The organism is Pseudomonas cichorii (assembly GCF_015471405.1).
GTDB classification, from domain to species: Bacteria; Pseudomonadota; Gammaproteobacteria; order Pseudomonadales; family Pseudomonadaceae; genus Aquipseudomonas; species Aquipseudomonas serbiensis.
Window position 1 is genome coordinate 168,794 of sequence record NZ_BLVZ01000007.1, and the last position, 115,343, is coordinate 284,136.

A 115,343-nucleotide genomic window follows, 5' to 3' on the forward strand; every position below is an offset into this window, starting at 1 on the left:
GAAATTGAGCCGGTTTATGGGGCGACGATAATAATTTTAGCCAAGAGTTTTAGCCTTGAGCTTATAGCTTAGGCTTCGGATGCGGCAAACAATCCAGCAGAGCCGGACGAGAATAACTTAGACAAGATCAAAGGAAACAAAGCCGAAGATGCTGCGGCTCAGGACGCCGGATATAACGATGCTCACGATGCAAATAAGGGGCGAGGTGATGGTTGAGTGAATATCTATAACGATAAGACAACGGGGCAAAATTGGATATGGGATGGTAAGAATGACTCAGGGGAATAACCGCTATGAGTTCATTGTCCGTTAGAGCGAAATCAGTTTCGTTGACATTCAGAGGCTTTGATCTCACTGCTGAGGAAGTAGTTGCTCTTGTAAGTGTGGTTGCATCAAGACTCGGAAATCGTGGTGAGCCAGTAAAGCCTGGTGTCAAAACGCTGTTAACTCGATCTTACGCAATTTTCTCGTTGGGCTTCTTAAATGACTACGAGTTATGCGAGATGTTCCCTGCGTTACTCACGCATCTTGGGGGCATCAATCATATTTTCCAGATACAAAGTCAGATCCAACCAGAGTTTTCCGAGATTCATTTTGACTTACCGGTTGCTGCGTCCGATGAGTCACAAGAAGGATATTTGTCGACGACTGTTATTGCAGATGTCTCTCAACTTAAGGCCAGCATCTCATTCGGCTTTTTCTAAAGCCGTAAAGCCTTGTAGCGCGGGTCATTTGACCCGCGCTGGACGAAACGTTACGGCTCCCCAGGTCGTAGCGTTCCGTCCACAGCCCTTCGCTTAAATGCAGCAGCGATATCCCCAATCCCCTGTTCACCGCAGATAGCGAAAGTGTCCCAGATCTGTCCTATGTAACCGCCTCACGGACCCCACCTTCAAAACCCTGCACTGAACCCCGATGCTGGTCTCCCGAACTCTTTCAGGAGCCAGCCCTCATGACGTCGTCCCTACGTTTGTAATTCCCTTGCTTTTTTAGTGCTGGTGGCTTTCACCAACAAAAGTCAGGGAGGTAAACAGGCTGCGTTCCGAGATGTCTTTTTCGTCAACTGCCGGCACCCTGGCTTGGGCGGCAATAATGTTCAGCCCGTTGTTCCGAATGACGATATTGGCACGCCCCTGCGCATCGGTCTTCGTGCTACTGGCATCCGACATTCCACGATAGTCATCGAGAAGGGCAATGTTGGCGGCTGGCTTGCCATCAATAGTCACTTCAACAGGTAGTGGGTTGCCAACACCTACCTCCGTCGGGTCTTTCAATGGGCGAATGACCATCGCTAGCTTCAAGTTATCGGGTATGCGGGCGTGCGGCTCCAGAATGGCCAAGCTGTATTTGTAGCTGTGGCTGGCACTTACCGCGCCCGGTACTTCCGCCATAGGAGCATTGACGGACTTCCCATCCTTGCCCTTGCTCCATATGCCGTTGTCGAGTGCGACGGTCACGACTGCCGGGCTTGCTATAGGCACCAAGCGAGCGTGATCGCCCAGTCGCTCAACGGTGACGGGCACCCCCTTACCGTTCTGATCGTAGGCCCATACGCCTTTGACCTTCTCCGGTGCGTAGGCTTCATCCTCTGCGCCATGCCCATAAACGACCTCAAGATGGCCATAGCGTGTTTCCGTCCAGATGCCATGGGCAAAGGCTGATCCAGTGCTTAGAGCGCCCATTGCTACAGCCAGTGAAAGTGCAAATCTCATAGGTCTTCCTGATGTCATGAGTGAAGCTTTTCAAACGCTAGGGAAGCCAAAACACGTCTGCTCAGACCTGTGCCCGCGCCTTGGTTTGAACACGTGTCCAAATCGCTATTTGTTATAGTATAACGCTCTAGTGATAGGATGTTACTACATAACATCTTTAAGGAAGATAGCTTCATGTACAGATCTGCACATCGCGCCAGGGTTGGGGTTTTTACAAGTGCAGCGCTGACTGGCATGTTCTCGTGTGTCTCGGTTGCGGTAGCGGAATCAGGGGCGGAGAGTGTCACTGAGCTGGATGCGATTGAAGTCGTAGGGGAAGGGAGCAGTTCCGGGCCGATCAAGCCGCTTACACGCAGTAAGGTGAGCAACGCACCGGAAAGCCTGCCGACGGCAGTGTCCACGATTACCCAGGAAGACATTCGCACGCTCAATGTCGACCGTGATATCTCCAACATCTATCGCCGTGTACCGGGCGTGGTGGCCAACAATATTGACCAGGGTGACACTGGCAATGGTTTTCGTATGCGCGGCTTCACCACCAATGGCACTCACGGTGCTGACGTGGCGGTCACTGTCGACGGCGTACCGCAGAACATTCCATCGAGCCAGGGTGGGGCCGGTCACGGTCCGGTTTTCCTGGAATGGCTGACGCCGCAGATGATCAAGCGTGTCGACGTTATCAAGGGGCCTGTATCAGCGCTGTCTGGCGATCAGAACCGCGCAGGCTCGGTGAACATCGAGACGCTTGATGGCGGTGATGTGGCTTCAAGCATCGGCATGGACATCGCCAGCTTTGATGGCCGCCGTGCGAACCTGGTGCTGGGTGGAGAGCATGACGGCCTTGAATCGCTGTTCATCGCAGACGCCTACAAGACCAACGGCTATCGAAAGGCCGCCGAGACCAACCGCGACAACTACTTCTGGAAGCTCTCCAAGGTCATCGGTGATGCCAAGTACTCTGCCCGTTTCAGCCACTATGAGTCGGACTTCAAGAACGACGGCTATCTGAACCTCCCTGCTCTCAAGGCGGGCACGATCAGCCGCCGCGACACTGATAATTTGTATGGCTTCGGCAGCGCCAACCGAAACACCTACGTTTTTAATCGGACACCCGCAGAAGGGGAAGAAGGCCTGTCTTACACTGCGTACTTTGAAGATTTCAAGCGCGTGCGCGGCATCTCCAATGGCACCAACACCCACAACTATGGCAAGGATGACCGCGATATCTACGGCGGCCGCGTCGCCTACAACTTCGTTTACAAAGACTCGGCGGCGCTGATGGTCGGTGCCGATGTGCGCCGCGACAAGGGAGACGCTTTCCGCCAGCAGTACCGTAACTTTGAACCGACGCAGAACTACTACTTTGACTTCGATCAGGATCTGATCACTTACGGCGTGTTCGCCCAAGGGCAGTACAAGCCGGTCGATTCGTTGAAATTGCTGGCTGGCATTCGCTACGACCGCTTTGATTACGACATCAAGAATCTGAAGTTCCGCGATGCTGATACCGGTTACAACAGTTCAGTCACTACGCCGAAGCTTGGCCTGGTGTGGACGCCGACCGAGCAGTTCGAGCTGTTCACCAACGCGGCTCAAGGCTTCCGATCACCAGCAGCGGAGTACATCAGTTCAGGAAGCAGCAGCGCACTGCCGCTGAGCGAGACTGGAGGCAGGATCAACAGCAGCGTTCGACCAAGCAAAGTCACGTCCTATGACATCGGCTTCACTGTGCGTCCTACCGAGCGCCTCTCCAGTACCACCGAGTTCTATTACATCCAGAACGACAGCGAAACGCTGCAAACCTCGCCCGGTGTCTTTGAACAGGTCAGCGACACCACGCGCAAGGGCGTGGAGACCAGTTTCAACTACCAGGTCACCTCTACAATCAGCACTTACGCCAGCTATGGCCGAATCATCGATGCATCGATCAACAATCCTTCACCTGGCACCGGCGAGCAGTTGGCAGTGCCTGAGCACACCTACAAGGCGGGCGTTCAGCACCGCGACACCTTCATGGCTGGACAACTGACGCTCAACGCTGATGCATATCACCTCGCCGGCATCCCTTATTACGTTGGCACCGAGAAAAAGGAAATGCCGCTCTATACCCGGTATGACCTCCGTGCATCCTACGACTATGATCAGTACCAATTCAGTGTTTACGGCACCTTTCAGCCCCATCGTTACGGCACTGAAGTCGCCTATGGCACAAGCACCGGACTAGTGATTGTTCCTCAACCCTCCACGACCTTGGGCGCGTCGGTCAGGTATTTCTTCTGATCATTCGATAGCAGCCAGGTGTCGGCTTTCGGGGCGGCTTCCAGGCTTTGTACGAGATGTATCTGCGCTCGGTGATGCTGCATTAAACAGGCACCTTCGCTCGAAAATATTTCGTACAGAGCCTGGCGCGACCTGTCCCTGCCTGCGCTCGTCGACAGCCTCTACAAGCGCGGGGAGTCGCTGGCGTTATTTTTGTATTACACGTTGCGTTAGGAAAAATCCTACAGTAAGTTGCCTGCCGAACAGCAGTCCCGGATGGGTTGCATAAATGGATTTTAGTTCGCTGTCTGGCGGACGCTTACAAGGAAGTCATAGCATGCCTACTGCTAGTAGTCCGACTATCTATACGCTTGGCCCCGAAGGTACCAACTGTGCAACAGCCGCTCAGTGGTGGCTTGATTCTCGCGGCGATAGCAAGGCATCAGGCGTTACAGCGCCGCGTATCGTTCTGCATGAAACCCTTGAGCAAGCCTTTGACGAGCTGGCGGAAAAGCAGGACGGTTACCTGCTGAGCTGCGCGGCTTATCCCGATTTGCATACCCTTATCTTTACCCGCCTGGGTGATATGGAGTTGTGCGACAGCTTTATCATGCCGACCCATTCCATGGTTCTGGCCAGCCGTACATCGCCCGATCAGATCAAGAGTGTAGCGACCCATCCTGCCCCGCAATCCCTGGTGGCCAGCCAGTACGACAAGGTTTTTGCCAACAGCAATGCCGATGCCGCAGTGCTCTGTAGCACGGGCAAGGCCGATGCCTGTGTCACGACGGTGGTGGCTGCTGATCGTCATGAGTTGAACGTCGTTCAGGATTTCGGCCAGGTGCCGATGGCATTTCTGGTTCATTCGCTGAAGCGAGCCGACCATGCACAAGGCTGATCCGTTCGCTGCAATCGTCAGCCTTGTCGATGAGATCCGTGCCCGCCAGGAACTGGACGGGAGTATCAAGGACCCAGGCCCGGCGGACTATGCCCGGATCAATGAGCTGACCGCCGAGCTGGATCGTCAGGCAAGTGTTATCGACGGGCTGTCTCCTGCGCTGCTGGCGGCGACTCTTGAGGATCTGGGGCGCTGGGTGCAGAGCGGGTTGCATCAGCGGCCCTTGTTCGACAAGACACTGGCCAGTTTCAAGACGCCTTTGCCCGGTGAAGCCTTGTTCTTTCTGGCGCCGATGCGGGCGACCAACGGGCCGGACCCTGAAGGCTTCCGGCTGGAGCTGGTCACCGGTTATCGAAGCGAAACCCCTTACCTTGCCGATGCCGCGCAGTACACGGAGCAATACATCGCGCCGTTTCAATGCATCAAGCTGGGGGCGGCGTCGAAGGGCTTTCTGCAAGGCAACTGCATTGTGTTGTTCCCCGAGTCGGTAGCGGCGCAAAGCAAGGTCGATAAACAGGCGTTTGCCTTGTTCTTCTTCAGCAAGTTTTTCCATATCTACAACGATCAGACGGTCGTTGAAGCGGACCGCTTGTTTGGGCGCGACAGCCAGTTTCTGTTCGGTCAATTGAGCAGCCGCCAGATGTCCGAGGCGGACACGTATGACGCCCGTTGTCTGTGGGGTTATTACCACGACTACGCGCACCATACCGGGCCGCGTCCATTGGACAGGAATCTGTATATCAAGCTGAACTGGTTTACCGGCCTTCTGGAAGAAACCAAGTGCGACCTGATTACGGTGCGCCTGGTGCAGCAGCATCGCCCTGACTTCTGGCAGGAGATCGCCGAGTTCATTCTGCTGGAGCGTATGTTCCGTTACCCGAAAGGCTCGGAGCAGCACATGACGTTCGATGCCGGGACAGGGATTCTACTGTTCGAGATCCTGATGAATGCCAAGGCGTTGGTCGAGGATGAGTCCGGTCGTCTCAAGTTCGATGCCGAGCGTCTTGGCGAGCAGATATCGACGGTGATTGCCGATATCGAAGCCTTGGAGCGTCTGGACGACGAAGCCTATCTGGCTGGCGCCAGAGATTATGTCCACAAGCACTTGGGCGCTCCGCAGAGTCCACAGGCACGCTTCAATTTCCCGACTTCGCACTATGCGCGCCGGGTGCTTGAGGAGTTGCCTCGTTGAGTGCCTTGAAAGGGCGGCTGCTGCTATTCACCTTTGCCATTCTGGCGCTGTTTTCGGTCAGTTGGCTGTTGTCCAAGAACCTGATTGGCAGCATTCCGGTAATGCATGCCGTCGGGCTCCGGCTGTGGGCGACGACGGCTGCCCTGTGGCTGATCGTGGCATTTCGTGAGCGGGCGGCACTGGCCTCTATCCCGTTGCGATCAAGGATGCCAGGGTTTTTCATACTGTCGGTCCTGGGTTTCTCCCTGTATTTCGCCTGTAGCTTCGGCGCCTTGAAAACACTGAAGGCCAGCGATCTGACCATGGTCCTTGCGACCATTCCGGGCATTACCTATCTGCTGGGTTTCCTGTCTCGCAGTCTGGGTTTTTCATGGTTGAAGCTCAGTGGCGTGTTGATCGTCAGTGCGGCTGCACTGGCGTTCAATGCAAGCGGCAATGAAGGCGGCGCGGTCAGTGCGGCAGGTATCGCCCTGGCGTTGGTGGCGGCGTTTTCCTATGCCGTCTATGGCCTGCTGTCCAAGCGTTATCTCAAGGATTTACCTCTGCTCACCTCGCTGGCCTGGGTCACCTTGATCTCTGCCGCAACCTTCGCGCCGCTGTTCATTCTTGATCCGGCGCCCTTGTTGCGGCTGAGCCTTGAGGATGTTCTCAAGGTGCTGATTCTGGGGGCTGCGTGTTCGGCTCCGGTGTATGTGCTGTACCAGAAGGTTCTGGCCGAAGGCGGCGTGCTGTACGCCAACGCCATAGGCCTGCTTGCTCCTTTCGCAGTGGTCGCGGGTGAGTGGTTGATCGGCTCCGGCGCGTCGTTGGGTGCAGTGAAAGTCATTGCGATGATTGCGGCTGTCGTCGGGATCACCCTGTTATTTGTCGATGCATCGGGTGTCTCGGGATGGCAATTGAAGCGCCGCTCCCACGATTCCCGGTTAGTGAGGAAATGAAATGAAAAAGCTGGCGTTGGTTTGCCATCGCAGTGCCAAGTTGTCGTTTGTATTTGAAGCTGCACAAGCGGCGGGTATTGAGCTGGTACTGATTTACGACACGACCGAGAGCGCACCAGCCCGGTTGCCAGCGGTCACGTCGACCTGGCAACTGCCGGTTTTCGATGAGCCGCAGGTGGCTCTGGAGGCCTTTGCGGCCGGAGTCGAGGAGCGCGGGATCGGCGGGGTCATGACCCTTCGCGAAGAGGCGATCATCTGGACGGCTCTGGCGGCGAAAAAAATCGGCACTCCTGGCATCGAGCCTGAAGTCGCGGCGCTGGCACGCAACAAGTACCTGATGCGTCAGGCGTTCGCCGATGCTGGCTTGAGATCACCGGGGTTCCGTTACATCGACAATCCTGAAGACCTTTCGCAAGTCCATGCTCTGGGCCTGCCTCTGGTGATCAAGCCGCTTTCCGGCTGGTCGAGCACCGGTGTGATGCTGGCCAGGACCGCAGAAGAACTCCCCGGTCTTATCAAGGCCGTATGGAATGTTCAGAGCAATGACCTGGCGCGTTTCTACGATCAGGACAAGGCTGTGGGCCTGGTGGTCGAGCAGTATCTGCCCGGTAAAGAGTTCGTGGTGGAGTGCTTTGTCGATATCGAAGGCGTGCATGTCCTGGCAGTCGGCGACAAGGGACAGCCCGAAGGTCCCTGGTTTGAAGAAACAATCTATCGTCAGCGCCGGGATATCGATGATCCGTTGATCGTGGCCTTGTGTGAGGCGGCGCGTGAAGGCGTGAAGGCCTTGGGCATTACCATGGGCGCAGCGCACGTGGAGCTTCGCCTGGATGCCGGGCTGCAACCGTATGTGATTGAAATCGGTGCCCGTATCGGTGGCTCGGGTGTGTCGCATTTTGTGGTGGAGCAGAGCACTGGCGTCTCGTTCGCAAAGTTGTGCATGACTGCTGCCCTTGGCTTGCCGACTCCAGCGTTGCCCGATGTACTTCCTGCTGCCCGAGTGGCTGCGAACTACATCATTCCTTTGCGCGGCGATGGCCGTTTCAGTGGCTTCTCGGGGCTGGACAAGGTCGAGCAGCATCCTGAAACCGCACGAGTCGTGACCTTCTTCGAGGCGGGGCATGTGTCGCCACCGCCTCCGGCATTTGGCGGGTATCCGGGCTTCATCTTCTCGGTGCATGCCTCGGACGAAGCGGCCAATGCCTATCACCAATGGCTCGATGACGCACTGAGCATCATCTGGAACCAATAAATACCGCGCGTAACAGTCATCAGGAATCGTGACATGGAACATCCGCAACTGGATTGGAATAACCTGGGTTTCAGCTACAGAAAAACCGACTTTCGCTACATTTCGCACTGGCGTGATGGTGAGTGGCAGGAAGGTTATCTGACCGAAGACAACCACCTGCATATCAGCGAAGGCTCGACTGCGCTGCATTATGGCCAGCAGTGTTTCGAGGGGATGAAGGCCTACCGTTGCAAGGACGGCTCCATCAACCTGTTTCGCCCCGATCAGAATGCTGCGCGCATGCAACGCAGTTGCTCGCGTCTGCTGATGCCGACGGTATCGACTGAGCAGTTCATCGATGCGTGCAAGCAGGTGATCAAAGCCAACGAAAAGTTTCTGCCTCCTTACGGGACAGGCAGTTCGTTGTATCTGCGGCCTTTCGTGATCGGCGTCGGTGACAATATCGGTGTGCGTAGCGCGCCGGAATTCATCTTCTGCGTGTTCTGTATTCCGGTCGGTGCGCTGTTCAAGGGCGTATTGCAGCCCAGCAACTTCGTCATCTCGGACTATGACCGAGCAGCCCCCAATGGCACCGGCGCCGCCAAGGTGGGAGGCAACTATGCCGCCAGCCTGTTGCCCGGCACAGAAGCGCGGGCAGCCAGTTTTGCCGACTGCATCTATCTCGATCCGCTGACCCATAAAAAGATCGAGGAAGTCGGTTCGGCCAACTTCTTTGCCATCACTTACGACAATACCTTTGTGACGCCTCGTTCTCCTTCGGTACTGCCTGGCATCACCCGCGCCTCGTTGATCGAGCTGGCTCAGAGCCGCTTGGGGCTGAATGCGGTGGAAGAGGATGTCTACATCGATAACCTGGGCGACTACAAGGAAGCAGGCGCTTGTGGAACAGCAGCGGTTATCACACCGATTGGCGGTATCCACTACAAGGATCGGTTGCATGTGTTCCATAGCGAACATGAAGCCGGCCCTCTTACCCAGCGTTTGTACAACGAACTGACGGGTATCCAGAACGGCGATATCGAAGCGCCCGCAGGCTGGATCGAAAAGGTCTAGAGCACAGGTTGTGTGAGGCGGCTTGCCGCCTCGCATTCCAGTTGGGTCAGGCCTCTAAATACTCAACAACTCAGTCACCGGCAGTCGATTGGTGGTCTTCATCTCGCGCAGTGAAAGGTTCGAGCGAATGCTCGATACGCCTGGAAGTTTTCTCAGGACTTTTTCAACAAACCGGCTGTAGCTGTCCAGGTCTTTTGCAACGACTTGAAGTAGAAAGTCCGCTTCGCCGGTTGTGTTGTGGCAACTGAGCACTTGCGGTGCCGATTCAATGATCTTTTCAAACCTGGCTGTAGCTTCCTCGCTATGGTCCGTGCAGGAAATCTGCACGAATGCCATCACCCCAAGCCCCAGTTTCTTGCGGTTCAGGATTGCTTGATAGCCCTCGATCACTCCGTCTTCTTCAAGGCGTTTCTGCTTTCGCCAGCAAGAGGCTTCGCTGAGGGAAAGTTGCTCCGCCAGTTTGACATTCGACAGCCTGCCGTTGCGCTGCAGTCGATCCGAGATTGCAATATCTACCTTGTCCAGCTGTTCAATCATGGCGGAATCTTTCATTTTGAATATTTAAATGAAAGTTAATTTCAATTTTTGGTCGGCGTCAATTGCAGCTTGAAAGGTAATTTCACCGGGTTCATTCATACTGGAGGCGCGATTCAGTCGGTGTTTTTTCGTTGTCGTGCCTGTCCCAGCAGAGGTGTTTTTCATGAAAGCTGTAGTCTACGAAGCCTTTTCCCAGCCGCCGCGTCTCATGACCGTCGAAGACCCGACTCCAGAGCGTCATGGCGTTGTCATTCAGGTAATGGGGACTGGCGTCTGCCGCAGCGATTGGCACGGCTGGAAGGGGCATGATCCGGACATTCAACTGCCGCATGTTCCGGGGCATGAACTGGCCGGGGTCGTGGCGGAGGTGGGCAAGGACGTCACTAAATGGAAGGTCGGTGATCGTGTGACCGTGCCGTTCGTGGGCGGTTGTGGTGCCTGCCCGGAGTGCAACAGCGGTAACCAGCAAGTCTGTCACACCCAGTTTCAGCCAGGTTTCACTCACTGGGGTTCCTTCGCTGAATACGTCGGCATCCACAAGGCGGACCTGAATCTGGTCGCACTGCCTGAAAGCATGGACTTCGCGACTGCCGCCAGCCTGGGCTGCCGTTTTGTCACCTCGTTCCGTGCGGTCGTTGATCAGGGCAAGGTCGCGGCGGGGCATTGGGTTGCGGTACACGGCTGTGGGGGTGTTGGCCTGTCAGCCGTCATGATTGCTCAAGCCATCGGGGCCAACGTTATCGCCATCGATATCTCGGACGACAAACTTGAACTGGCCCGCTCGCTCGGTGCTGTTGCGACAGTGAATGCCAACCGCGTTGCGGATGTCAGCGAAGCGGTTCTGGAAATCACCAAGGGCGGCGCCCATGTTTCGCTGGATGCATTGGGCCATCCGACCACCTGTTTCAACTCCATCAATAACCTGCGCCGTCGGGGCAGGCACGTCCAGGTTGGCCTGATGCTCGCTGACCATGCGAAGCCGGCGATTCCGATGAGCAAGGTCATCGCGTATGAACTGGAAATCTACGGCAGCCACGGAATGCAGGCACACCGTTATGACGCCATGATCGAAATGATCTCCTCTGGCAAATTGGCACCTGAGAAGCTCGTCGGCAAAACCATCAGCCTGGAACAGTCCATCGACGCACTTGTGAACATGGATCGGTTCGAGACGACAGGTGTAACTGTCATAACCGAGTTTTAATCCATGGAGCGCTGACAACGGAGCCGCTTGCGTTTGTTACCGGTCGCCTTGCTCGACATCTCGCTCAACCTGGCGCTCGGGCACAATCTCGAAAGCCGTAGGCTTCTCCTCCTGAACCGGCAACAGAAAGCGCCCGATGAGCGGCAAGTGGTTTGAAATGAGCAGCGTGTCATCCCGGCGAACCCGGGCATCGATGCGCTTCAGGCTCGGGCTGTAGAACAGGTAATCAAGGGTTCTGTCCGGCCCGCTCACCCGTGTGTCGTTGGGGAAGTGGGTCAGCCACTTGCTGCGCTCAATACCGCTGGCTTCAGTATTGGCGGGAATCATCGGGTACTTTTCCCAAAGCTCATGCAGTTCGCTGTCTGCGTTATAGCTGGCTTGCTGTTCTGCTGGCAGGCGTTGGTACTGGCCCAGCGGCAACAGGTTGAAGTCGCCGCCGATCAGCCAGGGCGTGCCGCTGCTCTCAAGTGAGTCCAATAGCTTGCCGGTGACCTGCACCTGACGTTGTAGTGCCTCGTCGCCTCTGTTCGGCGCACTCAAGTGGGTGTTGATGACCGCGAGCTGTCCGCCATCGCGCAAGGGCAGGTAGCTCACCAGCAAGGCGGGTCGCGGTTTGAACTGACGGCGGATGATATTGGCTTCAGGCAGCGGCAATTGCAGCCGCTCGGCGTGATCGATGCGATAGCGGCTCAGGGTCGCCAGTTTCATGCCGACACTGCCCCGGATGTGCAGGTCCGGCACGAAGTCTGCCTTCCAGTAGAACGCCTCTGTGCTGCATGGGTACAGATCGGTCACCCGCTCCTGAAGCAGGGCCAGCTGGTTCTGGTAGTCGGCATTCTTGGCGCCGTCGCTGACTTCCTGCAGCAGGACGATATCCGGTTGTTCGTCACGGATGACCCGCGCCACTTCATCGAGGTTGTAGGCGATATCTTCGTGGGTCGGGCGTTCGTCTTCGCCGCTTCCATCTGCCATGTCATACCAGAACACATAGCGTTTTCCCGCCAGGTACTGAATGTTCCAGGTCATGACTTTCAGCGCTTGCCCCGGCACCAGCGGTGGTGCCTGGGAGGTACAGATGGCCGTGACGGGTTCCCGGTCTTCCGGGCGCCAGGTCAGGCTATGGATCATTGCCAGCACAAGGCCGGTCAGGGCCAGGGCAATGAGTGTCAGACGCAAGAGGAAACGGGGCATCGGCTCGACTTGGAGCGCATGGCGCTCAGTGACGGGTTAGCGAACGAGCATAGCCGAGCCGCCAGTCCTTGGCAGCCGTTTCGTGGCTCAGGCCTTGTCCGCAGGCTCGCTGACCAGCATGAACAGACGAAACATCACGATGGTGGTGAACAGTTGCAGGAAGCTGCCAAGGCTGTCGAGCACCAGTGACACCGCAGGGCTCTGGGGTTCCGGGAACAGGTAAAGCCCCAGGCCTTCCAGCAGCGACAGGGGGATATAGACACACAACACACAGAGCAGGATGCGCATGAAGTGGCCGGTGGTCATCAGCATGCTTTCGCGCATGGCCATGAATGGCGTCAGTTTGCGTAACACCAGCAGGTATTCGCAGAACGCCAGTTTGACCATCACCCAGATGCCGGGGATTGCGAACAGCGACAGCCCGAACAGAATCAGCAGGGTGCTGAGTGCCGACAGCACCGCGAAGGTCGGCCACAGGCGCAGGGCCATGGCCAGCAGGTCACGTACCAGAGGCGTCTCGCCCCGTGTGCGGGCATCGAGAAACAGGATCAGCGCGCCAGTGTAGAGCGGATAGAACAGCAGGCCGATCAGCAGTTCATAGGCGAAAGTGGTGTTGGCGCCCAGTGCGTTGCCCAGTGCTTGTTTGGCAAGCGCTTCAAGTACCACCAGTGGCAGGCACAGCATCAGGATGCTTCCCAGGTTTCGCCTGAAAAAGTAGAGCGAGTCCTGGATAACGTTCAGCGGGTTCATGTGGGTAGGTCACAGGCAAAAAGCAGGTCGACACTTTAGCCCATGCCTTTTGTCGAACCAAGGGCGGCAATGACCGGGGCAGGGCTTTCTTAACTTTTTGTTCATCCGGTTGAACAGCGCTTGCCCAGCCCCATTACTTGAGTGAAGTCCATTCATTCGGCTGGACGAAGATTTTTAACGGCAATCCAGCGAGGTCGCCATGAACACCCAAGAGCAAACCCTGATCGACGAACTTTTCTCTAAGCTGAAAAGTGCTGAAACAGTCTCGGTAGCCCGGGACGCGGGGGCTGAAGCGCGGATCAAGGAGCATCTCACCCGCCAGCCTGCCGCTGCGTATTACATGGCGCAGGCGATTCTGGTTCAGGAAGCAGCCGTCAACCAGTTGAATCTTCAGCTCAAGCAGCGTGACGAGCAGATCCAGCAGCTTCAGGCCGAACTCCAGCAGGCCAGGGGCCAGGCAGCATCAGCGCCGGCCAGTGGCGGTTTTCTGTCGAGTATCTTTGGTGGTAGCGCATCGCGTGCTCCACAGCCCCAGCCTGCACAGGCTTCTGGCGGTGGTTGGCGTGATGGCGCGGGCTTCAATCCGCCACCTGCTCAGCCCGGCAACTATGCTGCACCACCTGCTGCGCCCAAAGGCAGCGGCTTTCTGGGTGGCGCTCTGCAAACCGCAGCCGGTGTGGCGGGCGGTGTGATGCTGGCGCAAGGCATCAGCAGCCTGTTCGGCCATCACAGCCAACCTGAGGAAATTGTCGAGGTCATCCACGACCAGCCCGTGCAAAGCAATGACTCGGACAATTGGGGTCAGCAGGATTCGCAATATATGGCTGATGACAGCTACGGCGACGGTGGCGATATGTTTTCGGACGATGATTCGTTCGTCTGAGCCGGATAGCGCGGATTCATTCGCTCCTGCGCGGCAGGAGCGAATCCCGCAGGCTCTCTCATGGCATACTGCTGCACCGGCTGACGAATCTTGTCTGCGTCATGAGGAATTGCGGTGAAGAAGATCGCGGTGTTCGCTGATGTACAGAACCTCTATTACACCGTGCGTCAGGCGCATGGTTGTCATTTCAATTACGCCGCGTTGTGGGCGGATATCAGCAAGCGCGGGCAAATAGTCCAGGCGTTTGCGTACGCCATCGATCGTGGTGACAGCAAGCAGCAGCAATTCCAGCAGATCCTTCGCAACCTGGGGTTCACCGTCAAACTCAAACCGTACATCCAGCGCAGCGATGGCTCGGCCAAGGGCGACTGGGACGTTGGGATCACCATCGATATCATGGACGTCGCGCCGCAGGTGGATGAAGTGGTGCTGGCGTCGGGTGACGGAGATTTCGATCTGTTGCTTGAACGCATCATCGACAAGCATGGCGTCGAAGCCGTGGCCTACGGAGTTCCGGGGTTGACGGCCAATTCGCTGATTCGTGCCGCCAGTCGCTATGTGCCGATCGAAGGCGCGTTGCTGCTCAAGTGATGATTATTTTTTAAGGATTGCACCCCGTGTTGGAACGTATCGCTGTCATTGACTTTGAAACCACCGGTATTTCTCCTGGCCATAGCTGTCGGGCCACCGAGATTGCCGTGGTCATCATGGAGCAGGGGCGTATTGTCGATCGCTATCAGAGCCTGATGAACGCCGGGGTGCGTATTCCAGCCTTTATCGAAGGCCTGACCGGTATCAGCAACAGCATGATCCGCACGGCACCCTCGGCCGAGCGGGTCATGAACGATGTCTGTGATTTTGTCGGTGCAACGCCTCTGGTGGCGCACAATGCTTCGTTCGACCAGAAGTTCTGGGATTACGAACTGTCACGTATCCAGCGTACCCGCGAGCAAAGCTTTGCCTGTTCGATGTTGCTGGCGCGCCGCCTGATGCCGGGAGCTCCGAATCACAAGCTCGGCACTCTCACGAGCTATGCCCGCCTGCCCAACACCGGCAAGGCTCACAGGGCCATGGCCGATGCCGAGATGGCCGCCAACCTGACGGCTTACCTGACCAACGAACTGCGTCAGACCCACGGTATCGCCGGGGTTTCCCACCAGTTGCTGTGCTCGCTGCAAAAAGTCCCAGCCGCAAAAATCAGTGAAGCGCTCAAGCGTCAGCGTGGGTTTTAGATTTCCGTTGCTGCTTCTTGTCTGTCGATCGTTATCGGTACGCGCAAGCTAACCTGAGAGGGCCGGACAGGGTAAACTGCGCGCCTTGCAGTGAATTCCCCAACGGTACCCCCATGACATTCGCCTCTCTCGGCCTGATCGAACCCTTGCTGCGTGCCCTCGATGCACTTGGCTACCAGACCCCGACGCCTGTTCAGGCACAGGCGATTCCTCCGGTGCTGGCCGGCCGTGACCTGATGGCCGCCGCCCAGACCGGCACCGGCAAGACCGCCGGCTTTGCCTTGCCGCTGTTGCAGCGCCTGACCATGGAAGGCCCGAAAGTCGCCCCCAATTCGGTGCGCGCTCTGGTATTGGCCCCGACCCGTGAGCTGGCCGAGCAGGTGCATGAAAGCATCCGCCAATACGCGGAACACCTGCCGTTGAGCACCTATGCCGTGTATGGGGGCGTGAGCATCAACCCGCAAATGATGACGCTGCGCAAGGGCGTGGATGTACTGGTCGCCACGCCAGGCCGTCTGCTGGACCTGCACCGCCAGAACGCGGTCAAGTTCTCGCAACTGCAAACCCTGATTCTCGATGAAGCCGATCGCATGCTGGATCTGGGCTTTGCCGAAGAACTGCGCGGGATTTATGCAGCGCTGCCCAAACGCCGCCAGACCCTGCTGTTCTCCGCCACCTTCTCCGACGAGATCCGTCTGCTGGCCTCGCAGATGCTCAACGATCCTCTGAGCATTGAAGTCAGCCCGCGCAATGTGGCGGCGTCTTCGGTCAAGCAGTGGGTTGTGCCGGTCGACAAGAAGCGCAAGACCGAGCTGTTCATCCACCTGCTGAAAAAGCAGCGCTGGAGCCAGGTGTTGGTGTTCGCCAAGACCCGTGTCGGCGTCGATCAACTGGTCGAGCGTCTGCAAGGGCTGGGTATCAATGCCGACGGTATTCATGGCGACAAGCCCCAGGCGACTCGCCAGCGTGCTCTGGACCGTTTCAAGGCCAGTGAAGTACAGATTCTGGTGGCTACCGATGTCGCGGCCCGTGGTCTGGATATCGATGATCTGCCGACCGTGGTCAATCTGGACTTGCCTATCGTGGCCGAGGATTACGTCCACCGCATCGGGCGTACCGGGCGTGCGGGTCTTACCGGGGAAGCGATCTCGCTGGTCTGCGCCGATGAAGTCGAGTTGCTGTCGGCGATTGAAGTGCTGACCCGCCAGACACTGGTGCGCAAGGAAGAGCAGGATTTCGAGCCAGAGCATCGTGTACCGACCACCGACGCCAGCGGGCAGATCCTCAAGAAACCCAAGAAGCCGAAAAAGCCCAAGGTCTCAGGCGGCAAGCGTAACCTGGGCAAATGGGTCGATAGCGGCGATACCGAGCCTACGCCAGTGGTCAAAGCGGTGCGCAAGGTGCCTGTGTTCAATACCGGCCCGCGCAAGAAAAAGCCCTGATCTTTCAACGCTCACTGTGGGAGATTGGTCGCGAAGGCGGCATTGAAGGCAAAGCATTTCTTCAGTCTTCACTGGCCCTGTCGCGAGCAAGCTCCCTCCCACGAAGGTTGTGAACACCCAAAGAAAATCTATCGCCTTCAATGACGTCTCGCGAAGGAATTCTCTCCTGCCTGTTGGCTGCACCAGTCAATGATTCCGAGCCCGGCAGCCCGGCCGCTTGCGAAGCAGGCGGTCAGCAGGTAACCGCCGGTCGGCGCTTCCCAGTCCAGCATCTCACCGGCGCAGAACACGCCCGGCAGTTGCTTGAGCATCAAACCCTCGTCCAGCCCCTCGAACGTCACGCCGCCTGCGGTGCTGATCGCTTCATCGAGCGGGCGGGGTTTGATCAGGTTCAGAGGCAGTGCCTTGATGGCCTGGCTCAGCAAGGCGGGATCGGCAAAGGCTTCCTTTGTCGCCAGTTCACGCAGGAGCGCGGCCTTGACGCCGTCCAGCCCCAACTGGCTTTGCAGGTGCTTGGACATCGAGCGCGAGCCGCGAGGTTTGCTCAGGGCTTTTTGCACATTATTGAGCGTCTTGCCGGGTAACAGATCGATCTGCACCGTCGCTGAGCCTGCACGGTTGATCTGCTCCCGGATCCTGGCCGAGAGTGCATAAATCAGGCTGCCTTCCACACCGGTTTCCGTCAGCACACACTCGCCAAGGCGAGGCGTGTCGTCTGGCAGGCCTATGGCGATATTCTTCAGGGGCGAGCCCGCGAACTTGCTGCGCAGTAGCTCACTCCAGGCCGAAACCTCAAAGCCACAGTTGGCGGCCTGGAGAGACGCGGTCTCAACACCGCGCGCTTGCAGCCAAGGCAGCCAGGCACCGTCGGAGCCCAGGCGAGCCCAACTGGCACCGCCCAGTGCCAGCAATGTTGCATCGGGCTTGAGGGCCAGTTCACCCTCCACCGAGGCAATGCGCAGGCTGCCATCGGTATTCCAGCCCAACCAGCGATGGCGGTTATGAATCACCACGCCCGCTTCGCGCAAGCGCTTGAGCCAGGCCCGCAGCAGCGGGGCGGCTTTCATGTCGGTCGGGAACACACGGCCCGAACTGCCCACGAACGTTTGAATACCCAGCCCATGAATCCACTTGCACAGCGCATCGGCATCAAAACGGCGCAACAAGGGCGCGATCATCGGCGCACGCTCGGCATAGCGCGACAGAAACGCCGGGTACGGCTCCGAATGAGTGATATTCATCCCGCCCACACCCGCCAGCAGAAACTTGCGCCCCACCGACGGCATGGCGTCATACAGATCGACCTTGATCCCGGCCTGACTCAACACCTCAGCCGCCATCAACCCCGCGGGGCCGCCTCCAATGATGGCGACGGATGAAGGCGTTGGGGATTTTGAATCGGTCATGGTGGGCGGGGTGTCAGTGATGAGTGGCTGGGCATTCTACCCGAGATTCAAATATTGGCCTGATTTCGCGTCGGTGTATGGGTGTAGTACGGTGTATGACAATGTATAGTTATGTACTGAGTGTTCTTTCTGGAGGTCATCATGTCCACTATGTCTATACGTTTACCTGATGAAATGGCGGCCACCCTTGCCAGCCTTGCAAAAGCCACCGGGCGTACCAAGTCGTTCCTGGCTATCGATGCCTTGCGCGAGTATCTCGATCGTGAAGCCTGGCAGATTGCCGAGATCCAGCGTTCCATTCAGGAGGCTGATGCAGGAGACTTTGCCAGCGATGAAGATGTCAGCGCCGTGATGGACAAGTGGACCGGCAATGCGCGTTGAGTGGCTAAGAACAGCGCTGAAGAATCTCGATGACGAAGCCGCTTACATTGCAGTGGATAGTCCGCAAGCTGCTGCCGATTTCGTCCGGGCGATAAAGGCTGGCGTCGAGCAGTTGGCTCTTTTTCCGGCGATGGGGCGTGAAGGGCGACTCAGTGGCACTCGGGAATGGGTATTGCCTGACCGTCCATACATCATTCCCTACCGTGTGCGCGGTGGGTGCTTGCAGATATTGCGCATTTTTCACACCCGTCGTTTACCACCAACCAACTGGTAAACCCTAACCCAACCCCATCTCCACCCATACCCGCTGCGCGCTGTGATGCAATATGCCGTGCCGCCGCGCCAGGGCTTTGCGGTCTTTGCTGTAGCCGCCGCCAATAACACCCATCACGGGAATATCACGGCCCAGGCAATGACGCATGACGGTTTCGTCCCGTGCGGCCAGGCCTTCATCGGTCAGTCGCAGGTAGCCGAGGGCGTCGTCCTTGTGAACATCCACTCCCGCGTCATAGAGCACCAGGTCCGGCTGGTAGATGGGTAGCAGGTAGTTGAGCAGGTCGTCGACGACTTTCAGGTAGTCCGCATCGCCCATGCCCATGGGCAGCGGGATGTCCCAGTCGCTCTGGGCCTTGCGGGCCGGGAAGTTCTTTTCGCAGTGCAGCGACACGGTAATGGCGTCGTCGGTGTCGGCGAGGATGCGTGCCGTGCCGTCGCCCTGATGCACGTCGCAGTCGAAGATCAGTACTTTACCCACGCGGCCGCTGGCCAGCAGGTAATGGCTGATGACGGCCAGATCGTTGAAGATGCAGAACCCGGCCGGGTAGTCGTAGTGCGCATGATGGGTGCCGCCTGCAAGATGGCAGGCCAGGCCATGCTTGAGCGCCTGTTCTGCGGTCAGCAGAGAACCGCCCACTGCACGAATGGTGCGTCGGGCCAGATCTTCGCTCCAGGGCAGGCCCAGCCGGCGTTGGTCCTCGCGTGACAGCTCTCCGCTGAGGTAGCGCTGGATATAAGAAGGGTCATGAGCCAGTGCCAGAATGTCGGCCGGGCACAGTTCCGGGCGCAGAAGCTGGGTGTCCAGGACCAGGCCGCTGTCGACCAGGTGATCGCGCAGCAGGCGGAACTTGTCCATGGGGAAGCGATGGTCAGCCGGGAAGTTCGGGCTGTAGTCATCATGATAGATAAGCGGCAGGGACATTTTACGTCCGGTCTGGGGTCGAAGCCGGATAGTGCCAGTAATGCAGGCCGTCGCACAGCAACCTTGAGCGTCGACAGGCTACACTGGCGCAATCATTTGCGTGGTTACAGGGAGGAATCGATGGAGCCGATACTCAAACTCGATAGCGCACGGCTGCTGATGCGGCAATGGCGTGATGATGACCTGCCCACATTTGCCGCCATGTGCGCGGACCCGCAGGTCATGCGCTACTTCCCCGAGCCCATGAGCCGTCTTGAAAGTGCTGCCATGATCGGGCGCGTGCGCGGTCATTTCGCTGAACTGGGCTTTGGCCTCTGGGCTCTTGAGCGCAAGGACAACGGGGCTTTTATCGGTTTTACCGGGCTTGGAGTGGTGGGCTTCGATGCGCATTTCACGCCTGCGGTGGAAATCGGCTGGCGTCTGGCGCGTGAGCATTGGGGGCTGGGCTTTGCCAGCGAGGCGGCCTGGACCGTTCTGGGCTGTGGTTTCGAGCGCCTGGGGCTTGAGGAAATCGTGTCGTTCACGGCGGTGAGCAACGAACCATCGCAGAAAGTGATGCAAGCCATCGGCATGCAGAACAATCCGCCCGATAACTTCGAGCATCCCGGTTTACCTGACGGGCACCCGCTCAAACCTCATGTGCTGTACCGAATAAACCGTGAACAGTGGCTCAACACGCTCAAACCTTGATTCAGCCAGTCGCGTTAAATTCTGTATCATTTCAACCCTGCCGCGCAGGCCTTGCGTGTGCGGGTATGTTTTGTGCGAGGAGTCGTGAATGAGCCAAGTGTTGGATGATCTGGTCGAGCTGCTGACGCTGGAACCTATCGAGGAGAACCTTTTTCGCGGTCGCAGCCAGGACCTTGGCTTTCGCCAACTGTTCGGTGGGCAGGTGCTGGGCCAGTCGCTGTCGGCCGCCAGCCAGACGGTGGAAGAAGACCGCCATGTTCATTCCCTCCACGGCTACTTCCTGCGTCCTGGCGATGCCGCCTTGCCTGTGGTCTATCAGGTTGACCGTGTCCGTGACGGCGGCAGCTTCAGCACCCGCCGCGTGACGGCGATCCAGAAGGGCAAGCCGATCTTCACGTGCAGCGCATCGTTCCAGTATGACGAAGAGGGATTCGAGCATCAGACCACGATGCCGCAGATCGCCGGTCCGGAAAACCTGCCATCGGAGCTGGAGCTGCTGACTCAGCGTGCGCACTTGATCCCCGAGGCGATGCGCGACAAGTTTCTGTGCCCCAAGCCTATTCAGTTTCGCCCGGTAACCGCCGAAGACCCTTATAATCCCAAGCCCGGCGAACCGGTCAAATACGTCTGGTTCCGTGCCGATGGCACCTTGAAGGATGTGCCGGCGCTGCATAAATACATGCTGGCCTATGCCTCGGACTTCAACTTGCTGACCACTTCCTTGCTGCCTCATGGCAAGACGGTCTGGCAGCGTGACATGCAGGTCGCCAGCCTGGATCACTCGTTGTGGTTCCATAGCGACCTGCGCGCCGATGAGTGGTTGCTGTATGCAATGGACAGCCCATGGGCAGGCAACTCCCGAGGTTTCTCTCGCGGCAGTATCTTCAACCGCGCCGGGCAACTGGTCGCGTCGGTCAGCCAGGAAGGGCTGATTCGCCATCGCAAGGACTGGTCATGAGCCTCAAGCATATTCAGAACTGGGTGTTCGACATGGACGGCACCCTGACGATTTCCGTACATGACTTCCCGGCTATCAGGCGAGCACTGGAGATCCCGCTGGAAGACGACATTCTCGGACATCTGGCGGCATTGCCTGCCGATGTCTGCGCGGCCAAACATGCATGGCTGTTGGAGCATGAGCGCGAGCTGGCGCTGGCCTCACGGCCGGCGACAGGGGCTGTCGAGCTGGTACGGGAGCTGGCCGGGCGCGGCTATCGTCTTGGCATTCTGACCCGCAACGCCCGTGAACTGGCCTACATCACGCTGGAAGCCATCGGGCTGGCGGACTGCTTTGCGCAAGAGGATGTACTGGGGCGAGACGAAGCGACGCCAAAACCGAACCCCGCCGGTCTGCTCAAGCTGGCTGGTGCATGGGACGTTGACCCTGCGCAGATGGTCATGATCGGCGATTACCGTCATGACCTGGACTGTGGCCGGGCGGCAGGCGCAAAGACGGTGCTGGTCAACCTGCCTGAAAATCCGTGGCCGGAGCTGGCTGACTGGCATGTCGCCGATTGTGTGGCATTGCGGGGGATGCTGGATCAGTGATCTTCGCGGATGAGCGGCGCACCGCTCATCCGCGAACGCTGCGCAATCAGAACGGTTTGAACAAAACCGCCTGTCCTTCAGGCGAAGTAAAGATCCCGTCACCGCTGTGTCCGACTTTCGGCACGATGACCAGATGCTGGTTCAGCCCTTCCGGGTGACGTTTTTGCAGGTACTTGAAGTAGTTCTGCCCGCGAGTCAGCCTGTTCGGGCCCTGTGCCTCGGCGGCGCAGGTCTTGTCCAGCGCCGGATGATTGAGGTCAGTGTCCAGTTCGCCCAGCAGATAGGTGATATCGCGTTTCACATAGGCCTTTTCGATGTCCACAGGCTTTTCCTTGCCTGAATAGAACGGCATTTTCTTCAGCCCGTACTTCCAGTCGTCAAAATTGGGGCAGCTTTGCGCCGAAACCGTTTCAGGACGCTCGGCATCGAAATAGGCATAGGAAGACGGGTTGGCGATCACGTAGCGCAGTTTCACGCCTTCACGGTTGAGCAACGCATCTTCCTTGCCGCCAATCATCGCGTAACGCTGCACCACCTGGGCACCCCCGGAATGCCCGGCGATGACGATTTCCTTGAGGTTGGGGAACAGCTTGCTGTCGCTCAGGCGCTTGAGGATATGGTCAATGACGATAAACGAACTGATCGGTTTGGGATCGACGGCCGTGGCACCTTCCATCCAGCTGTTCTGGCGCCAGCGCAGGATCGAGTCGGACAAGTGGTGGGCAACGATATCCTTCTCGTCCAGAAACTGCGGAGCGATCAGCAGGGTCTTGCTGCGCTCCTTGGACTGGTTGGCTGCCCGCTCGATGCTGCGCAGGTAGGTCTGCGCATTGCGCAGGCGACCATGCAGCACGATCACGACGCGCTCGATCCGGGGTTTGGGATGAACCCATTCCTGACTCAGGCCCAGTGTGGCCTGGCTGCCATTGATGGTCAGGCGATCCGGGCTGATCGATTTTACCGCTTGATCCTCGGCATGAGCGCCGAGGCTCGCAAAGGCAGTGCTTAACAACAGGACCAGAAGCGGTTTAATCATGTGCTCAGAGACTCTTGGCGGCGAATGTATCGCATTGGTTGATGTGGCCTTGTGCAAAACCGGTCTTGAACCAGCGTACTCGCTGGGCGGACGTTCCATGGGTGAAGGAATCCGGTACGACCCGGCCACGGCCTTGCTGCTGCAAGCGATCATCGCCAATGGCGTTTGCCGCATTCAGTGCCTCTTCAATATCACCCGGCTCAAGCCAGTTCAAACGCTTTTGTGCGTTGTAGGCCCAAACCCCCGCAAGACAGTCGGCCTGCAACTCCTGGCGGACCAGCAGGCCGTTGTTGCCTTCCATGCGCTGACCTTGTTGGCGAGCCGCCTGGACCTTGGCTGAAATGCCCAGCAGGGTCTGCACATGATGGCCTACTTCATGGGCGATGACGTAAGCCTGGGCGAAATCTCCGGCGGCTGAAAAGCGCTGGGACATCTCGCGGAAAAACTCCAGGTCCAGATAAACCTGCTGATCGGCCGGGCAGTAGAAAGGGCCTGTGGCAGAGGTCGCAAAACCGCACGCCGAGTTTACCTGACCGCGGAACAGCACCAGAACCGGGTCCTTGTACTGGCGACCGTTCTGAGCGAACACGGCGCGCCAGGTATCTTCGGTGTCGCCAAGAATGCTGCGCACAAACTCGGTCTGCTGATCGTTGGCGGGCGGTGCCTGTCGGGTCTGCGGGCTGACTTGAGGGGATTGTTGCGTCATTTCCCCGGTGAGTTGCCCGAGGATCTGCATCGGGTCCTGGCCAGTCAGCAAACCGAAGGCGACGATAATCACCACGCCGCCCAGGCTGAGGCCCTTGCCACCGATGCGCATGCCGCCACCGCCGCTACTGCCATCGCGGGCATCGACTACGTTGTCGCTGCGTCGGCCTTTTTTCCACAGCATTCTGGAAGTCCTCCGCTGAACTCTAGAGAGTGTTGCTGGTGATACGTCACTCCGCCAGTCCGGCCGTCCAACTGTATGGACTCATCGGGTGTCACACCGGTTTTGCCCGTTGCTCGTTCTCTACAGGCGGCGACGCATCGGCAAAGTGATTCACTCGCCGCAAGCTTTTGAAGCCGACCATCCAGGCACCGACGACACCCAGCGTACACAGACCACCCATGATCGCAGCGGGGATCGGGCCGATCAGGGACGCGCTGGTGCCTGCGCGGAACTCACCCAGCTCGTTGGATGAGCCGATAAACAGCATGTTGACCGCATTGACCCGACCGCGCATGGCATCCGGTGTCGAGAACTGCACCAGAGCCGAACGAATATAGACGCTGACCATGTCCGCGGCCCCGGCAATCAGCAGGGCAAGGCAGGACAGCCAGAAGAGGGTAGAGAGGGCAAATACCAGATTCGCCACGCCGAACACACCTACCGCCAGGAACATGGTCATGCCGACATTGCGATCCAGAGGCCGCATGCTCAGGTAAACCCCGGTGGCCAGTTCGCCCAGGCTCATGGCGGCGCGCAGCGCACCCAGCCCTTGCGGCCCCAGATGCAGGACTTCATGGGCGTAGATCGGCAGCAGTGCTACCACGCCACCCAGCAAGACCGCGAACAGGTCCAGAGAAATGGTGCCCAGAATGATCGGGCGCGAGCGAATGAAGGCAATGCCTGCGGTAAAGCGCTGCCAGGCTCCGTCGCCCAGATCCACAGGTTTGCCCGCGAAGGGAGTTGCGACGCGGCTCAGGCACAGAATGCCGACCAGAAACGAAACCACGCAGGTCGAATACGTCAGTTCTGCGCCGCCCAGCGCATACAGCCCCCCACCGATCAATGGCCCGGCCACGGTGGAGCAGCGCATGATGACGCTGTTGGTGGCGATGGCCGAGGCGAGTTTTTCACGTGGCACGATCTGTGGCAGCAGGCTTTGTAGTGCAGGCCCGGTGAATGCACGGGCGCAGCCATAGAGCACGAGGGCGCCGTAGATCAGGCGCAGGTCTTGCAGCTTGAGCGCTGAAAACAGTAAGAGGATCAGCCCGCACAGCGCCTGCACCGCCCAGCTTATGCTCAGGATCAGCTTGCGGTTGTAGCGATCGATCAGATCCCCGGCCGGCATGAGCAGCAGCAACATGGGGATGAACTGGGCAAGACCCACATAGGCCAGCGCCATCGGCTCGCGGGTCATGTCATAGACCTGCCAGGCCACGACTATGGCCTGGATCTGCATGGCGAAGACCGCCAACAGCCGTGCAAGGATGAAATTGATGAAGCCTGGCTCGCGGGACAGTTTGACTGATGAGGCGGGGGATTCAGAACTCAAGACAGATATCCATCGAAGCGGTGAATACGCGGGTGGCGTTATACCTTAGCCGATGGAGCGCTACACATGAAGTAACTAAATAGTTTTGTGTGGTGTTGTTCGCGAATGAATTCGTTCCTGCAAGGTGTGAGCGAATTCATTCGCGAAAGGGCAGTCAACGCCTGACCAGCAAAACCCCTGATTCCATATGGTGCGTATAAGGAAACTGGTCGAACAGCGCGCAACGCTCGATCCGGTGCGTGTCGTGCAATTGGGCGATGTTGGCGGCCAGGGTTTCCGGGTTGCAGGAAATGTACAGGATGCGCTCGAAACGGCGGGTCAACTCGCAGGTGTCCGGGTCCATGCCTGCGCGTGGCGGGTCGACGAACACGTTGGCGAACTCATAGCTCTTCAGGTCCACGCCCTGCAGACGGCGAAAAGGCCGTACGTCATTCAACGCCTGGGTCAGCTCTTCGGCGGAGAGGCGCACCAGCGTGACGTTATCCACCGAGTTATCATCCAGGTTGCTCAGCGCGGCATTCACCGAGGTCTTGCTGATTTCGGTCGCCAGTACCTTGCGCACGCGGGTGGCCAGCGGCAGGGTGAAGTTGCCGTTGCCGCAATACAGCTCCAGCAAATCGTCATCACGCTCGCCCAGCGCGTCATAAGCCCAGTTGAGCATTTTCTGGTTCACCGTGCCGTTTGGCTGGGTGAACGCGCCTTCAGGTTGGCGATAGCTGAACGTGCGACCGGCGACTTCCAGTTTTTCGGTCACATAATCGTGGCCGATCACCAGACGCTGGCCTTTGGAGCGGCCGATCAGGCTGACATTCAGCTCTGCCGCCAATGCCTGTGCTTCGACTTGCCATTCATCGTCCAGAGGGCGGTGGTAGCACATGGTAATCATGGCGTCCCCGGCCAGGGTGGTCAGGAAGTCCACCTGAAACAACTTGTGGTTCAGCGTCGGGCTGGCCTCCCAGCGCTCGCGCAGAACAGGCATCAACGCATTGATACGTTCGCTGGCGATGGGCAGGCCTTCGAGCAGGATCGGCGTCTTGTTGTCGCCGGGGGCGAACATCGCGTAATAGCGCTTCTGGTCTTCGCGCCACAGGCGAAACTCGGCACGCAGGCGGTAATGCTCGCGCGGCGAGTCGAATATCTGCGGCTCGGGTGCGTCGAAGGGAGCCAGCAGCTCACGCAACCGGACGGCTTTTTCTTCGAGCTGACGGTCGTAGCTCGCGGGATCGAAAGGAACACTCATGCGTTGAACCAGCCCAGCTTGATCACGAACAGAATCGACAGGATCACCAGCGCCGAGTTCAGCTCGCGCCCGCGTCCCGAAAGCAGCTTGATTGCTGTCCAGGAAATGAAGCCAAAGGCGATGCCGTTGGCGATGGAGTAAGTGAAAGGCATGGCCAGGGCGGTAATCACCACGGGGGCCGCGACAGTGAGGTCGTCCCAGTCGATTTCAGCCATGCCGGACGCCATCAGCACTGCGACGAACAGCAATGCCGGTGCCGTGGCGAAAGCAGGCACGCTGCTGGCCAGTGGCGCGAAGAACAATGCCAGCAGGAACAGTACCGAGACGACGATGGCGGTCAGGCCTGTACGGCCACCGGCGCTGACACCTGCTGCGGATTCGATGTAGCTGGTCGTGGTCGATGTGCCCAGCAGCGAGCCGGCCATGGCCGCGGTACTGTCTGCGATCAGCGCACGGCCCATCTTTGGCATGTGCCCGTCCTTGCCCATCAGCCCGGCGCGTTTGGCGACGCCGATCAGCGTGCCGGAGTTATCGAAGATATCCACGAACAGGAAGGCGAAGATGATGCTGACCAGGCCCACGTCCAGCGCGCCCATGATGTCCAGTTGCAGGAAGGTCGGAGCCAGGGAAGGTGGCATCGACACGACGCCGCCGAACGGTGTGAAGCCCAGCGCAATGGACGCGAGGGTAGTGACCAGAATGCCGATCAGGACTGCGCCGCGCACCTTGAGCTGATCCAGCGCAACGATCAGGAAGAAGCCCAGGGTCGCCAGAACCGGAGCCGGTTGTTTCAGGTCGCCCATGCCGATCATGGTGGCCGGGTTGCTGACCACGATGCCGGCGTTATGCAGGGCGATCAGTGCCAGGAACAGGCCAATCCCTGCTGCAATCGCCGAGCGCAGGGGCAGGGGAATGCTGTTGATGATCCATTCGCGAATCCGGAACAGCGACAGCAGGAAGAACATCACCGCCGAAATGAAGACCGCACCCAGCGCGACCTGCCAGGTATGGCCCATGTGCAGGACCACGGTGTAGGTGAAGAAGGCGTTCAGGCCCATGCCCGGTGCCAAGGCAATCGGGTAGTTGGCGATCAGGCCCATCACGGCCGAACCAATGGCCGCGGCCAGACAGGTCGCGACGAACAGCGCGCCCTTGTCCATGCCGGTTTCGCCAAGAATGCTCGGGTTGACGAACAGGATGTAAGCCATGGCCAGGAAGGTCGTGACGCCCGCGAGAATCTCGGTCCTCACGTTGGTGTTGTGTGCCTTGAGTTGAAACAGCCTTTCCAGCATGTCTGGCTCTCCGTAACGCGGCCCGCGTCGTGAATGATTCGACTCCAGAAGCAAAGCACAGGCTGACGCAGCAGCCCGCCATTTTTGCGAGTCGGAAAAAGCCGCGCATCATACCAGCAGGTTGCGGCTGTTGCTGCTCTGTGAATGGCTCCATCCCGCCCCGCACGCCATGTGTGGGCGAATTCATCCGTGAAAACACCGCGCACTCGGGGTGAGGCAACTCGCCACGCGGCAAAAGACCACACAACCTGCGGGTCTGAATGGGACTACTCTTTTAACGTCGGTTGACCTGCATCATTGCCCTTGCGCATGAAATGTGAACCGAAAGCATGAAACCAGCATCGAGATACTCATCAGAAGACTTCCGATGCGCCGGACTCCATGACCGTGGGGCAATCGCCGATGGCTTGCTGCCAAAGGCCGGTATCACCTGAATAGAGGAAGAATCATGTTCGGTTTGGAGGCACTAGACCTTGCCCGCATCCAGTTCGCATTCACGATTTCGTTCCACATCCTGTTTCCTGCCATCACCATTGGTCTGGCAAGTTACCTGGCTGTGCTCGAAGGGTTGTGGCTGAAGACCAACAACGACATTTACCGCGATCTCTACCATTTCTGGTCGAAGATATTTGCCGTCAACTTCGGCATGGGCGTTGTTTCCGGGCTGGTCATGGCTTATCAGTTCGGCACCAACTGGAGCCGCTTCTCCGACTTTGCCGGTGCGGTTACCGGACCGCTGCTGACCTATGAGGTCTTGACGGCGTTCTTCCTCGAAGCGGGGTTCCTCGGCGTGATGCTGTTCGGCTGGAACCGTGTCGGCCGTAACCTGCACTTCTTTTCGACGGTCATGGTCGCCATCGGCACCCTGATCTCGACCTTCTGGATTCTGTCGTCCAACAGCTGGATGCAGACGCCACAAGGTTTTGAAATCATCGACGGTCGCGTGATCCCTACCGACTGGTTTGCGGTGGTCTTCAACCCGTCCTTCCCGTATCGCCTGGCGCACATGTCGATTGCCGCGTTCGTGGCGACCGCGTTCTTCGTCGGCTCTTCGGCGGCCTGGCACCTGCTGCGTGGTCGCGATACGCCTCAGGTCCGCAAGATGCTGTCGATGGCCATGTGGATGGCTTTGCTGGTCGCGCCGTTGCAGGCTGTGGTCGGTGACTTCCATGGTTTGAACACGCTCAAGCATCAACCGGCGAAAATCGCCGCCATCGAAGGTCACTGGGAGAACGTCGGTGACGAGCCAACGCCTCTGATCCTGTTCGGCTGGCCCGACATGAAGGAAGAGCGGACCAAATATGCCGTTGAAATTCCGTATCTGGGCAGCCTGATCCTGACCCACAGCCTGGACAAGCAAGTCCCGGCGCTCAAGGAGTTCAAGCCTGAGGACCGGCCGAATTCGACCATTGTGTTCTGGTCGTTCCGAATCATGGTCGGCCTGGGTTTCCTGATGATCTTTACCGGTTTGTGGAGCCTCTGGCTGCGTAAGCGCGATGCGCTGTATAGCAACCGTCCTTTCCTGTACCTGACCTTGTGGATGGGGCCATCGGGGCTGATCGCGATCCTGGCTGGCTGGTTCACCACTGAAATCGGTCGTCAGCCCTGGGTCGTCTACGGCCTGATGCGCACGGCGGATGCATCGTCCGGGCACAGCGTCACGCAAATGAGCATCACCCTGGTCTTGTTTGTGGTTGTCTACTTCCTGCTGTTTGGCGCCGGCCTCGGTTACATGATGCGTCTGGTGCGCAAAGGGCCGAAGAAACACGTCGAACATACGCCGACCGGCGGTCCCGGCCAGAAACGCACGCCAGCCCGTCCGCTCTCCGCTGCCGAAGAAGGCTCCGAAGATGGCGACAACCTCGACAGCCTGAGCAAGGGGAACTGAGTCATGGGTATCGATCTTCCACTGATCTGGGCGGTCATCATCATCTTCGGCATCATGATGTACGTGGTGATGGACGGTTTTGACCTGGGTATCGGGATTCTCTTCCCGTTCATGAAAGACAGCTCCGACCGCGACGTGATGATGAACACCGTCGCCCCGGTCTGGGACGGTAATGAAACCTGGCTGGTACTGGGCGGCGCGGCATTGTTCGGCGCTTTTCCCCTGGCCTATGCGGTGGTGCTGTCGGCACTCTATCTGCCGCTGATCTTCATGCTGATGGGGCTGATTTTCCGCGGCGTGGCCTTCGAGTTCCGTTTCAAGGCCACGGAAGAAAAGCGTCACCTGTGGGACAAGGCTTTCATTGGCGGCTCATTGGTTGCGACCTTCTTTCAGGGTGTAGCGCTTGGGGCTTTCATCGAAGGCATTCCGGTGGTCAATCGCGAGTTTGCCGGTGGCTCACTGGACTGGCTGGCACCGTTTCCGATGTTTTGCGGTCTGGCATTGATCGTGGCTTATGCGCTGCTGGGTTGCACCTGGCTGATCATGAAGACCGAAGGATCATTGCAAAAGGCGATGCATGACCTGGCGCGTCCTCTGGCTCTGGTAATGCTGGCGGTCATTGGCATTGTCAGCCTCTGGACTCCGCTGGCACACCCGGACATTGCGCAGCGCTGGTTCACCCTGCCTAACCTGTTCTGGTTCATGCCGGTGCCGATTCTGGTGCTGGTCACCATGTACGGCCTGTTCAAGGCGGTGGCCCGCAATGCCCATTACACGCCGTTCCTGCTGACACTGCTGCTGATCTTTCTGGGCTACAGCGGGCTGGGTATCAGCCTGTGGCCCAATATCATTCCGCCGTCAGTCTCCATCTGGGACGCTGCGGCTCCGCCTCAGAGCCAGGGTTTCATGCTGGTGGGCACGCTGTTCATCATCCCGTTCATTCTGGGGTACACCTTCTGGAGTTATTACGTGTTTCGCGGGAAGGTGACTGCTGAAGACGGTTATCACTAGGCACTGTATGAAATGTATCTGCGCTCGGTGATGCGGCGTTAAAAACAGGCTCGGAATGCTCATTTACACCCAGTAAACTCCGCTTCCTCGCCTGTTTTTGCCTTGCCTCACCTTCGCTCGAAAACATTTCGTACAGCGCCTCATTTTTAAATCAGAGGAGATTGGCGATGTCTGGCAAAGATTCCATGCACGACAAGGATCCAGCGATGAACAAGCCGCTCTGGCAGCGGCTGGCCTGGCTGGCCGGTATCTGGGCAGGCAGTGTCTTTGCGCTGTTCATCGTGGCCAGCCTGATGCGCATGTTCATGAACGCAGCGGGATTGACCACCCACTGATTGCCATGCGCTGAATTCCCATCCCGTGTTTCGTGGACACGGCTTCATGACCCTCCTCGCGGAGGGTTTTTTTTGAGGTCTATTTACGGGCTTTGAGAATCACGAACTTGGGTGTTGCGGCGACTTGCTCAACACCGCGGAACAAGCGCGCCAGTTTGCTGTGATAGCCCAGATGGCGGTTGCCGACGATATACAGCGCGCCACCGACCACCAGCGATGCCCGCGCCTGCAGGAACATGCGCCAGGCCAGGAAATCACCGACCACCTGTTGCTGATGGAAGGGCGGGTTGCAGAGCACCACATCCAGAGAGTCCAGATCCTGACTGGCCAGGCCATCGCCGGCACGAATCACCACCTCGCGATCTCCCAGCGCCGCTTGCCAGTTCTCGGCGGCCGACTGCACGGCCATGAACGACTCGTCTACCAGCGTGTAATGAGCATCCGGGTTATCCAGAGCACTGGCGATTGCCAGTACACCGTTGCCGCAACCCAGATCGGCGACTCTGGCCGAGCCGAGGTTTTTGGGCAGATAAGGCAGGAAGGCCCGAGTGCCGATATCCAGGCTGTCGCGACAGAACACGTTGGCATGATTGACCAGCTCGATGGCGGGTTGATCGAGCGTGTAGCGAGTCGGGTAAGGCGAGCTCAGGACCTCTCCAGGCTCTGGCGTGCAGAACAGCAGGCGTGCCTTTTTCACGGCCAGCGATGCCTGTACCGGTCCAATATATTCTTCCAGCAGGTCACCGGCTGAGCGCGGCAAGTGCTTGACCATTGCCGCTGCGATCACTCGCGCATCCGGAGCCAGTTGGCCTTGCAGACGAACGAGCTGTTCTTCCAGCAGAGCCATTGTCTTGGGAACCCGGATCAGCACCCAGTCGAAAGGGCCGGTCAGCGGCTCGCTGGCCGGGATCACGGGTACGGCGTCGTAGGCCATGCCGTTGCGGGTCAGGTTCTTTTCCAGACCCTGTGCCGCCAGATACGAGTCGGTGCTGCTGACCACCGTTGCATGCTGCGCCAGGCTTGCGGCCAGTGCGCCGAAGCTATCGTTGAGTACCAGCACCTTGCTCTGAAGGGTGAGGCCGATTTCTGCCACGTAATTGAGCAAGTATTCGTCAGCCGCGTCGAATGCCTGCAAGGGCTCATCTTGTTGTTCGGGTTGGCGAATGAGATCAAGTTGAGCGAAAGGACTGGTCAGCACGGGCATGGGCACAAAAACTCTGGGGCAATCGACGTATGTCATGCGAGCCCTGCATCGGATGGGCTCGCTGAGATCGGCAAGTTTACGTGCTTTTTACTGTTTGGCACCCTCCATGTTGGTGGCCGATGGCCGACTTCCTCAGAACATCCCGCTCAAGGCGGCCTGCACGGCCGCAGCCGTTTTGTTGCAAACCCCCATTTTCTGTATCGCGCTGGCGATATGAAAATGAATGGTGCGCTCTTTCAGGCTCAGGATGATTGCGATGTCGCCCGCTGTCTTGCCTTCTGCGGACCATTTGAGGATTTCGATTTCTCGATGGGTAAGGTTTTTTGCGTGAGATGGGGATGGTGAGTTGAGTTCCATGGATCCCATGATCGCCTCCATGCCTTTGATGGCGAGATGTTTCGTATTGTTTAAGCAGTCTAGAAAAAATCCATCGAGTACAAATTGCGGTTGTGGCTATCTAGACGAGTGGTGTGATGGCTTTTATGTATCCAAAGGGATGTCTTTATGGCTGGAACGCTGATGGGAGCTTGGTTGCGGCTTTTCAGGCAGTACAGGCTTTCAACTAATGAATACCGGCCCAAGAACCAAATACTCTAAATCGCCTGTGTGGGAGTCGCTCAAAGCACTACAAACAGCCGGTGTTTATCGAGCGCGCTTTGGGGGACACTAGAGGCCTTTTCCAGCTCCGGAGTCAGAAGCGTCCCATGACCGCCAGCGAAGACAAGTTCACCCGGCAAACACTGCTGCGTGTGACGCCGTTGACCGACAACCTGTTCACCCTGCGTACTACCCGCGATCCCGGGTTCCGTTTTCGTGCCGGGCAGTTCGCTCGCCTTGGCGTGACGAAGGCCGACGGCAGCACGGTATGGCGCGCGTATTCCATGGTTTCTGCGCCTCATGACGAGTTTCTGGAGTTCTTCTCCATCGTGGTGCCAAACGGGGAGTTCACCAGTGAGTTGAGTCGTCTGCGCGAAGGCGACACCTTGCTGGTGGAGAAACTGGCGACCGGATATCTGACGCCTGACCGCTTTGTCGATGGACGAGACTTGTGGCTTTTATCCACAGGCACGGGCGTTGCCCCTTTTCTCTCGATCCTTCAGGACTTCGAGATATGGGATAAATTCGAGCGGATCATCCTTGTCTACAGCGCCCGTGAGGCCAGGGAGCTGGCTTATCAACAACTGATTGCCGAGTTGATGCAGCGGGATTATCTGGCCGAGTACGCCGACAAGTTCCTGTTCCTGCCCACCGTAACCCGCGAACAGCACCCCGGCGCCTTGCATGGTCGCATCACTAGCCTGATCGAAAATGGCGCGCTGGAACGTGCTGCAGGTGTCGAGCTGACGCCCGAGCATTCGCGGGTGATGATCTGCGGCAATCCGCAGATGATCGACGACACAAGGGCCGTGCTCAAACAGCGGAACATGCAACTGAACCTGACCCGTCGGCCAGGGCAGGTTGTGGTGGAGAATTACTGGTAAGTCATTCGCGAATCTGTGGGAGGCAGCTTGCTGGCGATTTCTGAAGCTGCCTCCCACAGTCTTGCTTCAAACTGGACGACCAGGGTCCACAGTAACCGGCGCCGCTGGCTTGTTCTGCTCCTTGAGCAAATCACGAATTTCGCCCAGCAGGATTTCTTCCTTGGACGGCGTCGGCGGCAGAGTCGGGGCCTTGGCTTCTTCGCGTTTCAGGCGGTTGATGGCCTTGACGCCCATGAAGATTGCGAAGGCAACGATGACGAAGTCGAGAACGGTCTGGATGAACTTGCCGTAAGCCAGCAACACGGCGGGCGTCGTACCTTCGGCTGCTCTCAGGGTAATGGCCAGATCACTGAAGTCCACGCCGCCGATCAACAGGCCCAGCGGTGGCATGATCACGTCACCGACGAATGACGAAACGATCTTGCCGAACGCTGCACCAATGATGATACCCACGGCCATATCGACCACGTTACCTTTGACGGCGAAGGCCTTGAATTCGCTTAGTACGCTCATGGGTGATTCCTTGTTACAGAGGGAGATGACCGGATTCAGTGTAATGGAGCAATGTGTATCCTGCTGTGTACATGTGCAATCGACCGGGGTTGGTGCGGTAAGTTTTATCCGGATCGGCAAAAACCGAGTTCCGGCGGCGCGGCATTTGCTGCGTTATCATGCTGCTTTTTACGACTGGGGTTGTCATGGCCAAGGCCAAACGCTTGTACGGCTGCACTGAGTGCGGTGCGACTTTTCCCAAATGGGCTGGCCAGTGCAGTGATTGCGGCGCCTGGAACACGCTGGTTGAAACCATGCTGGAAAGCGGCGCGGCAGCTGCGCCCAGCGGACGTACCGGTTGGGCAGGCTCGCAGGCCCAGATCAAGACCCTTGCCGAAGTCAGTGTCGAAGAGATTCCACGCTTCTCGACCAACTCCAACGAGCTGGACCGGGTCCTCGGCGGCGGCCTTGTGGACGGCTCTGTCGTATTGATCGGTGGCGATCCGGGTATCGGTAAATCCACGATTCTGCTGCAAACCCTGTGCAATATCGCCGAGCGCATGCCAGCCCTGTATGTAACGGGCGAAGAGTCCCAGCAACAGGTGGCCATGCGCGCTCGGCGTCTTGGGTTGCCTCAGGACAAACTGCGAGTGATGACCGAAACCTGTATCGAGTCGATCATCGCCACGGCGCGTGTCGAGCATCCCAAGGTCATGGTGATCGACTCCATCCAGACGATTTTCACCGAGCAACTGCAATCCGCTCCCGGTGGCGTGGCGCAGGTGCGTGAAAGCGCTGCCCTGCTGGTGCGTTACGCCAAGCAGAGCGGCACGGCGATTTTCCTGGTCGGCCATGTGACCAAGGAAGGTGCGCTGGCCGGGCCCCGTGTCCTGGAGCATATGGTGGATACCGTTCTCTATTTCGAGGGCGAATCGGATGGACGACTGCGTTTGCTGCGGGCGGTGAAAAACCGTTTCGGCGCCGTCAACGAACTGGGCGTGTTCGGCATGACGGACAAAGGGCTCAAGGAAGTTTCCAACCCGTCAGCGATTTTTCTGACCCGTGCTCAGGAAGAAGTGCCCGGCAGCGTGGTCATGGCGACCTGGGAAGGCACGCGCCCGATGCTGGTGGAAGTGCAGGCGCTGGTGGATGACAGTCACATGTCCAACCCGCGTCGGGTGACGCTGGGGCTGGATCAGAATCGTCTGGCCATGCTGCTGGCGGTCTTGCATCGCCATGGCGGAATCCCGACCCACGACCAGGATGTGTTCCTCAATGTGGTGGGCGGGGTGAAAGTGCTGGAGACCGCGTCTGACCTGGCGTTGATGGCGGCTGTCATGTCCAGCCTGCGCAACCGGCCATTGCCTCATGATCTGCTGGTGTTCGGGGAAGTGGGGCTTTCCGGCGAAGTCAGGCCGGTGCCCAGCGGTCAGGAGCGCCTGAAAGAGGCCGCCAAGCATGGCTTCAAGCGGGCTATCGTGCCCAAGGGCAACGCACCGAAGGAAGCGCCAGCCGGTTTGCAGATCATTGCGGTCACCCGATTGGAACAGGCGCTGGATGCGTTGTTCGAGTAGGGCTGATCAGTCAAGGCCAAAACAAACTTGTAGGAGGCAGCTTGCTGGCGAAAAAGGCCTTGAAATCGACAGATATTATGCGTCTGTACGCTGAAGTCGCCAGCAAGCTGCCTCCCACAAAGTGATTTTGATCGGAACTCAGTCTCGGACTCAAATCTCGATCAACGCCGCCAGCTCACGATCCAGCTCTGCCGGATCCCCGAGATTAAGCTCCACCAGCCGCTTCAAATGGCTGATCGATTCCAGTCCGATATGCAGGCAGACGAACCCCAGGTGATGGTTGTCGTCATGGGTCAGCTTCACGTCCATCTTCACGTAGGCATCGTCGCTGAGATGGATGTCGACCAGGAAATGCTCGTTCGGGTCACCCGTCCAGGGTTCCGGCCTTTCGATGAGGAGTCCTTTCAGAGAGAGGTCGAGCAACTGCACTTTCCAGTTGTTGCTGCCCTGGTTGAGGTCGGTCCTGGCATCGAACGCGATGCGCTTGAAGCGACGGCGATCTGAGGGGGAGTCGGTCATCAAGTGAGCTCTCGTGGTATCGACTGACATGTGAGCCAGCGGACATGCCATTGATAATGGCACCCTTGTCTACGCACGATAGACCTGAACGGGGTTGCCGAACAGCCTGTGGGCGATTTTTATTGTCTGGTGTACGCGACGGCAGGAATCTGGCCCCGTGCGAGTCAGATATTTGAGTTTTGACCTGTCAAAAGTGTTCTAGACCATCGTTGGGGGTGGCCTTTCGCTCTGACAGGGCTAAACTCGGAGTGCTTGCCTTCTAGTCAACTCTGCTGGAATAAGAAAATGAAAAATAACAATAGCCTAATGCGCCACGTGCCTTGGCTGCTTCTCGCAATTATTGGGGCTTGTGCCCTGGGGGTGGTGGCACTACGTCGTGGCGAGGCAATCAATGCCTTGTGGATCGTGGTCGCTGCTGTAGCTATTTATCTGGTCGCTTATCGTTACTACAGTCTTTTCATCGCTAACCATGTCATGCAACTCGACCCGCTGCGGGCAACCCCGGCCGTGGTCAACAATGATGGTCTGGACTATGTGCCGACCAACAAGCACATTCTGTTCGGACACCACTTCGCAGCCATCGCAGGCGCAGGCCCATTGGTCGGCCCGGTACTGGCCGCGCAGATGGGTTACCTGCCCGGCACACTCTGGCTGATTGCCGGTGTGGTTCTGGCGGGCGCGGTACAGGACTTCATGATCCTGTTCCTGTCCACACGCCGTAACGGTCGCTCCTTGGGCGACATCGTTCGTGAGGAAATGGGCCGCATTCCCGGCACCATTGCCTTGTTTGGCTGCTTCCTGATCATGATCATCATCCTTGCGGTGCTGGCGCTGATCGTGGTCAAGGCCCTGGCTGAAAGCCCGTGGGGCATGTTCACGGTCATGGCGACGATCCCGATCGCGATGTTCATGGGCGTTTACATGCGCTACATCCGCCCGGGTCGCATTGGTGAAATCTCCATCATCGGCGTGGTTCTGCTGCTGCTTTCCATCTGGATAGGCGGCTCGGTGGCTGCGGATCCGGTCTGGGGCCCCATGTTTACCTTCACCGGTGTGCAAATCACCTGGATGCTGGTGGGCTACGGTTTCGTGGCGGCAATGCTGCCGGTATGGCTGCTGCTCGCACCGCGTGACTATCTCTCTACCTTCCTCAAGATCGGTACCATCGTCGCGCTGGCCATCGGCATCCTGATTCTGGCACCCGAGCTGAAAATGCCGGCTCTGACCCAGTTCACCGACGGTACAGGTCCGGTCTGGAAAGGCGCGCTGTTCCCGTTCCTGTTCATCACCATTGCGTGTGGTGCGGTGTCGGGCTTCCATGCACTGATCTCCTCGGGCACCACGCCCAAGCTGCTGGATAACGAAAAGAACGCCCGCTACATCGGTTACGGCGGCATGTTGATGGAGTCCTTCGTCGCCATCATGGCCATGGTTGCCGCTTCGGTGATCGAGCCGGGTGTGTACTTCGCCATGAACAGCCCGGCTGCAATTGTGGGCAGTGATGTGGTGTCTGTGGCACAAACCATCAGCAACTGGGGCTTTACCATTACGCCCGAGCAACTGACCGCTGTGGCCAAGGATATCGGCGAGAACACCATCCTGGCCCGTGCCGGTGGTGCTCCGACCCTCGCGGTCGGTATCGCGCAGATCCTGCACCAGGTCCTGCCGGGTGAAAACACCATGGCGTTCTGGTACCACTTCGCGATTCTGTTTGAAGCCCTGTTCATCCTGACTGCTGTGGACGCCGGTACCCGTGCCGGTCGCTTCATGCTTCAAGACCTGCTGGGCAGCTTCGTACCTGCTCTCAAGCGCACCGAGTCCTGGGTGGCCAACGCCATTGGTACAGGTGGCTGCGTCGCACTGTGGGGTTACCTGCTTTATCAAGGTGTGATCGACCCGCTGGGTGGCATCAATACCTTGTGGCCGCTGTTCGGTATCTCCAACCAGATGCTGGCCGGTATTGCCCTGATGCTTGCCAGTGTCGTGCTGATCAAGATGAAGCGTCAGCGTTACGTTTGGGTGACCTTGCTGCCTGCATCCTGGCTGCTGATCTGCACCGTGACCGCGAGCCTGATCAAGCTGTTCGACTCCAACCCTGCCATTGGCTTCCTGGCACTGGCCAAGAAGTACAGCACCGCAGCGGATGCCGGTCAGATCCTGGCTCCGGCCAAGACCATGGACCAGATGCAGCACGTGATCTTCAACGCTTACACCAACGCCGGTCTGACTATCCTGTTCCTGTTCGTCGTGTCCAGCATCCTGTTCTACGCGCTGAAAGTCGGCCGTGCGGCGTGGATCAAGAAAGAGCGCAGCGACAAGGAAATGCCATACCAGGCCATGCCTCCGGGATCACAGGTGTGATAACGGTCATGAAGAGAGGATCAGCCCATGTTCAATGACCTGAGTCGCCTCGGGAAATACCTCGGTCAGGCCGCGCGTCTGATGGTGGGTATGCCTGACTACGACACCTATGTCGAACACATGCAGGCCAAACACCCGGACAAGCCGTTGATGAGCTACGAGGAGTTCTTTCGGGAACGACAAGAGGCTCGTTACGGCGGCAAGGGTGGTCCCAAGTGTTGCTGACCCTCTGATCTGCGTTATTGTCTGAATCGACGCGCCACAGGCCAATACCTGTGGCGTTGTCGTTTTTACAGGTCTCTGCAGGACTGATCGGTATTACTCTGTAGGACCGGATTCATCCGGGAAGGCGATATACCGGACATATTGAATTGCTGGAGTACACATGACTGTTGCGCAACCCATCCCCGTAACCGTATTGACCGGCTTTCTGGGAGCAGGCAAGACCACTCTGCTGCGCCATTTGCTCAAGGCCGAACATGGCCTGAAAATCGCGGTAATCGAAAACGAATTCAGTGATGCCGGCATTGATAGCCAGTTGCTCGGCACAGACCCCGTGCAAGTCATGACGTTGTCCAATGGCTGCGTCTGCTGCACCATCCACACCGACCTGACCAAAGCCCTGTACCTGCTGCTGGAACGACTGGACAGCGGTGAAATCGCCTTCGACCGACTGGTGATCGAATGCACCGGGCTTGCCGATCCGGCTCCCGTTGCGCAAACCTTCTTCATCGATGAAGAACTGCGCGAGCGCTACATCCTCGACGGCATCATCACGCTGGTGGATGCTGCCCATGCCGACACCCACCTGGCCCAGACCATCGCCCAGGCACAGATAGGCTTCGCCGACCGCCTGCTGGTGAGCAAGCGCGATCTGGTGGATGAAGAAGCCTTCCAGGCTCTCTCGTCCCGCCTGACCCGTATCAACCGCCGCGCACCGATTCGTATCGTTGAACACGGCAAGATCGATCTGGCCGAATTGCTGGATGTCAGAGGCTTCAACCTCAACGCCGACCTCGGTGGTGGCGTCACCCTGCGCCCGCTTGCCCCGGCTGGAACATCCGCCGACCGCATCTCCAGCCTGGTGCTGCGCAGCGACAAACCGCTGGATATCGACAAGCTCAGCGAGTTCATGAACGAACTGCTCGAAGATCACGGCAAACAACTGCTGCGTTACAAAGGCGTGCTCAATATCGCAGGCGAGCCCCGGAGAATGGTGTTCCAGGGCGTGCTGAAACTCTATGGCTTCGACTGGGATACCGAATGGGCAGAAGACGAAAAACGCGAAAGCGTGATCGTGTTCATTGCCGATGAGTTGCCTGAGGAGAAGATTCGGGCAGCGTTTTCCGCGATGGTGGGGGCGTAACGGGTTTTATGAAAAGCGGCGTTGCTGGCTATGGGTTCGCCATCGTCCGTTGCCGGTCGATTCTGTTGAAAGTCGACTTTTTCAACAGAGTCGGCCAATAGTTGGCACCCGGGTCAGGCTTAATGGGGTCTATCCCCTCAGAACAAGAGACATGTCCGAGTATTTGTCACACATGAAGTCGACGAATGCGCGAACCTTTGGAGCCGCAAGCCGCCTGGATGTGTGCAAGACCCAAAGTGCGGGCTCCACACCTGACACCGTTCCCCACTGAACCAACTCACCGCTGGCAAGCTGGTTCCAGGGGTACCGCTGGTCGACTGCCGTTATCTGCCCAAACCTGCCGCTCAGTGAAGATGGAACAGTCTCAAAATTAACCCCGAGGCTTTCTCACCATCAGCCTCGTAGAGGTTATGCAATGAAACTTGATCGGTAAGTTTGTGTAGGTTGAAGTGGTTATAGAACGCTTGGCCCAATCGCTGATGCTCAAAGCTCCCTTGGTTCCACAACCGGATGAACTCCTCATAAGCGGCGCGCTCGATCTGCAACGAAAAATTGCTTCCCATCTTCAGGGCCCCATCAAGGCAGTGTTTCAGCTCAGAAATCCCCTACATACATTAATAAATAGCACTGCAAAAATAGCCATTCAACTGCCGGAAGTTTGATTTCCGCTTTTTCGTGCCTCTTCCAATGAGCTGAATAACAGCACATACAACTCACCGTGGCCTAGCTACCTCACCATGAAAACCAACAGCCATATTGTTATCTCTTGTCTGGCCGTGCTGACGGCGCAGTCAGGCATAACCCTCTATCTCCCGTCCTTGCCCTCAATTGTCGAAAGTTATCATGCCAGCCCCGGTTTTTCGGCGCTGACACTTTCGGTATTTCTGGCGGGGATGGGGTTGCCGATGTTGCTGTGGGGCAGAGTGGCGGCCTTGCTGGGGGGCAGGGCAACTATGATCTGGGCGCTTTTGCTGTTTTCTATCAGCAGCCTGGGTGTTGCGCTATCGGCCGACACTGGCATGTTCATTATCTGTCGCACTGTTCAAGGAGCGGCTGCCGGAGGTATTTCGGTCATGGCTCGTGTGTTGTTACGCGATAATTTCAGTGCGCAGCATTTGGCAAAGGCTCTGAGCTGGCTGTCGATCTGCTTTGTGATATCGCTGGGTCTGGCGCAGTTTGCTGGTGCGTTGATACATACAGCCTGGGGCTGGAGGGCAGTTTTTTTCACAAGTGCAGCTTTGGGCTTTTTATTGATCTTTCCTGTTATGCGATACACCCCGGGTGGAGCGCCTGATCGTCGGGCCTCAAGCCCAGGTCGAAAAATATACGGCACCCTCATTCAAGACGTTCAATTCATGCGACCAGTATTGGCGGGGGGCTTGGGTTATGGCGTGATTATTCTTTTCGGAGCCAGTGCCCCAGCGCTCTTTCAGCTTCGCTTCAACTGGACTTCCGTGGAGTATGGCTGGATGGGGTGGCCAGTCAGCGGTGCCTATATGCTTGGTGCCTTGTCGGTCGGTTGGCTGCTTTTAAAACGCAGTCAGGATCAGAGCCTGATGCTTGGGTTGAAGCTTCTGGCATTGGGTGCCTTGCTGATGGGGGCAGGGCAGTTCCTGTTTCCGGCAACAGGCTCTGCTCTGTGGCTACCTTACTGTTTATTGCTTGTCGGTCAGGGCATCGTTTACCCACTTTGCCAATCCCTTGCCAATCAGAGTGCGTCTGCCAGCGGTCCCTACGCCATGGCGTTGACCGGATTCATACATCAGGCGATGGCTGCATGCTGTGGGTTGATAGCCGGTGTTTTGCCGCCGGGTCAGCCAGGGCCATTCACGCTTGTCTGTATCGTGCTTGCAACTCTGGCGCTATGTATCTATTCCGCAGGCCGCGTGAAAGCCCCCCATAAATGAAAAAGCCCGGACTCAAGAGCCCGGGCTTTTTCATGTAACCAGCAACTACGCTATCAAGCGCCGTAAACCGGCAGCTTGGCGCAGATGGCCTTGACCTTCTCGCGAACGGCGTCGATCACCGCTTCGTTGTTCAGGTCAGCCAGGATGTCGCAGATCCAGCCAGCCAGTTCCTTGCACTCTGCTTCCTTGAAGCCGCGAGTGGTCACTGCCGGGGTGCCGAAGCGCAGGCCGGAGGTGACGAACGGGGAGCGTGGGTCGTTCGGGACGGAGTTCTTGTTCACGGTAATGAAGGCGCGGCCCAGGGCGGCGTCTGCGTCTTTACCGGAGATGTCCTGTTTGATCAGGGACAGCAGGAACAGGTGGTTTTCAGTACCGCCGGAAACCACGTCGAAACCGCGCTCGATGAACACGCCAGCCATTGCCTTGGCGTTCTTGACCACTTGTTGCTGGTAGGCCTTGAACTCCGGTTGCAGTGCTTCCTTGAAGCAGACAGCCTTGGCGGCGATGACGTGCTCCAGTGGGCCGCCCTGTGCGCCAGGGAATACAGCCGAGTTCAGCTTCTTCTCGATGTCGGCGTTGGCGCGAGCCAGGATCAGGCCGCCACGTGGGCCGCGCAGGGTTTTGTGGGTGGTGGTGGTGACCACGTCTGCGAATGGAACCGGGTTCGGGTAGACACCAGCGGCAACCAGACCGGCTACGTGAGCCATGTCGACGAACAGGTAAGCACCGACCTTGTCAGCGATTTCGCGGAAACGGGCGAAGTCCAGAACCTGCGAGTAGGCAGAGAAACCAGCAACGATCATTTTTGGCTTGTGCTCGACGGCCAGACGCTCGACTTCGTCGTAGTCGATCATGCCATTGGCGTCGATGCCGTACTGAACGGCGTTGTACAGTTTGCCCGAGGAGCTGACGCTGGCGCCGTGGGTCAGGTGACCGCCGTGAGCCAGGCTCATGCCCAGAATGGTGTCGCCGCCTTGCAGCAGAGCCAGGTAAACAGCGGAGTTTGCCTGGGAGCCAGCGTGTGGCTGGACGTTGGCGTAATCGGCGCCGAACAGTTCCTTGGCGCGGTCGATGGCCAGTTGTTCAACGACGTCGACGTACTCGCAGCCACCGTAGTAGCGCTTGCCCGGATAGCCTTCGGCGTACTTGTTGGTCAGGACCGAGCCCTGAGCCTCCATGACAGCCGGGCTGGTGTAGTTTTCCGAGGCAATCAGCTCGATATGCTCTTCCTGGCGCAGGGCTTCTTGCTCCATTGCGGCAAAAAGATCGGAGTCGTACTTCGCGAGAGTCAAATCACGGCTGAACATGGCAGTCCTCGAGGGTTGGAGCGGAAAAGGGGGGCATTCTACCCCATCGCGTTTTATCTGGCATATGAAAGGGGTTCATTTGTCGGATGAGCAGACGGCAAGTAGGAGGGGAAGCTGCAAGTTACAAGCGGCAAGCAAGAGCGGACATATGCGAGAACACACGGTCCGCTTTTGCTTTTACTTGAAGCTCCCAACTTGCAGCTTGCCGCTGTGTTCCTGTTCGACCTAGTCGAACATGAACAACGCATCATTACTGAACTGCGCTTCAAACTGCGAGGCCGACATCGGGCGACCGAAAAGGTAGCCTTGTACTTCGTCGCAACCATGCTCGCGAAGGAATTCCAGCTGTTCGTGGGTTTCGACGCCTTCTGCGATCACCGCCAGATTCAGGCTGTGGGCCATGGCGATGATAGCGCGGGCGATCTGAGCATCCTGTTCACCCGATGGCAGGCCGTCTACGAAGGTGCGGTCGATCTTCAGGACGTCGATGGGGAACTGTTTGAGGTAGTTCAGCGACGAGTAACCGGTGCCGAAGTCATCGACCGCGATGCTCAGCCCCAGATTCTTCAGGCCATCGAGCATCTGCATGGCTTCATTGACTTCGCGCATCAGGATACTTTCGGTCAGTTCCAGCTCCAGACAGGCCGGTGGCAGGCCGGTTTCGCCCAGCATCCGGGCGATGCGGTTGCCCAGTTGGCCGTCCGAAAACTGTCTTGCGGAAATATTCACCGACACTTTCGGGACCCGCACTTTTGCCTGATGCCAGCTCTTGAGCTGACGACAGGCTTCGGCCAGTACCCAGTCCCCGACTTCCACCACCAGACCGAGTTCTTCCAGAACCGGAATGAATTCGCTGGGCGGCACCAGGCCGCGACGAGGATGGCGCCAGCGCAGCAGCGCTTCGGCACCGGTCAGGCGTTTGCCGTCGCCGCTGAACTGAGGCTGGTAGTAAATCGTGAACTCTTGCTGCTCCAGGGCGTGGCGCAGGTCGCTTTCCAGTTCCAGACGTTCCAGAGCCGTGGCGTTCATGTCGGTCTGATAGAACTGGAAGTTGTTCTTGCCGCGCTCCTTGGCGTGATACATCGCGGTATCGGCGTTTTTCATCAACTGGCTCAACTCGTTCCCGTCCTGCGGGCTCAGAGCGATACCGATACTGGCGGTCACGAAGAACTCACGTCCTTCCAGCACGAAAGGCGTGATCAGGCTGTTGAGGATTTGCTCGGCAACATGGATGGCGCGGTTCAGGGCTATCTCGCGGGTGGCGCCCGGTTGCAGCAACAGGGTGAACTCATCGCCCCCCATGCGTGCGACGGTGTCATCGTCGGCGACGCACGCGAGCAGGCGTGTGGCCATTTCCTTGAGCATACGGTCGCCGGCGGCATGGCCCAGCGAGTCGTTGATCGGTTTGAAACGATCCAGGTCCAGGAACATGAGGACCACCCAGGCTTGCTGTCTTTCGGCATGTTGCAGAGCCGAATGCAGACGGTCCTGGAACAGCGTGCGGTTGGGCAGGTGAGTCAGGGCGTCGTAATAGGCCAGGCGATGAATGCGCTGTTCGCTGGCCTTGCGCTCGCTGATATCGCTGAAGAAGCACACGTAGCTGGCCAGGTCGCCTTCATCATCCACCACGGCCGTGATGCCGACCCAGGCCGGGTAATGCTCGCCATTGCGACGCTTGAGCCAGACTTCGCCTTCCCAGGTGCCGCGCTGGTTCAGTTGTTTGAGGATATAGCGCAGGTGGGCTTCCTGCTCTCGATCCACGGTAAGCATGTTCGGTAATTGATCGAGCACTTGTGACACGTCATAGCCGCTGACCCGAGTGAAGGCGTCGTTGGCCTGGACGATATAGCCCGCCGGGTCGGTAATGAGGATCGCGGACGTCGAGTGCTCGAAAACCGTAGCGGCCATTCGCAGGTCTTTTTCGGCGCGACGCTGGATGCTGATATCGCGACCGACGCCCAGGATGCCCTCGAATATGCCGCTCTCATCCCATACCAGGACCAGCCGCAGCTCTACAGGAATCTTGCGGCCGTCGGCGCGCAGGCAATCGAACAAATAGATCTGGGTCGGGACATCGCTGCGCAACCGGGCCAGCTCCTGCGGCTTGTCGAGTACTTTCCTGATGCGCGCTATCAGGTTGTAGAAGCCCGAGAGTTGTTGCGGGTTGGCAACGGTGGAGCTCCAGCCATTCTTGATGATCCAGTCGGCGCTGTAACCCAGTACGCTCTGGACCGACGGGCTGACATAGTTGACTTCAAGCAGGCTGTCGGTGGAGAAGATGACATCGCTGATGCTCTCGGCGAGCATCCGGTAACGCTGCTCGCTGTCGCGCAGGGACTGGCTGGCTTCCACCTGCCGCGTGACGTCCTTGGCGACGCCGATGATGCGTGTGACCAGATCGTCCTTGTCCCGGGCCAGTGCCTGTTCGCGGATATCGAAGCAGCGCCAGGTGTTGTCCTTGTCGCGAAAGCGCAGGGCACATTGCAGCAGTTCGTTGTGCCCATGATGGCGTTGGCGCAGGCGCATGTCCTGATAGATCTGGGCGTCGTCCGGGTGCAGCAGTATCTCCCAGAAGAACTCACCCATGGCATGCAGCTCGCTTTTGCTGTAGCCCAGCGTCTGCCCCAGATGGTGGTTGCTGTAGATCATGCGCTGGCTGAGTACGTCCTGCACATACAGATGGTCCGGCACGGTGCGTACCACGTCTGACCAGAAACGCTCCCGCTCCTGCAATGACAGCTCTATCTGTTTGCGGCTGGTGATGTCGCCGATGCTGAGGATCACCGCATCATGATCGGACTGAGTTTCAGGCAGCCTTAATACCAGCCATAGATGCTGGTCCTGGCCGGACTCCTGAGTGAGACGAATTTCCAGTTCAAGGCGTTGCTGCCTGTTCAGGACGGCATGAATCACCTGGATACCAATGCCGGGACGAGCGCGTGATTCGCCCTCGATCAGTTGCTGCCAGGCCTCATCGCCGCACTTGATATTCAACAGGCTCAGGGCAACCTGGTTGACTTCGGTGATGCGTAACTGTTGCAGCAGTCGCTTCAGGAGCCCCGGCTGGATCTCGATAAAACGGTCGAAGTCTTCCGAGGTGCGGATCTGGAAGGTTTCGAGCTGTTCGGGCAGGTCGGACATGTCCAGTACGCAGATGGCAACGCCCGCGCCTTCGAATATGTCCTGATAGCGGCGGCGGCTTTCCAGCAGTTGGCGCTGACGACGGCGCAGGCTGAGGATTGCGGCCAGCGGCAGCAGCGAAAACAGCAGGCCGACTACACATTTCACGATCAGGGGCGCAAGCAGCTCCTGGCGTGCCTTATAGGCATCGAACAGGCCGTGCAGTTGCCAGTCGCTGTTGCTCAGTGGTTGCAGCAGGACGCTTTCGGTGTTCCCGGAGTCGGTTTGCAGCGAGGCATCGCGCAGGATGACTCGTTGGGTCACGCGGTTCTCAAGCCGCCATAGATGCTGAAAGTCCTGGCTGGGCTGCTGGATCAGCGCCTTGAGTGCATCGGGAGCCATGCGTACAGCCCAGTAGGCACCGCCAAGGCCTTCGGCCTGGTGTACGAACATGTATATCTGCGAACCGTCTTCGGAGTTGGTGTAGAAATAAGGTCGACCCAATGCCTGCTGGAGCGCACTCTTTAGAAACGCACCGTCAAGGGTAACTTCCGCACTGTCTTTGATTACGTCGCCTTCAGGGCCGAGCCATGCAACGCTGCGCAAGGACGGTACGGTTTCACGCAGTCTTTGCAGTGGCGGCTTCTGTTGCGAGGCATTACTGCCCGAGGGTGATCCCTCATCGAGCAGGTTCATGGTGATCTGGGCGCTCAGAGCCATGTTGAGGCTAAGGCGGTCGGCGAGTTGAGTGCTGTAGTCGAGACTGCGCTGCCGCTGCCGCTCTTGCGTCTGATGAAACTGCTCAAGCAGTTGCCACAGCAACAATGCAAGCATCAGTAGAACCAGCGCTGCCAGTAGCCCTTTCAAGGAACTACGCAAAGGCACAATCGTTGTGCTTTTGGCTGTTTCTAATGGCGTGGAGGGCGTTGGTGTTGGCAAATCGTTGTTCCTGACTACTGGACTGAAGCAGCGAGTGCATTATGCAATATAAGCCCGACGCCCAAAGGGCGGCTAGCATGCCCTGACTTGTAGCTAAGTGCCAGTCCTGCGGGGCCGGATCGTTTGCCCTACAGGCCGCATTCGGGTAGCTTTGCCCGATGCGCGTTGTAAACCGACTCCTGCAAGAGTGAATCCACTGTTTGCAAACATCGATCCAGCTTTATATTTGCCCGGATGCAGAAGTCCCTTCTCTGTCTGTTTCATTCAAGGCTTGGAATGGCACGGCGGCAAGTAGCATAGACAAATAAAAGCTCGCGCTTTATCAGTCACCCTCACAGACGCTAGGTTTTCATTCCATGGCTCAATACGTCTTTACCATGCATCGGCTGAGCAAAGTTGTGCCGCCGAAGCGTGAAATCCTCAAGAACATCTCCCTTTCCTTCTTCCCGGGCGCCAAGATCGGTGTTCTGGGTCTCAACGGCTCTGGCAAGTCCACGCTGTTGAAAATCATGGCCGGTGTCGATACCGAGTTCGACGGCGAAGCGCGTCCGATGCCTGAGCTGAATGTGGGTTATCTGCCGCAAGAGCCACAACTTGACCCGAACAAGACCGTTCGTGAAGTGGTTGAGGAAGCGGTCAGCGTCATCAAGGACGCCCAGGCCCGCCTGGATCAGGTCTACGCCGAATACGCCGACCCTGATGCCGACTTCGACAAGCTGGCTGCCGAACAGGCCAAGCTGGAGGCGATCCTGCAGGCTGGCGATGGCCACAACCTGGAGCGCCAACTGGAAGTCGCCGCCGATGCGCTGCGTCTGCCAGCCTGGGATGCCAAGGTTTCCGTGCTGTCCGGTGGTGAAAAACGCCGTGTTGCCCTGTGCCGCCTGCTGCTGTCCGCGCCGGACATGCTGCTGCTCGACGAACCAACCAACCACCTGGATGCCGATTCGGTCGCCTGGCTTGAGCACTTCCTGCACGATTTCCCGGGTACCGTGGTTGCGATCACGCACGACCGTTACTTCCTGGATAACGTGGCTGGCTGGATTCTGGAACTCGACCGCGGCGCAGGCATTCCGTACGAGGGCAACTATTCGGGTTGGCTGGAAGCCAAGTCCGAGCGTCTGGCCCAGGAATCCAAGCAGCAGTCTGCCCATGAAAAGGCCATGAAAGACGAGCTGGAGTGGGTTCGCAAAGGTGCCAAGGCGCGTCAGTCCAAATCCAAGGCCCGTCTGCAACGCTTTGAAGAAATGCAGTCGCAGGAATTCCAGAAGCGCAGCGAAACCAACGAGATCTACATCCCGGCCGGCCCGCGCCTGGGCGACAAGGTCATCGAGTTCAAGAACGTCAGCAAAGGCTATGGCGATCGCGTGTTGATCGACAATCTGTCGTTTGCCATGCCTAAAGGCGCCATCGTTGGCGTGATCGGTGGTAACGGTGCCGGTAAATCGACCCTGTTCCGCATGCTGATGGGCAAGGAAACGCCGGATTCTGGCAGCATCGAAATCGGTGAAACCGTGCAACTGGCCTGTGTCGATCAAAGCCGTGACGACCTGGACGGCAGCAAGACCGTTTTCCAGCAGATTTCCGATGGTTCGGACCAGATCCGCATCGGCAACTACGAAATCCCGTCGCGCACCTACGTGGGGCGTTTCAACTTCAAGGGCGGCGACCAACAGAAGTTCGTCAAGGACCTCTCCGGTGGTGAGCGCGGTCGCTTGCACCTGGCGCTGACCTTGAAAGAGGGCGGCAACGTGCTGCTGCTCGACGAACCGTCCAACGACCTGGACGTGGAAACCCTGCGTTCGCTGGAAGAAGCCCTGCTGGACTTCCCTGGCGCCGCCATTGTGATCTCTCACGATCGGTGGTTCCTGGACCGTGTGGCAACCCACATCCTGGCGTACGAAGACGATTCGCAAGCGGTCTTCTTCGAAGGCAACTACACCGAATACGAAGCCGATCGTAAAAAGCGTCTGGGTGATGCAGCGGCACAGCCGCATCGTGTTCGCCACAAGAAGCTGGCCTGATAAGGCCTCTCGTCGCAATGCCGCCTTGTGCGGCATTGCGATGAATGGCTACGCCCCGGCTGCTCCGTCATCGGGCTCGATCAATACGATCTCGATGACGTGATCCCCGGCCGGGCGCTTCCATAACACCTCGTCCCCCAATTGCGTCCCCAGCAATGCACGCCCCAGTGGCGAACTCCAGTTGATCAACCCCTTGGCTGCATCGGCCTGATCCTCTCCGACCAGATGCACGCGCTGGCGATTGTCCTGTTCATCCGCGAATGTCACCCAACTGCCGATCTGTACCTGTTCTGTTGAGATGGCTGGCGTAACCACCTGCGCGCTTTGCAGGCGCTGGGTGAAATAGCGCAGGTCCCGTTCAAGATCGGCCAGGCGTTGTTTATCGGCGCTGTCACCCAGGGCCGCTTGTGAGCTGTGCTGTGCATGCAATTCATTGACTTGCTGTTGCAAAAGCAAGAGCCCGTGGGCTGTTACATAGTTCGGTTGCGTGCTGACAAGGCGCTCGACCGGTTGGCTGGCCCCTGCGGCGGCATTGTCTTCGTTGACGAAAGCGCGACTCATGGTGTGTTCTCCTCTTTGGAGCTTGGGCCATGGTTGCATCTGATTGGTTTCGTCGAATGTTGCGAAGCGTCTTTAATCTGGACGATAGGCCTTGGCGGCACTTCGGGTTTTTTCACGTTCCCAGTCGCGGTCGCGATCATTCCAGACTTGTCCGGGGTCGAGCCGGTCACGCCTGTCGGCCATGGCCTGACACTGACGGAATCCGTCGTTCCAGCCTTCGGCGTAAAGCGGGTCTTTGAGATAGCGGGGGACATTCTTCTTGAACTGACCGGTAAATGCTCCGGCTGCTTCCTTGCCGCTGCCGCAGCCATCCTGAAAACCGTCAGCGAATGCCGGTGGGTAACCTTGGGCCACTAAATGATCATGGGCGGACTGACAGCCTGTCAGCACGACAACCAGCCACAACAACACCCAGCGCAGGTTCATTTCTGTTTTCCTCTACAGGTGGCTTAAGTGTAGTGGGCGGCTTGTGAGTTATTTGTAAAAGATGTGTCGATAAATTCTATGGAGTGCCCTGCCTGTGCAGGAGTGAATTTATTCGCGAGACGCCATTGAAGGCGATGGATTCTTTTGGATATACGGGTGTCTCGCGAATGAGTTCGCTCCTACCGCCCTGTGTGTTTTTTGATGAGTGCGTGCTCAATAGTGATACCACTTCACTTCAAGCATCACTTCATTCTGCGGGGTGGCCATCTGGCTGAACTCGCGCTGGGCGCTCAGGCGCAGGCCCAGGTTGCGGGACAGTTCCCATTGCTGGTTGAGGCTGATGCTGCGCCGTACTTCGCCGTTGGTGAAATAATCGCCCTTGGCTTCCAGGCTCAGGTTGCCCAGCGGGTTGCGCCAGAGCACGCCTGTATTGAACCCGGCTGCCGGCGAGACGAACGCCGAGAAGTCATTGTTGTGTTCGATCCTCACGGTGCCCAAGGCAAAGCCCAGCACTTCCTCGCCCAGTTGCCATGTTCCACCGGCACCGCCATTCACATGGCTGACGAGGTTTTCGTCGCCATGTTTGCCCAACACACGTTCCAGCCCGCCCGTTACTTGCCATGACCAGGGCTTGAGCAAGGCATTACGTGGCGTCAGAGAGCGGATGGTCGCCAGATCCAGTTGCTGCACCTGCCAGTCATTGCCTTCGTATTGGCGCAGTTTGAGCTGAAGAATCTCGATCTGTGCTCCCAGCGGGAAGCCGTAGGCGTTGTCGTTCAGGTCGTGATAGGCCATGCGCAGACCGTATTCGGCGAAGGCCCGGTCGTTGCGGCTGCCCGCGCCCAGTTGCCAGGTTCGCGACTCATGTCCTTCTTCCGGCAGGCCAGGGCGCTGGATATCCAGTTGCGGAGGCGGGTTCTGGTTGATGGCCTGCAAAAGCTCAAAGCTGCGTTGCGAGCGGGTGGCATCCCGTTCCAGGCCGTTTGCACGATAGCGTTCAAGCCGATAGGCCGCGTCCTGGATCAGGGCTCGACGTTCCTTGGGCAGAGCCAGGTACTGGTTGTCTTTGAGCTGTGTCTGGTCGGCGCTGACTTGCAATACCCACTGTTGCTCATCCGGGCTCAGTGGTTCGGCGCGGCTCAGTAATTCACGCTCGCGGGAAGGGCGGTATTCGATTTTCTCTACCAGGCCCGCAGCCTTGATAGCCTTGACGGTATCGGTGGGAATGGCCGTCAGCCCGAATTGAGGGGTCAGCTTCAGGCCTGGCCGGGCCACCTCCAACAGCTCCAGCAGGCGGTAAGAGCAGTTTTCATCGAAGAAGAAGTAGCTGAAGCGGATCTGTTTCAGCTCCCAGACATGCTCGACCATGCGTTCGGTTTCGGCTGTGGTCAGGTTCAGGCGGTACTCCCACAGGTCGCGGTTTTCCAGGCTGCGGTATTCAGAAAGCTTTTCCTGATAGGGCACCAGCGCAAACAGGCCGGGATAACCGCCCATCAGGCCTTTCCAGGCGTACAGAATGCTGTTGTCCATGCCTTCGATATAGGCGCCGAAGTTGATGGCGTAGCTGAGCAGCGTTGTACCGCTGGTCTTGGCGCTGGCCGGGTCGATGCGCAGCAGTGTGTGGCCAAACATCGAGGACGGGCTGTTGAGGTAGGCCGCGGGGAAGATCAAGACCGTGCTGTCAGGGGCAACATCCTTGAACCAGGCCTTGAACTCCTTGCAATCCACGCTGGGCAGGTCGGTCAGTTGCAACTGGTTGCGCAGCCAGCGAGTACGCGATGGATAGACGCACTGTGCATGTGTCTGCTCGTTGCCGGCAGGTGCGTAAAGGGCTTCAAGGGTGGCGCTCAGCTCTGCCTTGGGGTCATGGGCACCCTCGGCAGAGAGAAAGAATCTGGGGTCGTCGACGTGGCTGCGCCAGCCGCCCAGCTTGCCTGCTTCGTAATGGCCCAGAGAAAGCCAGAAAGGCTCATTGGCCAATTGCTGCAAACGGTCTGCGCTCAGGTGTGGAGCGGCAGACAACGGGGCACAGACACACAGCGCCAGGTACGCAAGACGTTTGAGCATAGAGAGCAACTTGTCAGGAGATGGGGACCCGCCCTTCGGAGCCGAAAGGCGGGCAAACGACTTTAGGCCTGGGTAGCGTATTTGGCCAGGGTCGGATCGTTTTTCAGAACGTTGAGTGTGTTGCTATGAACGTCTTCAGCGGTGGTGTCGGCTTTGCTGAAAATTTGCGAGAAGTGCTCGTGGGTGACTGCGGCGAAATGCGCACGATCTTCTGGTGCAACGCCCAGTACGACCGCATAGGTAGTCAGTGCCTCGCCTTGGCCCATGGCCATGTCTTTGGAGAGCTCATCCATCATGCCGTTCATGGCCAGCCAGGATTTGCCGCCGTAGGTCAGTGCGCCGTTGGTGGAGCAGCCGTTGGTGCCGGAGGTCATGCCGAAGGTGGCGTTGCCGGAAGTGCCGTTGGTGGTGGATGCCAGGAAGTGAGCTGGTGTGCCACGCTGGCCTTCGAACAGCATGTTGCCCCAGCCGCAATCAGGACCGCCGGGTGCTTGTGCCATAGCGTTGATAGAGACTGCGGTGAAGAGCGTTCCAAGAAGAATCCGTTTCATAGCTTTTTTCTCTTTTATGTCAACCGAGGTCGGGGTTCTTGAACCGGTTTGGCGTGACAAGCCTTGTGTTTGCTGACTTCTCGCACCACCGATACATCAAGGCAAATGGCTATTTGTAACCACATGCGCAGTTTGGAGTTTAGGTCGGTTCCAAGGGTTCCGTGGCCGATTGCAGATTTATTCGCGTCATGAGGGTTTTTTGTGTTCCCGCAGCCATGTTCGCGGCGGGAACGGACATTCCGGGCTTTCCCGTCTTGCAAGTCTTGTCCGGCGAGCGCCAGAATGCCGACATCTGCCCCGCCTGATGTAAGGAACACTGATGCCCGATTCTGTCGCAGCCAGCCTTCGTCTAGCGCCACAAGCGCTGACACGCCCGTTTTCCGCTGAACAGTTCAGCTTTTCGACGACCAATGATCTGGAGCCCTTTCGGGGTGTCCTCGGCCAGGAGCGAGCCGTAGAGGCCTTGCAGTTCGGGGTCGCCATGCCGCGTCCCGGTTATAACGTGTTTGTCATGGGGGAGCCCGGCACGGGCCGGTTTTCGTTTGTAAAACGCTACCTCAAGGCCGAGGGCAAGCGCATGCAGACCCCGTCGGACTGGGTCTACGTCAATAATTTCGATGAGCCGCGCGAGCCCAAGGCACTGGAGCTTGCACCGGGCAGCGCTCAGGATTTCATTGCCGACATCGGCGTCTTGATCGATAACCTGCTGGCGACCTTTCCGGCGGTATTCGAGCACCCGTCGTATCAGCAGAAGAAGAGCGCCATCGACCGCGCCTTCAACCAGCGCTATGACCGTGCTCTGGACGTGATCGAGCGCCTGGCGCTGGAGAAGGACATTGCGCTGTACCGCGACAGCTCCAATATTGCCTTTACGCCAATGGCTGATGGCAAGGCGCTGGACGAGGCCGAGTTCTCCCAGTTGCCGGAAGCCGAGCGGGAGCGTTTCCACGAAGATATCTCCGGTCTTGAAGAGCGCTTGAACGAAGAACTGGCCAGCCTGCCGCAATGGAAGCGTGAGTCCAGTAATCAACTGCGCCAGTTGAACGAAGAAACCATTACCCTGACTTTGCAGCCTATTCTGGCGCCACTGTCAGAAAAGTATGCGGAGAACGCAGCTGTCTGCGCGTATTTGCAGGCGGTGCAGGTCTATCTGCTCAAGACGGTTGTCGAGCAACTGGTCGATGACAGCAAGACCGATGCCCAGGCGCGCAAGCTTCTGGAAGAGCAATACAGCCCGAGCCTTGTGGTGGGTCATACCCATAGCGGTGGCGCGCCTGTGGTGTTCGAGCCGCATCCGACTTATGACAACCTGTTTGGCCGTATCGAGTACAGCACAGACCAGGGTGCGCTCTACACCACCTATCGCCAGTTGCGTCCCGGTGCATTGCATCGTGCCAATGGCGGTTTCCTGATTCTTGAAGCGGAAAAGATGCTCAGCGAGCCGTTTGTCTGGGATGCGCTCAAGCGCACGCTGCAATCGCGCAAGTTGAAAATGGAGTCGCCTCTGGGCGAGATGGGGCGTCTGGCGACAGTCACGCTGACGCCGCAAGTGATCCCGTGGAACGTCAAGATCATCATCATTGGTGCGCGTTCGCTGTATTACACCTTGCAGGACCTGGACCCTGACTTTCAGGAGATGTTTCGGGTACTGGTGGATTTCGATGAAGAAATCCCGATGGTCGACGAAACCCTGGAGCAGTTCGCCCAGTTGCTGAAAACCCGTACTTCGGAAGAAGGCATGGCGCCGCTGACGGCTGATGCCGTTGCCCGTCTGGCAACCTACAGTGCGCGTCTGGCCGAGCACCAAGGGCGCCTGTCGGCGCGTATCGGCGATTTGTTCCAGTTGGTCAGCGAGGCTGATTTCATCCGCCAACTGGCTAACGAAGAGCAGACCGATGCCGGGCACATCGAGCGTGCGCTCAAGGCCAAGGCCACGCGCACCGGGCGTGTCTCGGCCAGGATTCTCGACGACATGCTGGCCGGTATCATCCTGATCGATACCGACGGTGCTGCGGTCGGCAAGTGCAACGGGCTGACGGTGCTGGAGGTCGGTGATTCGGCGTTCGGTGTCCCTGCGCGCATTTCGGCAACGGTCTACCCCGGTGGCAGTGGCATTGTCGACATCGAGCGTGAGGTCAACCTCGGGCAGCCGATTCACTCCAAGGGCGTGATGATTCTTACGGGGTATCTGGGTAGCCGCTATGCGCAGGAATTCCCGCTGGCGATTTCGGCCAGTATCGCGCTGGAGCAGTCCTACGGTTATGTCGATGGCGACAGCGCCTCGCTGGGTGAGGCCTGCACACTGATTTCGGCGCTTTCGCGTACGCCGCTCAAGCAGTGCTTTGCGATTACCGGCTCGATCAACCAGTTCGGTGAAGTGCAGGCGGTGGGCGGGGTCAACGAGAAGATCGAAGGCTTCTTCCGTCTCTGCGAAGCCCGTGGTTTGACGGGAGAGCAGGGCGCGATCATTCCGCAGGCCAACGTCGCAACCCTGATGCTTGATGAGCGCGTGCTGCAAGCCGTGCGCGCCGGGCAGTTCCATGTGTATGCGGTGCGTCAGGCGGACGAGGCATTGAGCCTGCTGGTCGGCGAGCCTGCCGGTACGCCGGACGAGAATGGCGAATTCCCCGAAGGCAGCGTCAACGCCCGCGTGGTGGAGCGCTTGCGCGATATCGCGGAAATGCTCAGCGATGAAGACCTCAAGGAAGAACTGGAGAAGGAGCCCGAGCTAAAAGCCTAAGACTAGTATTCTTTGGGTATACGGGCCTCTTCGCGACTGAAGTCGCTCCTACGGAGCCACAGCGTCTGTGGGAGATTCATTCGCGAGGCGGCATTGAAGTCGATACATACAGAAAGCAGGTCGGATGCCGTTCATCCGGCCTGCTTTTGTTCTGAGGCTTTTCTTCTATTCTGTGTGATTACCGCAGTGGCCAAATGGACTGGCGCGTCACTCGCTTGAACAGGGGATGACGAATACTGTCGCTAACGAGGAACTCGCCATGCCGCGTAGCCTCTGTCTTACCCGTCAATGCCTGGGGCTGATGACCCGCATTGAATGTGTCATCCGGCCTCTTCCCGACGATGGAGGCATGTGGATGTTGCTCTTCGCCGCCGGGATGTCCGGCGAACAGCCTTCAGCCATCAAGTCTCAAGGGCCGTTCCGTGGTCTGCTGGCCGCTGAGTCGGTATTGCTCGCCATCTCCGAAAGCCTTGTCCTGCATGGTTATCAAGGTGCCGGCGATGTGCCGATCTGGAGGCTGCATATGCAAGGTGAACTGCGCCGTATCAACAGTGACATTGCCCGCTATCAGCGTTCGTTTCCCTTCTAGGTGTGGGGCACAGGCCGTATTCGCCATGACTGGTGAAGGTTTTTCTGTGTCATTTTGTCGCAACTCTAGAGCTGCGGGTTCTCGCTGATATACTCGCCCGTCATTCCAAATCACTGGCGAGTCTCAATGGAACGTTTTTTCGAGAATGCGATGTACGCATCGCGTTGGCTGCTGGCACCCATCTATTTCGGGTTGTCCCTCGGGTTGCTGGCTCTTGGCCTGAAATTCTTTCAGGAAGTATTCCACGTTCTCCCCAATATCTTTTCCCTGGCCGAGGCTGACCTGATCCTGGTCCTGCTGTCGCTGATCGACATGGCGCTGGTGGGCGGTCTGCTGGTCATGGTGATGATTTCCGGCTACGAGAACTTCGTCTCGCAACTGGATATCGACGAGAACAAGGAAAAGCTCAACTGGCTGGGCACGATGGATTCCTCATCGCTGAAGATGAAGGTCGCGGCCTCTATCGTGGCGATTTCTTCCATCCACCTGCTGCGCGTTTTCATGGATGCCAAGAACATCGAGCCGCAATACCTGATGTGGTACGTGATCATTCACATGACCTTTGTGGTGTCTGCGTTTGCGATGGGGTATCTGGACAAGCTGACGAAACACTAAGAGCTGCTCAGCATCTTGCCGCCCGCCCTCTGTGTTCAGTGATGAACAAAGAGGGCGGGCGGTTTCGTTTCTGGCGTCTTGTGCCTTGATGAGGTAGAAAACCGGTACTGATTCTTCCAGAGCAACTGCGAGGTTCGATCATGAATGTTCAGGAATTTACCGATCATGCCCATGCGGGGCGTGTCGATGAGCTGAATCTGATTTCCATCGAAGGCGGTATCTACCTGCTTGAAGTATGCATGGAGGGCGGTTCCCGGATGTTGAAGAGCCCTGAGGGCAAGACGATGCATCTGCGCTCGGTCGAGCATGCCCGGGATCTGCTCAAGACCTTGCCGGTGGTGCCGTTCTATCTGGTCCATGCGGTCGTTCATGACGAACTGTGTGGCATGCCGGTCAATGACCGGTCTGTGATGCGCCTGCCGATCTCCTTTCATTCATCCTGGTCCTGACTGCGATAGGGCGTCACAGCCAATTGTGCTAGGCTGCTCGCCCTTTTGGTTCGGGGCGCATCAGGGTGAATGGCGATTTTTCCCGCTGTCTGCTGTCTGGGTGTCCCTCTACGGAGCAGCGTCATGTCCGAAGTCAATCTGTCCACCGACGAAACCCGCGTCAGCTACGGCATTGGCCGCCAGCTGGGCGACCAACTGCGTGACAACCCGCCACCGGGCGTCAACCTGGAAGCCATCCTGGCAGGTCTGAGCGATGCGTTCGCTGGTCAGCCAAGCCGCGTTGGTCAGGAAGAAATGTCCGCCAGCTTCAAGGTTATCCGTGAAATCATGCAGGCCGAAGCGGCTGCCAAGGCTGAAAAGGCTGCTGGCGCCGGTCTGGCTTACCTGGCTGAGAACGGCAAGCGTGAAGGTGTGACCACTCTGGCTTCCGGTCTGCAATTCGAAGTATTGACCGCTGGCGATGGCCCTAAGCCTACCCGTGAAGATCAGGTTCGCACTCACTACCACGGTACCCTGATCGACGGTACTGTCTTCGACAGCTCCTACGATCGTGGCGAGCCTGCTGAATTCCCTGTGAGCGGTGTTATCGCTGGCTGGACCGAAGCACTGCAACTGATGAACACTGGCAGCAAATGGCGCCTGCACGTGCCGAGCGAGCTGGCTTACGGCGCTCAAGGCGTTGGTAGCATCGCACCGCACAGCGTCCTGGTATTCGACGTAGAGCTGCTGGCTGTTCTGTAATCCGGTTATTGCCTGATGCAGATGGCTGCTGAACGAATCGCGTTGATTCGTTCAGCAGCAGTGCGTGAATGAGCCATGTTCAGTGCAACTCACCTATCGGGCGCAATGCCCGCGCATAACAGAACAGAAACAGATTACGCACCAGTTCCTTGAGCACCATCGGCTCGCTGGAGTTGAGGCTGTTTACATCAAGGTCGCCCTGATCGCGTAACTCCTCCAACGCTTCCTCCTCAAGTACGGCACAGACTTCCCCGGTCTCGCGGTGAAGAATTCTCAGATAGGGTTGCGGGCGGTCCAGCCATGCATCGATCAAATAAGTCATGTTCCATCTCCTGCTTTCGATTTGATGAGAATAATTCCTATTACGATAATAGCAAGCTTCTATTTGAGATTAATTCGCATTTTCTGCCCGATGGTTGATCTGCGTCCATGAAAAAGCCCGTCACTGAGGACGGGCTTCTTGTCTTGCCGACGAGTGTCAGTGAGTGCGGGCGACCGCAAATTCACTCAGCTCTACCAGAGCGTCGCGGTATTCGCTTGGCGGCAGGGTATCCAGGCAAGCGATGGCGCGTGCGGCATAGTCGCGGGCCAGTTGCGCGGTGTAATCCAGGGCGCCGGCTTTTTCGACGGCGTCACGGATGCTTTCCAGATCTTCCAGGCCGCCTTTTTGAATGGCCTGACGAACCAGTGCAGCCTGTTCCGGCGAACCTTCGCGCATGGTGTAGATCAGCGGCAGGGTCGGTTTACCTTCGGCCAGATCGTCACCGACGTTCTTGCCCAGGGTTTCGGCATCGCCACGGTAGTCCAGCAGATCGTCGACCAGCTGGAAGGCTACACCCAGATGGTCGCCGAAGGTGCGCAGGGCTTCGCTCTGTTCGGTATTGGCGTTGCACAGGGCGGCAGCGCTGTGGGTCGAGGCTTCGAACAGCATGGCTGTCTTGCCGCGAATCACTTCCATGTAGGTTTCTTCCGTGGTGCTGGCATCGCGGATCTTCGACAACTGCAGGACTTCGCCTTCGGCGATGATCCGCGTGGCCTTGGACAGGATCTGCATGACCGGCATCGAGCCCAGTTCGACCATCATCTCGAACGAGCGCGAATAAAGGAAGTCACCGACCAGTACGCTTGGGGCATTGCCCCACAGGGCATTGGCGGTGGAGCGACCGCGACGCATGCCGGACATGTCGACGACATCGTCATGCAGCAGGGTGGCGGTGTGCAGGAACTCGATGGTGGCGGCCAGCAGGCGCAGGTCGTCGCCTTCGCGGCCCAGGGCTTTGCCGCACAGGAGTACCAGCAGCGGGCGCAGGCGTTTTCCGCCGGCTGACGTGATGTAATCGCCGATTTTCGAGACCAGCGGTACGCGCGACGTCAGTTGCTTCTTGATGATAAGGTCAACGGCACTAAAGTCGTCCGCCACCGCGCGGTAGAAGGCTTGGGGTTGCATCAGCGACAAGTGCTCCAGATAGGTTGCGCCGCATGCTAGGTTGCAGGGTAGGGCATGTCAAGGTATGCCGTCCGGGGCCTTGCAACCCATCCTTGCCTTGCGTACAATCGCGCACCCTAACTTTCCTGGGCAGCACCTGCCTTACGCAATTGCAAGCAGGCCGTTCCAGCCTGATGCAGCCATGCCAGCCGATACTCTTCTTATAAAGAGCTGGGTGAGCAGGATTTTCGGAGAAATACCATGTACGCAGTAATTGTTACCGGTGGCAAGCAGTACAAAGTCGCCCCAGGTGAATACCTGAAAATTGAAAAACTGGAAGTCGCTACTGGCGAATCCGTCACTTTTGACCGCGTCCTGCTGGTTGGCAATGGCGACGACGTCAATATCGGTGCTCCAGTTGTTGCTGGCGCTACCGTCGTGGCTGAAGTAGTTTCGCAAGGTCGTCACGACAAGGTTCGCATCATCAAGTTCCGTCGTCGTAAGCACCACATGAAGCGTATGGGCCACCGCCAGTGGTACACCGAGATCAAAATCACAGGTATTCAGGCTTAATTCAGCCTAATCCTCATTTGGAGAATTGACTCATGGCACACAAAAAAGCTGGTGGTAGTACCCGTAACGGTCGCGACTCAGAAGCCAAACGCCTTGGCGTGAAGATGTATGGCGGCCAGGCTATCGTTCCAGGCAACATCATCGTGCGTCAGCGCGGCACCCAATTCCACGCTGGCTATGGCGTTGGTATGGGTAAAGATCACACCCTGTTCGCGAAAGTGGAAGGCGTGATCAAGTTTCAGGTTAAAGGCGCCTTCGGTCGTCGCTACGTGAGCATCGTTCCGAAGACTGAAGTCTCCGCAGCGTAATTGCGCAGTAGCTTGAAAAGCCCTGTCTTGCGACGGGGCTTTTTTGTTTGTAGTAGAGGTTGGTGAGTCTCTTGCAAAACTGTTTGTGCGGGCTGTTGTGATGTGGACCTTACGGGTCGCTGGTTTCTGATCGGTATCGCAACGCTCATTTTTGCAAGAGTCTTATGTATTTATGTGGTTCTGCTCGTCCCTGTGGCGGGAGGCGTGCGTTATGAAGTTTGTAGATGAAGTTTCCATTCGAGTAAAAGCCGGTGACGGCGGCAACGGTTGCATGAGCTTCCGTCGCGAAAAGTTTATCGAAAACGGTGGCCCTAACGGCGGCGACGGTGGTGATGGCGGTTCGGTCTATATGATCGCTGACGAAAACCTCAACACGCTGGTCGACTATCGCTATACCCGTCATTTCGACGCCGAGCGCGGCTCGAATGGCGGCAGCGCCGATTGCACGGGTCGCAAAGGTGAAGAGCTGGTGTTGCGCGTGCCGGTCGGAACGACCGTGATCGATGCGACAACCCAGGAAATCATCGGCGACCTGACCAAGGACGGCCAGCGTCTGCTCGTTGCTCAGGGCGGCTGGCATGGCCTGGGTAACACCCGTTTCAAATCCAGTACCAACCGTGCCCCGCGTCAGACGACACCGGGCAAGCCGGGTGATCAGCGTGATCTCAAGCTGGAGTTGAAAGTGCTGGCTGACGTCGGCCTGCTGGGCTTGCCGAATGCGGGCAAGAGCACCTTCATTCGTTCGGTGTCTGCGGCCAAGCCTAAAGTGGCTGATTACCCGTTCACGACCCTGGTGCCTAACCTGGGTGTGGTCAGTGTCGATCGTTGGAAGAGCTTCGTCATTGCCGATATTCCCGGCTTGATCGAGGGTGCATCCGATGGTGCTGGCCTGGGTATTCGCTTCCTCAAGCATCTGGCGCGTACGCGCCTGTTGCTGCACCTCGTCGATATGGCGCCGCTGGATGAAACCAGTGCCCCGGACGCGGCAGAGGTCATCGTCAATGAGCTGATCAAGTTCAGTCCTTCCCTGGCTGAGCGTGATCGCTGGCTGGTGCTGAACAAGTGCGATCAGATTCTTGAAGAAGAGCAGGAAGCTCGCAAGCAGGAGATTGTCGATCGTCTCGGCTGGACGGGGCCGGTCTACGTGATCTCTGCCATCGCGAAGGAAGGTACCGAGCAGTTGTCTCGCGACATCATGCGCTACCTTGAAGAGCGTAGCCTGCGTCTGATCGAAGAGCCTGGCTATGCTGAAGAGCTTGCCGAGCTGGATCAGCGCATCGAAGACGAGGCGCGTGCCCAGTTGCAGGCGCTGGACGATCAGCGTGCCCTGCGTCGTAGCGGCGTGAAGAGCGTGCATGACATTGGTGAAGACTATTGGGATGAAGATGATGTGGACGATGAAGATGGTCCGGAAATCATTTACGTCCGAGACTGATCGCTTGCAGTAAACTTGAACGCCGCTACTGACTGATAGCGGCGTTTTTGTATCTCGAATCCGTATTAAGAAACTCTCTGGCTAAGGTTGGAAGATGATGCGCAGCAAAGTGACGGGTGCCCAGCGCTGGGTCGTGAAGATCGGCAGTGCCCTGCTGACGGCGGATGGCAAGGGGCTGGATCGCTCGGCCATGGGTGTGTGGGTAGAGCAGATGGTGGCGCTGCATGAGGCGGGCGTCGAGCTGGTTCTGGTTTCTTCCGGGGCGGTCGCTGCCGGTATGAGTCGCCTGGGCTGGTCTGTGCGACCCAGTGCGATGCATGAGCTTCAGGCTGCTGCTGCCATCGGTCAGATGGGGTTGGTGCAGGCTTGGGAGTCGAGCTTTGCCGAGCATGATCGGCATACCGCGCAGATTCTTCTGACTCATGACGATCTGTCCGATCGCAAGCGTTATCTGAACGCTCGCAGCACTTTGCGTACGTTGGTTGAGCTGGGTGTTGTGCCGGTTATCAATGAAAACGACACGGTCGTGACCGACGAAATCCGTTTCGGTGACAACGATACGCTGGCGGCGCTGGTGGCCAACCTGGTCGAGGCTGACCTGCTGGTTATCCTGACGGATCGCGACGGCATGTTTGATGCCGATCCGCGCAACAATCCTGAGGCTCAGCTCATCTATGAGGCGCGTGCCGACGATCCGGCGCTGGATGCGGTGGCTGGTGGCACGGGCGGTGCTCTGGGTCGTGGCGGCATGCAGACCAAATTGCGTGCGGCGCGTCTGGCGGCTCGTTCCGGTGCTCATACGGTGATTGTGGGTGGTCGCATCGATCGGGTGCTGGCGCGCCTCAAGGCGGGTGAGCAGTTGGGTACATTGCTGTCGCCTGAGCGTGAAATGCTCGCGGCCCGCAAGCAGTGGCTGGCTGGTCATTTGCAGACTCGCGGCACGCTGGTGCTCGACGGTGGTGCGGTGGCGGCCCTGGTCAATGATCACAAGAGCTTGCTGCCTGTGGGTGTAAAGGTGGTTCAGGGCAGCTTCCGTCGTGGCGAAATGGTTGTATGTGTTGCGCCTGGTGGTCGGGAAATTGCCCGTGGGCTGAGTAACTACAGTGCTGTCGAGGCGCAGAAGATCATTGGCCAGTCATCCGATGCCATTGTGCGTGAGCTTGGCTACATGGCTGAGCCCGAGCTGATTCATCGGGATAATCTGATTCTCGTTTGAGTCAGGCCCTCAAAAAAGGAAGGTTCGATGCGAGTCATGAAGGCTTTTTTGGCGGCGCTGCTGGTCATGCCTGCTTTGGCTGCGGCTGAAGAGATTGGCCAGGTCTCCACGGTGTTCAAGTTTGTCGGTCCCAATGACCGGATCGTGGTCGAGGCTTTTGATGATCCCAAGGTCGAGGGCGTGACTTGTTACCTGTCACGCGCCAAGACGGGTGGTGTGAAGGGTGGTCTGGGGTTGGCCGAGGATCGTGCTGAAGCCTCCATTGCCTGTCGTCAGGTCGGGCCGATTCGCTTCCAGCCGCCGCTCAAGGATGGTGAGGAGGTGTTCAAGGAGCGTACATCGCTGGTCTTCAAGACGATGCAGGTGGTGCGTTTCCTGGATGAAAAGCGCAATACGCTGGTTTATCTGGTCTACAGCGACCGGATTATCGAGGGTAGCCCGCAAAATGCGGTGACCGCGATTCCGATCCTGCCGTGGCCGCATGCGGCTACGCCGTGATTTGATGGTTTCGTAGGGGGGGGGATTCATTGGCGAATTCTTCCCCTTGTTCGCGATATTGCAGGCAATAAAAAACCGACCCTTGGGTCGGTTTTTTAACAAGCAGATCGCTTAGGCGGCAGCAGCAAGGCTCAGAGCCTTGATGTGACCGTTCAGGCGGCCTTTATGGCGAGCAGCTTTGTTCTTGTGGATGATGCCTTTATCGGCCATGCGGTCGATAACAGGAACAGCCAGAACGTAAGCGGCTTGCGCTTTTTCTGCGTCTTTTGCGTCGATGGCTTTGACTACATTCTTGATGTAGGTACGAACCATGGAACGCAGGCTGGCGTTGTGGCTGCGACGCTTCTCAGCCTGTTTTGCACGTTTTTTGGCGGAAGGTGTGTTGGCCACCGTCGAGCTCCTCGAAAGACTTTTATGAAATAGCTAACAAAATAGGCCGCGAATCATGCCGATGAGTTTGTCACTTGTCAAGGGCAGTTGAGGTGTTCCGCTGAGTGGTCGCTATCTGAACCCGGATATTTATTTCCGGCGTACGACCTGTAAACTCGCGGACTTTCGCTCCGGGCTTTTTGCGGCGCGCAGTATCGCATAAATGAAGGCCCGAACGCCTATCCTTTAGCCAGGACTCGACACTCTTTCAATGAATCTACTCAAGTCGTTAGCAGCCGTCAGCTCTATCACCATGCTTTCCCGGGTACTGGGCTTCATTCGCGATACCATCATTGCCCGCACGTTCGGGGCCGGGATGGCAACGGATGCTTTCTTCATTGCCTTCAAACTGCCTAATCTGCTGCGCCGGATCTTTGCCGAAGGTGCCTTTTCCCAGGCCTTTGTGCCTATCCTTGCCGAATATAAAAGCCAGCAGGGCGAAGAGGCGACCCGCACCTTTGTGGCCTATGTCACTGGCCTGCTCACGCTGGCGCTGGCGCTTGTCACATTGCTGGGCGTCATCTTTGCGCCCTGGGTGATCTGGGCCACTGCGCCGGGCTTTGTCGATTCTCCGGAAAAATTCACCCTGACCGCAGATCTGCTGCGGGTGACTTTTCCTTATATATTGCTGATCTCCCTGTCATCCATGGCCGGTGCGATTCTCAATACCTGGAACCGTTTTTCTGTGCCGGCGTTCGTGCCGACGCTGCTTAACGTCAGCATGATTTTCTTTGCACTGTTCCTGACGCCTTATTTCGATCCGCCGGTCATGGCGCTGGGCTGGGCGGTACTGGCAGGTGGTTTGTTGCAGTTGCTGTATCAACTGCCGCACCTGAAAAAGATCGGCATGTTGGTCCTGCCGCGTCTCAATTTGCGGGACTCGGGTGTCTGGCGTGTGATGAAGCAGATGCTGCCTGCGATCCTTGGTGTTTCCGTCAGTCAGATATCTCTGATTATCAACACGATATTTGCCTCGTTCCTCGTCGCAGGTTCTGTGTCGTGGATGTACTATGCCGACCGCCTGATGGAGTTGCCGTCCGGTGTGCTGGGGGTTGCGCTGGGGACGATCCTGTTGCCGATCCTGTCGAAAACCTATGCCAACAAGGATCGTCAGGAATATTCACGGATTCTCGACTGGGGTTTGCGTCTTTGCTTTGTGCTGGTCTTGCCCTGCACACTGGCGCTGGGCCTGCTGGCTGAGCCGTTGACCGTTTCTCTGTTTCAGTACGGCAAGTTCGACGCGCTGGATGCGGCCATGACCCAGCGTGCGCTGGTGGCTTATTCGGTAGGATTGCTGGGGATCATCCTGATCAAGGTGCTGGCTCCCGGTTTTTATGCCCAGCAGAATATTCGCACGCCAGTGAAAATCGCCGTTTTCACCCTCATTGTTACCCAGTTGCTCAATCTGGCGTTTATCGTGCCGTTGCAGCATGCGGGTCTGGCTCTGGCCATCAGTGTTGGGGCGTGCATCAACGCCGGGTTGCTGTTCTGGCAGTTGCGCAAGCAGGAGCTGTTTCAGCCACAGCCTGGCTGGGCGAAGTTCCTGTTCAAGCTGATCCTGGCCGTTGCGGCCATGTCGGCAGTCCTGCTAGGGCTGATGCATGTAATGCCGGCCTGGAGCGAAGGGCATATGCTTGAGCGTTTCGTGCGCCTGGGCGCGCTGGTCGTGGCGGGTGTGGTGGTTTATTTCGGCATGTTGCTGTTGCTGGGTTTTCGTCTCAAGGATTTTGCCCGAAAGGCTGTCATGTAGACGTTGTTTTAAGTGGTGGCTGTCGGAATTTCGCATTGCGACCCGACAGCTGTTGTCTGGTCTTGGCATGCTGCCTGTCGTCCGGGACCGTGTGTGGTTATAATCGGCCACTTTATGAGCAAGAAGTGCGTTATGCAGCTGGTTAGAGGTCTCCACAACCTGCACCCCTTGCATCGGGGCTGCGTCGCCACGATTGGCAACTTCGACGGTGTTCACCGCGGTCATCAGGCTATTCTGGTGCGTCTGCGTGAACGTGCTGTCGAGTTGGGCGTGCCCAGCTGCGTGGTCATTTTCGAGCCGCAGCCGCGGGAGTTTTTCGCCCCTGACACCGCTCCTGCGCGTCTGGCAAGGTTGCGTGACAAGCTTGAGCTGCTGAGCGCCGAAGGTGTTGACCGGGTCTTGTGCCTGTCATTCAACCAGCGACTGAGCAAACTGAGCGCTGCCAGCTTCGTCGAGACCATTCTGGTCGACGGGCTGGGCGTGCAGCATCTTGAGGTAGGCGACGATTTCCGGTTCGGTTGCGACCGCATCGGCGACTTCGACTTCCTGCAACAAGCCGGTAATGCCCATGGTTTTACCGTAGAAGCGGCACAGACCGTTGAAATAGATGGTGTCCGGGTCAGCAGCACAAAGGTGCGTAATGCGCTGGCTGTCGCGGACTTTGCCCTGGCCGAGCGTTTGCTCGGTCGCCCGTACCAGATTACCGGACGGGTTCTGCATGGCCAGAAGCTGGCACGCCAGTTGGGTACGCCCACGGCCAATGTGCAACTCAAGCGTCGTCGTGTGCCGTTGAGCGGGGTTTACCTGGTCAGTACGAACATCGATGGCAAAGCCTGGCCGGGAGTCGCCAATATCGGTGTGCGCCCGACCGTGGCAGGTGATGGCAGTGCCCACCTTGAGGTACATCTTCTGGATTTTGCCGGTGATATCTATGGCCGGCGTTTGACGGTGGCTTTCCACCACAAGCTGCGTGATGAGCAGCGTTTTGCCTCTCTGGAGGCGCTCAAGACGGCGATCAATGCGGACGTCGCCGCCGCCCGTGCCCATTGGCATGGTCAACCGCTAACCAAGAGCCTGAAATGACCGACTATAAAGCCACGCTAAACCTTCCGGACACCGCCTTCCCGATGAAGGCCGGCCTGCCCCAGCGCGAGCCGCAAACTCTGCAGCGCTGGGACAGCATTGGCCTGTACCAGAAGCTGCGCGAAATTGGCAAGGATCGTCCAAAGTTCGTTCTGCACGACGGCCCTCCTTACGCCAACGGCAATATTCACATCGGTCACGCCGTCAACAAGATTCTCAAGGACATGATTGTGCGCTCCAAGACCCTGTCGGGCTTCGATGCGCCTTATGTTCCGGGCTGGGATTGCCACGGTTTGCCGATCGAGCACAAGGTCGAGGTCACTCACGGCAAGAATCTGTCCGCCGACAAGACCCGTGAACTGTGCCGCGCTTATGCCGCCGAGCAGGTCGAAGGTCAGAAGGCCGAGTTCATCCGCCTGGGTGTGCTGGGTGACTGGGACAATCCGTACCTCACAATGAACTTCGCCAACGAAGCCGGCGAAATCCGTGCGCTGGCCGAAATGGTCAAGGGTGGTTTCGTGTTCAAGGGCCTCAAGCCCGTGAACTGGTGCTTCGATTGCGGCTCGGCCCTGGCTGAAGCGGAAGTCGAGTATCAGGACAAGAAGTCCTCGACCATCGACGTCGCATTCCCGGTTGCGGATGAAGCGAAACTGGCCGAGGCCTTCGGCCTGGCTTCGCTGGCTAAACCAGCCGCTATCGTGATCTGGACTACCACGCCGTGGACCATCCCGGCCAACCAGGCGCTGAACGTCCATCCAGAGTTCACCTACGCGCTGGTCGATGTGGGTGACAGGCTGCTGGTTCTGGCTGAAGAACTGGTCGAGTCCTGTCTGGCACGTTACAAGCTGGAAGGTTCGGTCATCGCGACCACTGTCGGCCAGAAGCTTGAGCTGATCAACTTCCGTCATCCGTTCTATGACCGTCTGTCGCCGCTCTACGTGGCTGGCTACGTCGAGCTGAGCGCGGGTACTGGCGTGGTTCACAGTGCTCCAGCCTATGGCATGGACGACTTCAATATCTGCAAGCAGTACGGGATGAGCAACGATGACATCCTGAGCCCGGTGCAGAGCAACGGCGTGTATGTCGAGTCTCTGGAGTTCTTTGGTGGCCAGTTCATCTTCAAGGCCAACCAGAACATCATCGACAAGCTGGCCGAAGTCGGCAATCTGCTGCACACCGAAACCATCACTCACAGCTACATGCACTGCTGGCGCCACAAATCGCCGCTGGTCTACCGCGCCACTGCGCAGTGGTTCGTCGGCATGGACAAGCAGCCTGTCGCGGGCGGCACCCTGCGTGAGCGCGCAGTCAAGGCTATCGAAGACACCACGTTCGTACCGGCTTGGGGGCAGGCGCGTCTTCACTCCATGATCGCCAACCGCCCTGACTGGTGTATCTCTCGTCAGCGCAACTGGGGTGTGCCGATCCCGTTCTTCCTGCACAAGGAAAGCGGTGAGCTGCATCCACGTACCGTCGAGTTGATGGAAGAAGTCGCTCAGCGTGTCGAGAAAGAGGGCATCGAAGCCTGGTTCAAGCTGGATGCTGCCGAGCTGCTGGGCGATGAAGCTCCGAAGTACGACAAGATCTCCGACACACTGGACGTCTGGTTCGATTCCGGCACCACCCACTGGCACGTCCTGCGTGGCTCGCACTCCATGGGCCACGAAACCGGCCCGCGTGCGGACCTGTATCTGGAAGGTTCCGACCAGCATCGTGGCTGGTTCCATTCCTCGCTGTTGACTGGCTGTGCCATCGACGATCACGCTCCGTACCGTGAGCTGTTGACCCACGGTTTCACCGTTGACGAAAACGGCCGCAAGATGTCCAAGTCGCTGGGCAATGTCATCGCGCCACAGAAGGTCAACGACACTCTGGGTGCCGACATCATGCGCCTGTGGGTTTCGGCCACTGACTATTCCGGTGAGATGGCGGTTTCCGATCAGATCCTGCAGCGCAGCGCAGACGCCTATCGGCGGATTCGCAACACTGCTCGCTTCCTGCTCTCGAACCTGTCCGGTTTCAATCCGGCCACTGACCTGCTGCCGGCCGAAGACATGCTGGCGCTGGATCGCTGGGCTGTGGATCGCACCTTGCTGCTGCAACGCGAGCTGCAAGAGCACTACAGCGAGTATCGCTTCTGGAACGTCTACTCGAAGATCCACAACTTCTGCGTGCAGGAGCTGGGTGGCTTCTATCTGGACATCATCAAGGACCGTCAGTACACCACGGCTCCTGACAGCAAGGCACGTCGTTCCTGCCAGACTGCGCTGTTCCACATCTCCGAGGCGCTGGTGCGCTGGATCGCTCCGATCCTGGCGTTCACGGCCGACGAGCTGTGGCAGTTCCTGCCGGGCGAGCGCAACGAGTCCGTGATGCTCAACACCTGGTACGAAGGCCTGAGCGAAATGCCTGAGGGCTTCGAGCTGGACCGCGCCTACTGGGAGCGGATCATGGCGGTGAAGACTTCGGTCAACAAGGAAATGGAAAACCTGCGCGCTGCCAAAGCCATCGGCGGCAACCTGCAGGCTGAAGTGACCCTGTATGCGGAGGATTCGCTGGTTGCCGATCTGTCGAAGCTCGGCAACGAGCTGCGTTTCGTGCTGATTACCTCCACAGCCAGTGTTGCGCCTCTGCTGTCGGCACCTGCCGATGCCGTGGTGACCGAGGTTTCAGGCCTGAAGCTCAAAGTAGTCAAGTCCGGTCATGCGAAGTGCGCCCGTTGCTGGCATCACCGTGAAGACGTTGGCGTGAACCCTGAGCATCCGGAAATCTGCGGTCGTTGCGTGGATAACATCAGCGGCGCTGGCGAGGTCCGTCACTATGCCTAACCCAGGCGCTACAGGCCGTTTCGGTCGTTTGAGCTGGTTGTGGTTGAGCCTGCTGGTCCTGGTCATAGACCAGGCCACCAAGTATTACTTCGAGAACCGGCTGGAGATGTACGACCAGATCGTTATCATCCCCGATTACTTCAGTTGGACCCTGGCCTATAACACCGGGGCTGCCTTCAGTTTTCTTGCTGATGGCGCCGGTTGGCAGCGCTGGTTGTTTGCCCTGATTGCGATTGTTGTCAGTGCCGTACTGGTCGTGTGGCTCAAGCGTCTTGGCCGTGATGACACCTGGCTGGCAATTGCCCTGGCATTGGTCCTGGGGGGCGCTATCGGCAATCTCTATGACCGTGTCGTGCTTGGCCATGTCATCGACTTCATTCTGGTGCACTGGCAAAACCGTTGGTACTTCCCGGCTTTCAACGTAGCCGACAGCGCAATCAGCGTCGGCGCCGTCATGCTTGCTGTGGATATGTTCAAGAGCAAGAAAGAAGGAGAGCCCGCTAATGGCTGAACAGTCATCGGCTCAAGGCGAGCTGCGCATCGGTCAAAATACGCAAGTCACTTTGCACTTTGCCTTGCATCTGGAAAACGGCGACACCGTCGACAGCACCTTCGACAAGGCTCCGGCCACGTTCAAGGTGGGTGATGGCAATCTACTTCCCGGTTTTGAAGCCGCCATCTTCGGCTTCAAGGCTGGCGATAGAAAGACCGTCCAGGTGCCGCCAGAGAATGCCTTTGGTCAGCCCAACCCGCAAAATGTGCAGATCATCCCGCGTTCGCAGTTCCAGGACATGGAGCTGTCCGAAGGATTGCTGGTGATCTTCAACGATGCGGCCAATACTGAACTGCCGGGCGTGGTGAAGAAGTTCGATGATGAGCAGGTCACCATCGATTTCAACCATCCTCTGGCTGGCAAGACACTAAACTTTGAAGTGCAGATCTTCGAGGTCAAGGCGATTCTGGCTTCCTGAGCCAGATACCAAGCCCGGTTTCGGCCGGGCTGCTCCGCACGTAAATACGAGGCACAGCATGCAAATCAAACTCGCCAACCCCCGCGGCTTCTGCGCTGGTGTGGACCGCGCGATCGAAATCGTCAATCGCGCCCTGGAAGTGTTTGGTCCGCCGATTTATGTGCGTCATGAAGTCGTTCATAACAAATTCGTCGTCGAAGACCTGCGCGCTCGTGGTGCGATCTTTGTCGAAGAGCTGGAACAGGTGCCCGATGACGTCATCGTCATCTTCAGTGCCCACGGTGTTTCCCAGGCCGTGCGCGCCGAGGCGGCAGGTCGCGGCTTGAAGGTATTCGATGCAACCTGTCCGCTGGTGACCAAGGTGCATATCGAAGTGGCCCGTTACAGTCGTGATGGCCGTGAGTGCATTCTGATCGGTCATGAAGGCCATCCTGAAGTCGAAGGCACCATGGGGCAGTACGACGCCAGCAATGGCGGTGCGATTTACCTGGTGGAAGACGAAGAGGATGTCGCCAACTTGCAGGTGCGCAACCCGGATGCATTGGCCTTTGTGACACAGACAACCTTGTCCATGGACGATACCAGTCGGGTGATTGACGCCCTACGCTCGCGTTTCCCTGCCATTGGCGGGCCGCGCAAGGACGATATCTGCTACGCCACGCAAAACCGTCAGGATGCGGTCAAGCAACTGGCCGATGAATGCGATGTGGTTCTGGTGGTGGGTAGCCCGAACAGCTCCAACTCCAACCGCTTGCGCGAACTGGCCGAACGCATGTCGACACCGGCCTATCTGATTGACGGTGCCGAAGATATGCAGCGCAGCTGGTTCGACGGTATCGAACGCATCGGTATCACTGCGGGTGCTTCTGCGCCGGAAGTGCTGGTGCGCGGCGTGATCCAGCAATTGCAGGCCTGGGGCGCGACCGGTGCCGATGAACTGGCGGGCCGCGAAGAGAACATCACGTTCTCCGTTCCCAAGGAACTGCGGGTCAAGTCTCTGCCTTGAGGTCAGGCACACAGATCTGTCGGTATCTTTTCATCCTCGACCCTGACTCTGCCGGTAATGGCCACTATCACGCGATAGTGGCTGACGGGCTGATCACGGACGCAGACGTGAAAGGTGCCGTTGGCAGCCTTCTTGAGACCTCCTAGCCCTGTGAAGCTGATGTACTGCGCAATCTTGCTGTTGCCGATAATGCGCGTTTTTCCATCGATTGCCCGTTCGACCAGCACGGTATCTTCATCATCCGGTCCGTTGCCTTTGGTGTCGGTGATGATTCGCCAACCGTTGCTCCAGTTGCCTTCAATGGCATGCAGGGTCACCACCTGATTGCGGGTGATGGCCGCAACCCGTGCGGAGCGTATGCCGCTGGCGAGTTCCAGTGCTGCAACCTGTCTTCGATTGGCATCGATCAGGTCTGTAAAGGTCGGGCTGGCGACATTGGCAAGAATGGCCACGAGGGCAACCACGATCAGTAGTTCGATTAATGTGAATCCTGCATGCTTCATTGTTTTTCCTCCCTGGAAAACCTTGTTCCAAACGCCATCCGGGCATTCGTCATCGCAAAACAACCGTATATCCTGCTAGAGATTTTCAGGCATCGCTGCTGCCTTATAGTCGTAACGTCTAGGAGACACCCAATGCGTTATATGTCCAAGGGCTTCAGCCTCATTGAATTGTTAGTCACTGTGTCTGTGGTGGCGATCGTGGCTGCTATCGCTGTTCCGAGCTTTACCAGCTCCATCCAGAACAACAAGGTCGATACCGAGGTCAACGATTTGCAGCGGGCGCTCAACTATGCGCGTCTTGAGGCGATAAACCGGGGTGTGACGATACGTATTGCGCCAACCAGCGGGGCTGACTGGAAGACCGAGTTGCAGGTCTATCTGGCTTCCGATACTTCCGCGACACCGACTGCATTGCGCAAGGTTGCGGCCATGAGCAGTGGAGCAACCCTGACGGCTGTAAACGTCACGACTGGCGCTAGTGTTACGGCGCTCGAGTTCAATAACCTGGGTGCGCTGTATGCTCCAACCTCGGCGGTGACGATGACCTACACGCGGGGCTCGCTTACCAGGAACATTAATATTTGTTTGACGGGCCGGATCATTCTGGGCGGAACTTGCTGATGCGTTATGAAACCCGACATCGCCAGACAGGCATGACATTGATCGAAGTACTGGTGTCGGTCCTGATACTCGCCATTGGCCTGCTGGGTGCCGCTGCGATTCAGCTCAATGCTCTCAAGTACACCGACAGCTCGACCATGACCAGCCAGGCGAGCTTCATTGCCTACGACATGATGGACCGCATTCGGGCGAATGTGGATGGCAATGCGGTCTCCAACGGCACCACCAACGTGCTGTCGACCTATGCTCTGGCGAATCTGGCTGCGGCCCCGACGGCCAATGCGAACAGGGCCAGGGATCAGGACCTTTACGATTTCAAGACCAATATCACCAATTTTGCGGGCTCCACGGCCACCGCCAGCATCGATGTCAGCGGCGCGCCGGCCGTCACTATCACCATCACCTGGGACGATACGCGGGCTGCAAGTTCCAGCACCGTTGCATCCGGCGGAACTGCCTCGGGTAACACCATGCAGACCTTTACCCTGACCTCACGTATCGGGGTGAACCCATGAAGAAGTCATCCCGAGGCTTTGGCCTGATCGAGATCATGGTGGCGCTGGTGCTGGGGCTGGTGGTCAGCATGGGCATCATTCAGATATTCACCGCTTCCAGAGGCACGTTCCTGACCCAGAATGCTTCGGCCCGCATGCAGGAAGATGCGCGCTTCGTGCTGAGCAAGCTGGTGCAGGAAATCCGTATGACCGGGATGTATGGCTGCCTGGGGTTCAGCAACTATGTGCCTGTGTCTCCGGCCATTGCATGGCCTGCTGCACTCGATAACCCCATTCTGTGGGATAACGCCAACAACACCTTGACTCTGGTGACTTCCGATATCGGTACAACCGGCAGTTCACCGACCTGGACAATCATTTCCGACTGCCAGACCTTTTCCCAGCTTTACGCTGGTGCAAGAACGCCTTTGGCAGGGCAAACGGCGTTCCCGATGCGCCAGCTGGTCTACACACTCACCGGCCAGAACCTGACCATCAAATACGGCACAGCCGGGGCTGCCCAGCCGCTGTTGCAAAACGTCAGTGCCTTCTCGGTTTCATTTGGCATGGCGGGTAACCCCATGACCTACACCTCGACGATTTCGGCTGCCAGTGCGCCCGACATACGCAGCGTTCGTATCAGCCTGACCCTGCAAGACCCGGACGGGCGTGTCAAAAACCAGCAGTACAATGTGGTTGCCTACCTGCGCAATCGCTTTTAAAGGGCCGTATGCAATGAAGACAAAGCGGTTTTGCATCATGCCGACATTCCCGGCCCGACAATCCGGGATGGTGTTGCTGGTCAGTCTGGTATTCCTGTTGCTGCTGACATTACTGGGGATTTCCTCCATGCAGAACGCCACCTTGCAGGAGAAGATGTCGGGCAGCGTCGCGGTGCGCAATCAGTCTTTTCAGAAAGCCGAAGCGGTATTGCGACTGGGTGAGTCGTCGATCCAGATGGTGGGTTTCACTTCGACCAGATGCAACAGTACTGCGACATGCGCTCCGCCTGCTGAATCCACCACACTCACGGCGGCGGGCACGAATGGTTCGTCAGGGGTGAACTGGCTCGCCGCGGCTGGCGGTTTTTATGGAGTCCAGAACCTGGGAACCACGACCAACCCCATAAAACGTCCGCCGACCTGTACAGGCACCGTTACGCTTTACCGTGTCACGGCAGTCGCCATTCAAGGCACATCGAGAACGGTGCTGGAGAGTATTTATGCCAATTGCTAAGACACTTCGACGTGGATTGAAGTATGTATATGGTGCTTTGGCTGCGCTTTATCTGTCGGCTCCGGTTTATGCGTTTACTCCGGCGCAGGTGCCATTGCTGAGTTCGCCTGCGGTTGCGCCGAACGTGATGTTGATGGTGGATAATTCCGGAAGTATGTACAACATTATCTGGGCGTCTGGTTTTGATTCTACTGTGACGAACAGACCTGCAATAACCTATTTACAGTTATATGGTTGCTTTTTTTCAGTGTGCAGCAGAGCTGTGGATATTCAGGGAGATGATACGCTCATTTTGAGTTCAGCAGGTGCGGGGGGGTGTGGGGGTAATTATACATACCTCGTACGTAATAATGTCGCTTACTGCCTTTTGTTGCCTGATCCTGCGGGGGATGCAAACGAAAGCTCTACTCGGTATACAGCGGATTATCTTTCTTATCTGATTGATCTGACGCGAGCAAATAATACGACTGTCAGGAACTTTACAATCAATAATGTCATTCCTAATGACTATCGTATGAATGTTGCGCGGAATGTCTCCTTGAATCTGGTTGCCAATAACAAATCCCTCAGGATTGGCCTGGCTACCTTTAACCCTCCAGCTGGAACGGATCCGGGGCCTGGCGGCCGGATTTCCAGGGTAGTCACGGATCTTTCTCCGGTTCCTGTGACGACGTATAACACTACGGGAGTTTCACAGGATCAGGCAAACCGGAACGTAGATGCTCTTAATACGGCAATCAGAGCGTTGAGGGGGGACTCTAATACTCCACTGGCGGAAACATACTATGAAATAACACGCTATTTCCGTGGTATGACTCCTTATTTTAGTTACAGTGGTGCTCCGTCAACCTATACGAGCCCTATTCAATATCGCTGCCAAAAAAACTTTGGGGTGGTTGTCACCGATGGTTTGCCTACCTATGATAGAAATTTGCCCACTGATGATCCTGATGATGTAGCCAATACGACTCGATCATTGCCGAACTGGGATTTGAATGCGGCCAATGACGGAACGAATCCTAGAAGTGGTGATGGTGAGGGCGATGCTCTTTATCTGGATGATGTCGCACAGTTTGCGTATGACATCGATATGCGAAAGGCGACCAGCACTCCGTCGACAGATCTGACCGGAAGAAGCTGGGATAATGATGGTTTCACGCTGCAGAATATGAGCACTTACACCATTGGATTTACAGCGGCGAACCAGATGCTTATTGATGCCGCTGATAGTGCCCATGGGCGTGGCAAGTATTTTCAGACCAACGACAGTGCAGGCTTGAATACTGCACTGAACCTTGCCTTGAGTGATATCTATGCCAAGGCCGGTTCCGGAGGTGGTGGTACTTCAAGCTCTTCTACACTTCAGGCGGGTACGCAGTTTTATCAAACACTTTATGATCCGACTGACTGGCATGGAACCATAAGGGCCTACGATCTCAATGCCACGACCGGTGCTTTGGGCACGCCTGTCTGGACGACAGATACCACGATTGTCAGCGGCTCTACTGCACCTGTTTTCGAGTCATGGAGTACGGGAGCCATCCCCTCGAGAATCACGTTGGAATACGCCAACTTCAGCCCGGCACAGCAGCTTGCATTCAACTCGACCTTGCCAACAGGAGTCACGGGACCGGAGGTCATTGCCTGGGCCAAAGGAACCGCGAACTCCAAGCTGCGCACCCGTACCCGGCTCTTGGGCGATACCATCAACTCGTCATTGGGGGCGGGTTTACCCACCGAAAAGACAGCTGCCGATCTGGTAGGGGACACCACTTACACTACCTACCTAGCCAACAAGGCCACCAATATGAGCTACAGCCTTCTGGCCAATGCCAACGATGGCTTCTTCAATGTCATCAATGCCAGTAACGGAGTGCGGCGATACGCCTATATGCCTTCCACGTCGCTGTCGTCCCTTGCAACCATTTCGGCAACCAACTACGGCTCCGGGGTTCACAGGTTCACGGTTGATGGCCAGATTGCAGTTTTCGATACTCAATTATCGGCGGGCTCGGCATGGCGTACAGTCGCTTTCTCCGGTCTTGGGGCGGGCGGCAAGGCATTCTTCGCAATCAAACTCTTTGAAGGCACAAACAATACCCCCGAGGCGCTTTGGGAGGTCAAGGCTCCTGATACCTCCGATACCAATAACAGATTCAATAACCTTGGCTACTCCTACTCCAAGCCAGACGTAGCGCGGATGGCTGATGGAACCGGGATCGTAGTCGTGGGCAATGGCTACGGCAGTTTTACCGGAAGGGCTTCGCTGTATGTACTGAATGCCAATACCGGCGCATTCATTACGGAAATCCAGACGCCGCTTGTCGTCAGTGGTGAGACAGACAACGGCCTGTCCTCGGTCAAGCTGCGGGTCAACTCGCAGAACGTCGTTCAGGCCGCTTATGCCGGGGATCTCAAGGGCCGCATGTGGAAGTTCGACATGAGTGGTGCGGCGGCTTCCAGCTGGCGGGTCGCCTTCAATGGTTCACCACTGTTCACTGCGCCAAGGGGGGCCAACCAGCCGATTACCGTTCAGCCGCTGCTGCTGGATCATCCACTCAACGGCAAACTGGTGTATTTCGGTACTGGTAAATTCAGTGAGGCCACTGACAAGCAGACCAGTGCCTTGCAGGACTTCTATGCCATCTGGGATGCCGAGTCGGGCAATATCGTTGAAGGCAACCTGCAAGCCCAGGCGATCACGGGCTCGGTGACCGGCAATGGCTACACTTACTTCACGTCCACCAGCAACGATGTGGACTGGGTTGTCAAAAAAGGCTGGTATCTGCCACTGGCAACCGCTGCGCCTTATCTGGGCGAGCGGATCATCTATCCTGCACAGACTTCCCGTGGCCGTATCATTTTCACCACAGCGTCGGTGAACTCCACCGATCCTTGTGAAAGTACGGGGACCGGGCGTCTTTTCGAGCTGGATCCCGCTACGGGCGGCATGCTCAATTACCAGGTGCTCGATACCAACGGCGACAACGATATAACCAGTGGCGACACGATTGTGGCCGGGCTTGGCATCGGTACGGGGATTCCGGTGGTTGCTTCCATCGTTGCTGGCACCAATGGCAACAACGATAACAAATACCTGATCGACTCCAGCGGCGGAACACCGATCAAGCTGCTTGAGAAAGGCGGGAGTGCCAACGTCTTCCAACGCATCATGTGGCGACAAATTCAGTAGGGAAGGTGATTCATGCGAGCAGTATCCAAAGGCTTTACCTTGATCGAACTCATGATCGTCGTTGCGATTGTCGGTATTCTGGCGGCTGTTGCTTACCCCAGTTATGTCGAATACACGAAGCGCAGCCAGCGCTCGGCCATTGCCAGCCTGCTTTCGGAGCAGACTCAGGCGCTTGAGCGTTTCTTTTCAAGAAATGGCACCTACGTCGGAGCAACAGGATTGAGTACCGGCAATAGTTATTACGGTATTGGCTCGTTCCTCAATGCCGCAGACTTCACCTTGACCGCCAGCCCTGTCGCTGGCTCGCTCATGAACGGCGACAAGTGCGGCAGCTTTGTCATCAAGAACACCGGGGCAATCAGCAATACAGGCGCCACCAGCGGCGTGACAACCAAGGACTGCTGGGGGCGTTAACTCCTTTTTCTTTGCCTAGAGACCAAAATGCACAAGCAACATGTAGTGATCGTCGGTGGTGGTGTTATCGGGTTGTTGACTGCCTTCAACCTTGCCGCCGAGGTGGCCAGTGTCGTGTTGCTTGATCGCTCCGGCGTCGGTCAGGAGTCTTCATGGGCGGGCGGCGGGATCGTGTCGCCACTCTATCCATGGCGCTACAGCCCGGCAGTTACGGCCCTCTCGCATTGGTCCCAGAACTTTTACCCGCATCTGGCCGAGCGCCTTTTTGCCCAGACAGGCGTTGACCCTGAAGTTCACAAGACCGGTTTGTACTGGCTGGATCTGGACGATGAACAGCAAGCGCTGGAGTGGGCGGCCCGCGAGCAGCGACCATTGAGCAGTGTCGATGTATCGGCCGTTCACGATGCTGTGCCGGCGCTGGGGCAAGGCTACTCACGTGCGATTTATATGGCTGATGTGGCCAATGTGCGTAATCCGCGATTGGTGAAGTCCCTCAAGGCGGCGTTACTGGCGCTGCCCAATGTCGAGATTCGTGAGCAATGCGAGGTCAAGGGATTCGTTCGCGAGGGCAACGTCATTCGGGGTGTCTGCACGGAAACGGGCGATATTCCGGCTGATCGGGTCGTGTTGGCAGCCGGTGCCTGGAGCGGCGAATTGCTCAAGACCCTGGGCCTGGAATTGCCTGTTGAGCCGGTCAAGGGCCAGATGATTCTCTACAAGTGTGCGTCCGACTTTCTGTCCAGCATGGTGCTGGCCAAGGGGCGTTACGCGATCCCGCGTCGTGACGGTCATATCTTGATCGGCAGTACGCTGGAGCATGAAGGCTTCGACAAGACGCCGACCACTTCGGCGCTGGAAAGCCTCAAGGCTTCGGCCATCGAATTGATTCCCGAACTGGCAAACGCCGAACCTGTCGCCCAATGGGCAGGGTTGCGCCCCGGCTCGCCCGAAGGCATTCCCTTTATCGGCCCGCTGGACGGCTTCGATGGGCTTTGGCTGAATTGCGGGCATTACCGTAATGGTCTGGTGCTGGCACCTGCGTCCTGCCAGTTGCTGACTGATCTGCTGGTGGGGCGTGAGCCGATCATCGATCCGGCTCCGTATGCGTCGGCGGGGCGTTTTCGTGAATGAACGGAGCGCCGCCCGATTCGCTCCCGCACTTCACTTAATCCAACCCCAGCTTCTTCAACCGGTAACGCATAGATCTGAATGACAGGCTCAGGCGCTGTGCTGCCGCGGTCCGGTTCCAGCGGGTTTCTTCCAGGGCCTGCAGGATCAGTTTGCGTTCGATGCTTTCCAGGTAATCTTCCAGATTGTCGATGTCGGCCAGATTGGGGCCGTCGTGCTCCTGGGGTGTGCCGGATTCAGCAAGACGAAGGTCGCTGGCGTGGATCTCATCGTTTTCGCAGAGCGTATAGGCGCGTTCCAGCATGTTCTCAAGCTCGCGAACGTTGCCGGGGAAGCGATAGCTTTTCAGGGTTTCCAGTGCCTGCGGGTGGAGGCGCGCTGCCGCCTGACCGCAGTTGGTGGCCAAGCGTTGCAGAACGCTGCCGACCAGTTGATCGATATCTTCGCGCCGTTCACGCAAGGGCGGTACTCGCAATTCGATGACGTTCAGGCGGTAATACAAATCCTGCCGGAAGCGCCCGGCAGCAACCTCGGCACTCAAGTCTTTGTGGGTGGCACATAGAATGCGCACATCCACCACTTGCTCCTGCTGACCGCCGACGCTGCGTATGGACTTTTCCTGTATGGCACGCAGCAGTTTGACCTGCATGGCCAGCGGCAAGTCAGCCACCTCATCAAGAAACAGCGTGCCGTTATTGGCTGTCTGAAACAGGCCCGGCTTGTCTTCATGAGCGCCGGTAAAACTGCCTTTGCGATGGCCGAAGAACTCGCTTTCCATCAATTCTGACGGGATTGCGCCGCAGTTGACCGGCACGAAGGGTTTGTCGATGCGTGGCCCTTGCTCATGGATCAAGCGGGCGACCAGTTCCTTGCCGCTCCCCGATTCGCCACTGATATAGATCGGAGCCTGGCTGCGCGCCAGTTTGTCGATTTGCTTGCGAAGGGCGCGCATCGGTGGTGAGTTGCCCAGTAAACGGCTGTCGATGCTGCGTTCCGTTTGAGTGCCGGGGTGCAGTCGCAAGGCGCTGCTGACCAGTTCGCGAAGCCGGGTCAGATCTACCGGCTTGGTCAGAAAGTCGAAGGCACCTGCCTTGAGTGCGTGGATGGCCATATCCAGGCTGCCATGGGCGGTGATCATCGCCACAGGCGTTTGTGGGTAAACCTGCTGAATATGCTGCACCAGTTCCAGGCCATTACCGTCAGGCAAGCGCATGTCGGTCAGGCACATGTCGAAGGGTTCGCGAGCCAGCCAGTTTCTGGCCTCGGTTACATTGCGGGCGCTACGGGTGTCGAGTTTCATCCGGCCGAGCGTGATCTCCAGGAGTTCACGAATGTCCGGCTCATCATCGACTATCAGGATCTTTTGCCGTTGGGTCATGCTCAGCTCAACTTGAACGGGTGAGCGAAAGTGATGCGCAGACAACTACCGCCCTCATGGCGAAGGGTGTAATCCAGATGTGCCTGGTTGCTTTCGCACAGCTCGCGGGAAAGGTAGAGGCCAAGGCCCGTACCTTTGCTTTCTGTGGTGAAAAAGGGCTCGAAGAGTTTGGCCAGATGCTGTTCGGACACGCCAGGCCCGTCATCAAGGACTTCCAGGGTAGGCAAGTCGTTTTCCGGGTTGTGAAACAGCTTCAGCCAGACCTGCGCTGTCTCATGATTCATGCCGCTGTAGCGTAAGCCATTCTGCAGCAAGTTGGTCAGCACCTGATTCAGTTGCTCCGGGTCCATGCGCGTGGTGAGCATGCCCTGGCCTATTTCGGTGTGGACCAACTGGTTGGCAGGCGCAGAGCTGCGAAAGTCTGCTACGAAATTCTCCAGCCAGGCTCTCAGGTCCAGCAGCTCGGGTTCGGTTTCGCGGCGTCTGGACAGTTGCAGGACGTTCTCGATCACTACATTGATGCGTCGCGATTGGTCGTGAATGATCTGCCCGAGCCGCCTATCCGGTCCTGACAGCTCTTCCGACTCATTGAGCAATTGCGCGGCATGGCTGACGGCGCCCAGCGGATTGCGGATCTCATGAGCGATGCCGGCCGTCAGGCGGCCCAGTGCGGCAAGCTTCAACTGCTGGGCCTGATGGGCAACCTGTGAGAGATCTTCCAGAAAAATCAGCGTCTGGCGCTGGTCACCCCGATTGAGTGCGGCGAAGCTCGGTTGCAGGATCGGACCGATGGCGGAGGTCGAGATGCTGCGTGGCGCCATGATCGGATTGATCAGCCATTGCCTGAGGCGATCTACCAGTTGTGGCGAATACTGGTCGATGACCTGACCGACCAGTTGCTCGTGGCCCAGCAGGCTCAATGCACCCTGATTGGCCAGCAGGACCTGTCGTCGCGAGTCGAGCACCAGAATGCCGGTGCGCATGCGTTGCAGGATCAGGGCATTGAGTTCTTCGAGGTTGTCGACATCGGCGGCGCGCTGTTCTGCCAGTACTTCGCTCACCTGCATACGGGCGGTCAGTGCCTGTACCAGCATGGCGGCGGCAAAACACAAGGCGCCCAGTGTGCTGGCCTGCAGATAGTCGTTCGAGGCCAGCGGGCTGATGAAGCTGATGTAGAAGGTCAGGTAAATGATGCCGATGGCAGAGACAGCGGCGATCAGCAGACCGAGGCGACCGCGCAACAGGACATTACTGATGGCGACCGAGGCAATCAGCAGGTTGCCAATGCCGCTGGAAGTACCACCCGCGGCATAGAACAGCCCTGACAGCATCACCGCATCGGTCACTGCCAGGCTGAAGAGCTGGACTTTATGGCTGGGGCGTTCAAGCAGCACCACAACCAGAATGTTGAACACCAGATACAGCCAGCAGCCAGCCCGAAACAGATTCAGGTTGGCCAGTTGCAACAGTTCGGTGTCCAGGTCGCTGGAAATCAACAGCACCAGCACGATGCCGATGGTCAGTCGATACAGGTGATACAGCCGCAGAATCCGTTGCGCTTGGGGGCTGCCGAGTGAAAGCGTCTCAGCGGTCACGAGTCGCTGGGCCTTCTAGCCTGTGCGACTCGCTGCAATACCATTGTTGTTCCTGGCTCAATGCACGATCACGAGGAAGATGAACGCCACAATGGGCGCAACGTACCATGGGCGATGCCGCAGTTTCTGGCGGTTCTTCACGTTTTTTGGGGGCAGGAGGGTTGAGCAGGCGCTTGACGAACCACACCACTGCCGCGATCAACGCGACCCACATAATTATGCGAATCATGACTACCAGCTTAATGATTGAATAGCCCGCAGTGTAGCCAAGGCGCAGGCGGGAATGAAGTAGGAGTGAATTTATTCGCGAAGAGGCCGTCATCGCGGATAAGCGGAGCGCCGCCCGATTCGCTCCCGCAAATGTGTGGCACAAAAAAAGAGGCCCGCAGGCCTCTTTCTTGTGATCACCGGTCTCAGTCGAACAGACCCAGTGTCATGTAGCTGAACCAGGAGCGGCTTTTGTTGCCTTTGGCTTCTTCAGCTTCCTTGGCCTGCTCATCCAGCTCTGCCTGGTTTTCCGGCAGCAATTCTTTCGGGATGGCGTCCTTGGCATCCTGATACTGCTTCTGGATGTCCTGGTTGGCGCGGGTTTCGCCCGGTGGCAAAGGCGCGCTGCCATTGATCAGGCCCAGAGTCGCTTTCGACAGCCACGTGCGGTTGTCGGCTTCGGCCTGGCGAGGCGTGAACTGGCCGTCAGCCAGTTGCGGGTGGTTCGGGTAGTTGGCTTTCAGGACTTCGAGGCTGGTAGCTGCCAGATCGTCGAGGTGCAGGCGCTGATAGGACTCGACCATCACTGCAAGGCCATCACCGACCGAAGGTGTTTCCTGGAAGTTTTCCACAACGTAGCGGCCACGGTTGGCGGCGGCGACATAGGCCTGACGTGTCAGGTAGTAGTCGGCTACGTGAATTTCGTATGCCGCCAGCAGGTTGCGCAGGTAAATCATGCGCTGCTTGGCGTCAGGCGAGTAACGGCTGTTCGGGTAGCGGCTGGTCAGTTGAGCGAACTCGTTGAACGAGTCGCGTGCAGCACCCGGGTCACGTTTGGTCTGGTCCAGTGGCAGGAAGCGCGCCAGCAGGCCGACGTCCTGGTCGAAGGAGGTCAGGCCTTTCATGTAGTACGCATAGTCGACGTTAGGGTGTTGCGGGTGCAGGCGAATGAAGCGTTCGGCAGCGGACTTGGCGGCCTCGGGTTCACTGTTCTTGTAGTTCGAGTAAATCAGTTCAAGCTGTGCCTGATCGGCATAGCGACCGAACGGATAGCGTGATTCCAGAGCCTTGAGCTTCTCGGTGGCGCTGTTGTAGCTGTTGTTGTCCAGGTCGGCCTGCGCCTGCTGGTACAGCTCGACCTCACTGAGGTTCTCGTCGATGACTTCCTTCGACGAACAGGCCGCAGTCAGTGCGAGGATGGCGATCAGCAGCAGGTGTTTCACTTGCATGGCGGCTTGCGTCCCTATAACGGCCTGCTGTCTTGGGCGGGGCCGTCCTGTTATGATGAGCGCCCCGCAAGACCCGCGGGGCAAAAGACGCCGTATTTAACCACAAGCGCGCTGCCGAAACCAAAGGCTAGCCGCGCCTTCTAGTCTGGCCATGTCCGAAAATATAGAACTTCGCGCAGAGGTGCCGTCCGAATTGGGCGGTCAACGCCTCGATCAAGTCGCCGCACAATTATTCGCAGAGCACTCGCGCTCGCGCCTTTCCGCCTGGATCAAGGACGGCCGTCTGACTGTGGACGGCGGTGTCCTGCGCCCGCGTGACATCGTTCACGGTGGCTCTGTCCTGCAACTGATTGCCGAGCAGGAAGCTCAGGGCGAGTGGGTTGCTCAGGATATCGAGCTGGATATCGTCTACGAAGACGACCAGATCCTGGTGATCAACAAACCCGCCGGCCTGGTGGTGCATCCTGCCGCAGGTCATGCCGACGGCACCTTGCTCAATGCCTTGCTGCATCACGTCCCGGACATCATCAACGTGCCGCGCGCCGGTATCGTGCATCGTCTGGACAAGGACACCACGGGCCTGATGGTGGTCGCCAAGACCATTCAGGCCCAGACTCAACTGGTGACGCAACTGCAAAACCGCAGTGTCAGCCGCATCTATGAATGCATCGTCATCGGTGTCGTCACCGCTGGCGGCAAGATCGATGCGCCGATCGGGCGTCATGGTCAGCAGCGTCAGCGCATGGCGGTAATGGAAGGCGGCAAGCAGGCGGTCAGTCATTACCGCGTGCTCGAACGTTTCCGCTCCCACACTCACGTGCGGGTCAAGCTGGAAACCGGTCGCACTCACCAGATCCGCGTACACATGGCGCACATCAACTATCCGTTGGTGGGCGATCCGGCTTATGGCGGTCGTTTCCGTATCCCGCCAGCAGCCAGCCAGACCATGGTCGAGTCGTTGAAGACTTTCCCGCGTCAGGCGCTGCATGCCCGTTTCCTGGAGCTGGATCACCCGGTCTCCGGCCAGCGCATGAGCTGGGAGTCGCCACTGCCTGACGATTTCGTCTGGCTGCTGTCGTTGCTCAAGCAGGACCGCGAGGCATTCATCGGGTGAGTGACTGGCTGATTCCAGACTGGCCTGCGCCTGCGCACGTCAGATCCTGCATCACCACCCGCTCGGGCGGAGCCAGCCAGGCTCCGTTCGACAGCTTCAATCTGGGCGATCACGTCAGTGACAACCCGCAAGCAGTCGCCAGTAATCGCCAATACCTGTCATCGCAACTGAATGTGCAGCCTGCCTGGTTGCGTCAGGTACACGGTGTTGTTGTGGCGCATGCCGATCCTTCCTCGGTGGCCGAGGCCGATGCAAGCTGGACCGACACGCCCGGCGTGGCTTGCACCATCATGACCGCCGATTGCCTGCCCGCTCTGTTCTGTCGTCGCGATGGCACCCGAGTCGCTGCTGCACATGCCGGCTGGCGTGGCCTTGCGGCAGGTGTGCTTGAGGCGACTGCCAGCAGTTTGCAGGTTGCACCGGAGGAGATCATGGTCTGGCTTGGTCCAGCCATCGGGCAGCCTTCCTTCGAGGTTGGTCCAGAGGTTCGGGAAACCTTCATGGCAACCCATCCTGAAACGGCCGATGCCTTTATCCCAAGCGCCAATGCCGGGCGTTTCATGGCCGATATCTACGCCCTTGCACGTTTACGGCTGGCCGCCTATGGTGTTTTATCAGTCCATGGTGGCGGACTGGATACGTTCACTGACTCACGTTTCTTTTCTTACCGCCGTAGTGCCACCACTGGCCGTTTTGCCTCGCTGATCTGGATAGATCAAGCCTGATTGCAGGCCTCCTGGTGCAGCCCGTTATGGCTGGCTTGCGCGTCGGGCTGATGTGCATCAATCAAGTCGAGCTTGAAACCCGCAGAATCGTCCACATCTAACTGACTATCCAGCAGGTTTTCGTTATAGGTGTGTTCATTGCTCCGGCCTGCTTTGAAGGAAGGTGACTAATGCGTATCGATAGATTGACCAGCAAGTTGCAATTGGCTTTATCAGACTCCCAATCGCTGGCCGTGGGCCTGGATCATCCAGCCATCGAGCCTGCGCACTTGATGCAGGCTTTGCTCGAACAGCAAGGCGGCTCCATCAAGCCTTTATTGCTGCAAGTGGGCTTTGACATCAACAGCCTGCGCAAAGAGTTGAGCAAAGAGCTCGACCATCTGCCGAAAATCCAGAACCCTACCGGCGACGTCAACATGTCCCAGGATCTGGCGCGCCTGCTCAATCAGGCTGATCGTCTGGCGCAACAGAAGGGCGACCAGTTCATTTCCAGCGAGCTGGTGCTGCTTGCCGCCATGGACGAGAACAGCAAGCTGGGCAAGTTGCTGCTCGGTCAGGGCGTGAGCAAGAAGGCGCTTGAGAATGCCATCAATAACCTGCGTGGCGGTGGCGCGGTCAATGACCCCAACGTTGAAGAGTCGCGTCAGGCTCTGGACAAGTACACCGTCGACCTGACCAAGCGCGCCGAAGAGGGCAAGCTTGATCCGGTGATCGGGCGGGACGATGAGATTCGCCGGACCATTCAGGTCCTGCAACGGCGGACCAAGAACAACCCGGTGCTGATCGGCGAACCCGGCGTGGGCAAGACCGCCATCGCCGAAGGTCTGGCGCAGCGCATCATTAATGGCGAGGTTCCGGACGGCCTTAAAGGCAAGCGTCTGCTATCGCTGGACATGGGCGCATTGATTGCCGGTGCCAAATACCGTGGTGAGTTCGAGGAGCGCCTGAAGTCGCTGCTCAATGAGCTGAGTAAACAGGAAGGCCAGATCATCCTGTTCATCGACGAACTGCATACCATGGTCGGTGCCGGTAAAGGTGAAGGCTCTATGGATGCGGGCAATATGCTCAAGCCGGCTCTGGCTCGTGGCGAGCTGCATTGCGTCGGCGCGACCACGCTCAACGAGTATCGCCAATATATAGAGAAGGACGCTGCCCTTGAGCGCCGCTTCCAGAAAGTGCTGGTGGAAGAACCTAGCGAAGAAGACACCATCGCCATCCTGCGTGGTTTGAAAGAGCGCTACGAGGTTCACCATAAAGTCGGTATTACCGACGGTGCGATTATTGCGGCCGCCAAACTGAGCCATCGCTACATCACGGATCGCCAGTTGCCGGACAAGGCCATCGACCTGATCGACGAAGCGGCCAGCCGCATTCGCATGGAAATCGATTCCAAACCAGAAGTGCTCGACCGTCTTGAGCGTCGTCTGATCCAGTTGAAGGTCGAATCTCAGGCCCTCAAGAAGGAAAAGGACGAGGCGGCAATCAAGCGTCTGGAAAAGCTGCAGCTCGATATCGAGCGTATGGAACGTGAGTACGCCGATCTTGAAGAGGTCTGGGCTTCGGAAAAGGCTGAAGTGACCGGTTCGGCGCAGATCCAGCAGAAAATCGAGCAGTCGCGCCAGGAGCTGGAAGCGGCCCGTCGTCGCGGTGATCTGAACCGCATGGCTGAATTGCAGTACGGCATCATCCCGGACCTGGAGCGCAGCCTGCAGATGGTCGATCAGCACGGCAAGCCGGAAAACCAGTTGCTGCGCAGCCGGGTGACCGAGGAGGAGATTGCTGAAGTCGTCTCCAAGTGGACAGGCATTCCAGTGTCGAAAATGCTCGAAGGCGAGCGTGAGAAGCTGCTGAAAATGGAAAGCCTGCTGCACAAGCGTGTGATAGGCCAGAGTGAAGCCGTAGTGGCTGTGGCCAGCGCCGTGCGTCGTTCCCGTGCCGGGTTGTCCGATCCTAATCGCCCGAGCGGCTCCTTCATGTTCCTGGGCCCGACTGGTGTCGGTAAGACTGAGCTGTGCAAGGCGCTGGCTGAGTTTCTGTTCGATACCGAAGAGGCCATGGTACGGATCGATATGTCCGAGTTCATGGAGAAACACTCCGTCGCTCGCCTGATCGGTGCGCCACCGGGCTATGTCGGTTATGAAGAGGGCGGTTATCTGACCGAGGCTGTTCGTCGCAAGCCTTATTCGGTGATCCTGCTCGATGAGGTCGAGAAGGCGCACGCAGACGTTTTCAACATTCTGCTGCAAGTGCTGGAGGATGGGCGCCTGACGGATAGCCATGGTCGCACGGTGGATTTCCGCAATACCGTGATTGTCATGACCTCCAACCTCGGGTCTGCACAGATCCAGGAGCTGGTAGGTGATCGTGAAGCGCAGCGTGCTGCGGTGATGGATGCAGTCAGTACACATTTCCGGCCGGAGTTCATCAACCGGATCGACGAAGTGGTGATCTTCGAGCCGTTGGCACGGGATCAGATCGCGGGCATTACCGAGATTCAGCTGGGACGTCTGCGCAGCCGTCTTGCAGAGCGCGAGCTTTCCTTGACATTGAGCCCGGAAGCCCTCGACAAGCTGATCGCCATTGGTTACGACCCAGTGTATGGCGCACGGCCTCTCAAGCGTGCGATACAACGCTGGATCGAAAACCCGTTGGCCCAGTTGATCCTGTCGGGCAGCTTCGTGCCAGGCTCCAGCATCACCGGCAAGGTGGTGGATGGCGAGATCGTTTTTGGCTGATTGCTTCTTTATATAGCTGAACGGAAGGGCTCTCCTGGTGAGGGCCCTTTTTTATAGGGGCGGCTGGCGGTGCAGGAATCGGGTTTGCAGGGAGTGCGCAGGCGATCTGAAAAAAAATCGCAAATCATTGTCTTAAAAGCAATTTAGAGGGTTGACAGGTGTTTTTGAAAATGTAGAATAGCGCGCCTCAGAGACGTGAACGCAACGTTGCAAACAAAGCGAAAAGGTCGAAGAGGTTGAATTAACGAGTTAACAGCGAGTTGATTCAATGCAGTAAGTTGAATCTGAAATTGAAGTTCCGCGATAGCTCAGTTGGTAGAGCAAGTGACTGTTAATCACTGGGTCCCTGGTTCGAGTCCAGGTCGTGGAGCCAGATTTCACCAGGTTCAAGGTTGTTTCAGTCGGGGTATAGCGCAGTCCGGTAGCGCGCCTGCTTTGGGAGCAGGATGTCAGGAGTTCGAATCCCCTTACCCCGACCATAATTTGGGTCGTTAGCTCAGTTGGTAGAGCAGTTGGCTTTTAACCAATTGGTCGTAGGTTCGAATCCCACACGACCCACCATTTTTGGTTTCAAAGTCATCTTTGAAGCCGAATCTTAAAGATATGATGCCATTAGCATCAGATCGCAGGCAGCTTGTTGAGGTGTCTTGATTTCAACGGGGTATAGCGCAGTCCGGTAGCGCGCCTGCTTTGGGAGCAGGATGTCAGGAGTTCGAATCCCCTTACCCCGACCATATATCAGCACAACAGCAGAGAGTAAAATCGCTGCTTTTGATGCGACTGAAAATGCCTGGTTCCAGCATGATTGCTGAAACCGGGCATTTTTCTTTTGTGCGCTATAAAATCCAGCGCATTGTGCAAGGAAGCATGCCGCCGTTTCATCGATGACGCGGCTTCTCCATTTCCAGGTAAGGAATGTCCATGAGTGCCAGCTTATTTAAACGCCCAGAGTTTTATGCCCTGATTGCCGCGATTCTGAACGGTACTATCGGAGCCTTGACCCGTGTGGGCTTTGCAAACGGTTCAACGTCCAATCAGATTGCGTTCTGGAAGTGTTTCGGAGCCTTTCTTGTCATTGCCCTCTATTGCGCTATCACTCAGGAGCGCAGGCGCGAAACTCTGGCACTGGCCAGCAAGTGGCCTCAATTCGCTGTGCTCGCCTTCCTGGGAATATTCTGCCTCTACTTTTTCGAGACCTGGGCCTTTCAGGAAGCGTCCATCCCGTTGGTGGCATTTCTGCTTTATGCCGCTGGAGGCATGACCATCATCCTGTCTGCCTTGTTCCTCGGTGAGCGAATCGGGTTCAACAAAGTCGTCGCTTTTGCAGCCATCCTCGCGGGCGTCTACCTGATTCTGAGCTACGAAGGAGAGATCAGCGGCAGCTACCTTGGGGTCACTCTCGCGCTGCTGGCCGGGTTGGGTTATGCCTTGTTCATCTTCACTTCCAAACTGATGAACATGGGGAGTGGATTGCCACAACTGGCCTGGCTCTTTGGTTTCGGCAGTCTTTATCTGTCGGTGCCTTTGCTCAGAGAGGGCTTTGTATTCCCAAGCGGTATTTCGCTACTGGCAATCGCGGCCTTGGTATTGCTGCCCACTATTGGCGGCTTCTATTTCACGACCAAAGCTGTGCATCAGGGAGAGGCGAGCAAGGTCCAGATCATCGAAACCAGTGATCCTCTTTTTGCCACCTTGTTTGCATTTTCCTTCTTTGGCGAGTCTCTGGGGTTTGCCGGGACCATTGGTGCGCTGTGTATTATGGCCGGTTTGATCTTCGCCATGAAAAAGAACACACCTCCTGCTGTGCTCACCGCACAATAAACAGTTTCGCGAATGAATTCGCTCCTACACGGCGGTCATGCTGCGTTTAAAACGGCGTAGGAGCGAATTCATTCGCGAAGAGTCCGGTCCCGGATAAAAGCTATCCGAAGTGCTCTTATAAAAAGAAGTTATAAGGTTATTTGTGTGGAAAGTAAACTCTGAAAAATCACACCTCAGTGTAATGTTTCTTTACAGAACCACGTGTCAGTCGAAGTATATTCCAGGCTGGAATAAACATGTTGAAAAATGGTAGTTGCCAAATATTAGCCCGTGATTATTATCTACTCTAAATTTTCACAAGAAATAAACCACTCCTGACGACACAATCAAATGGAGTTAAAACTCACCATTTTCAATGGAGGTCCAAAAGATCTGGAGTTTCTCACGGGGCCACAAGTCTGGGTGAGGGTTGCGATAATTCCTCAGCGGTTTCGCTGAGGAATTATCGGCAAACAGAAGTGATTAGAGCTATTGGGTAACAGGGGGAGCAATTTTTACCCTGCAAAACCAGACGCCCAGTAATGAAAGGATAAACCCGGCAATCTGTATCGGCACGAGCTTATCTCCAAAAAAGGCCCAAGCCTCTAATGCCGCCAAAGGCGGAGCGAGTAGTAACAGGGATGTTGTCTTGGTCATGTCCCCGTTTCTGATCAGCCAGACCAGGGACAGCGTTCCCAATCCTGATAAGACCAATACGGCCCAGGCAAGAGAAAATATAAAGTTTGCATTGACGATCAGGTGTGACTCGTCAAGGAGCAGGATAAATATCAGTGCAGCAACCGATGAAAACAGGTTCTGTATGGCCATGGAGGGCAGAAGTTCAGACTTTCCAAGTGAAGTCTTTTGCAGGATGGTGCCAAACGTTATCGAGAAAACGGAAAGTATGGCAATCAGCAAGACTGAAAACGAGTAATCAATGTGGCTGCCTGTTTGAAATGACGGGGAAAGGACAAGGGTTACGCCGGAAAGTCCAATGAAGATGCCCAGCGCTTGAAGGGGCGCGATTCTTCCCTTCAGAAAGGCTATCGAAATCACGACCGTCAGCAGCGGTTGCAGGGCACCCAGCAGAGCCATCAGGGCGGCGGGCAATCCTTTTGAAATGGCCCAGTAGCTTCCGCCCAGATAAAGACCGTTAATGAGCAGGCCCGCGAATATGTGCTTGTGCCACTCATTAAGTGGAGGCCATATTTTTTTCAGCAAGGCCGCTGCGAAAGTGAACAGTAAAAAGGAAAGAAAAAAACGACTGGCAAGAAAGATGTTGGGAGACGCGGAGCCAACGATCATTCTTCCAACGATAAAGCCGGTGGACCACAGTACAACGAACAGGCAGGAAATAAGCAGGACGGCATTATTGTGAAACCTGGCTTTTAACATGTTCTTCCCTGAAGACATAAAGTGATAAAGGATTTTGAGTTTGGTTTTCGGGATTGTCAATGGTGTAGGAGGGGTGAAGCATATTAAGTAAGTGGTCCACGTATCCTCGTGGCCAAACGTCTCAGTGATATCAAACTCATCAGTGCATGGCAGCAATCATTTAAATGAGGTTTAAAATGGGTAGTTTTAATCTGGTCAGTTTTTTGTCTGAAGTAAAATCCGCGTATGTCAGGGAAAGCTTCATTTCTCTGGACGGGGATGATGTAACGAGAATCGTAAAAGGCTTGGGGGCCACGGACGAGGATCTTGAAGCGCTCAAGAGTGTCAGCGATAACCTGCCTCCTGATCCAACCCTGCCTTTTCGCGAATCAAGGAACGGGCGTTTTGAGCTGGACTTCGCCAACTCAAAGATCAACAGGATAGAGTTTCAACCTTTTGTTCTTTCTGCCCAGGAAGACTTTGTTCGCCATGACTCGGGGAAAGTCAGAGAGTTCAGGGGGATTGGTGACGATCTGCAATTGAACCGTGCGTTTCAAGCGCTGCTGCTTTTCAAGGCCTACTTGATCAAGGACACTTCTATAAGCCCGCGGCCAAGCCTTGATTATGATTCCACCAGCCTGGTGTCCACGGTTTTCAACTTGAGAACCATCACGACACCTGAATTGCTCGGAGAGCCTGCCCTGGAGGGAGTGCATGCCGATGGGGTCGACCATACGATGACAACTCTGTTGGGCAAAGAGAATATTACGGATAACAGTGCGATCACGTTTATCCATGACAACAGAGAAAAGAATGGCACCCGCTGGAATGAGGCCAACCCCGAATATCGTCTGGGGCAGGCACAGCACAAAAAGTTTCTGGATACATTGCTGATCGTCGATCACGAACGCAAACACAGTCTCTCGCCTGTTCATGCCTCCGTGAGTGATTCACGAGCCACGCGGGACATGCTGATTTTCTTTACGCGGCATCCGACCAAGAAAGGGCATATTTCAAATCCCTACGACTCTTTCAATCCGCATAAAGAAATTCCGCTGTCTATCAATTACCCAGAGTTCATTGTGTAAGTCTCGGGTCAAAAAATCTGACCCAATCCTTTTAGCCCCACCTGCCTTGAGATGGGGCTTTGCTTTGCCGGGCATTTGCCCCCGGCTTCACGCTGGCCAGTCGATATCGGGCAACTCCAGGTGCGAGCGCAGCGTATTGCCCGTGTAAGCGGTGCGGTAAGCATTGCGTCGTTGCAGTTCAGGTATGACCAGGTCGACGAAGTCCTGTATGCCTCCCAGCAGATGTGGCCACATGACCGCATAGCCATCCACGATCCCCGCATCGAACCAGTCCAGCAATTGGTCGGCTACCTGCTGTGGATTACCCACCACTACAAGATGACCTGCCGCGCTGGCGACGCGCTCGATGACCTGCCTGAGCGTCATCTGCTCACGTTTCGCCATGTCCCGAAGTAATTCATATCGGCTTTTAATACCGGGAACGGCCGCGGGATCGAGTTCTGGAAACGGGCCGTCCAGCGGCCAGTCAGACAGGTCGACACCAATGAGTTCAAATAACAGGGCTCTACCCACCTCGGGTTCCAGCAAACGCCCCAGCTCGGCCTGTTTCTCACGGGCCTGCTCTTCGGTCTCACCGACAATAACCAGAACACCCAGCAGCAGGCGTACCCCTTCGGCCGATCGCCCGTGGAGCTGCGCCAGCCGACGGATATCCGAGCCGATTCGTTGCGCGTCCTCGCGAGTCTGAGCTGCAAAGAACACGGCATCGGCAGTCTGGGCAGCAAAGCTTCTGCCGACATCGGAAGCGCCAGCCTGGAACAGCACGGGATGGCCTTGAGGTGAGCGAGGTACGTTAAGCGGGCCTTCAACCTTATAGAACCGGCCTTCATGGCCGACGGGATTCACCCGTGCCGGATCGGCAAACCGTGCGTTCTCCTTGTCGCCGAGAATGGCATCATCCTTCCAGCTGTCCCAAAGCTTTCGTACCACGGCGACAAACTCTTCAGCGCGTGCGTACCGCTCGTCATGGGGCGGCAGGCTTGTCCCGAAGTTGCGCGACTCCGCTTCACTGGCAGTCGTCACGATATTCCAGCCGACGCGCCCGCCGCTGAGATGATCCAGCCAGGCGAAGGTGCGGGCAACATTGAAGGGCTGCGTGTGGGCTGTCGATACCGTGCCCACCAGACCAATATGCTCCGTTACACCGGCAATCAGTGCGAGCGTGCTGATAGGTTCCGCCCGAAAGGGAATGCCCTTGGCAATGTTTTTAAAGCCGTCTTTATCCCGGTCCTGTGCGACGGCCAGAATGTCCGGGAAAAAGATCAGGTCGAAAAGACCTCGCTCGGCCAGTCGGGCGAAGTCTTTGTAGTAGGCGGCGCTGAGCACCTGGGCAGTGTCGGCTTTCGGATGACGCCAGGAGGCAATGTGGTTACCCCCAAGAGCGCCGAATGCAGCCAGGTGCAGTTGGCGTTGAGTGGTCATGGTCTACTCCTTGTATGAGGTTTCAACTAACGGCAACTTTGGCGCTCTGGTTCTCGTGCTCCAGGGTTGAATTGCCGGAAATGCGTGCGGATATCCGGTTGATGACCCACTGCAGAACATCGCTCATGACATAGTAAAAACCGGCAATAAGTGCGTAGCACTGCCAAGGCGCAACCACCCGGTTATTCACCAGTACGGTTGTTCTGAAGAAGTCGGTAATTCCGAGTGGATAAAGCAGTGTGGACAGCTTGAAAACCACAATGGAGATCGCGCCCAGCGCCGGGACGCAGGAGATAAGCGCCTGGGGCAATATGATGCGAAGCAATGTTGTTCTGCGTGACAGGCCGGTGATTTCAGCGGCTTCGATCTGTAGCTGTTCGACTCCCGCGATTGCACTGCGCAGGGCTTCGCAATAATAGCTTCCCCCGATCACGGTCAGTGCCACGACTGCGGCCGTTGCGGGTGTCACTCTGAACGGTAATACCTCCGGTGATACCAGATAGGCTGCGCTGATAATGAAGAGCGGCGGCACGGCTTGAGTGGCTACAACAATGAAGCCCCCGATAAAACCCGCAAGGCCTCCGGCAAGCCGCAGACTTGCCAATAATCCACCGAAGAGCAAACCCAGTACTACGCCTGCCAGGGAATAGATGGCTGTCGTATAAAGACCCTCCAGAAAAAACGGCCAGGACGAAGCCAGTTCTTTCCAGATCGGATCGATCAGAGCCCATACACCAAAAAGAGCCAGGATGATCAGCAATCGGTATCTGCCAATAATGGACAGGACGGTTTTCATATCCTGCTCCGTAATCTTTTTTCCATGAAATAGCCGGCGGCCATTATCGGGAGTGTCAGCACTGCATAGGAGGCCGCTGCGGCGAGGAAACCGCGCAAGTATTCAAAGGTTTGAGACTGCAATGTTTCCGATGCGCCGGTGAGTTCTACAACACCAATGAGCGAGACTATCGAGGTGTTTTTAATGATTTCTGCGGTTTGCAGTACCAGCGAGGGAGCGACCAGACGCAAGGCTTCCGGTAGCCGGATTGAAAAAGCGGTTCTCGACCATGACAAACCTGAACTCAGAGCTGCGTCTTCATACTCGGTGGGAACGGCTCTCAGCCCTCCCGACAGGATTTCGGCGCAATACCCGACTTGATGCAGTACAAGCGCAATGACTCCGCATATCAGTGGATTGAGTTGCAGAAGATAAAAGCACACGAAAAGTTTGACGATCAAAGGGACTTTCATCGCGAGGTCTACATATCCCCGGGCCCATGCAGACCTGGCATGCAGTGCCAGAGCGACAGGCGCACTGAGGATTGCAGTAATGCCCAGGCTTATGACGGCCAAAAGCAGAGTCGTGGTAAAAGCCGAGGCGAACAGAGTGCTCGCCTCATCCCAGAACGATATCAATTCTCGATACCTGGCTGCAGTCTGTATTGAGACCAGAGGGTGAATTCAGGTTTGTAGCCAAAATGCTTTTCGTACAGTTCGGCAAACTCGCCACGGGCCCAGATCTTCTGAATGGTATGGTTCAGATAATTACGCCAGAGTGAATCGTTCTGTCGCACGATGATTGCCTGTGGATCGGTAAAGAATGCTTCGCCAATCTTCAGGCTGTCGCCATAACGTTTGGCGTAGGCCTTGGCTGAAAAACTGTTGAGCAGCACGGCATCTGTCTGATTGGAGCGCAGGGCTTCAACGGCATCGCTGTAGTTGTCAAAGAACGTCACCTGGCCGGTTGGCACAAGGTCTTTGAAGAGTTGAGCCGCGTAATTGTTCTTGGACGTGGAAACACGTTTGGGTGGCGTGTAGGTCTTGATATCGCCACTGTCACCGGCCCGAACCAGCGGCACTACATAGTCCCAGTTATAAACGATGGTGAAATCCAGTACCTGCTCACGTTTTACAGTGGGTGTGGTCGACCCGAACATCGCATCGATGTCGCCGTTCTTGATGGCGGGAATCTGAACGGCTCCGGAGATGGGTTTGAACTCGACACTCACATTCAGCTCTTTAGCCACGGCACGGGCAAGATCCGGGGCGAAACCGACGCTCTGACCATCCGCGCCGATCTGCGCCATGGGCGGGGCGCTGGGGTCTACGCCGATAACGAGCTTTGAGCGCTGTTTGACCTGATCCAGTATCGATACCGGTTCGGCTGCGACGGCTGGCAGAGAAAGACAAGAGGAGATGGCCAGAATCCCTGCCCATAACAAGTTTGTTTTCATAGGCATACCCCATATAAGTATCCAGTAGGTTGTTTCGGAATACAGTCATTCTCACTGGCCGCTATCGGTAGAGGTCAGTGTGTTGTAACGGTATGGCGGAGAGTTTTTATTAATACGTTATTAGCGATGTAGGATACTTTCGATAAACCGAGCGGCCCGATCCGTTTGCGGGCTTCTGAAAAAGTCCTCGGCAGGTTGTGTTTCGAGGTTTTTGCCCTGGTCGAAAAAGGCCACTTCATGAGCGACTTCCCGGGCAAAGGCAAGCTCATGGGTTGCCACGGCCATCGTTGTCCCGCCGCGGGCCAGACCGCGCATGACTTCAAGCACTTCATGGACAAGTTCCGGGTCCAGAGCAGAAGTGGGCTCATCCAGCAGCAGTACATCCGGCTCAAGCGCCAGCGCGCGGGCTATGGATGCGCGCTGAGCCTGGCCACCGGACAACGTAGCGGGCCAGGCCCTGCTTTTGTCGGTAAGGCGAACTTTGCCAAGGGCTTCATAAGCCTTCTCTTGCGCGTCCTGATGAGACAGTTGCCTGACTTTACGCAAGGCCAGCGTGATGTTTTCCATCACTCGCATATTGGGGTAAAGCGCCGGACGCTGGAAAACAAAGCCAATACGGCCACGCACTTCAGGCTTGCGCAAGGCTTCACGGTTGATGGGAGTATCGCCAAGAAGAACCGCACCACGAGTGGACGGCTCAAGTCCGCTCAAGATCCGCAGTAAAGTACTTTTTCCACAGCCACTGGGGCCGCAAAGTGCCAGAACCTTTCCTTTTTCAAGTGAAATGGAGACGCCGTCCAATACCATTTTCTCTCCAAAAAATTTATATAATTCTTTGGCTTCTAGCATGAAATAACTCCACGGTGGGAAACGAGATATCCCTTGATACTGCCGGGTAAGTTCAGCGTATGGAGATTCCACAATATGGTCGGTAAACTATCAGTCGTTTAAATGCTTTGCAAATAACAAAAGATTCTATTCTTAGAGATCGGGGTGAGGGCGTTTTTGATTTGTTGTAAAAAAACTTTACATTTATGTGAGTGTGGTCATATCTTCACAGTGCTTGAACGGTAAAGGATTAACCGAATTTGAGCGGGCCTGCAGGCCAGTGTGATTTTATGGTAGAAAGAGAGCGATAATCTACATGGCAGGCTATGAAGTGGGCATCAATGGAATGAGGGCATCGCACCACGGCGAGCCTTGTGATTTTGATTATGAGCTGAACCTGGTGTGGGATGTGTTGGTTCCTGTTGTTGGCGAGTACAATTTCTCGCTCGCCATTTACGATCATAACAGTAGTGTTGTTGCGTCTCGTGGCCTGGTTTATATTCCGAGTGTACTGCCTCAAGACCTGAAAGAGCGCTCAGGGGTATTGCCCTCAGACAAGAGTCATGCGCATTTGCTGTACTGGAAGATATTGCCTGATCAAGTCGATATGTTTTTTGTCGTTTCCATCAAGAAAGACGGCAGGGCGCCAGTCGATGAAAGTATCCTGTCGGTAGTCGGCCGCATCGGTGTTCACTTCTTTGGGCAAAATATTCTGCTCAACAAGTTTTCAATATTTCTCAGGCAGTCCATTCGCGAGCGAGATGCCGTGAGCGGGCTGATTGAAGACGGCTTGCTTGTCCTCGATCAGTCCGGTTTCCTCAAATACATAAATGACGCCGGGAAGAAGATTCTCAAGATAGACGATGCGAAACGCCAGTTTCGCGATCTTCTCGGGTTTGAGCCTGTCATTGGGGATGTCTTCAAGCAGAAGCGTGGTTATGTAAACAAGAAGGTTGTCATTCTGCGGGGTGAAGACGAAATTCCGCTGGTGGATACCGCCATACCCATTGCAGATGATGACGGCAGAATTGTTTCCGTTGTAAATATATTCAGAAGGTTTTCTACAGCGCCCACGCTTCCCGATCCAGGTCTGAGGAGGGAGTCAGGCATCGGGTTCGATACATTGGTGGGAGCGTCCACGCTCTTTCTGAGCGCACTGGATATTGCGAAGCACTATGCCGGGTTGAGCGAAGTCGTGTTGATCTCTGGGGAGCCGGGCACCGGAAAGAGCACCTTTGCACAAGCGATTCATGGTGTGGATGAAAGCACCCAAAAAGGCATGCTGGTCATCGACTGCCCTGGGTTGTCTGTTTCGGATTTCAAGGAAAAGGTCCTGTCGTATGTCATCGCGGATGATCAAACCGGCAGGTGGGAATTTCATCCCGATATTCTTCAGGATGCCTATAACCGAACCTTGTTTATTGATGGCGTGGATGTGCTTCCCGTATCAACACAGTTGTACCTTGTTCAAGCCCTGAAAGCATATGGAAAAACATCCGGGCTCAAGATTGTCATGGCCACAACCGATGCGATGGACGTGGTACTTCACGAGCAGAGGCTGCATCCAAAACTGCTCGGGATATTGAGTCGTCATAATCTTGAGCTGCCACCTTTGCGCAAAAGGCCAAAAGATGTGGAGCTGTATGCGAGCTTTTTCTGGAATGAGGAAAGTACGCAGGGTAAAAGATCAGCTATTCCCGCTCGTCTTTGCAAACTTCTGAAAAAGCAGGACTGGAAAGAAAACATTTCACAGTTGAAGCGGGTGGTTCGGAAACTTGTCAATGCTCCCCGGCGCTTCAGGTCCGAGGAAGAGTATATTAATGAAGTCAATGAGCTTGTCAGGCAATCTGCTGTTTCCCATCAGGCGATACGCCCTGACTTTGATCAGCCCTTGATGCACGATGCCGAAAAACAAGCCATTTTTCTTGCACTGCAAGCCATGAACTTCAACGTCTCCAAAGCCGCTCTGGCGTTGGGAATAAGTCGCCCGACACTGTATTCGAAAATGAAAAAGTACGAAATAAGCGCCTGAACCTCCAGGCGCCTATTTAAACTTTACAGCTTACAGCTTACAGCTTACAGCTTACAGCTTACAGCTTACAGCTTACAGCTTACAGCTTACAGCTTACAGCTTACGCTTAGTGCAACTTCATCCTTGGCTCGGTCCCTTTACCAATCTTGCTCCCGAGCATCAACATCAAGGTACGGAAAGTGCCATATAGCGCCATCTGGTGCATGCGGTACAACGAGATATAGAACATCCGCGCCAGCCAGCCTTCAAGCATCACGCTGCCCATCAGATTCCCCATCAGGTTACCCACAGCCGAGAAGCTCGACAGGGAGATCAGGGAGCCGTAATCCTTGTAGGTGTATTCCGGCAGTTCCTTGCCCTCGATCCGCAGACGCAGCGATTTGACCAGCAACGACGCCTGTTGATGAGCGGCCTGGGCGCGGGGTGGAACGTTGCGGTCGGTGCCTTTTTGCGGACAGGCAGCGCAGTCGCCAAAGGCAAAGATGTTTTCATCTCGCGTGGTTTGCAGAGTCGGCAGCACTTGCAACTGGTTGATGCGATTGCTTTCCAGCCCGTCGAGTTCATGCAGGAAAGCCGGTGCCCGAATGCCCGCTGCCCACACCTTCAAGACCGCCGGAATGACCTGGCCGCTGGCCGTGATCAGGCCTTCGGCAGTCACTTCGCTGACTGATGCATTGGTCAGAACCGTAACGCCCAGCTTCTCCAGGGTTTTATGTACCGGCGCACCAATGCGCTCAGGCAAGGCGGGCAGCACCCGTGGGCCGGCTTCGATCACTGTGATTCGCAGGTTTTCCGGTTTGATCTGGCCCAGTCCGTAAGACGCCAGCTCATGGGCGGCGTTGTGCAGTTCTGCCGCCAGTTCCACACCGGTTGCGCCAGCGCCGACGATGGCCACGGTGATTTCCTGAGCGCTGTCGGCTTGTCCTGCGTGAGCGCGCAGGTAGTGGTTGAGCAGTTGCTGGTGGAAGCGTTCTGCCTGTTTGCGACTGTCCAGGAACAGGCAGTGCTCGGCTGCGCCCTTGGTGCCGAAATCATTGGTGGTACTGCCCACGGCCAGCACCAGCGAGTCGTAACCCAGGCTGCGTGCCGGAACCAGTTCTGCGCCGTTCTCGTCCAGCGTGGCGGCCAGGTGAATCTGGCGGCTTTCACGATCCAGCCCGGTCATGCGCCCGAGTTGAAACTGGAAGTTGTTCCACTTGGCCTGCGCCACGTAGTTCAGCTCATCCTCATAAGAGTTGAGCGAACCGGCGGCAACCTCGTGCAACAGGGGTTTCCAGATGTGAGTCAGATTGGCGTCTACCAGCGTCACGCTGGCTGTGCCTTTCTTGCCCAGGGTTTTACCCAGGCGGGTCGCCAGTTCCAGACCGCCAGCGCCGCCGCCAACGATGACAATACGATGAGTCATAAGGATTACTCGGAAGGTTTAAGGAATTCGGGGGTGAGAGCTCGATCTTCGCGAGCGCCAGGCTGCTCATAGCGTCAGATAGCTCAGTAAACGGCTCAACAGACCCAGACCGATGACCACGGCAAGCACCAGAACAAGGAGCAGCCATGGCCGAAAAGGCCTGCGCTCGACTTGATGCTGGGGGGCGTTGAGGTAGTGTTGGACACGTCTTTGGTCGTCCGGGTTCAGACGGCTGCTCATTTTTGCCTCTCGCAGACGTTGCCTGCTGTCAGTACGTTATACCGCGGGCAGATCCAAGGGTTCTACTCGCAGCATATCGTCCAGTCGGATGATTCCACTTTGTATCACTCGGGCAGTAATTCCGCCATGGCCACGTACAGCCTGGAAGGTTCCATGCCCCAGGCGTTGCTCAAGCCGGGCGCAGGGCTGGCACCAGCCGGTGGTTTCCAGGATCGCCTGACCGACCCTGAAGCGTCGGCCCTTGAGGCTGAACAGGTTGATGCCGCTGATGACCAGGTTGCGGCGCAGGTCCTGCGGCACGATGGGGTTATCCACAGGGCGACCCAGCAGTGAACTGACCACCGCCAGATGTTCCCACTGAATCAGCGTGACCTGCCGAGCATTACGGGGGCCGGGACGCGAGTGATCCCCGGTCAATCCTGCTTCGCGACGAGCTTCCACGGCTTGCAGCTCGATCATGTCGAGGCGTGACTGCGGACGCACGCCGATCCAGCGCACCAGGCCTTGTTGAGGCACATCGGCCAGCAGTTCTTGCAGGGGGCTCATAAACTGATTCCAACATCGAAGACGACACTGCGTCCCAGGTTGGTTCGCAGAAAATCCGGAGCATCTGGATGGGCAAACAATACTCGGGCGAAGGTCGGGCCTACCAGCGACAACGAGCGCCAGCCCTGGCGCAGGTATTCAGTCGGTGGTGGAAAGTGGCTGTTGAGGTCCAGCACTTCGCGTTTGAGGCTGGCAAAAGCGATGATATCCAGCTCGCCCAGATTCAGGCCGCGCTCACGGTAATTACTGGCTTTCTTGCGCAGTGTAGGCGCCAGCCTTCGCAGTAGCTCTGACGCCGGAATACGTTTGGGCTTGGCCTCCCGTCGTACCAACTGGCTCAGCGAGAACGCGCTACGTCGTCGTTCCAGCTCCTCACGCCACTCATCATTGAGGCGTCGTCCTTCATCCAGAACAAAGAACACCTCGAAGCAGGCATCCCGAAACAGCACGTCAGGAGGCTCCTGACCCGCAGGCAGGAAGTCTTCGTGGCGATGGGAAATATTCAGGCCTTGCAGCAGCCGCTGACAAACCCAACGCTCGCGCTCCCACTTTCGCGCATTGGAAAGGAAGGAGTTGGCTTGTTCGGCCTGGCTCGTGAGCAGGCGTAAATAGTCTGAGTCATCCATGGCCCAAGCTTAGCGCCCAAATGTGAACGTGAAAAACAAAGACTGAGGTGTTTCGAGAGTTTTTTGTGGAGGGAAGAGGGCATGGATGCCTTCTTTAAAAAATACCGTTTTTACGACCTAAAGCTTTTCCTTTTTACGCCGAACCCATGGCGAGCCAATTAAATGACGCTCAGGAATTCCTTTCTTGCATGGAACGTAGATGAATCCCTCATTTTCTCTTGGCCTTGTCATCCTGTGCTGCGCCTGTGCATACAGCGGCTCGGCTTTATCACGTGATTTGTCTGGGCAACATGCGGATCTGCTAGGTGTTTATCAGGCCGCAGCAGTCAACGATGCGCAATTGTCGGCTGCACGCCATGCCTACAAGGCCCAGCGCGAAGCGGTTCCGCAGGCGAGGGCAGGACTGCTTCCGAATCTGACCGCCGGGGCGACGTCTGAAGTAACCCGTCTGGAGCGGGATGAGCCCTCGCTGAATCGCGAGCGCAGCGGCACGACCTTTCGTGCCAACCTCAACCAGCCGTTGTTCCGTATCGATCGCTGGTTCCAGTTGAAAGCAGCACAGTCGAGCGTGAGCCAGGCCGAACTGACGCTTTCCGCTCAAGAGCAGACTCTGGTGCTGACGGCTGCTCAAGCCTACTTTGAAACCCTGCGCCAACTGGACGGTTTTGCCGCTGCCCAGGCTGAAGAGGCTGCACTGTTGCGCCAGCGCGATCAGGCTCAGGGTCGTCTGGAAGACGGTGCTTCTAGCATCACCGACGTGTATGACGCTCAGGCTGCCTATGACAATGCCCGCGCCAACCGTCAGCAGGTCCAGCGAAGAGTGGACGATGCCTATGAGGCACTGGAGCGCCTGACCAAACACACTTACACCTCGATTGCCGGCATGGGCCATCAACTGCCGGTCGAAGCGCCTGTTCCTAATGATGCCCGCGCCTGGGTGGATACCGCCGTGCGGCAGAACCTGGAGCTGCAAGCCAGCGAACATGCGGTCACTGCCGCCGAGCAGACGCTCAATCAACGCAAGGCCGGGCATGCGCCGACCATCGATGCCGTGGCCTCCTATCGCAAGGGCGACAACGACAGTTTTGGCTACAGCAACCCTACCGATTTTGGCAGTAACGGTTATCGCGACAAGGTTGCACAAAGCAGCATCGGCATTGAGCTCAGCATTCCCCTTTATTCGGGCGGGATGACCAACTCCCAGATCAAGGAGTCCACCGAGCGCCTTTATCAGAGCCAGGACGAACAGGAAGACCGCCGCCGCGAAGTGGTGTTGAACACGCGCAATGCCTTTCGCGGTATCAACGCCGGGATAGAGCAGATCACGGCCCGCCGGCAAAGCATCGTGTCTGGCCAGAAGTCCGTGGAAGCCAACCAGGTCGGTGTGGATGTCGGCTCGCGCAATATTGCTGACGTGCTCAATGCCCAGCGCCAGTTGTACGCGGCAGTCCGTGACTACAACGATGCCCGCTATGACTACATTCTCGACAATCTCAGGCTTAAACAGGCGGCTGGCACACTCAGCCCCGATGACCTCAAGGCGCTCGCTTTGTACCTGAAACAGGACTATGACCCGGCCCGGGATTTTCTGCCGCCAGGGCTTTGAGCGAGGTTTTTGAGGGTGCGTAGCTCAAAAGTAACGATGTCGATACATTAGTTTCAAAAAGTGTGATACTCGTCACAGTGGCTTATTGCTACTGTTTAACAACTTGATCAGATTTGCCCATCCAAGTGGCATGTCGGCAGGGAAGCGCTATGAACGATTCAGGAATGGGCACTGCGGTGCCCGAAAGCGCCCCGCGCCTCGACACTGGCCTGGCCTCGCTGGTCATGCTTGCCCGCTTTCATCAGGTGGCGGCTTCGCCTGATCAACTCGCCCATGAGTTCGGCAGCCCCGACCAGAATCTGCCCCTGGAAAGCCTGCTGCTGGCCGCCCGCAAGCTAGGCCTCAAGGCCAAGGTTGCCAAAACCAGCACAGAGCGTCTGGACCGCACGCCACTGCCTGCCATCGCGGCGGATAACAACGGCGGCTTCTTTATCATCGCGCGTCTGGACCAAGGCAAGGCGCTGATCCATGACCCTCTCGCCCAGCGTCCTGAAGTCATTACCTTCGAGGCCTTGCAGGAACGCTGGACCGGCCAGTTGGTGCTGATCCGCTCGGAAGCCGGCACACCGGGCGAGTCCTCCCGTTTCGATTTCACCTGGTTCATCCCGGCCATCGTCAAATATCGCAAGTTGCTGGGTGAAGTGATGCTGGTGTCCTTCGTCCTGCAGATTTTCTCCCTGATCACGCCGCTGTTCTTTCAGGTGGTGATGGACAAGGTGCTGGTGCATCACGGCCTGACGACGCTCGACGTGATTGCCATCGGTCTGGCTGGCGTCATGCTGTTCGAGTCGGCGCTGTCGGGCTTGCGCACTTATGTCTTCGCCCATACCGCCAGCCGCATTGATGTGGAACTCGGCTCGAAACTGTTTCGTCACCTGATTACCTTGCCGCTGTCGTACTTTCAGGCGCGTCGCGTGGGGGATTCCGTGGCGCGGGTTCGTGAGCTGGAAAACATCCGCAACTTCCTGACCGGCAACGCCATCACCCTGCTGCTGGATGTGCTGTTCTCGGTGGTCTTCATCGCCGTGATGTTCTACTACAGCGGCTGGCTGACCTTGATCGTCTTGCTGTCGCTGCCCTTGTATGTGCTGGTGTCGGTGCTGATTACCCCGGTGCTGCGTAAGCGCCTCAATGACAGCTTTGCTCGCGGCGCCGAGAACCAGGCGTTTCTGGTGGAAACCGTCAACGGCATCGATACCCTCAAGTCCATGGCCGTGGAGCCCCAGGCCATCCGCAAGTGGGACAACCAGCTCGCAGGCTATGTCGCGGCCGGTTTCAAGACCCAGAACCTGTCCACCATTGCCAACGAAAGCGTCTCCCTGATCGGCAAGCTGGTAACCGTCGCGACCTTGTGGTTCGGCGCCCGATTGGTGATCGACGGCCAGCTTTCGGTCGGCCAGTTGATTGCCTTCAATATGCTGGCCGGGCGCGTGGCCCAGCCGATCATGCGTCTGGCGCAACTGTGGACCAACTTCCAGCAGACTGGTGTCTCTGTTCAGCGCTTGGGCGACATCCTTAACACTCGTAACGAACTTTCCCAGGCCACTCGCAGCGCCTTGCCGCCCATCAAGGGCCGCATCGAGTTCGATCAGGTTCATTTCCGCTATCGCCCTGACGGTTCGGAAATCCTGCGCGGCATCAACCTCACCATCGCACCGGGTCAGGTGATTGGCGTGGTGGGGCGCTCCGGCTCCGGCAAAAGCACCCTGACACGCCTGTTGCAGCGGCTTTATGTACCCGAGCGTGGTCGCGTGCTGGTGGACGGCATGGACCTGGCGCTGGCTGACGTGTCCTCGCTGCGTCGACAAATCGGTGTGGTGTTGCAGGACAACATGCTGTTCAACCGCAGCATCCGCGAAAACATCGCCCTGAGCGATGCCGGTGCGCCGCTGGAAACCGTCATGCAAATGGCCAGACTGGCCGGTGCCCATGATTTCATCCTGGAACTGCCGGAAGGCTACGACACCATGGTCGGCGAACACGGTGCCTCGCTTTCGGGGGGCCAGCGCCAACGCATCGCCATTGCCCGCGCCTTGATGGGCAACCCGCGCATCCTGATTTTCGACGAGGCCACCAGTGCGCTGGACTATGAGTCCGAACGCATCGTCCAGCAGAACATGCAGGCCATCTGTAAAGGCCGCACCGTCATCATCATTGCTCACCGGTTGTCGGCGGTGCGCGATGCCAACCGTATCGTGGTCGTTGATCGCGGACAGATCGTCGAACAAGGTACTCACGCCGAACTGCTGACGCATCAGGCTGGCCATTACTCACGTCTGCATCGCCTGCAGCAAGGAGGCGGTCATGTCTAACGCCGAATCAAACGGACTGCTGCAACGTTATCGCCGGGTCTGGCGCCAGTCCTGGCGTCGCCGCCATGAAATGGATGCGCCCAAGCGTCTGGCCCATGAAGTGCAATTCCTGCCCGCAGCCCTTGAGTTGCAGGACAAACCCAGCCACCCCGCACCGCGGATCTTCATGTGGGCGATCATGGCCTTTGCCACACTGGCATTGCTCTGGGCCTGCCTGGGCCGGATCGATGTAGTGGCCACCGCCAGCGGCAAGGTCATCCCCAGCGGCAAGACCAAAACCATCCAGTCCAGTGAGACGGCGGTAGTCAAGGCGATTCATGTGCGTGACGGGCAATCGGTCAAGGCTGGCCAGTTGCTGCTGGAGCTGGACTCCACCGCCGCCGATGCCGATGTCGGCCGCGTACGCAGCGACCTGTTGGCAGCCCGCATCGACAGCGCCCGTGCTGCCGCCATGCTCGACTCCATCAACCAGCGCAAACCGCCTCGGGACCTGACGGGCACCATCCCCGAAGCCGACCCCGAACACGTGCTGGCCGCCGAGCGCTGGCTGCAAGGCCAATACCAGGAATACCGCAGCAGCCTGGACTTGGTCGAAGCCGAGATCCAGCAACGCCAGGCCGATATCCAGGCCGCTCGTATCCAGGTCGCGAGCTTGCAGAAAACCCTGCCCATCGCCACCAAACTGGCCAACGATTACGAAAGCCTCCTGCAAAAACAATACATCGCACGCCATGCCTACCTGGAAAAGGAGCAGGCCCGTCTCGACCTCGAACGCCAGCTCAGCGTCCAGCAAGCCAGCGTGCTGCAATCCACCGCCGCCCGCCAGGAAGCCGAACGCCGCCGCGAAGGCGTCGTGGCCCAGACCCGCCGCGCCATGCTCGACCTGCTGCAACAGGCCGACCAGAAAATCGCGGCCTTCAGCCAGGACCTCACCAAAGCCCGCTATCAGGAAGACCTCACCACCCTCGAAGCCCCGGTGGACGGCACCGTTCAGCAACTGAACGTCCACACCGTCGGCGGCGTCGTCACCCCCGCACAACCCCTGATGATCCTCGTCCCCGATGGCCAGCCCGTGGAAGTGGAAGCCATGCTGGAAAACAAGGACGTCGGCTTCGTCCGCGCCGGCCAGCCCGTCACCGTCAAAGTCGAAACCTTCACCTTCACCAAGTACGGCACCATCGAAGGCGAAGTCATCAGCGTCTCCAGTGACGCCATCGAAGACGAAAAACGCGGCTTGATCTACAGCAGCAAGATCCGCCTCAACAGCGACACGCTGAATATCAATGGGACAGATATCAAGTTGTCGCCGGGTATGGCGGTGACGGCGGAAGTGAAGACGAACAAGCGGCGGGTGATTGAGTATTTCCTGAGTCCGTTGCAGCAGCATGCACAGGAAAGTTTGAGGGAGCGGTAGAAGAAAGTTTTATGTGGCCAATAGCAAGGATGAGCAGTTTGAAGAGTTCTTTATTGCTGTTTTACTGTTGTTTCTTATTGGTCGTATTTTCGTTTCCAGAGACCTCTCAATCCTATGATGGTCGCTGTGACGTTGCTCGAATGGAGTTTAGTGTTTCCTCGGCGACGTGTGACATATTGAAGTCTACTTCTTCGGGTGTTGTGACGTTTGGCGTTAATACCGAGGACATGAGTATCGTTGCTCCTGGGAAGGCTAGGAGTAATCAGGTCATTGTACGTATTCGTCGTGTCGAGATACCGGTTGCGCGCTCGCAAATTGGTTTGCGCGGTTTTGAGCCTGTTTCAATCAACGAGGGACGCTCGAAATACGAGGTTCGCGGCCGTGTGGTTTATACATTTATCGATAAGAGCGGTGAAGTTGTATACGTGACTCGCGGCCTGAGTACCTATGAAGGCAATCGAATTTTGAAAGGGGGTATTGAGCTTTTGTATCAGTTCGATATTGCTCGCGATGATTTTGAGTCGCTGAATGAAAAGCTGTTGAAATTACTTGAATCTATGGGCATTCACTGAGAGGGACGTCATGAGTATTGTAAATCTTAATCCAGGCCAAGTCTCCACGTTAGGTAGTTTGCAAGCTCAGGGTAATTATCCCGGTGCGTATGCCTATCTTAAAACTATTGTAGATCAGCAGGTGGCATCCGATCCCGGTGGGCAAAATGCGGTTGAGCTGGGGAAAATATCAAACTGGCTTTCTGCTGCTCAGTCCATCAATCAGAATGATGGTAGTTTTTACAGTGACATGGTTCGTGGATCGGTACGTTTTGCCGCCGCTGCCGATGGCAGGTCTTTATCGGATGCCGATTTTCAAATTGCATCTGATGCGCTGGCGAATAATGTTCTTAATGATGTCATTGGGCAAAATGGTATTCCACCGTTACAGGATATTATTGATGCTGATGTGCAATCTGCTGTTTCAGATCTGAATCTTCAGCGCTGGAACTGGGCTGGGACTATTGGAGATATGCTTCCTCCACCCTTGGGGCTTGATGGTGACTATGTGCAAATAGGAGGGGATACCTTCAGCGAGTACATGGGGAATCTGACAGAAGCCTTGCTTCAAAACGTTGCGGGCCTGATGAAGTATTCGGGTTTGGATGAGCCTATCGCCTCTGTTTTTGAATGGATGTGGGACGACCTTGGCTTAGATGAATTTGGCAGGTCACTGGGTGGATTTATCTATGACACCGTTCAGAAGTACTTCTCTGACGCATATTCATATATCGATCCTTTGGTGTTGGATCTTGATGGCGATGGTGTCGAGACAGTTTCGCGAGATAAAGGAATCGTTTTTGACCACGATGGAGATGGGCATAAGCTTGGAACGGGTTGGGTCAGCGCGGATGATGCACTGCTGGTACTCGACAAAAATAAAAATGGCACCATAGACAATGGTTCTGAATTGTTTGGTGTTAATACTGTATTGAGGAATGGTAAAACCGCTTCAAACGGGTTTGAAGCTATTGCGGATCTTGATGATAACGAAGACGGCATCTTTGATCAGCAGGATGCCGCTTTTGCTTCGGTCAAGGTCTGGCAAGATCATAATCAGGATGGTATTTCCCAGTCGAATGAATTAAAGACGTTGGCAGCTCTGGGCGTTACGTCAATCAATGTGACAGGTGCAGTACACGGCTCTGCCAATAACGGAAATATCATATCCAATCTGGGCTCTTATACGCGTATCGATGCCCAGACAGGAGTGGAAACCCAAGGTATCGTAGGTACCATTGATTTCGCCCAAAATACGTTTTATAGAGAGTTTCCCGACAAGATAGCGTTGGATGAAGAGGCAAGAAAACTGGCCGATATGCAGGGCTCAGGCACTGTGCGTGATCTTCGTGAAGCCAGCATGCTCAGCAGTTCTTTAAAGCAGGCTTTGTCTGAGTATTCATCCGCTACTACTCGTCAAGCGCAGTTGGCGTTGGTAGATCGTTTGCTGGGGGCATGGGCTGGGACGAGCACCATGGATTCCTTTGATGAGCGAGTCGAGGACCTGGGGACCGGTTTTTATCAGGTAAAATTCAGTTACTCGTGGGAAAAGCCCTCGTCCATTTTTATAGCCAGTGATAATGGTGGGAATAATACACCTCCCCCTTCTCGAGAGCCTACTGCTACACAGCTTGCTCAGCAAAATGCTCTTGAAAAGATAAAGATACTGGAAGCATTTACGGGTATTGAGTATTTCAGTTTTTCTTCCCGAGAGGAAGGTGAGGGTGATAACAAGAAAGTATTCTTGTCAGCCAGTTCCGGGAACAGTGCCGGGGGGCATCGCACGGTTGGCGCTTTGCTGATGGGAACAATATATATAACTGAAGAAAATCTGAGCTTGCAAAGCTTTCAGATTGACCAGATCAACAAAGCTTATGATGCTTTGGTCGAGTCGGTTTATAGAGGCCTGTTGTTGCAGACGCGTTTGCAGAATTATACCTCGCTGCTGGGCATTTCATGGAGTGGGGATGGTTTCGTCATTGATTACAATGCCATCACTCAGGAGCTAGCGCGCGTTCATGCACTTGATCCGGTCAAGGCCATTGTAGACGGAGCAGAGTTGGGCGCTTCGTTGAAGAAAGGTATGTGGAACGAGTCGATATCAACTTGGCTAAATGAGCTTGATGATGTTGGCCTGGCACAGTTGAAAGATGTATACGGTGGAAAAAATGCCGTGCTGTTGGGTACGGTTGCCGGAGATAGTTACAATGGTACGGAGCAAGACGATTTTCTGGTCGGTGCAAAAGGTAATGATTATTTAGCGGGCGGCGGTGGCAATGACTTCCTTATTGGAGGTGATGATAATGATTATCTTGGTGGCGGAGTGGGTGCCGATGTACTAAGTGGTGGGGAGGGCAGTGATAATATTTATGGCGACGTTGGTGATGATCTTCTGCTAGGTGATGCCGGTAATGATTACCTCTACGGTGGCGATGGCTCGGATACCTATTTCTTTCGTTCCGGCTGGGGACAAGACACTGTCAATAACTATGACCTGACGACTAACAAACAGGACGCCATAGAGTTTTCCGAAGAAATTGCGCCTTCCGATATTATTGTAAGCCGTTATTATGATGATCTGCTGTTGAGTCGACGTGGCAGCACTGATCGTATCACTGTCAGTAGCTATTTCAACCGTGACGCTGCTGGTCCTTATGCACTGGAAAGCATACGTTTTGCTAATGGTACTCAGTGGTCTGTAGATGAAATCAAGGCGATGGTTGTCGTCGCTACTGATGGTAATGACTCTATATGGGGTTATTCCTCAGACGATACCCTTCGTGGCGGCCTGGGTGATGACACGCTTCAAGGTCTGGCGGGTAATGACACCTTGCTCGGCGAAGCTGGCAACGACTATCTGTACGGCGGCACTGGTGCAGATCAACTGTCAGGTGGCGATGGCTCGGATTATTTGACTGCCGGTGAGGGCAACGACACGCTGCTGGGCGATGCGGGCAATGACACTCTGTATGGCGACTCGGGCAACGATATCCTGGATGGCGGTATCGGCAACGATTATCTCTATGGCGGAGAGGGTTCCGACACTTACCGTTTCAGCCGTGGCTGGGGTCAGGATTCGATCAATAACTACGACTCCAGTGTTGGCAAGCTCGATGTTATCGAGTTCGCGGCAGATATCTTGCCGACTGACATCGTTATCACCCGTTCAGGTTCTGATCTTGTCTTGTCGTTGAAAAACGCCTCTGACAAGATCACTGTTTCCAGTTACTTCCATAATGACGGAGATACTCCTTACGCTCTGGAGCAGATCCGATTTGCTGACGGGACTCAATGGAGTATCGAGCAAGTCAAGGTCATGGCTGTCCTCAGCACCGATGGCAGCGATGTTCTTACGGGCTACGCATCTGATGATCGTGTCAGTGGCGGCCTGGGAGGCGACACCCTCAGCGGCCTTGCCGGTGACGATGTGCTGAATGGTGATGGTGGTAACGACACCTTATACGGCGGCATTGGTCAGGACACCCTGAACGGTGGTGCCGGCTCGGATTACCTGTATGGCGAAGACGGTAACGACATCCTGGATGGCGGCACCGGCAACGATACCCTTGATGGTGGTCGTGGCTCCGACACTTATCGGTTTGCCAAGGGCTATGGTCAGGACGTTATCAATAATGGTACCTACTCCGAAACAGCCTCAGACAAGGTTGATGCCATCCAGCTCGATGGCCTCAATCCAGCCGATCTGCGGTTCTCGCGTTCGAGCGACGACCTTGTCATTCAGATCAAGGCGACAGGCGATACCCTGACCGTACGTTCGCATTTCAGCCAGGACGGCACCACGGCCTATGCCATCGACCAACTGAAGTTTGCCGATGGTTCCGTGTGGGATGGCGCGCAGATAAAGTCTGCCGTTATCCAGGCTTCGGAGGTGGCTGACACCCTTACAGGTTATGCCACAGCAGACAGCCTTTCCGGGCTGGATGGAAATGACACGCTCAGTGGCCGTGCAGGCGATGACGTGCTTGACGGCGGCAACGGTGCGGACACCTTGAATGGTGACGAAGGTAACGACACCTTGCTGGGTGGTGCAGGTAATGACTCGCTCAGTGGCGGCTATGGCAATGACGTACTTGATGGCGGCAGCGGTAACGACTCGTTGGATGGCGGCTATGGTTCCGATACCTATGTCTTCCGCAAGGGCTCTGGCCAGGACAGCATTTCTAACGGCGTCTACAACGAAACTGCGGTGGGCAAGCAGGATGTGATCCGTCTGGAAGGGCTCAACCTGAGCGACATCAGTCTGCGTCGCGAGTCCAGTGACCTGGTCATCCAGATCAAGGAAACCGGCGATACCCTGCGGGTTTCCTCGCACTTCTCTCCCGCCAGTACTTACTACAACTACGCCATCGATCAACTGCAGTTCGCTGACGGTACGGTCTGGGGCGTGGAGCAAATCAAGGCATCTCTGCTGACGGGGGGCGAGTTCAACGACACGCTTACCGGTTACGACACCGACGATACCCTCCAAGGTCTGGCAGGCAATGACACGCTCTATGGTGCCCTTGGCAACGACACTCTGCTGGGAGGTGCCGGGCGCGATACGTTATATGGCGACGACGGTGATGACACGCTGCTCGGCGGTGCCGACAACGACAGTCTGAGTGGCGGAAACGGTAACGATGTTCTGGATGGCGGTGCGGGTAATGACACGCTTGAAGGCGGTAAGGGATCGGACACCTATATCTTCGCCAAAGGGTCTGGCTCCGATGCAATCGATAACTCGACTTACAACGATACGACTGTCAACAAACTCGATGTAGTGCGTCTCGATGGTTTGAATGGCGAAGATGTCAGTCTGCGTCGCGAGTCCGATGATCTGATTGTGCAGATTCGTGAGACTGGCGAAACCCTGCGTATCCGTTCGCATTTCAGTGCTGATTCCAGCAACTGGAGTTATGCCATCGATCAACTGCAATTTGCCGACGGCACCGTCTGGGATCGAGCGCAAATTACCGCCAGCCTTCTCAATGGCACTGAAGGCAACGACACCATCACGGGTTATGACACTGCCGATACGCTGTCCGGGTTGGCTGGCAATGACACCCTCAACGGGCGTAATGGCAATGATGTACTCGATGGCGGTGACGGTCGAGATACCCTGAACGGCGAGGCGGGTGATGACACCCTTCTGGGTGGCGCTGGCAATGACACGCTCTCTGGCGGTTCTGGCAACGATATTCTGGACGGCGGCAGCGGCAATGACTCGCTGGACGGCGGCTTTGGCTCCGATACTTACGTGTTCCGCAAAGGTTCGGGCCAGGACACCATCAGCAACTATGCCTACAACGACACTACGCTGAACAAGCTCGATGTTGTCCGTCTGGAAGGCTTGAACGCCGATGACGTGAGTATCCGCCGCGAGTCCGACGATCTGATTATTCAGATCCGTCAAACGGGCGAAACTCTGCGGGTCAGTTCGCATTTCTACAGCGATCAAAGCTATGGCTATGCGATCGATCAGTTGCAGTTTGCCGATGGCACGGTCTTGGACCAGGCCAAAATCACTTCAGCGCTTTTGATTGGCACAGAGGGCAGCGACAGCATTACCGGCTATGCGACAGCTGATGAGCTGATTGGCCTGGAAGGTGATGACACACTTAATGGTCGTGCTGGCGACGACTTGCTCAGTGGTGGTGATGGTCGCGATACCCTCTACGGCGAAGAGGGCAATGACACTCTTTTGGGTGGTCTTGGCAACGATACCCTGTCCGGTGGCGCAGGCAACGATACGCTTGATGGCGGTGCCGGTAATGATTCCCTGGAGGGTGGCAAGGGCTCTGATATCTATGTTTATCGCAAGGGCTCCGGGCAGGACACCATCAGCAACTACTCCTACAACGACAGCACGCCCAACAAGCTGGATGTCGTTCGCCTGGAGGGTCTGAATACCAGTGATGTCAGTATCCGCCGCGAATCCGACGACCTTCTGATCCAGATTCGCCAGACCGGCGAAACCCTGCGGGTCAGCTCGCATTTCTACAGCGATCAAAGCTATGGCTATGCGATCAACCAGTTGCAGTTTGCCGATGGCACTGTCTGGGATGAGGCAAAGATCACGGCAGCCTTGCTGATTGGTACTGAGGGTGATGACAGCGTTACTGGCTATGCCAGCGACGATGAACTCATCGGCCTGTCGGGCAATGACACCTTGAGCGGCCGTGCTGGCGATGACCTGCTCGACGGTGGGGACGGTAAGGACACACTCTCTGGCGAGGAAGGTAACGATACGCTGCTGGGTGGTGCAGGTAACGATGCTCTGAGCGGTGGAACGGGTAACGACCTGCTTGACGGTGGTGCCGGTAACGACACCCTGGACGGCGGCAAAGGCTCTGACACCTATGTATTCGGCAAGGGTTATGGCCGCGACACTATCAACAACTATGCCTACAACGACACCACGCCGGACAAGCTGGATATTGTGCGTCTGGAGGGGCTGACCACGGAAGATGTCAGCATCCGCCGCGAGTCTGATGACCTGGTGATCCAGATTCGTCAGACGGGCGAAACCCTGCGGGTCAGCTCGCATTTCTACAGCGATCCAAGCTATGGCTATGCGATCAACCAGTTGCAGTTCGCTGATGGTGTCGTCTGGGATCAGGCTCAGATCACAGCAGCCTTGCTGATCGGTACAGAAATCGACGACAGCATTACCGGTTACGCGAGCGATGACCGTTTGTCCGGCGCCCAGGGCAACGACACTCTCTACGGCCGTGCCGGTAACGACACCCTGGAAGGTGGTGACGGCAAGGACACGCTCTACGGTGAAGATGGCAACGATACGCTGCTGGGCGAGGCAGGCAATGACACCCTCACCGGTGGCTATGGCAATGACACTCTGGACGGCGGCGCTGGTAATGACTCGCTGGATGGCGGTTACGGCTCCGACACCTATGTGTTCCGCAAGGGCTCGGGCCAGGACACCATCAGCAACTACGCCTACAACGACACCACGGTCAACAAACTGGACGTGATTCGTCTGGAGGGCCTGAACGCTGCCGATGTGGTGATGCGCCGTGAGTCCGATGACCTGATCATTCAGATCAAGGACAGCGGTGAAACCCTGCGGGTCAGCTCGCATTTCAGCACCAGCGTTCTCTACGGCTATAACATTGACCAGGTGCAGTTTGCCGATGGTACGGTGCTGAGCAATGAGCAGATTCGTACGGCGTTGCTGGCCGGTACGGAAGTCGATGAGACACTGACAGGGTATGAGTCTGCCGACAGCCTCTTCGGCCTGTCGGGCAACGACACCCTGAATGGTCGTGCCGGTGACGATATCCTCGACGGTGGCGATGGCCGTGACACCCTCAACGGTGAGGATGGCAACGACACGCTGCTGGGTGGCGCAGGCAATGACACGCTGAACGGTGGTTATGGCAACGACACCCTGGACGGCGGCAGTGGTAATGACTCACTGGATGGCGGCTATGGCTCCGACACTTATGTGTTCCGCAAGGGGGCGGGCCAGGACACCATCAATAACTATTCCTACAACGACACCACGGCCAACAAGCAGGACGTGATCCGTCTGGAAGGTCTGAACGCTGGTGATGTAGTGATGCGTCGTGAGTCCGATGACCTGATCATCCAGATCAAGGACAGCGGTGAAACCTTGCGGGTCAGCTCGCACTTCTACAGCAGTGCGATCTATGGCTATGGCATCGATCAGGTGCAGTTTGCCGATGGCACGGTACTGACGAATGAGCAGATCCGTACGGCGTTGCTGACCGGTACGGAAGTCGATGAAACCCTTACAGGTTACGAGTCTGCCGACAGTCTGTTCGGCCTGTCGGGCAACGACACCCTGAATGGTCGTGCCGGTGATGACATTCTCGACGGTGGTGACGGCCGCGACACCCTTAACGGTGAAGACGGTAACGACACGTTGCTGGGTGG

100 protein-coding genes, 4 tRNA genes and 3 pseudogenes (2 of these 107 running past the window's edge) are annotated in these 115,343 nt (G+C 57.0%); 67 read left to right on the top strand and 40 right to left on the bottom strand.

The genetic code is table 11. The annotated features are described in order from the left end of the window. Window positions 1-72, top strand: partial view of a hypothetical protein gene (locus tag JL015_RS12675; RefSeq protein WP_201018685.1) — the final stretch only. The gene continues 345 nt to the left of window position 1, outside the view; 72 of the gene's 417 nt are visible here — the last part of the coding sequence; its start codon lies off the left edge, out of view; it ends in the stop codon at window positions 70-72. A 221-nt stretch (window positions 73-293) separates the two neighbouring features. Continuing rightward, the gene (locus tag JL015_RS12680; protein WP_201018686.1) at window positions 294-704 is read left to right on the top strand and encodes a hypothetical protein; all 411 of its coding nucleotides are present in this window, start codon (window positions 294-296) and stop codon (window positions 702-704) included. Between the two features lie 285 nt (window positions 705-989). Here the strand turns inward: JL015_RS12680 and JL015_RS12685 are convergent, their stop codons facing one another. Then, complete coding sequence (locus tag JL015_RS12685; RefSeq protein ID WP_201018687.1) at window positions 990-1,730, bottom strand: DUF4198 domain-containing protein; 741 nt, start codon at window positions 1,728-1,730, stop codon at window positions 990-992. A 156-nt stretch (window positions 1,731-1,886) separates the two neighbouring features. Here JL015_RS12685 and JL015_RS12690 point away from each other — a divergent pair, with 156 nt between their 5' ends. The 6 genes from JL015_RS12690 to JL015_RS12715 all read left to right on the top strand — a co-directional run bounded on the left by JL015_RS12690 (window position 1,887) and on the right by JL015_RS12715 (window position 9,304). Further along, on the top strand, window positions 1,887-3,992 hold the full coding sequence (locus JL015_RS12690) for a TonB-dependent receptor (protein WP_201018688.1): 2,106 nt from the start codon (window positions 1,887-1,889) through the stop codon (window positions 3,990-3,992). A gap of 316 nt (window positions 3,993-4,308) precedes the next feature. Next, entirely contained in the window at window positions 4,309-4,869 is a 561-nt protein-coding gene (locus tag JL015_RS12695; protein ID WP_201018689.1) for a hypothetical protein, read from the top strand. Further along, on the top strand, window positions 4,856-6,061 hold the full coding sequence (locus tag JL015_RS12700) for a DUF6421 family protein (protein ID WP_201018690.1): 1,206 nt from the start codon (window positions 4,856-4,858) through the stop codon (window positions 6,059-6,061). Before JL015_RS12695 ends, JL015_RS12700 begins: the two co-directional genes overlap by 14 nt. After that, window positions 6,058-6,999, top strand: coding sequence for a DMT family transporter (locus JL015_RS12705; RefSeq protein ID WP_236124317.1), 942 nt, complete (start codon window positions 6,058-6,060; stop codon window positions 6,997-6,999). Before JL015_RS12700 ends, JL015_RS12705 begins: the two co-directional genes overlap by 4 nt. 1 nt (window position 7,000) lies before the next feature. Continuing rightward, window positions 7,001-8,251, top strand: a complete 1,251-nt coding sequence (locus tag JL015_RS12710) for an ATP-grasp domain-containing protein (protein WP_201018691.1) — start codon at window positions 7,001-7,003, stop codon at window positions 8,249-8,251. Window positions 8,252-8,284: 33 nt separating this feature from the next. Beyond that, complete coding sequence (locus JL015_RS12715) at window positions 8,285-9,304, top strand: branched-chain amino acid aminotransferase (protein ID WP_201018692.1); 1,020 nt, start codon at window positions 8,285-8,287, stop codon at window positions 9,302-9,304. 54 nt (window positions 9,305-9,358) lie between these two features. Here JL015_RS12715 and JL015_RS12720 read toward each other — a convergent pair whose 3' ends face one another. Then, complete coding sequence (locus JL015_RS12720; RefSeq protein WP_201006420.1) at window positions 9,359-9,841, bottom strand: Lrp/AsnC family transcriptional regulator; 483 nt, start codon at window positions 9,839-9,841, stop codon at window positions 9,359-9,361. Between the two features lie 163 nt (window positions 9,842-10,004). Here JL015_RS12720 and JL015_RS12725 point away from each other — a divergent pair, with 163 nt between their 5' ends. Beyond that, window positions 10,005-11,045: a zinc-dependent alcohol dehydrogenase family protein gene (locus JL015_RS12725; RefSeq protein ID WP_201018693.1), complete on the top strand. Its 1,041-nt coding sequence runs from the start codon at window positions 10,005-10,007 to the stop codon at window positions 11,043-11,045. A gap of 114 nt (window positions 11,046-11,159) precedes the next feature. On the opposite strand, the pseudogene JL015_RS12730 reads toward JL015_RS12725, so the two are convergent. Both JL015_RS12730 and JL015_RS12735 read right to left on the bottom strand, forming a co-directional pair. Beyond that, window positions 11,160-12,236, bottom strand: a pseudogene (locus JL015_RS12730) (endonuclease/exonuclease/phosphatase family protein); the annotation flags it as partial. Window positions 12,237-12,323: 87 nt separating this feature from the next. Further along, a complete protein-coding gene (locus tag JL015_RS12735; protein ID WP_201018695.1) occupies window positions 12,324-12,986 on the bottom strand; it encodes a hypothetical protein in 663 nt (220 codons plus the stop codon). Window positions 12,987-13,185: 199 nt separating this feature from the next. Between JL015_RS12735 and JL015_RS12740 the strand changes: the two genes are divergently transcribed. From JL015_RS12740 to JL015_RS12755, 4 genes are all read left to right on the top strand, one after another. Continuing rightward, window positions 13,186-13,869: a DUF2076 domain-containing protein gene (locus JL015_RS12740; protein ID WP_201018696.1), complete on the top strand. Its 684-nt coding sequence runs from the start codon at window positions 13,186-13,188 to the stop codon at window positions 13,867-13,869. A gap of 114 nt (window positions 13,870-13,983) precedes the next feature. After that, complete coding sequence (locus tag JL015_RS12745; protein ID WP_201006415.1) at window positions 13,984-14,460, top strand: NYN domain-containing protein; 477 nt, start codon at window positions 13,984-13,986, stop codon at window positions 14,458-14,460. A gap of 29 nt (window positions 14,461-14,489) precedes the next feature. Continuing rightward, complete coding sequence (locus tag JL015_RS12750) at window positions 14,490-15,101, top strand: 3'-5' exonuclease (protein ID WP_201006452.1); 612 nt, start codon at window positions 14,490-14,492, stop codon at window positions 15,099-15,101. Between the two features lie 113 nt (window positions 15,102-15,214). Beyond that, window positions 15,215-16,543, top strand: coding sequence for a DEAD/DEAH box helicase (locus tag JL015_RS12755; RefSeq protein WP_201018697.1), 1,329 nt, complete (start codon window positions 15,215-15,217; stop codon window positions 16,541-16,543). A gap of 137 nt (window positions 16,544-16,680) precedes the next feature. Here JL015_RS12755 and JL015_RS12760 read toward each other — a convergent pair whose 3' ends face one another. Further along, on the bottom strand, window positions 16,681-17,949 hold the full coding sequence (locus tag JL015_RS12760) for a TIGR03862 family flavoprotein (protein ID WP_201018698.1): 1,269 nt from the start codon (window positions 17,947-17,949) through the stop codon (window positions 16,681-16,683). Between the two features lie 141 nt (window positions 17,950-18,090). Here JL015_RS12760 and JL015_RS12765 point away from each other — a divergent pair, with 141 nt between their 5' ends. Then, the gene (locus tag JL015_RS12765) at window positions 18,091-18,330 is read left to right on the top strand and encodes a CopG family ribbon-helix-helix protein (RefSeq protein WP_201018699.1); all 240 of its coding nucleotides are present in this window, start codon (window positions 18,091-18,093) and stop codon (window positions 18,328-18,330) included. Continuing rightward, on the top strand, window positions 18,320-18,604 hold the full coding sequence (locus JL015_RS12770; protein ID WP_201018700.1) for a type II toxin-antitoxin system RelE/ParE family toxin: 285 nt from the start codon (window positions 18,320-18,322) through the stop codon (window positions 18,602-18,604). The genes JL015_RS12765 and JL015_RS12770 overlap by 11 nt, the downstream gene beginning before the upstream one ends. A gap of 3 nt (window positions 18,605-18,607) precedes the next feature. On the opposite strand, the gene JL015_RS12775 is transcribed toward JL015_RS12770, so the two are convergent. Continuing rightward, window positions 18,608-19,528 carry a histone deacetylase family protein gene (locus tag JL015_RS12775; protein ID WP_201018701.1) on the bottom strand — a complete coding sequence of 307 codons (921 nt, stop codon included), beginning with the start codon at window positions 19,526-19,528 and terminating at the stop codon, window positions 18,608-18,610. A 120-nt stretch (window positions 19,529-19,648) separates the two neighbouring features. On the opposite strand from JL015_RS12775, the gene JL015_RS12780 reads away from it, so the two are divergent. The 3 genes from JL015_RS12780 to JL015_RS12790 all read left to right on the top strand — a co-directional run bounded on the left by JL015_RS12780 (window position 19,649) and on the right by JL015_RS12790 (window position 21,766). Further along, the gene (locus tag JL015_RS12780; protein WP_201006407.1) at window positions 19,649-20,218 is read left to right on the top strand and encodes a GNAT family N-acetyltransferase; all 570 of its coding nucleotides are present in this window, start codon (window positions 19,649-19,651) and stop codon (window positions 20,216-20,218) included. 88 nt (window positions 20,219-20,306) lie between these two features. Next, a complete protein-coding gene (gene tesB / locus JL015_RS12785) occupies window positions 20,307-21,176 on the top strand; it encodes an acyl-CoA thioesterase II (protein ID WP_201006405.1) in 870 nt (289 codons plus the stop codon). Next, on the top strand, window positions 21,173-21,766 hold the full coding sequence (locus tag JL015_RS12790; protein ID WP_201018702.1) for an HAD family hydrolase: 594 nt from the start codon (window positions 21,173-21,175) through the stop codon (window positions 21,764-21,766). The genes tesB and JL015_RS12790 overlap by 4 nt, the downstream gene beginning before the upstream one ends. 46 nt (window positions 21,767-21,812) lie before the next feature. Here the strand turns inward: JL015_RS12790 and JL015_RS12795 are convergent, their stop codons facing one another. From JL015_RS12795 to JL015_RS12815, 5 genes are all read right to left on the bottom strand, one after another. Continuing rightward, complete coding sequence (locus tag JL015_RS12795) at window positions 21,813-22,802, bottom strand: alpha/beta hydrolase (RefSeq protein ID WP_201018703.1); 990 nt, start codon at window positions 22,800-22,802, stop codon at window positions 21,813-21,815. Window positions 22,803-22,806: 4 nt separating this feature from the next. Then, window positions 22,807-23,691 (bottom strand): KPN_02809 family neutral zinc metallopeptidase, encoded by an 885-nt coding sequence (gene ypfJ, locus JL015_RS12800; protein ID WP_201018704.1) that lies wholly within the window; start codon window positions 23,689-23,691, stop codon window positions 22,807-22,809. Between the two features lie 91 nt (window positions 23,692-23,782). Next, complete coding sequence (locus JL015_RS12805; RefSeq protein WP_201018705.1) at window positions 23,783-25,060, bottom strand: MFS transporter; 1,278 nt, start codon at window positions 25,058-25,060, stop codon at window positions 23,783-23,785. 154 nt (window positions 25,061-25,214) lie between these two features. Continuing rightward, complete coding sequence (gene trmA / locus JL015_RS12810; RefSeq protein WP_201018706.1) at window positions 25,215-26,300, bottom strand: tRNA (uridine(54)-C5)-methyltransferase TrmA; 1,086 nt, start codon at window positions 26,298-26,300, stop codon at window positions 25,215-25,217. Next, window positions 26,297-27,592: an NCS2 family permease gene (locus tag JL015_RS12815; RefSeq protein ID WP_201018707.1), complete on the bottom strand. Its 1,296-nt coding sequence runs from the start codon at window positions 27,590-27,592 to the stop codon at window positions 26,297-26,299. Before JL015_RS12815 ends, trmA begins: the two co-directional genes overlap by 4 nt. Before the next feature lie 448 nt (window positions 27,593-28,040). Here JL015_RS12815 and JL015_RS12820 point away from each other — a divergent pair, with 448 nt between their 5' ends. The 3 genes from JL015_RS12820 to JL015_RS12830 all read left to right on the top strand — a co-directional run bounded on the left by JL015_RS12820 (window position 28,041) and on the right by JL015_RS12830 (window position 30,826). Next, entirely contained in the window at window positions 28,041-29,480 is a 1,440-nt protein-coding gene (locus tag JL015_RS12820; protein WP_201006393.1) for a cytochrome ubiquinol oxidase subunit I, read from the top strand. Window positions 29,481-29,483: 3 nt separating this feature from the next. Beyond that, window positions 29,484-30,491 (top strand): cytochrome d ubiquinol oxidase subunit II, encoded by a 1,008-nt coding sequence (cydB, locus tag JL015_RS12825; RefSeq protein WP_201006391.1) that lies wholly within the window; start codon window positions 29,484-29,486, stop codon window positions 30,489-30,491. A 167-nt stretch (window positions 30,492-30,658) separates the two neighbouring features. Further along, window positions 30,659-30,826: a DUF2474 domain-containing protein gene (locus JL015_RS12830; protein ID WP_201018708.1), complete on the top strand. Its 168-nt coding sequence runs from the start codon at window positions 30,659-30,661 to the stop codon at window positions 30,824-30,826. A gap of 79 nt (window positions 30,827-30,905) precedes the next feature. On the opposite strand, the gene JL015_RS12835 is transcribed toward JL015_RS12830, so the two are convergent. Further along, window positions 30,906-32,030, bottom strand: a complete 1,125-nt coding sequence (locus JL015_RS12835) for a methyltransferase (protein WP_201018709.1) — start codon at window positions 32,028-32,030, stop codon at window positions 30,906-30,908. Between the two features lie 132 nt (window positions 32,031-32,162). Further along, window positions 32,163-32,396 carry a helix-turn-helix domain-containing protein gene (locus JL015_RS12840; RefSeq protein ID WP_201006388.1) on the bottom strand — a complete coding sequence of 78 codons (234 nt, stop codon included), beginning with the start codon at window positions 32,394-32,396 and terminating at the stop codon, window positions 32,163-32,165. A gap of 338 nt (window positions 32,397-32,734) precedes the next feature. On the opposite strand from JL015_RS12840, the gene JL015_RS12845 reads away from it, so the two are divergent. Beyond that, window positions 32,735-33,511, top strand: coding sequence for a ferredoxin--NADP reductase (locus tag JL015_RS12845; RefSeq protein WP_201018710.1), 777 nt, complete (start codon window positions 32,735-32,737; stop codon window positions 33,509-33,511). Window positions 33,512-33,577: 66 nt separating this feature from the next. Here the strand turns inward: JL015_RS12845 and mscL are convergent, their stop codons facing one another. Continuing rightward, complete coding sequence (gene mscL / locus JL015_RS12850; RefSeq protein ID WP_201018711.1) at window positions 33,578-34,024, bottom strand: large-conductance mechanosensitive channel protein MscL; 447 nt, start codon at window positions 34,022-34,024, stop codon at window positions 33,578-33,580. Window positions 34,025-34,209: 185 nt separating this feature from the next. On the opposite strand from mscL, the gene radA reads away from it, so the two are divergent. Next, the gene (gene radA / locus JL015_RS12855) at window positions 34,210-35,577 is read left to right on the top strand and encodes a DNA repair protein RadA (RefSeq protein WP_201006382.1); all 1,368 of its coding nucleotides are present in this window, start codon (window positions 34,210-34,212) and stop codon (window positions 35,575-35,577) included. A gap of 150 nt (window positions 35,578-35,727) precedes the next feature. Here radA and JL015_RS12860 read toward each other — a convergent pair whose 3' ends face one another. Beyond that, window positions 35,728-36,096, bottom strand: a complete 369-nt coding sequence (locus JL015_RS12860) for a PilZ domain-containing protein (RefSeq protein ID WP_201018712.1) — start codon at window positions 36,094-36,096, stop codon at window positions 35,728-35,730. Between the two features lie 285 nt (window positions 36,097-36,381). Between JL015_RS12860 and JL015_RS12865 the strand changes: the two genes are divergently transcribed. From JL015_RS12865 to yjiA, 3 genes are all read left to right on the top strand, one after another. Then, window positions 36,382-38,457, top strand: a complete 2,076-nt coding sequence (locus JL015_RS12865) for a carbon starvation CstA family protein (RefSeq protein ID WP_201018713.1) — start codon at window positions 36,382-36,384, stop codon at window positions 38,455-38,457. A 27-nt stretch (window positions 38,458-38,484) separates the two neighbouring features. Continuing rightward, the gene (locus tag JL015_RS12870) at window positions 38,485-38,682 is read left to right on the top strand and encodes a YbdD/YjiX family protein (RefSeq protein WP_201006376.1); all 198 of its coding nucleotides are present in this window, start codon (window positions 38,485-38,487) and stop codon (window positions 38,680-38,682) included. Between the two features lie 160 nt (window positions 38,683-38,842). Next, window positions 38,843-39,823: a GTPase gene (gene yjiA / locus JL015_RS12875; RefSeq protein ID WP_201018714.1), complete on the top strand. Its 981-nt coding sequence runs from the start codon at window positions 38,843-38,845 to the stop codon at window positions 39,821-39,823. A gap of 129 nt (window positions 39,824-39,952) precedes the next feature. Here yjiA and JL015_RS12880 read toward each other — a convergent pair. Further along, window positions 39,953-40,129, bottom strand: a pseudogene (locus JL015_RS12880) (LysR family transcriptional regulator); the annotation flags it as partial. Between the two features lie 431 nt (window positions 40,130-40,560). Here JL015_RS12880 and JL015_RS12885 point away from each other — a divergent pair. Continuing rightward, complete coding sequence (locus JL015_RS12885; RefSeq protein ID WP_201018715.1) at window positions 40,561-41,730, top strand: MFS transporter; 1,170 nt, start codon at window positions 40,561-40,563, stop codon at window positions 41,728-41,730. Window positions 41,731-41,783: 53 nt separating this feature from the next. On the opposite strand, the gene glyA is transcribed toward JL015_RS12885, so the two are convergent. After that, complete coding sequence (gene glyA, locus JL015_RS12890; protein WP_095067767.1) at window positions 41,784-43,037, bottom strand: serine hydroxymethyltransferase; 1,254 nt, start codon at window positions 43,035-43,037, stop codon at window positions 41,784-41,786. Between the two features lie 225 nt (window positions 43,038-43,262). Then, window positions 43,263-46,991: a sensor domain-containing protein gene (locus JL015_RS12895; protein WP_201018806.1), complete on the bottom strand. Its 3,729-nt coding sequence runs from the start codon at window positions 46,989-46,991 to the stop codon at window positions 43,263-43,265. 461 nt (window positions 46,992-47,452) lie between these two features. Between JL015_RS12895 and ettA the strand changes: the two genes are divergently transcribed. After that, window positions 47,453-49,117 carry an energy-dependent translational throttle protein EttA gene (ettA, locus tag JL015_RS12900; RefSeq protein WP_201006368.1) on the top strand — a complete coding sequence of 555 codons (1,665 nt, stop codon included), beginning with the start codon at window positions 47,453-47,455 and terminating at the stop codon, window positions 49,115-49,117. A 48-nt stretch (window positions 49,118-49,165) separates the two neighbouring features. Here the strand turns inward: ettA and JL015_RS12905 are convergent, their stop codons facing one another. The 4 genes from JL015_RS12905 to JL015_RS12920 form a co-directional block, all read right to left on the bottom strand. Continuing rightward, entirely contained in the window at window positions 49,166-49,678 is a 513-nt protein-coding gene (locus tag JL015_RS12905; protein ID WP_201018716.1) for a GreA/GreB family elongation factor, read from the bottom strand. A gap of 72 nt (window positions 49,679-49,750) precedes the next feature. After that, a complete protein-coding gene (locus JL015_RS12910) occupies window positions 49,751-50,104 on the bottom strand; it encodes a hypothetical protein (RefSeq protein ID WP_201018717.1) in 354 nt (117 codons plus the stop codon). A 213-nt stretch (window positions 50,105-50,317) separates the two neighbouring features. Continuing rightward, window positions 50,318-52,171 carry an Lnb N-terminal periplasmic domain-containing protein gene (locus tag JL015_RS12915; protein WP_201018718.1) on the bottom strand — a complete coding sequence of 618 codons (1,854 nt, stop codon included), beginning with the start codon at window positions 52,169-52,171 and terminating at the stop codon, window positions 50,318-50,320. Between the two features lie 62 nt (window positions 52,172-52,233). Further along, window positions 52,234-52,722: a DUF3015 domain-containing protein gene (locus tag JL015_RS12920; protein ID WP_201006360.1), complete on the bottom strand. Its 489-nt coding sequence runs from the start codon at window positions 52,720-52,722 to the stop codon at window positions 52,234-52,236. A 319-nt stretch (window positions 52,723-53,041) separates the two neighbouring features. Between JL015_RS12920 and JL015_RS12925 the strand changes: the two genes are divergently transcribed. The 5 genes from JL015_RS12925 to JL015_RS12945 all read left to right on the top strand — a co-directional run bounded on the left by JL015_RS12925 (window position 53,042) and on the right by JL015_RS12945 (window position 57,856). Then, entirely contained in the window at window positions 53,042-55,462 is a 2,421-nt protein-coding gene (locus JL015_RS12925; protein ID WP_201006358.1) for a Lon protease family protein, read from the top strand. 259 nt (window positions 55,463-55,721) lie between these two features. After that, window positions 55,722-56,051, top strand: a complete 330-nt coding sequence (locus tag JL015_RS12930; RefSeq protein WP_201018719.1) for a PA4575 family protein — start codon at window positions 55,722-55,724, stop codon at window positions 56,049-56,051. Between the two features lie 126 nt (window positions 56,052-56,177). Further along, entirely contained in the window at window positions 56,178-56,666 is a 489-nt protein-coding gene (locus JL015_RS12935) for a TIGR00645 family protein (protein ID WP_201006355.1), read from the top strand. 140 nt (window positions 56,667-56,806) lie between these two features. Then, window positions 56,807-57,115 (top strand): DUF6482 family protein, encoded by a 309-nt coding sequence (locus JL015_RS12940; protein WP_201018720.1) that lies wholly within the window; start codon window positions 56,807-56,809, stop codon window positions 57,113-57,115. A gap of 123 nt (window positions 57,116-57,238) precedes the next feature. Further along, the gene (locus JL015_RS12945) at window positions 57,239-57,856 is read left to right on the top strand and encodes an FKBP-type peptidyl-prolyl cis-trans isomerase (RefSeq protein ID WP_201006353.1); all 618 of its coding nucleotides are present in this window, start codon (window positions 57,239-57,241) and stop codon (window positions 57,854-57,856) included. A 79-nt stretch (window positions 57,857-57,935) separates the two neighbouring features. Here JL015_RS12945 and JL015_RS12950 read toward each other — a convergent pair whose 3' ends face one another. Together JL015_RS12950 and JL015_RS12955 are read right to left on the bottom strand one after the other, a co-directional pair. Next, window positions 57,936-58,178: a PA4570 family protein gene (locus tag JL015_RS12950; protein WP_201006352.1), complete on the bottom strand. Its 243-nt coding sequence runs from the start codon at window positions 58,176-58,178 to the stop codon at window positions 57,936-57,938. Between the two features lie 156 nt (window positions 58,179-58,334). After that, on the bottom strand, window positions 58,335-59,303 hold the full coding sequence (locus JL015_RS12955; RefSeq protein WP_201018721.1) for a polyprenyl synthetase family protein: 969 nt from the start codon (window positions 59,301-59,303) through the stop codon (window positions 58,335-58,337). A gap of 240 nt (window positions 59,304-59,543) precedes the next feature. Between JL015_RS12955 and rplU the strand changes: the two genes are divergently transcribed. The 5 genes from rplU to JL015_RS12980 all read left to right on the top strand — a co-directional run bounded on the left by rplU (window position 59,544) and on the right by JL015_RS12980 (window position 63,312). Beyond that, entirely contained in the window at window positions 59,544-59,855 is a 312-nt protein-coding gene (gene rplU, locus JL015_RS12960) for a 50S ribosomal protein L21 (protein WP_201006350.1), read from the top strand. A gap of 32 nt (window positions 59,856-59,887) precedes the next feature. Then, window positions 59,888-60,163, top strand: a complete 276-nt coding sequence (rpmA, locus tag JL015_RS12965) for a 50S ribosomal protein L27 (protein ID WP_025261879.1) — start codon at window positions 59,888-59,890, stop codon at window positions 60,161-60,163. 211 nt (window positions 60,164-60,374) lie between these two features. Next, entirely contained in the window at window positions 60,375-61,598 is a 1,224-nt protein-coding gene (gene cgtA / locus JL015_RS12970) for an Obg family GTPase CgtA (RefSeq protein WP_201018722.1), read from the top strand. Window positions 61,599-61,695: 97 nt separating this feature from the next. After that, a complete protein-coding gene (gene proB, locus JL015_RS12975) occupies window positions 61,696-62,814 on the top strand; it encodes a glutamate 5-kinase (protein ID WP_201018807.1) in 1,119 nt (372 codons plus the stop codon). A gap of 27 nt (window positions 62,815-62,841) precedes the next feature. After that, the gene (locus JL015_RS12980; RefSeq protein WP_201018723.1) at window positions 62,842-63,312 is read left to right on the top strand and encodes a CreA family protein; all 471 of its coding nucleotides are present in this window, start codon (window positions 62,842-62,844) and stop codon (window positions 63,310-63,312) included. Window positions 63,313-63,423: 111 nt separating this feature from the next. On the opposite strand, the gene rpsT is transcribed toward JL015_RS12980, so the two are convergent. Continuing rightward, window positions 63,424-63,702, bottom strand: coding sequence for a 30S ribosomal protein S20 (rpsT, locus tag JL015_RS12985; protein ID WP_003344603.1), 279 nt, complete (start codon window positions 63,700-63,702; stop codon window positions 63,424-63,426). Window positions 63,703-63,952: 250 nt separating this feature from the next. Here rpsT and murJ point away from each other — a divergent pair, with 250 nt between their 5' ends. The 6 genes from murJ to ispH all read left to right on the top strand — a co-directional run bounded on the left by murJ (window position 63,953) and on the right by ispH (window position 71,379). Beyond that, a complete protein-coding gene (gene murJ / locus JL015_RS12990) occupies window positions 63,953-65,491 on the top strand; it encodes a murein biosynthesis integral membrane protein MurJ (protein ID WP_201018724.1) in 1,539 nt (512 codons plus the stop codon). Window positions 65,492-65,623: 132 nt separating this feature from the next. After that, the gene (gene ribF / locus JL015_RS12995; RefSeq protein ID WP_201006344.1) at window positions 65,624-66,574 is read left to right on the top strand and encodes a bifunctional riboflavin kinase/FAD synthetase; all 951 of its coding nucleotides are present in this window, start codon (window positions 65,624-65,626) and stop codon (window positions 66,572-66,574) included. After that, window positions 66,571-69,402, top strand: coding sequence for an isoleucine--tRNA ligase (gene ileS, locus JL015_RS13000; protein WP_201018725.1), 2,832 nt, complete (start codon window positions 66,571-66,573; stop codon window positions 69,400-69,402). Before ribF ends, ileS begins: the two co-directional genes overlap by 4 nt. After that, window positions 69,395-69,913 carry a signal peptidase II gene (gene lspA / locus JL015_RS13005; RefSeq protein ID WP_201018726.1) on the top strand — a complete coding sequence of 173 codons (519 nt, stop codon included), beginning with the start codon at window positions 69,395-69,397 and terminating at the stop codon, window positions 69,911-69,913. Before ileS ends, lspA begins: the two co-directional genes overlap by 8 nt. Further along, the gene (locus tag JL015_RS13010; protein WP_201006338.1) at window positions 69,906-70,373 is read left to right on the top strand and encodes an FKBP-type peptidyl-prolyl cis-trans isomerase; all 468 of its coding nucleotides are present in this window, start codon (window positions 69,906-69,908) and stop codon (window positions 70,371-70,373) included. The genes lspA and JL015_RS13010 overlap by 8 nt, the downstream gene beginning before the upstream one ends. Window positions 70,374-70,431: 58 nt before the next feature. Then, window positions 70,432-71,379, top strand: coding sequence for a 4-hydroxy-3-methylbut-2-enyl diphosphate reductase (gene ispH, locus JL015_RS13015; protein WP_201018727.1), 948 nt, complete (start codon window positions 70,432-70,434; stop codon window positions 71,377-71,379). 2 nt (window positions 71,380-71,381) lie between these two features. On the opposite strand, the gene JL015_RS13020 is transcribed toward ispH, so the two are convergent. Beyond that, window positions 71,382-71,882 carry a GspH/FimT family pseudopilin gene (locus JL015_RS13020; RefSeq protein ID WP_201018728.1) on the bottom strand — a complete coding sequence of 167 codons (501 nt, stop codon included), beginning with the start codon at window positions 71,880-71,882 and terminating at the stop codon, window positions 71,382-71,384. Between the two features lie 132 nt (window positions 71,883-72,014). On the opposite strand from JL015_RS13020, the gene JL015_RS13025 reads away from it, so the two are divergent. Genes JL015_RS13025 through thiO form a run of 7 tightly spaced genes read left to right on the top strand, consistent with a single transcriptional unit; the run spans window position 72,015 to window position 78,971 of the window. Further along, a complete protein-coding gene (locus JL015_RS13025; RefSeq protein WP_201018729.1) occupies window positions 72,015-72,503 on the top strand; it encodes a GspH/FimT family pseudopilin in 489 nt (162 codons plus the stop codon). Next, window positions 72,503-73,018, top strand: a complete 516-nt coding sequence (gene pilV, locus JL015_RS13030) for a type IV pilus modification protein PilV (protein ID WP_201018730.1) — start codon at window positions 72,503-72,505, stop codon at window positions 73,016-73,018. Before JL015_RS13025 ends, pilV begins: the two co-directional genes overlap by 1 nt. Continuing rightward, window positions 73,015-73,719 (top strand): PilW family protein, encoded by a 705-nt coding sequence (locus tag JL015_RS13035; RefSeq protein WP_201018731.1) that lies wholly within the window; start codon window positions 73,015-73,017, stop codon window positions 73,717-73,719. The genes pilV and JL015_RS13035 overlap by 4 nt, the downstream gene beginning before the upstream one ends. Then, entirely contained in the window at window positions 73,688-74,233 is a 546-nt protein-coding gene (locus tag JL015_RS13040) for a pilus assembly PilX family protein (RefSeq protein WP_374005046.1), read from the top strand. The genes JL015_RS13035 and JL015_RS13040 overlap by 32 nt, the downstream gene beginning before the upstream one ends. Continuing rightward, a complete protein-coding gene (locus JL015_RS13045) occupies window positions 74,220-77,426 on the top strand; it encodes a pilus assembly protein (protein ID WP_201018732.1) in 3,207 nt (1,068 codons plus the stop codon). Before JL015_RS13040 ends, JL015_RS13045 begins: the two co-directional genes overlap by 14 nt. Window positions 77,427-77,438: 12 nt before the next feature. Beyond that, the gene (locus JL015_RS13050; RefSeq protein WP_201018733.1) at window positions 77,439-77,840 is read left to right on the top strand and encodes a type IV pilin protein; all 402 of its coding nucleotides are present in this window, start codon (window positions 77,439-77,441) and stop codon (window positions 77,838-77,840) included. Between the two features lie 27 nt (window positions 77,841-77,867). Beyond that, a complete protein-coding gene (gene thiO / locus JL015_RS13055) occupies window positions 77,868-78,971 on the top strand; it encodes a glycine oxidase ThiO (protein WP_201018734.1) in 1,104 nt (367 codons plus the stop codon). Window positions 78,972-79,005: 34 nt separating this feature from the next. On the opposite strand, the gene JL015_RS13060 is transcribed toward thiO, so the two are convergent. From JL015_RS13060 to JL015_RS13075, 4 genes are all read right to left on the bottom strand, one after another. Further along, window positions 79,006-80,346 carry a sigma-54-dependent transcriptional regulator gene (locus JL015_RS13060; RefSeq protein WP_201018735.1) on the bottom strand — a complete coding sequence of 447 codons (1,341 nt, stop codon included), beginning with the start codon at window positions 80,344-80,346 and terminating at the stop codon, window positions 79,006-79,008. Window positions 80,347-80,348: 2 nt separating this feature from the next. Next, entirely contained in the window at window positions 80,349-81,941 is a 1,593-nt protein-coding gene (locus tag JL015_RS13065) for a sensor histidine kinase (RefSeq protein WP_201018736.1), read from the bottom strand. Beyond that, window positions 81,931-82,170, bottom strand: a complete 240-nt coding sequence (locus JL015_RS13070; RefSeq protein ID WP_268939647.1) for a PP0621 family protein — start codon at window positions 82,168-82,170, stop codon at window positions 81,931-81,933. Before JL015_RS13070 ends, JL015_RS13065 begins: the two co-directional genes overlap by 11 nt. Before the next feature lie 184 nt (window positions 82,171-82,354). Continuing rightward, window positions 82,355-83,377: an outer membrane protein assembly factor BamD gene (locus tag JL015_RS13075; protein ID WP_201006320.1), complete on the bottom strand. Its 1,023-nt coding sequence runs from the start codon at window positions 83,375-83,377 to the stop codon at window positions 82,355-82,357. Between the two features lie 151 nt (window positions 83,378-83,528). On the opposite strand from JL015_RS13075, the gene rluD reads away from it, so the two are divergent. The 8 genes from rluD (at window position 83,529) to JL015_RS13115 (ending at window position 89,772) form a co-directional block, all read left to right on the top strand. Next, window positions 83,529-84,491, top strand: a complete 963-nt coding sequence (rluD, locus tag JL015_RS13080; protein WP_201018738.1) for a 23S rRNA pseudouridine(1911/1915/1917) synthase RluD — start codon at window positions 83,529-83,531, stop codon at window positions 84,489-84,491. Then, the gene (pgeF, locus tag JL015_RS13085) at window positions 84,488-85,216 is read left to right on the top strand and encodes a peptidoglycan editing factor PgeF (protein WP_201018739.1); all 729 of its coding nucleotides are present in this window, start codon (window positions 84,488-84,490) and stop codon (window positions 85,214-85,216) included. The genes rluD and pgeF overlap by 4 nt, the downstream gene beginning before the upstream one ends. Before the next feature lie 170 nt (window positions 85,217-85,386). Then, the gene (gene clpB, locus JL015_RS13090) at window positions 85,387-87,951 is read left to right on the top strand and encodes an ATP-dependent chaperone ClpB (protein WP_201018740.1); all 2,565 of its coding nucleotides are present in this window, start codon (window positions 85,387-85,389) and stop codon (window positions 87,949-87,951) included. 297 nt (window positions 87,952-88,248) lie between these two features. Further along, window positions 88,249-88,324 (top strand) — tRNA-Asn (locus JL015_RS13095). Between the two features lie 29 nt (window positions 88,325-88,353). Then, window positions 88,354-88,430: transfer RNA gene (locus JL015_RS13100), tRNA-Pro, on the top strand. Between the two features lie 6 nt (window positions 88,431-88,436). Next, window positions 88,437-88,512, top strand: a tRNA-Lys gene (locus JL015_RS13105). A gap of 96 nt (window positions 88,513-88,608) precedes the next feature. Next, a tRNA-Pro gene (locus JL015_RS13110) sits at window positions 88,609-88,685 on the top strand. 187 nt (window positions 88,686-88,872) lie between these two features. Then, window positions 88,873-89,772 (top strand): DMT family transporter, encoded by a 900-nt coding sequence (locus JL015_RS13115; RefSeq protein ID WP_201018741.1) that lies wholly within the window; start codon window positions 88,873-88,875, stop codon window positions 89,770-89,772. Between the two features lie 468 nt (window positions 89,773-90,240). Here the strand turns inward: JL015_RS13115 and JL015_RS13120 are convergent, their stop codons facing one another. Beyond that, on the bottom strand, window positions 90,241-91,146 hold the full coding sequence (locus tag JL015_RS13120) for a DMT family transporter (RefSeq protein WP_201018742.1): 906 nt from the start codon (window positions 91,144-91,146) through the stop codon (window positions 90,241-90,243). A 176-nt stretch (window positions 91,147-91,322) separates the two neighbouring features. Here JL015_RS13120 and JL015_RS13125 point away from each other — a divergent pair, with 176 nt between their 5' ends. Then, window positions 91,323-92,213: a 2OG-Fe dioxygenase family protein gene (locus tag JL015_RS13125; protein ID WP_095067756.1), complete on the top strand. Its 891-nt coding sequence runs from the start codon at window positions 91,323-91,325 to the stop codon at window positions 92,211-92,213. Between the two features lie 87 nt (window positions 92,214-92,300). Here JL015_RS13125 and JL015_RS13130 read toward each other — a convergent pair whose 3' ends face one another. The 5 genes from JL015_RS13130 to JL015_RS13150 all read right to left on the bottom strand — a co-directional run bounded on the left by JL015_RS13130 (window position 92,301) and on the right by JL015_RS13150 (window position 96,787). After that, window positions 92,301-93,635 carry an LLM class flavin-dependent oxidoreductase gene (locus JL015_RS13130; RefSeq protein ID WP_201018743.1) on the bottom strand — a complete coding sequence of 445 codons (1,335 nt, stop codon included), beginning with the start codon at window positions 93,633-93,635 and terminating at the stop codon, window positions 92,301-92,303. A 22-nt stretch (window positions 93,636-93,657) separates the two neighbouring features. Continuing rightward, window positions 93,658-94,431: an ABC transporter permease subunit gene (locus tag JL015_RS13135; RefSeq protein ID WP_201018744.1), complete on the bottom strand. Its 774-nt coding sequence runs from the start codon at window positions 94,429-94,431 to the stop codon at window positions 93,658-93,660. Beyond that, window positions 94,428-95,048 (bottom strand): amino acid ABC transporter permease, encoded by a 621-nt coding sequence (locus tag JL015_RS13140; protein ID WP_201018745.1) that lies wholly within the window; start codon window positions 95,046-95,048, stop codon window positions 94,428-94,430. The genes JL015_RS13135 and JL015_RS13140 overlap by 4 nt, the downstream gene beginning before the upstream one ends. Then, window positions 95,045-95,866 carry a substrate-binding periplasmic protein gene (locus tag JL015_RS13145; protein WP_201018746.1) on the bottom strand — a complete coding sequence of 274 codons (822 nt, stop codon included), beginning with the start codon at window positions 95,864-95,866 and terminating at the stop codon, window positions 95,045-95,047. The genes JL015_RS13140 and JL015_RS13145 overlap by 4 nt, the downstream gene beginning before the upstream one ends. Window positions 95,867-95,986: 120 nt before the next feature. Then, the gene (locus JL015_RS13150) at window positions 95,987-96,787 is read right to left on the bottom strand and encodes an amino acid ABC transporter ATP-binding protein (RefSeq protein ID WP_201018747.1); all 801 of its coding nucleotides are present in this window, start codon (window positions 96,785-96,787) and stop codon (window positions 95,987-95,989) included. A 223-nt stretch (window positions 96,788-97,010) separates the two neighbouring features. On the opposite strand from JL015_RS13150, the gene JL015_RS13155 reads away from it, so the two are divergent. Beyond that, on the top strand, window positions 97,011-98,726 hold the full coding sequence (locus JL015_RS13155; RefSeq protein ID WP_201018748.1) for a sigma 54-interacting transcriptional regulator: 1,716 nt from the start codon (window positions 97,011-97,013) through the stop codon (window positions 98,724-98,726). A gap of 106 nt (window positions 98,727-98,832) precedes the next feature. On the opposite strand, the gene JL015_RS13160 is transcribed toward JL015_RS13155, so the two are convergent. From JL015_RS13160 to JL015_RS13175, 4 genes are all read right to left on the bottom strand, one after another. Continuing rightward, window positions 98,833-100,131, bottom strand: coding sequence for an NAD(P)/FAD-dependent oxidoreductase (locus JL015_RS13160; RefSeq protein ID WP_201018749.1), 1,299 nt, complete (start codon window positions 100,129-100,131; stop codon window positions 98,833-98,835). A 66-nt stretch (window positions 100,132-100,197) separates the two neighbouring features. Continuing rightward, window positions 100,198-100,371 (bottom strand): DUF3094 family protein, encoded by a 174-nt coding sequence (locus JL015_RS13165; RefSeq protein WP_201006294.1) that lies wholly within the window; start codon window positions 100,369-100,371, stop codon window positions 100,198-100,200. Between the two features lie 36 nt (window positions 100,372-100,407). Further along, window positions 100,408-100,917 (bottom strand): MOSC domain-containing protein, encoded by a 510-nt coding sequence (locus tag JL015_RS13170; RefSeq protein WP_201006292.1) that lies wholly within the window; start codon window positions 100,915-100,917, stop codon window positions 100,408-100,410. Then, complete coding sequence (locus JL015_RS13175) at window positions 100,914-101,543, bottom strand: DUF1780 domain-containing protein (RefSeq protein ID WP_201006290.1); 630 nt, start codon at window positions 101,541-101,543, stop codon at window positions 100,914-100,916. Before JL015_RS13175 ends, JL015_RS13170 begins: the two co-directional genes overlap by 4 nt. 199 nt (window positions 101,544-101,742) lie before the next feature. Here JL015_RS13175 and JL015_RS13180 point away from each other — a divergent pair, with 199 nt between their 5' ends. The 6 genes and pseudogenes from JL015_RS13180 to JL015_RS13205 form a co-directional block, all read left to right on the top strand. Further along, window positions 101,743-103,149 carry a TolC family outer membrane protein gene (locus tag JL015_RS13180; protein WP_201006288.1) on the top strand — a complete coding sequence of 469 codons (1,407 nt, stop codon included), beginning with the start codon at window positions 101,743-101,745 and terminating at the stop codon, window positions 103,147-103,149. A gap of 149 nt (window positions 103,150-103,298) precedes the next feature. Then, on the top strand, window positions 103,299-105,461 hold the full coding sequence (locus JL015_RS13185; protein WP_307726267.1) for a type I secretion system permease/ATPase: 2,163 nt from the start codon (window positions 103,299-103,301) through the stop codon (window positions 105,459-105,461). Further along, complete coding sequence (locus tag JL015_RS13190; protein ID WP_201018750.1) at window positions 105,454-106,875, top strand: HlyD family type I secretion periplasmic adaptor subunit; 1,422 nt, start codon at window positions 105,454-105,456, stop codon at window positions 106,873-106,875. Before JL015_RS13185 ends, JL015_RS13190 begins: the two co-directional genes overlap by 8 nt. Window positions 106,876-107,102: 227 nt before the next feature. Then, window positions 107,103-107,447, top strand: coding sequence for a hypothetical protein (locus JL015_RS13195; protein WP_201018751.1), 345 nt, complete (start codon window positions 107,103-107,105; stop codon window positions 107,445-107,447). Window positions 107,448-107,593: 146 nt separating this feature from the next. Continuing rightward, on the top strand, window positions 107,594-107,860 hold the full coding sequence (locus JL015_RS13200; protein ID WP_201018752.1) for a hypothetical protein: 267 nt from the start codon (window positions 107,594-107,596) through the stop codon (window positions 107,858-107,860). Window positions 107,861-109,599: 1,739 nt separating this feature from the next. Beyond that, window positions 109,600-115,343 (top strand): annotated as a pseudogene (locus JL015_RS13205) (calcium-binding protein) (its annotated part continues 7,303 nt past the right edge of the window); the annotation flags it as partial.

Bases quoted from the DNA above. Each gene is read 5' to 3' on its own strand.
- JL015_RS12680 (WP_201018686.1), top strand. From the start codon at position 294: ATGAGTTCATTGTCCGTTAGAGCGAAATCAGTTTCGTTGACATTCAGA.
- JL015_RS12685 (WP_201018687.1), bottom strand. From the start codon at position 1,730: ATGACATCAGGAAGACCTATGAGATTTGCACTTTCACTGGCTGTAGCA.
- JL015_RS12690 (WP_201018688.1), top strand. From the start codon at position 1,887: ATGTACAGATCTGCACATCGCGCCAGGGTTGGGGTTTTTACAAGTGCA.
- JL015_RS12695 (WP_201018689.1), top strand. From the start codon at position 4,309: ATGCCTACTGCTAGTAGTCCGACTATCTATACGCTTGGCCCCGAAGGT.
- JL015_RS12700 (WP_201018690.1), top strand. From the start codon at position 4,856: ATGCACAAGGCTGATCCGTTCGCTGCAATCGTCAGCCTTGTCGATGAG.
- JL015_RS12710 (WP_201018691.1), top strand. From the start codon at position 7,001: ATGAAAAAGCTGGCGTTGGTTTGCCATCGCAGTGCCAAGTTGTCGTTT.
- JL015_RS12715 (WP_201018692.1), top strand. From the start codon at position 8,285: ATGGAACATCCGCAACTGGATTGGAATAACCTGGGTTTCAGCTACAGA.
- JL015_RS12720 (WP_201006420.1), bottom strand. From the start codon at position 9,841: ATGATTGAACAGCTGGACAAGGTAGATATTGCAATCTCGGATCGACTG.
- JL015_RS12725 (WP_201018693.1), top strand. From the start codon at position 10,005: ATGAAAGCTGTAGTCTACGAAGCCTTTTCCCAGCCGCCGCGTCTCATG.
- JL015_RS12735 (WP_201018695.1), bottom strand. From the start codon at position 12,986: ATGAACCCGCTGAACGTTATCCAGGACTCGCTCTACTTTTTCAGGCGA.
- JL015_RS12740 (WP_201018696.1), top strand. From the start codon at position 13,186: ATGAACACCCAAGAGCAAACCCTGATCGACGAACTTTTCTCTAAGCTG.
- JL015_RS12755 (WP_201018697.1), top strand. From the start codon at position 15,215: ATGACATTCGCCTCTCTCGGCCTGATCGAACCCTTGCTGCGTGCCCTC.
- JL015_RS12760 (WP_201018698.1), bottom strand. From the start codon at position 17,949: ATGACCGATTCAAAATCCCCAACGCCTTCATCCGTCGCCATCATTGGA.
- JL015_RS12765 (WP_201018699.1), top strand. From the start codon at position 18,091: ATGTCCACTATGTCTATACGTTTACCTGATGAAATGGCGGCCACCCTT.
- JL015_RS12770 (WP_201018700.1), top strand. From the start codon at position 18,320: ATGCGCGTTGAGTGGCTAAGAACAGCGCTGAAGAATCTCGATGACGAA.
- JL015_RS12775 (WP_201018701.1), bottom strand. From the start codon at position 19,528: ATGTCCCTGCCGCTTATCTATCATGATGACTACAGCCCGAACTTCCCG.
- JL015_RS12780 (WP_201006407.1), top strand. From the start codon at position 19,649: ATGGAGCCGATACTCAAACTCGATAGCGCACGGCTGCTGATGCGGCAA.
- tesB (WP_201006405.1), top strand. From the start codon at position 20,307: ATGAGCCAAGTGTTGGATGATCTGGTCGAGCTGCTGACGCTGGAACCT.
- JL015_RS12790 (WP_201018702.1), top strand. From the start codon at position 21,173: ATGAGCCTCAAGCATATTCAGAACTGGGTGTTCGACATGGACGGCACC.
- JL015_RS12795 (WP_201018703.1), bottom strand. From the start codon at position 22,802: ATGATTAAACCGCTTCTGGTCCTGTTGTTAAGCACTGCCTTTGCGAGC.
- ypfJ (WP_201018704.1), bottom strand. From the start codon at position 23,691: ATGCTGTGGAAAAAAGGCCGACGCAGCGACAACGTAGTCGATGCCCGC.
- trmA (WP_201018706.1), bottom strand. From the start codon at position 26,300: ATGAGTGTTCCTTTCGATCCCGCGAGCTACGACCGTCAGCTCGAAGAA.
- JL015_RS12815 (WP_201018707.1), bottom strand. From the start codon at position 27,592: ATGCTGGAAAGGCTGTTTCAACTCAAGGCACACAACACCAACGTGAGG.
- JL015_RS12820 (WP_201006393.1), top strand. From the start codon at position 28,041: ATGTTCGGTTTGGAGGCACTAGACCTTGCCCGCATCCAGTTCGCATTC.
- cydB (WP_201006391.1), top strand. From the start codon at position 29,484: ATGGGTATCGATCTTCCACTGATCTGGGCGGTCATCATCATCTTCGGC.
- JL015_RS12830 (WP_201018708.1), top strand. From the start codon at position 30,659: ATGTCTGGCAAAGATTCCATGCACGACAAGGATCCAGCGATGAACAAG.
- JL015_RS12835 (WP_201018709.1), bottom strand. From the start codon at position 32,030: ATGCCCGTGCTGACCAGTCCTTTCGCTCAACTTGATCTCATTCGCCAA.
- JL015_RS12840 (WP_201006388.1), bottom strand. From the start codon at position 32,396: ATGGGATCCATGGAACTCAACTCACCATCCCCATCTCACGCAAAAAAC.
- JL015_RS12845 (WP_201018710.1), top strand. From the start codon at position 32,735: ATGACCGCCAGCGAAGACAAGTTCACCCGGCAAACACTGCTGCGTGTG.
- mscL (WP_201018711.1), bottom strand. From the start codon at position 34,024: ATGAGCGTACTAAGCGAATTCAAGGCCTTCGCCGTCAAAGGTAACGTG.
- radA (WP_201006382.1), top strand. From the start codon at position 34,210: ATGGCCAAGGCCAAACGCTTGTACGGCTGCACTGAGTGCGGTGCGACT.
- JL015_RS12860 (WP_201018712.1), bottom strand. From the start codon at position 36,096: ATGACCGACTCCCCCTCAGATCGCCGTCGCTTCAAGCGCATCGCGTTC.
- JL015_RS12865 (WP_201018713.1), top strand. From the start codon at position 36,382: ATGAAAAATAACAATAGCCTAATGCGCCACGTGCCTTGGCTGCTTCTC.
- JL015_RS12870 (WP_201006376.1), top strand. From the start codon at position 38,485: ATGTTCAATGACCTGAGTCGCCTCGGGAAATACCTCGGTCAGGCCGCG.
- yjiA (WP_201018714.1), top strand. From the start codon at position 38,843: ATGACTGTTGCGCAACCCATCCCCGTAACCGTATTGACCGGCTTTCTG.
- JL015_RS12885 (WP_201018715.1), top strand. From the start codon at position 40,561: ATGAAAACCAACAGCCATATTGTTATCTCTTGTCTGGCCGTGCTGACG.
- glyA (WP_095067767.1), bottom strand. From the start codon at position 43,037: ATGTTCAGCCGTGATTTGACTCTCGCGAAGTACGACTCCGATCTTTTT.
- JL015_RS12895 (WP_201018806.1), bottom strand. From the start codon at position 46,991: ATGCTTGCATTGTTGCTGTGGCAACTGCTTGAGCAGTTTCATCAGACG.
- ettA (WP_201006368.1), top strand. From the start codon at position 47,453: ATGGCTCAATACGTCTTTACCATGCATCGGCTGAGCAAAGTTGTGCCG.
- JL015_RS12905 (WP_201018716.1), bottom strand. From the start codon at position 49,678: ATGAGTCGCGCTTTCGTCAACGAAGACAATGCCGCCGCAGGGGCCAGC.
- JL015_RS12910 (WP_201018717.1), bottom strand. From the start codon at position 50,104: ATGAACCTGCGCTGGGTGTTGTTGTGGCTGGTTGTCGTGCTGACAGGC.
- JL015_RS12915 (WP_201018718.1), bottom strand. From the start codon at position 52,171: ATGCTCAAACGTCTTGCGTACCTGGCGCTGTGTGTCTGTGCCCCGTTG.
- JL015_RS12920 (WP_201006360.1), bottom strand. From the start codon at position 52,722: ATGAAACGGATTCTTCTTGGAACGCTCTTCACCGCAGTCTCTATCAAC.
- JL015_RS12925 (WP_201006358.1), top strand. From the start codon at position 53,042: ATGCCCGATTCTGTCGCAGCCAGCCTTCGTCTAGCGCCACAAGCGCTG.
- JL015_RS12930 (WP_201018719.1), top strand. From the start codon at position 55,722: ATGCCGCGTAGCCTCTGTCTTACCCGTCAATGCCTGGGGCTGATGACC.
- JL015_RS12935 (WP_201006355.1), top strand. From the start codon at position 56,178: ATGGAACGTTTTTTCGAGAATGCGATGTACGCATCGCGTTGGCTGCTG.
- JL015_RS12940 (WP_201018720.1), top strand. From the start codon at position 56,807: ATGAATGTTCAGGAATTTACCGATCATGCCCATGCGGGGCGTGTCGAT.
- JL015_RS12945 (WP_201006353.1), top strand. From the start codon at position 57,239: ATGTCCGAAGTCAATCTGTCCACCGACGAAACCCGCGTCAGCTACGGC.
- JL015_RS12950 (WP_201006352.1), bottom strand. From the start codon at position 58,178: ATGACTTATTTGATCGATGCATGGCTGGACCGCCCGCAACCCTATCTG.
- JL015_RS12955 (WP_201018721.1), bottom strand. From the start codon at position 59,303: ATGCAACCCCAAGCCTTCTACCGCGCGGTGGCGGACGACTTTAGTGCC.
- rplU (WP_201006350.1), top strand. From the start codon at position 59,544: ATGTACGCAGTAATTGTTACCGGTGGCAAGCAGTACAAAGTCGCCCCA.
- rpmA (WP_025261879.1), top strand. From the start codon at position 59,888: ATGGCACACAAAAAAGCTGGTGGTAGTACCCGTAACGGTCGCGACTCA.
- cgtA (WP_201018722.1), top strand. From the start codon at position 60,375: ATGAAGTTTGTAGATGAAGTTTCCATTCGAGTAAAAGCCGGTGACGGC.
- proB (WP_201018807.1), top strand. From the start codon at position 61,696: ATGCGCAGCAAAGTGACGGGTGCCCAGCGCTGGGTCGTGAAGATCGGC.
- JL015_RS12980 (WP_201018723.1), top strand. From the start codon at position 62,842: ATGCGAGTCATGAAGGCTTTTTTGGCGGCGCTGCTGGTCATGCCTGCT.
- murJ (WP_201018724.1), top strand. From the start codon at position 63,953: ATGAATCTACTCAAGTCGTTAGCAGCCGTCAGCTCTATCACCATGCTT.
- ribF (WP_201006344.1), top strand. From the start codon at position 65,624: ATGCAGCTGGTTAGAGGTCTCCACAACCTGCACCCCTTGCATCGGGGC.
- ileS (WP_201018725.1), top strand. From the start codon at position 66,571: ATGACCGACTATAAAGCCACGCTAAACCTTCCGGACACCGCCTTCCCG.
- lspA (WP_201018726.1), top strand. From the start codon at position 69,395: ATGCCTAACCCAGGCGCTACAGGCCGTTTCGGTCGTTTGAGCTGGTTG.
- JL015_RS13010 (WP_201006338.1), top strand. From the start codon at position 69,906: ATGGCTGAACAGTCATCGGCTCAAGGCGAGCTGCGCATCGGTCAAAAT.
- ispH (WP_201018727.1), top strand. From the start codon at position 70,432: ATGCAAATCAAACTCGCCAACCCCCGCGGCTTCTGCGCTGGTGTGGAC.
- JL015_RS13020 (WP_201018728.1), bottom strand. From the start codon at position 71,882: ATGAAGCATGCAGGATTCACATTAATCGAACTACTGATCGTGGTTGCC.
- JL015_RS13025 (WP_201018729.1), top strand. From the start codon at position 72,015: ATGCGTTATATGTCCAAGGGCTTCAGCCTCATTGAATTGTTAGTCACT.
- pilV (WP_201018730.1), top strand. From the start codon at position 72,503: ATGCGTTATGAAACCCGACATCGCCAGACAGGCATGACATTGATCGAA.
- JL015_RS13035 (WP_201018731.1), top strand. From the start codon at position 73,015: ATGAAGAAGTCATCCCGAGGCTTTGGCCTGATCGAGATCATGGTGGCG.
- JL015_RS13040 (WP_374005046.1), top strand. From the start codon at position 73,688: ATGTGGTTGCCTACCTGCGCAATCGCTTTTAAAGGGCCGTATGCAATG.
- JL015_RS13045 (WP_201018732.1), top strand. From the start codon at position 74,220: ATGCCAATTGCTAAGACACTTCGACGTGGATTGAAGTATGTATATGGT.
- JL015_RS13050 (WP_201018733.1), top strand. From the start codon at position 77,439: ATGCGAGCAGTATCCAAAGGCTTTACCTTGATCGAACTCATGATCGTC.
- thiO (WP_201018734.1), top strand. From the start codon at position 77,868: ATGCACAAGCAACATGTAGTGATCGTCGGTGGTGGTGTTATCGGGTTG.
- JL015_RS13060 (WP_201018735.1), bottom strand. From the start codon at position 80,346: ATGACCCAACGGCAAAAGATCCTGATAGTCGATGATGAGCCGGACATT.
- JL015_RS13070 (WP_268939647.1), bottom strand. From the start codon at position 82,170: ATGATTCGCATAATTATGTGGGTCGCGTTGATCGCGGCAGTGGTGTGG.
- JL015_RS13075 (WP_201006320.1), bottom strand. From the start codon at position 83,377: ATGCAAGTGAAACACCTGCTGCTGATCGCCATCCTCGCACTGACTGCG.
- rluD (WP_201018738.1), top strand. From the start codon at position 83,529: ATGTCCGAAAATATAGAACTTCGCGCAGAGGTGCCGTCCGAATTGGGC.
- clpB (WP_201018740.1), top strand. From the start codon at position 85,387: ATGCGTATCGATAGATTGACCAGCAAGTTGCAATTGGCTTTATCAGAC.
- JL015_RS13115 (WP_201018741.1), top strand. From the start codon at position 88,873: ATGAGTGCCAGCTTATTTAAACGCCCAGAGTTTTATGCCCTGATTGCC.
- JL015_RS13120 (WP_201018742.1), bottom strand. From the start codon at position 91,146: ATGTTAAAAGCCAGGTTTCACAATAATGCCGTCCTGCTTATTTCCTGC.
- JL015_RS13125 (WP_095067756.1), top strand. From the start codon at position 91,323: ATGGGTAGTTTTAATCTGGTCAGTTTTTTGTCTGAAGTAAAATCCGCG.
- JL015_RS13130 (WP_201018743.1), bottom strand. From the start codon at position 93,635: ATGACCACTCAACGCCAACTGCACCTGGCTGCATTCGGCGCTCTTGGG.
- JL015_RS13135 (WP_201018744.1), bottom strand. From the start codon at position 94,431: ATGAAAACCGTCCTGTCCATTATTGGCAGATACCGATTGCTGATCATC.
- JL015_RS13145 (WP_201018746.1), bottom strand. From the start codon at position 95,866: ATGAAAACAAACTTGTTATGGGCAGGGATTCTGGCCATCTCCTCTTGT.
- JL015_RS13155 (WP_201018748.1), top strand. From the start codon at position 97,011: ATGGCAGGCTATGAAGTGGGCATCAATGGAATGAGGGCATCGCACCAC.
- JL015_RS13160 (WP_201018749.1), bottom strand. From the start codon at position 100,131: ATGACTCATCGTATTGTCATCGTTGGCGGCGGCGCTGGCGGTCTGGAA.
- JL015_RS13165 (WP_201006294.1), bottom strand. From the start codon at position 100,371: ATGAGCAGCCGTCTGAACCCGGACGACCAAAGACGTGTCCAACACTAC.
- JL015_RS13170 (WP_201006292.1), bottom strand. From the start codon at position 100,917: ATGAGCCCCCTGCAAGAACTGCTGGCCGATGTGCCTCAACAAGGCCTG.
- JL015_RS13175 (WP_201006290.1), bottom strand. From the start codon at position 101,543: ATGGATGACTCAGACTATTTACGCCTGCTCACGAGCCAGGCCGAACAA.
- JL015_RS13180 (WP_201006288.1), top strand. From the start codon at position 101,743: ATGAATCCCTCATTTTCTCTTGGCCTTGTCATCCTGTGCTGCGCCTGT.
- JL015_RS13185 (WP_307726267.1), top strand. From the start codon at position 103,299: ATGAACGATTCAGGAATGGGCACTGCGGTGCCCGAAAGCGCCCCGCGC.
- JL015_RS13190 (WP_201018750.1), top strand. From the start codon at position 105,454: ATGTCTAACGCCGAATCAAACGGACTGCTGCAACGTTATCGCCGGGTC.
- JL015_RS13195 (WP_201018751.1), top strand. From the start codon at position 107,103: ATGAGTATCGTTGCTCCTGGGAAGGCTAGGAGTAATCAGGTCATTGTA.
- JL015_RS13200 (WP_201018752.1), top strand. From the start codon at position 107,594: ATGCGGTTGAGCTGGGGAAAATATCAAACTGGCTTTCTGCTGCTCAGT.